At 60.5% G+C, this 90,770-nt stretch carries 79 protein-coding genes; 46 read left to right on the plus strand and 33 right to left on the minus strand.

What is annotated here, in order from left to right; all coding sequences use genetic code 11:
• Window positions 1-239: 239 nt before the first annotated feature.
• A complete protein-coding gene (locus tag ACQZ40_RS20185) occupies window positions 240-926 on the minus strand; it encodes an HAD family hydrolase (RefSeq protein WP_065655524.1) in 687 nt (228 codons plus the stop codon).
• A 405-nt stretch (window positions 927-1,331) separates the two neighbouring features.
• Between ACQZ40_RS20185 and minC the strand changes: the two genes are divergently transcribed.
• Genes minC through minE form a run of 3 tightly spaced genes read left to right on the plus strand, consistent with a single transcriptional unit; the run spans window position 1,332 to window position 3,167 of the window.
• Window positions 1,332-2,060 (plus strand): septum site-determining protein MinC, encoded by a 729-nt coding sequence (gene minC, locus ACQZ40_RS20190; RefSeq protein WP_161987806.1) that lies wholly within the window; start codon window positions 1,332-1,334, stop codon window positions 2,058-2,060.
• Window positions 2,061-2,094: 34 nt separating this feature from the next.
• Entirely contained in the window at window positions 2,095-2,910 is an 816-nt protein-coding gene (minD, locus tag ACQZ40_RS20195; RefSeq protein ID WP_003506498.1) for a septum site-determining protein MinD, read from the plus strand.
• Window positions 2,907-3,167, plus strand: coding sequence for a cell division topological specificity factor MinE (gene minE, locus ACQZ40_RS20200; protein WP_020809474.1), 261 nt, complete (start codon window positions 2,907-2,909; stop codon window positions 3,165-3,167). Before minD ends, minE begins: the two co-directional genes overlap by 4 nt.
• A 42-nt stretch (window positions 3,168-3,209) precedes the next feature.
• Here minE and ACQZ40_RS20205 read toward each other — a convergent pair whose 3' ends face one another.
• The 3 genes from ACQZ40_RS20205 to ACQZ40_RS20215 all read right to left on the minus strand — a co-directional run bounded on the left by ACQZ40_RS20205 (window position 3,210) and on the right by ACQZ40_RS20215 (window position 7,426).
• Window positions 3,210-4,112, minus strand: coding sequence for an amino acid ABC transporter substrate-binding protein (locus ACQZ40_RS20205; RefSeq protein ID WP_078052705.1), 903 nt, complete (start codon window positions 4,110-4,112; stop codon window positions 3,210-3,212).
• Between the two features lie 71 nt (window positions 4,113-4,183).
• Window positions 4,184-5,077: an amino acid ABC transporter substrate-binding protein gene (locus tag ACQZ40_RS20210; protein ID WP_065655521.1), complete on the minus strand. Its 894-nt coding sequence runs from the start codon at window positions 5,075-5,077 to the stop codon at window positions 4,184-4,186.
• Window positions 5,078-5,107: 30 nt separating this feature from the next.
• Entirely contained in the window at window positions 5,108-7,426 is a 2,319-nt protein-coding gene (locus ACQZ40_RS20215) for an EAL domain-containing protein (RefSeq protein ID WP_448748571.1), read from the minus strand.
• Between the two features lie 343 nt (window positions 7,427-7,769).
• Between ACQZ40_RS20215 and ACQZ40_RS20220 the strand changes: the two genes are divergently transcribed.
• On the plus strand, window positions 7,770-9,128 hold the full coding sequence (locus ACQZ40_RS20220) for an amidase (protein ID WP_448748572.1): 1,359 nt from the start codon (window positions 7,770-7,772) through the stop codon (window positions 9,126-9,128).
• A 174-nt stretch (window positions 9,129-9,302) separates the two neighbouring features.
• Here the strand turns inward: ACQZ40_RS20220 and ACQZ40_RS20225 are convergent, their stop codons facing one another.
• The 3 genes from ACQZ40_RS20225 to ACQZ40_RS20235 are packed head-to-tail and all read right to left on the minus strand — an operon-like array spanning window position 9,303 to window position 12,314.
• Window positions 9,303-9,944, minus strand: a complete 642-nt coding sequence (locus ACQZ40_RS20225; protein ID WP_125146304.1) for a ThuA domain-containing protein — start codon at window positions 9,942-9,944, stop codon at window positions 9,303-9,305.
• A 17-nt stretch (window positions 9,945-9,961) separates the two neighbouring features.
• Window positions 9,962-11,062, minus strand: a complete 1,101-nt coding sequence (locus ACQZ40_RS20230) for a Gfo/Idh/MocA family protein (protein WP_448748573.1) — start codon at window positions 11,060-11,062, stop codon at window positions 9,962-9,964.
• Between the two features lie 52 nt (window positions 11,063-11,114).
• Window positions 11,115-12,314, minus strand: coding sequence for an ROK family transcriptional regulator (locus ACQZ40_RS20235; protein ID WP_065655517.1), 1,200 nt, complete (start codon window positions 12,312-12,314; stop codon window positions 11,115-11,117).
• Window positions 12,315-12,509: 195 nt separating this feature from the next.
• Here ACQZ40_RS20235 and ACQZ40_RS20240 point away from each other — a divergent pair, with 195 nt between their 5' ends.
• The 6 genes from ACQZ40_RS20240 to ACQZ40_RS20265 all read left to right on the plus strand — a co-directional run bounded on the left by ACQZ40_RS20240 (window position 12,510) and on the right by ACQZ40_RS20265 (window position 19,154).
• Window positions 12,510-13,811 carry an ABC transporter substrate-binding protein gene (locus ACQZ40_RS20240; RefSeq protein WP_078052710.1) on the plus strand — a complete coding sequence of 434 codons (1,302 nt, stop codon included), beginning with the start codon at window positions 12,510-12,512 and terminating at the stop codon, window positions 13,809-13,811.
• Window positions 13,812-13,878: 67 nt separating this feature from the next.
• Window positions 13,879-14,817 carry a carbohydrate ABC transporter permease gene (locus tag ACQZ40_RS20245; protein WP_078052711.1) on the plus strand — a complete coding sequence of 313 codons (939 nt, stop codon included), beginning with the start codon at window positions 13,879-13,881 and terminating at the stop codon, window positions 14,815-14,817.
• Window positions 14,810-15,658: a carbohydrate ABC transporter permease gene (locus ACQZ40_RS20250; protein ID WP_078052712.1), complete on the plus strand. Its 849-nt coding sequence runs from the start codon at window positions 14,810-14,812 to the stop codon at window positions 15,656-15,658. The genes ACQZ40_RS20245 and ACQZ40_RS20250 overlap by 8 nt, the downstream gene beginning before the upstream one ends.
• A 17-nt stretch (window positions 15,659-15,675) precedes the next feature.
• The gene (locus ACQZ40_RS20255) at window positions 15,676-16,749 is read left to right on the plus strand and encodes an ABC transporter ATP-binding protein (RefSeq protein WP_065655513.1); all 1,074 of its coding nucleotides are present in this window, start codon (window positions 15,676-15,678) and stop codon (window positions 16,747-16,749) included.
• 143 nt (window positions 16,750-16,892) lie between these two features.
• On the plus strand, window positions 16,893-17,945 hold the full coding sequence (locus tag ACQZ40_RS20260) for a sugar phosphate isomerase/epimerase family protein (RefSeq protein ID WP_448748574.1): 1,053 nt from the start codon (window positions 16,893-16,895) through the stop codon (window positions 17,943-17,945).
• Window positions 17,946-17,966: 21 nt separating this feature from the next.
• Window positions 17,967-19,154, plus strand: a complete 1,188-nt coding sequence (locus tag ACQZ40_RS20265; protein ID WP_174036768.1) for a Gfo/Idh/MocA family protein — start codon at window positions 17,967-17,969, stop codon at window positions 19,152-19,154.
• Between the two features lie 194 nt (window positions 19,155-19,348).
• Here the strand turns inward: ACQZ40_RS20265 and ACQZ40_RS20270 are convergent, their stop codons facing one another.
• From ACQZ40_RS20270 to ACQZ40_RS20280, 3 genes are all read right to left on the minus strand, one after another.
• On the minus strand, window positions 19,349-19,609 hold the full coding sequence (locus ACQZ40_RS20270) for a hypothetical protein (RefSeq protein ID WP_174036765.1): 261 nt from the start codon (window positions 19,607-19,609) through the stop codon (window positions 19,349-19,351).
• Window positions 19,610-19,727: 118 nt separating this feature from the next.
• Window positions 19,728-20,999 carry a glycerate kinase type-2 family protein gene (locus ACQZ40_RS20275; RefSeq protein ID WP_174036764.1) on the minus strand — a complete coding sequence of 424 codons (1,272 nt, stop codon included), beginning with the start codon at window positions 20,997-20,999 and terminating at the stop codon, window positions 19,728-19,730.
• Between the two features lie 4 nt (window positions 21,000-21,003).
• Window positions 21,004-21,357, minus strand: coding sequence for a DUF1304 domain-containing protein (locus ACQZ40_RS20280; RefSeq protein WP_078052716.1), 354 nt, complete (start codon window positions 21,355-21,357; stop codon window positions 21,004-21,006).
• A gap of 228 nt (window positions 21,358-21,585) precedes the next feature.
• On the opposite strand from ACQZ40_RS20280, the gene ACQZ40_RS20285 reads away from it, so the two are divergent.
• From ACQZ40_RS20285 to ACQZ40_RS20295, 3 genes are read left to right on the plus strand one after another with little or no spacing between them, the layout of a single operon-like run.
• On the plus strand, window positions 21,586-22,350 hold the full coding sequence (locus tag ACQZ40_RS20285) for an ImuA family protein (protein ID WP_125146298.1): 765 nt from the start codon (window positions 21,586-21,588) through the stop codon (window positions 22,348-22,350).
• Complete coding sequence (locus tag ACQZ40_RS20290; RefSeq protein ID WP_448748575.1) at window positions 22,265-23,782, plus strand: Y-family DNA polymerase; 1,518 nt, start codon at window positions 22,265-22,267, stop codon at window positions 23,780-23,782. Before ACQZ40_RS20285 ends, ACQZ40_RS20290 begins: the two co-directional genes overlap by 86 nt.
• On the plus strand, window positions 23,779-27,054 hold the full coding sequence (locus ACQZ40_RS20295) for an error-prone DNA polymerase (RefSeq protein ID WP_448748576.1): 3,276 nt from the start codon (window positions 23,779-23,781) through the stop codon (window positions 27,052-27,054). The genes ACQZ40_RS20290 and ACQZ40_RS20295 overlap by 4 nt, the downstream gene beginning before the upstream one ends.
• Window positions 27,055-27,063: 9 nt before the next feature.
• Here the strand turns inward: ACQZ40_RS20295 and ACQZ40_RS20300 are convergent, their stop codons facing one another.
• On the minus strand, window positions 27,064-28,002 hold the full coding sequence (locus ACQZ40_RS20300; RefSeq protein ID WP_149741891.1) for an AraC family transcriptional regulator: 939 nt from the start codon (window positions 28,000-28,002) through the stop codon (window positions 27,064-27,066).
• Window positions 28,003-28,184: 182 nt separating this feature from the next.
• Here ACQZ40_RS20300 and ACQZ40_RS20305 point away from each other — a divergent pair, with 182 nt between their 5' ends.
• A complete protein-coding gene (locus ACQZ40_RS20305; RefSeq protein ID WP_448748577.1) occupies window positions 28,185-29,402 on the plus strand; it encodes an MFS transporter in 1,218 nt (405 codons plus the stop codon).
• A 46-nt stretch (window positions 29,403-29,448) separates the two neighbouring features.
• Here the strand turns inward: ACQZ40_RS20305 and ACQZ40_RS20310 are convergent, their stop codons facing one another.
• The 5 genes from ACQZ40_RS20310 to ytfQ form a co-directional block, all read right to left on the minus strand.
• Window positions 29,449-30,183, minus strand: a complete 735-nt coding sequence (locus ACQZ40_RS20310) for a FadR/GntR family transcriptional regulator (RefSeq protein ID WP_003523755.1) — start codon at window positions 30,181-30,183, stop codon at window positions 29,449-29,451.
• Between the two features lie 18 nt (window positions 30,184-30,201).
• A complete protein-coding gene (gene yjfF, locus ACQZ40_RS20315) occupies window positions 30,202-31,182 on the minus strand; it encodes a galactofuranose ABC transporter, permease protein YjfF (protein WP_081307841.1) in 981 nt (326 codons plus the stop codon).
• The gene (locus ACQZ40_RS20320; protein ID WP_448748578.1) at window positions 31,179-32,222 is read right to left on the minus strand and encodes an ABC transporter permease; all 1,044 of its coding nucleotides are present in this window, start codon (window positions 32,220-32,222) and stop codon (window positions 31,179-31,181) included. The genes yjfF and ACQZ40_RS20320 overlap by 4 nt, the downstream gene beginning before the upstream one ends.
• Entirely contained in the window at window positions 32,222-33,745 is a 1,524-nt protein-coding gene (locus ACQZ40_RS20325) for a sugar ABC transporter ATP-binding protein (protein ID WP_174036757.1), read from the minus strand. The genes ACQZ40_RS20320 and ACQZ40_RS20325 overlap by 1 nt, the downstream gene beginning before the upstream one ends.
• A 75-nt stretch (window positions 33,746-33,820) precedes the next feature.
• Window positions 33,821-34,780 (minus strand): galactofuranose ABC transporter, galactofuranose-binding protein YtfQ, encoded by a 960-nt coding sequence (ytfQ, locus tag ACQZ40_RS20330; protein WP_065655501.1) that lies wholly within the window; start codon window positions 34,778-34,780, stop codon window positions 33,821-33,823.
• A 522-nt stretch (window positions 34,781-35,302) separates the two neighbouring features.
• On the opposite strand from ytfQ, the gene ACQZ40_RS20335 reads away from it, so the two are divergent.
• Complete coding sequence (locus ACQZ40_RS20335) at window positions 35,303-37,123, plus strand: IlvD/Edd family dehydratase (protein WP_065655500.1); 1,821 nt, start codon at window positions 35,303-35,305, stop codon at window positions 37,121-37,123.
• Window positions 37,124-37,262: 139 nt separating this feature from the next.
• On the opposite strand, the gene ACQZ40_RS20340 is transcribed toward ACQZ40_RS20335, so the two are convergent.
• The 10 genes from ACQZ40_RS20340 to ACQZ40_RS20385 form a co-directional block, all read right to left on the minus strand.
• Entirely contained in the window at window positions 37,263-37,472 is a 210-nt protein-coding gene (locus ACQZ40_RS20340; protein WP_233282716.1) for a hypothetical protein, read from the minus strand.
• A 56-nt stretch (window positions 37,473-37,528) separates the two neighbouring features.
• Window positions 37,529-37,933, minus strand: a complete 405-nt coding sequence (locus ACQZ40_RS20345) for a VOC family protein (protein WP_003523747.1) — start codon at window positions 37,931-37,933, stop codon at window positions 37,529-37,531.
• A 14-nt stretch (window positions 37,934-37,947) separates the two neighbouring features.
• Window positions 37,948-38,430, minus strand: coding sequence for a helix-turn-helix domain-containing protein (locus ACQZ40_RS20350; protein ID WP_065655498.1), 483 nt, complete (start codon window positions 38,428-38,430; stop codon window positions 37,948-37,950).
• A gap of 66 nt (window positions 38,431-38,496) precedes the next feature.
• Complete coding sequence (locus ACQZ40_RS20355) at window positions 38,497-38,691, minus strand: hypothetical protein (protein WP_003523745.1); 195 nt, start codon at window positions 38,689-38,691, stop codon at window positions 38,497-38,499.
• A gap of 158 nt (window positions 38,692-38,849) precedes the next feature.
• A complete protein-coding gene (locus tag ACQZ40_RS20360) occupies window positions 38,850-39,968 on the minus strand; it encodes a pyridoxal-phosphate-dependent aminotransferase family protein (protein ID WP_448748579.1) in 1,119 nt (372 codons plus the stop codon).
• 9 nt (window positions 39,969-39,977) lie between these two features.
• Window positions 39,978-40,757 (minus strand): ABC transporter ATP-binding protein, encoded by a 780-nt coding sequence (locus ACQZ40_RS20365; RefSeq protein WP_448748580.1) that lies wholly within the window; start codon window positions 40,755-40,757, stop codon window positions 39,978-39,980.
• The gene (locus tag ACQZ40_RS20370; RefSeq protein WP_448748581.1) at window positions 40,754-41,557 is read right to left on the minus strand and encodes an ABC transporter ATP-binding protein; all 804 of its coding nucleotides are present in this window, start codon (window positions 41,555-41,557) and stop codon (window positions 40,754-40,756) included. Before ACQZ40_RS20370 ends, ACQZ40_RS20365 begins: the two co-directional genes overlap by 4 nt.
• A complete protein-coding gene (locus ACQZ40_RS20375) occupies window positions 41,554-42,384 on the minus strand; it encodes an ABC transporter permease (protein WP_448748582.1) in 831 nt (276 codons plus the stop codon). Before ACQZ40_RS20375 ends, ACQZ40_RS20370 begins: the two co-directional genes overlap by 4 nt.
• Window positions 42,381-43,370 (minus strand): ABC transporter permease, encoded by a 990-nt coding sequence (locus ACQZ40_RS20380; RefSeq protein ID WP_448748583.1) that lies wholly within the window; start codon window positions 43,368-43,370, stop codon window positions 42,381-42,383. Before ACQZ40_RS20380 ends, ACQZ40_RS20375 begins: the two co-directional genes overlap by 4 nt.
• Window positions 43,371-43,379: 9 nt before the next feature.
• Window positions 43,380-44,990, minus strand: coding sequence for an ABC transporter substrate-binding protein (locus tag ACQZ40_RS20385; protein ID WP_448748584.1), 1,611 nt, complete (start codon window positions 44,988-44,990; stop codon window positions 43,380-43,382).
• Between the two features lie 374 nt (window positions 44,991-45,364).
• On the opposite strand from ACQZ40_RS20385, the gene ACQZ40_RS20390 reads away from it, so the two are divergent.
• Both ACQZ40_RS20390 and ACQZ40_RS20395 read left to right on the plus strand, forming a co-directional pair.
• A complete protein-coding gene (locus ACQZ40_RS20390; protein WP_448748585.1) occupies window positions 45,365-48,055 on the plus strand; it encodes a DNA translocase FtsK in 2,691 nt (896 codons plus the stop codon).
• A 92-nt stretch (window positions 48,056-48,147) separates the two neighbouring features.
• Window positions 48,148-49,224: an Ldh family oxidoreductase gene (locus tag ACQZ40_RS20395; protein ID WP_448748586.1), complete on the plus strand. Its 1,077-nt coding sequence runs from the start codon at window positions 48,148-48,150 to the stop codon at window positions 49,222-49,224.
• A gap of 43 nt (window positions 49,225-49,267) precedes the next feature.
• Here ACQZ40_RS20395 and ACQZ40_RS20400 read toward each other — a convergent pair whose 3' ends face one another.
• Complete coding sequence (locus ACQZ40_RS20400; RefSeq protein ID WP_080857213.1) at window positions 49,268-51,262, minus strand: putative bifunctional diguanylate cyclase/phosphodiesterase; 1,995 nt, start codon at window positions 51,260-51,262, stop codon at window positions 49,268-49,270.
• Between the two features lie 316 nt (window positions 51,263-51,578).
• Here ACQZ40_RS20400 and ACQZ40_RS20405 point away from each other — a divergent pair, with 316 nt between their 5' ends.
• From ACQZ40_RS20405 to ACQZ40_RS20445, 9 genes are all read left to right on the plus strand, one after another.
• The gene (locus ACQZ40_RS20405) at window positions 51,579-52,625 is read left to right on the plus strand and encodes a class I SAM-dependent methyltransferase (RefSeq protein WP_448748587.1); all 1,047 of its coding nucleotides are present in this window, start codon (window positions 51,579-51,581) and stop codon (window positions 52,623-52,625) included.
• Between the two features lie 92 nt (window positions 52,626-52,717).
• Window positions 52,718-53,542: a bifunctional allantoicase/(S)-ureidoglycine aminohydrolase gene (locus ACQZ40_RS20410; RefSeq protein ID WP_078052735.1), complete on the plus strand. Its 825-nt coding sequence runs from the start codon at window positions 52,718-52,720 to the stop codon at window positions 53,540-53,542.
• A 166-nt stretch (window positions 53,543-53,708) separates the two neighbouring features.
• On the plus strand, window positions 53,709-55,214 hold the full coding sequence (locus tag ACQZ40_RS20415) for a sensor domain-containing diguanylate cyclase (RefSeq protein ID WP_065655486.1): 1,506 nt from the start codon (window positions 53,709-53,711) through the stop codon (window positions 55,212-55,214).
• Window positions 55,215-55,614: 400 nt separating this feature from the next.
• Window positions 55,615-56,805 (plus strand): efflux RND transporter periplasmic adaptor subunit, encoded by a 1,191-nt coding sequence (locus ACQZ40_RS20420; RefSeq protein WP_080858116.1) that lies wholly within the window; start codon window positions 55,615-55,617, stop codon window positions 56,803-56,805.
• Window positions 56,806-56,816: 11 nt separating this feature from the next.
• On the plus strand, window positions 56,817-59,951 hold the full coding sequence (locus ACQZ40_RS20425; RefSeq protein WP_125146280.1) for an efflux RND transporter permease subunit: 3,135 nt from the start codon (window positions 56,817-56,819) through the stop codon (window positions 59,949-59,951).
• Window positions 59,952-60,069: 118 nt separating this feature from the next.
• Window positions 60,070-60,693 (plus strand): TetR family transcriptional regulator, encoded by a 624-nt coding sequence (locus ACQZ40_RS20430; RefSeq protein WP_149741909.1) that lies wholly within the window; start codon window positions 60,070-60,072, stop codon window positions 60,691-60,693.
• A 201-nt stretch (window positions 60,694-60,894) separates the two neighbouring features.
• Window positions 60,895-62,418, plus strand: a complete 1,524-nt coding sequence (locus ACQZ40_RS20435) for a sugar ABC transporter ATP-binding protein (protein WP_448748588.1) — start codon at window positions 60,895-60,897, stop codon at window positions 62,416-62,418.
• Between the two features lie 50 nt (window positions 62,419-62,468).
• Window positions 62,469-63,470, plus strand: a complete 1,002-nt coding sequence (locus tag ACQZ40_RS20440; RefSeq protein ID WP_448748589.1) for an ABC transporter permease — start codon at window positions 62,469-62,471, stop codon at window positions 63,468-63,470.
• Between the two features lie 72 nt (window positions 63,471-63,542).
• The gene (locus tag ACQZ40_RS20445; protein WP_125146278.1) at window positions 63,543-64,496 is read left to right on the plus strand and encodes a substrate-binding domain-containing protein; all 954 of its coding nucleotides are present in this window, start codon (window positions 63,543-63,545) and stop codon (window positions 64,494-64,496) included.
• A 56-nt stretch (window positions 64,497-64,552) separates the two neighbouring features.
• Here the strand turns inward: ACQZ40_RS20445 and ACQZ40_RS20450 are convergent, their stop codons facing one another.
• Window positions 64,553-65,446, minus strand: coding sequence for a LysR family transcriptional regulator (locus ACQZ40_RS20450; protein ID WP_065655482.1), 894 nt, complete (start codon window positions 65,444-65,446; stop codon window positions 64,553-64,555).
• A gap of 537 nt (window positions 65,447-65,983) precedes the next feature.
• On the opposite strand from ACQZ40_RS20450, the gene odc2 reads away from it, so the two are divergent.
• From odc2 to ACQZ40_RS20485, 7 genes are all read left to right on the plus strand, one after another.
• A complete protein-coding gene (gene odc2 / locus ACQZ40_RS20455) occupies window positions 65,984-67,117 on the plus strand; it encodes an ornithine/lysine decarboxylase (protein WP_003523360.1) in 1,134 nt (377 codons plus the stop codon).
• Between the two features lie 193 nt (window positions 67,118-67,310).
• A complete protein-coding gene (locus tag ACQZ40_RS20460; protein ID WP_080854677.1) occupies window positions 67,311-67,880 on the plus strand; it encodes a GNAT family N-acetyltransferase in 570 nt (189 codons plus the stop codon).
• 147 nt (window positions 67,881-68,027) lie between these two features.
• Window positions 68,028-68,429 carry a MarR family winged helix-turn-helix transcriptional regulator gene (locus ACQZ40_RS20465; RefSeq protein WP_020813347.1) on the plus strand — a complete coding sequence of 134 codons (402 nt, stop codon included), beginning with the start codon at window positions 68,028-68,030 and terminating at the stop codon, window positions 68,427-68,429.
• 67 nt (window positions 68,430-68,496) lie between these two features.
• Window positions 68,497-69,792 (plus strand): MFS transporter, encoded by a 1,296-nt coding sequence (locus ACQZ40_RS20470; RefSeq protein ID WP_080820717.1) that lies wholly within the window; start codon window positions 68,497-68,499, stop codon window positions 69,790-69,792.
• 310 nt (window positions 69,793-70,102) lie between these two features.
• Window positions 70,103-70,801, plus strand: coding sequence for an OmpW/AlkL family protein (locus ACQZ40_RS20475; RefSeq protein ID WP_065655479.1), 699 nt, complete (start codon window positions 70,103-70,105; stop codon window positions 70,799-70,801).
• A gap of 209 nt (window positions 70,802-71,010) precedes the next feature.
• Window positions 71,011-71,454 (plus strand): glyoxalase superfamily protein, encoded by a 444-nt coding sequence (locus tag ACQZ40_RS20480; RefSeq protein ID WP_271046368.1) that lies wholly within the window; start codon window positions 71,011-71,013, stop codon window positions 71,452-71,454.
• Between the two features lie 229 nt (window positions 71,455-71,683).
• Complete coding sequence (locus tag ACQZ40_RS20485; protein WP_448748590.1) at window positions 71,684-72,790, plus strand: acyltransferase family protein; 1,107 nt, start codon at window positions 71,684-71,686, stop codon at window positions 72,788-72,790.
• A gap of 47 nt (window positions 72,791-72,837) precedes the next feature.
• Here ACQZ40_RS20485 and ACQZ40_RS20490 read toward each other — a convergent pair whose 3' ends face one another.
• The 4 genes from ACQZ40_RS20490 to ugpB all read right to left on the minus strand — a co-directional run bounded on the left by ACQZ40_RS20490 (window position 72,838) and on the right by ugpB (window position 77,019).
• Complete coding sequence (locus ACQZ40_RS20490; protein WP_448748591.1) at window positions 72,838-73,899, minus strand: sn-glycerol-3-phosphate import ATP-binding protein UgpC; 1,062 nt, start codon at window positions 73,897-73,899, stop codon at window positions 72,838-72,840.
• Complete coding sequence (gene ugpE / locus ACQZ40_RS20495) at window positions 73,899-74,747, minus strand: sn-glycerol-3-phosphate ABC transporter permease UgpE (RefSeq protein ID WP_080854682.1); 849 nt, start codon at window positions 74,745-74,747, stop codon at window positions 73,899-73,901. Before ugpE ends, ACQZ40_RS20490 begins: the two co-directional genes overlap by 1 nt.
• A gap of 10 nt (window positions 74,748-74,757) precedes the next feature.
• The gene (gene ugpA / locus ACQZ40_RS20500; protein ID WP_078052474.1) at window positions 74,758-75,639 is read right to left on the minus strand and encodes a sn-glycerol-3-phosphate ABC transporter permease UgpA; all 882 of its coding nucleotides are present in this window, start codon (window positions 75,637-75,639) and stop codon (window positions 74,758-74,760) included.
• A gap of 69 nt (window positions 75,640-75,708) precedes the next feature.
• Window positions 75,709-77,019 (minus strand): sn-glycerol-3-phosphate ABC transporter substrate-binding protein UgpB, encoded by a 1,311-nt coding sequence (ugpB, locus tag ACQZ40_RS20505; protein WP_003523344.1) that lies wholly within the window; start codon window positions 77,017-77,019, stop codon window positions 75,709-75,711.
• Window positions 77,020-77,357: 338 nt separating this feature from the next.
• Here ugpB and ACQZ40_RS20510 point away from each other — a divergent pair, with 338 nt between their 5' ends.
• The 3 genes from ACQZ40_RS20510 to ACQZ40_RS20520 all read left to right on the plus strand — a co-directional run bounded on the left by ACQZ40_RS20510 (window position 77,358) and on the right by ACQZ40_RS20520 (window position 79,265).
• Complete coding sequence (locus ACQZ40_RS20510; protein ID WP_223215671.1) at window positions 77,358-78,464, plus strand: CobW family GTP-binding protein; 1,107 nt, start codon at window positions 77,358-77,360, stop codon at window positions 78,462-78,464.
• Window positions 78,461-78,730: a hypothetical protein gene (locus tag ACQZ40_RS20515; protein WP_065655473.1), complete on the plus strand. Its 270-nt coding sequence runs from the start codon at window positions 78,461-78,463 to the stop codon at window positions 78,728-78,730. The genes ACQZ40_RS20510 and ACQZ40_RS20515 overlap by 4 nt, the downstream gene beginning before the upstream one ends.
• Before the next feature lie 97 nt (window positions 78,731-78,827).
• Window positions 78,828-79,265, plus strand: coding sequence for a YqaA family protein (locus ACQZ40_RS20520; protein ID WP_104679668.1), 438 nt, complete (start codon window positions 78,828-78,830; stop codon window positions 79,263-79,265).
• A 156-nt stretch (window positions 79,266-79,421) separates the two neighbouring features.
• Here ACQZ40_RS20520 and zigA read toward each other — a convergent pair whose 3' ends face one another.
• Window positions 79,422-80,627 (minus strand): zinc metallochaperone GTPase ZigA, encoded by a 1,206-nt coding sequence (zigA, locus tag ACQZ40_RS20525; RefSeq protein WP_448748592.1) that lies wholly within the window; start codon window positions 80,625-80,627, stop codon window positions 79,422-79,424.
• 297 nt (window positions 80,628-80,924) lie between these two features.
• Between zigA and aztA the strand changes: the two genes are divergently transcribed.
• The 10 genes from aztA (at window position 80,925) to ACQZ40_RS20575 (ending at window position 90,660) form a co-directional block, all read left to right on the plus strand.
• Window positions 80,925-81,752: a zinc ABC transporter ATP-binding protein AztA gene (gene aztA, locus ACQZ40_RS20530; RefSeq protein WP_448748593.1), complete on the plus strand. Its 828-nt coding sequence runs from the start codon at window positions 80,925-80,927 to the stop codon at window positions 81,750-81,752.
• A complete protein-coding gene (aztB, locus tag ACQZ40_RS20535) occupies window positions 81,745-82,611 on the plus strand; it encodes a zinc ABC transporter permease AztB (protein WP_003525097.1) in 867 nt (288 codons plus the stop codon). The genes aztA and aztB overlap by 8 nt, the downstream gene beginning before the upstream one ends.
• Window positions 82,612-82,639: 28 nt before the next feature.
• On the plus strand, window positions 82,640-83,665 hold the full coding sequence (aztC, locus tag ACQZ40_RS20540; protein WP_448748594.1) for a zinc ABC transporter substrate-binding protein AztC: 1,026 nt from the start codon (window positions 82,640-82,642) through the stop codon (window positions 83,663-83,665).
• 125 nt (window positions 83,666-83,790) lie between these two features.
• Complete coding sequence (locus ACQZ40_RS20545) at window positions 83,791-84,264, plus strand: ribonuclease H family protein (protein WP_448748595.1); 474 nt, start codon at window positions 83,791-83,793, stop codon at window positions 84,262-84,264.
• Between the two features lie 225 nt (window positions 84,265-84,489).
• Window positions 84,490-85,182 carry a FadR/GntR family transcriptional regulator gene (locus tag ACQZ40_RS20550; RefSeq protein ID WP_220318886.1) on the plus strand — a complete coding sequence of 231 codons (693 nt, stop codon included), beginning with the start codon at window positions 84,490-84,492 and terminating at the stop codon, window positions 85,180-85,182.
• Window positions 85,179-86,351 (plus strand): PLP-dependent transferase, encoded by a 1,173-nt coding sequence (locus tag ACQZ40_RS20555; protein WP_448748596.1) that lies wholly within the window; start codon window positions 85,179-85,181, stop codon window positions 86,349-86,351. Before ACQZ40_RS20550 ends, ACQZ40_RS20555 begins: the two co-directional genes overlap by 4 nt.
• Before the next feature lie 38 nt (window positions 86,352-86,389).
• Window positions 86,390-87,649, plus strand: coding sequence for an ABC transporter substrate-binding protein (locus ACQZ40_RS20560; protein WP_174039840.1), 1,260 nt, complete (start codon window positions 86,390-86,392; stop codon window positions 87,647-87,649).
• Window positions 87,650-87,800: 151 nt separating this feature from the next.
• Window positions 87,801-88,745: a carbohydrate ABC transporter permease gene (locus tag ACQZ40_RS20565; protein ID WP_003525091.1), complete on the plus strand. Its 945-nt coding sequence runs from the start codon at window positions 87,801-87,803 to the stop codon at window positions 88,743-88,745.
• A gap of 3 nt (window positions 88,746-88,748) precedes the next feature.
• On the plus strand, window positions 88,749-89,579 hold the full coding sequence (locus tag ACQZ40_RS20570; protein ID WP_035228147.1) for a carbohydrate ABC transporter permease: 831 nt from the start codon (window positions 88,749-88,751) through the stop codon (window positions 89,577-89,579).
• A gap of 4 nt (window positions 89,580-89,583) precedes the next feature.
• On the plus strand, window positions 89,584-90,660 hold the full coding sequence (locus ACQZ40_RS20575) for an ABC transporter ATP-binding protein (protein ID WP_448748597.1): 1,077 nt from the start codon (window positions 89,584-89,586) through the stop codon (window positions 90,658-90,660).
• Window positions 90,661-90,770: the final 110 nt, after the last annotated feature.

The following is a 90,770-nucleotide window of genomic DNA, read 5'->3' on the forward strand; positions in this document are numbered from 1 at the left end:
GGTACGCGCAAACCTCATGCACCGGCGACGCACCGATCGGCTTCTAAACCCGCCACCAGACAAACCCACAAACCAAAACCAGATGGCCTTCCAATGGCCGCAAATTTAAACCGGACAGTAGTGAGCTTGTCCCGAGCATCTGCTACCGGTCAGTTTTACGATAGGTGGTTAGATCCTCGGGACAGGCCGAGGATGACGCCGGGTGGGATGGCTTGTTAGCCGATAGAAAGATCGGCTTTTCAGCCCCTGCCACCCGCGAGCCTCAGGGCGCCGTTCTCGCCGATGACGACATCCAGCTCACCATATCCGCCAATGGAAAGATGCGGCGTTTCGATGAGATGGGAGTGGGTGGCGTTGATGACGACCACGGTGGCGCCCATGCTTTCCCCGGCCTGAATTCCGGCGGGGGCGTCCTCGAAGACGACACAGTTTTCAGGCGCGACGCCGAGCTTTTTCGCCGCCTTTTTATATCCTTCCGGATCAGGCTTGCCGTTCACCACGTCCTCGGCGCAGATCATCACCGCAGGCGGGGTGAGGCCTGCGGCCGCCAGTCGGCGCTCGGCGAGTGCGCGGGCGGCGGAGGTGACGATGGCCCATTTGCCGGCCGGCAATTTTTCGAGAAATGCGGCAGCCTCGGGAATCTGGAGGATGCCGTCGACATCGTCCATTTCCTTCTGCAGCAGCATCGCCGCCTGTTCCGCGACATCCAGACCGGGAACGGCTTCGCGGCGCACCACTTCCGACGCGCGCATGCCATGGATGCGCTGCAGGAAAGCGTTCGGCTCTATGCCGTTGTCCACGGCCCATTCACGCCAGACCCGCTCCACCACCGCAATCGAGTTGAGCAATGTTCCATCCATGTCGAACAGGAAGGCCGCATAGTCTTGCGAAAATATCTGGTTCTGCGGCGGGACTTTGCTGTGCATCTCATTCTTCCGTTGAAGCTGTCGGGACGCCTGTCTCTACAGCATCGCCGGAGATAACGGAATCGCTTTTCCACCTCGAAGGCATAATGCGGTCATCTGGCCGAAGGTGGATGTTGTCCCGGAATCGGACGTTGCGGGTTCCGCGACTCGCCGGGTTGGGGTAGGGGACATGGCGTGCCCATCTCGCGATGACGGGCGTCAGGTTGCAGCAAGGATGAGCTGCTATCGTGAGTTTTCACAAGTGCCGGAAACGCGTTAAATCAAGAGGTAATGATGGATTTTGAATGTTTCGCATGAGGTTTTTCGGAGCGGAATTTTCTTAACGAGTCCGCCGCTTCAGGGGCGGCGTTAACCATTTGTTAACCATATTCGAGGTACCTAATTGTCAACGATTTGTTTACCAAGATGACCAAAGTGCTAACAGACCAGCGTTCGATCCGTATCAAAGGCCGCTCCTTCCTCGCAGTCGTCCTGTCTCCCGAATCTCCGGTCGATCAATGGCTGGAAAGGCTCGATGATCTAGCCGCCCGTTCAGCGGGCTTCTTCCTGTCGCGTCCGGTGGTTCTGGATGTGTCGGAGCTGTCGCTCGACAAGGCGGGGCTGAAGGAGCTGCTGGCGGCGCTGACGGAGCGCAATGTCGGCATCATGGGTATCGAGGGCGTTCGCCCCTCGATGATCGAGCCGGGCATGCCGCCGTCGCTGAAGGGCGGAAAGCCCGCTTCCGATGTCGAGGTTGAGCCGGTCGCCATCGCTGCCGAGTTGCCGGAGGAAAAGCCGCGCACTGCCGGTGAGGTCAGGGCCGTCGTGCCGTCGCTGGTCATCAACGAGCCGGTTCGCTCCGGCCAGTCGATCATGTTTCCCGAGGGTGACGTGACCGTCATCGGTTCGGTCGCCTCGGGGGCGGAAATCATCGCCGGCGGTTCGGTGCATATTTACGGCGCCCTGCGCGGTCGCGCCATGGCCGGTTCGCTCGGCAATGTTTCGGCGCGCATCTTCTGCCGCAAGCTCGAAGCGGAGCTTCTGGCCATCGACGGCGTCTACAAGGTGGCCGAGGACATTGACGACAAGCTGCGCGGCCAGCCCGTTCAGCTCTGGCTGGAAAACGATACGATCAAGGCCGCAAAGCTAGGCTGATAACAGAGAAACAACACAGGAACAGGAGAGCCATATGGGGAAGGTAGTCGTTGTAACTTCCGGCAAGGGCGGGGTGGGAAAGACCACCTCGACCGCAGCGCTTGGCGCCGCACTGGCGCAGAACAAGGAGAAGGTCGTGGTCGTCGATTTCGATGTCGGCCTGCGCAACCTCGATCTCGTCATGGGTGCTGAACGCCGCGTGGTTTACGATCTCGTCAACGTCATCCAGGGCGATGCCAAGCTGACGCAGGCGCTGATCCGCGACAAGCGCCTCGAGACGCTGTTCCTGCTGCCTGCCTCGCAGACGCGCGACAAGGACAATCTGACGCCGGAAGGTGTCGAATGGGTCATCAACGAGCTGAAGAAGCACTTCGACTGGGTGATCTGCGACAGCCCCGCCGGCATCGAACGCGGCGCGACGCTGGCCATGCGCCATGCGGATGTGGCCGTCGTGGTCACCAATCCGGAAGTCTCCTCGGTGCGCGACAGCGACCGCATCATCGGTCTGCTGGATTCCAAGACGCTGAAGGCGGAACGCGGCGAGCGCATGGAGAAGCATCTGCTTCTGACGCGTTACGACGCTTCCCGCGCCGAGCGTGGCGATATGCTGAAGGTCGACGACGTTCTGGAAATTCTCTCCATTCCGCTGCTCGGCATCATTCCCGAAAGCACGGATGTGCTGCGGGCCTCGAACGTCGGTGCTCCTGTTACGCTGGCCGACGCCCGCTGCGCGCCGGCCATGGCTTATTTTGACGCCGCCCGCCGCCTGTCCGGTGAGGATATTCCGGTGGTCATTCCGGGCGAGAAGCGTGGCATCTTCTCCAAGATCTTCGCAAGGAGGGCTGCATGAGCATCTTCAGTCTTTTCCGCAAACAGAAGTCGGCACCGCTTGCGCGCGAACGCCTGCAGGTGCTGCTCGCCCACGAAAGGGCATCCTCCGGCTCCGATCTGGTCGCCATCCTCAGGGAAGAAATTCTCGGCGTCATCGCCAAACATGTGCAGATCGACAATGATCGCGTGCATGTGAAGATGGATCGCGACGAGCATGTCTCCATCTTGGAGATCGATGTCGAGATTCCTCTGGGTGCCGATCTGCGCGCCGCGTAAGATACGTCTTGAAAAAAACGCCGCCCGCCACCGGCGGCGTTTTTATTCCGCTGTCGTATCGACGGGTTTTCGAAATGCCTCCGCCAGATCGCCGGGCAGCGGGCGCTTCAGGTTGATGCCGTTTGGCGGAATCGGCGCGTTGAACCATTTGTCGTAGATTTTATCGATTTCGCCGCTCTCATAGATTTGGCCGAGCGCTTCGTTGACGGCGTCGCGGAAGCCGGTATCGCCGTGGCGGAGCATCAGGCCATAGGGCTGCGGCGGGGCAAGATATTCGTCGGAGATGACGTAGTCTTCCGGCTTGCCGGTCTCGGCAACGAAGGATCGCAGAAGTATGTCGTCCATGACGAAGGCCGAGGCACGGTTTTCCGTTACCATGTCAAAACTGCCCTCGGTGCTGTCATTTTGCAGAACAGCGACGTTCAGCCCCAGTTTGCGATTGAGCACGTTGAGTTGGGTTATGTTGATGGTTCCCGTCGTCACCACCACCGTTCGCCCGGCGAGATCGGCGACGGTGTTCAGGCCGCTCGATTTCAGCGCCACATAACGGGTGCCGGTGATGAAGTGGCTGTAGGAGAACCACACGGCCTTGCGCCGCTCTTCCGTATTCGTGCTCGCCACGCATTCCATGTCCATCGTACCGTCATTGAGAAGCATGATGCGGTTGCTGGGCGTGCGCTTGACGAACTCGACCTTCAGTTCCGGCAGGCCGAGCTTTTTCTTGATGGAATCCGCCACTCTCAGGCATAGCTCGATGCTGTAGCCGATAGGCTCCGGGCCGGCGCCGAGATAGGAAAAGGGAATATTGCGATCGGCGTAACCGAGCTTGATGGTGCCGGTTCTGGCGATGGTTTCAAGTGTCGGCGGTTGGGCATCCTCGCTCACCGCCTGGGCGGGAAGAAGACTTGAAAAAACGAGCATAAGCCATAGTGTCGATCTCTGCATCGCGCATCTCCAGCCAAATAATCTGTCAAAACATTCTCATGAAAATCTATACGGGTGGACGGCTTGCGCTCTCAGTCCTGGTATTCGCTCGGATGTTCGTATGCCTGTTTCAGAGAGGCGGCCATCGGCAGGTTCAGGTTCATGCCGTTTGGGGGAATGGGCTTGGTGAACCACTTTTCATAAAGGCCATGAATGACCGGCCCGGTGAAAATATGCCGAAGGCTTTCATTGACCGCCGCCTTGAAACCGGGGTCGTTGCGCCGGAAAACCAGGCCATAGGGTTCGGGGGCGCTCAGCGTTTCCTCAGAAAGCGCATAGAGGTCCGGATTCTCAGATGTCGCCGCCAGCGCCGCGAGCAATATGCCATCCATGACAAAGGCGGAGGCCTTGCCGGAAACCACGAGTTCGAAGGCCTCCTCATTGGTTTTCGTCGGCATCACAGAGATATTGAGGTTCTTTGCCCGGTTCACGGCATTGAGCTGCTCGATATTGACCGTGCCGGAGGCGGATGTAACGGACCGCCCGGCTAGATCGGCAAGGCTTTTCAGATTGTCCTGTTTGCGGGAGAGAAACTGCGTCGCGGTCATGAAGTTGGGATAGGAGAAATCCACGATCTTGCGGCGTTCGCTATTGTTGGTCGTGGCCGCGCATTCAATGTCGATCTGGCCGCCGCGGACAAGGATGAAACGGGTCGCGGGCGTCGCCTTGACGTATTCGAGTTCGATCCTGTCGAGCTTCAGCTTCCTGCGAATATCTTCGCTGATCGCCCGACAAAGATCGGTCGAGAAACCGGTGACCTCCCCATTCGGCAACTGATAGGAAAAGGGCGGTTCGGCTTCGCGATAGCCGATGCGGATCTTTGCGGTTTTGGCGATCTGCTGAAGCGTATTGCCTTCGCCGGCAGCCTGGAGAGGCGTGATGGGAGCAAGGCATGTGAGGAAAAGGCAAAATACTGAAAGACGCATTTTATGTCCTCTGGGCCGGCGGCCGGTTTCTCAAATGGCTTTTTGTGGCGGGCAATAGGTTTCCTGTGTCGGACGACCGAGATCGCCGAATTCATCCTTCGCAATCGGCGCGATGACGGCGCGGTTCTTGAGAATTCGGGCAAGCGGCGCGGGCTCGGCAAAATAATAACCCTGCGCTTCGTCGCAGCCGGAAAGCTTGAGCGCTTCGACCTGCTCCCTGTTTTCAACGCCCTCGGCGGTGACCTTCAGGCCGATCTGTTCAGCCATGTCGATGACGGTGTTGACGATGGCGGAACACATCGGATTGGACGGCAGGCCGGAGACGAATTCCCGGTCGATCTTGATCTTGTCGAAGGCGACATGGGTGAGCGTGCTGAGCCCCGCATAACCGGTGCCGAAATCGTCAAGCGCGAGGCGAACGCCCCTTTCCTTCAGCAGTTTCAGGGCTCGGGCGCTGTTGTCGCGCTCCAGCATGACCGTTTCCGTCACTTCCAGTTCAAGCCGTTCCGCCGGGAAGCCGGATGTTTCAAGCGCCCGGTCCACTATCGGTACGATGTCGTCATTGCTGAGCTGAACGGCGGATAGATTGACGGCGAGCCTGATATCCTTCGGCCATGTCATCGCATCCCTGCAGGCCTGCGCCAGAACCCACTCGCCCAACGGCTTGATGAAGTTGTTTTCTTCGGCAAGCGCGATGAAGCGGTCCGGTGCGATGAGGCCAAGCTTGCTGTGTCGCCAGCGGGCCAGCGCTTCATAAGCGACAATGCGACCGCTCTGCAGATTGACAACCGGCTGGTAGTGCAGCTCGAATTCCTGGTTTTCGAGCGCGGATTTCATGTCTATTTCCAGCGCATGCTTGTGTTGCGCCGCCATGTCCATGCCTGGCTCATAAAAGACGAAATAGCCGCAGCCCATGGATTTCGCCCGGTAAAGGCCGAGATCGGCATGTTGCAGAAGCTGCGTTGCGGATGTGCCGTGGCCCGGCGCGCAGGCGATGCCGATGCTGGTATCGATGCTGATATCGCTGCCTTCGAGACCGAAACTGCGCGAGACGGCATGGACCACCCGCGCGGCCAGCATCGCCGCATCGCTCTCGCAGTCGCCATTTGCCGATTGTATGATCGCGAATTCGTCGCCGCCGAGACGGCTTACCATGTCGTTTTCACCCAGCACGGCGGAAATCCGTGAGGCCACCGCCACCAGCAGGGAATCGCCGGCGGCGTGTCCGAGTGTGTCATTGACGGCCTTGAATCGGTCCAGATCGAGCAGCATGACATTGAACGGCTGGCCTGACGCGGCAAGCTGTTCGAGACGGTTTTCCAGTGTCTTCATCAGCAGCACGCGGTTTGGAAGTCCGGTCAGCGCATCGTGATGGGCCATATGTTCCAGCTGCTGCGCCATATCGCGAATCTGCCGCAGGCGTCCGCGTTCCAGAACCGCCTCACGCAACGTCTCGATGGCGGTGGCCATGTCGCCGATCTCGTCCCGCCGCTCCTGAAACGGCGTGGCGACATCCGTTTCCTCGCGGGCGATCCGAAGCGTCGCCTGCACCAGCGCCGGGACCGGTTTCAGGAAATGCCGGGCGATGACGGTCACAAGCACGCCGGTGACAGTCAATACCACGATCAGCGCGGCGAGCGAATTATAGATGAGCTTGCGCTGCGCGCCATAAAGCGCGTCCGAGCCGCCGATGCTGACGGCGACCGCGCCGATGGGTTTCTTCGTTTCCGTGCTGATGATAGGCAGCAGGCCGATATAATGGCTGGATTCGCCGATGGTCGCAAAACCGGTGGAAAAACGCGCGGCGACCGCATCCCGGGAAAAGATGGGATCGGTGGCGAGCGGCTTTTCATCGTCATCGGTGGCGTTGTCGAAAGCCGCCGCGATCTGCCGGAAGCCGGAATCTGCCTCGTCATAACGGAAAAGCCAGACGGCATTCTTGGTCTGTGCGCCGATAAGCGCGAGAACATCGCTGGGGTTGAAGCCGGTGACGAGAATGGATTCGTCGTCGCCGATGGGTTTGTCGGTCAATATGCCGTTGACCTGCCCGTCGGCATCGGCGGTGACGCTGACATAAGTGTAGATGCTGCGAAGCGTGGCGCTGGCGATCTGCGAATTAACGCGGGCCTGGTTGAGCCATTGCTCGCTGGCGGCGGCGACGAACATATACCAGCCGACAAGCGCACCGATGCTGTAGGAAAAGATCACGCCGCCGAGGAATATCAGGGTTATCTTGCTGGCGAGCGAACGCCGCCGCGAAAACCGGCCTGTTTCCGGCTGCGTTGGCGAGCGAAGCGTGTGGCCCGGTTCAACCTGTCTATCTGTCCCGCGATAGGCAGTCTCTTCCATTCGCGATAGTCCCCCGCGATGTCGCGTTATAATTGTTTTATGGAATTTTATAGGGCATGCATTTCAATGCTGTCTGCTAAATAATTCAACAAAGTTTAGATGCGATTAAGAATTAATCCGTCTTTTTATAGTCGTAGCTTATATAAGAGATGGCGTTCCTGCACCTCAGGTTGAAAAAATCGGAGGTTAGAAATGAATCGTCAAGGATAAACTCCAAAATTCTGCGATCTCCGCCATGTTTCCCGATCCGGTATGTCTGTCATCGATAGCGCGGCGATTGGCCTTGCCAACTGGCTGATAAACGGCATGTTGTGCGCAACATGCCGCTTTCAGGGAAGATATCATGGCTCATAAAGGCAAAAGCATCGCGCAGCTTTCCGTTCTCATCCAGAGCGGCCATCTCGATCCGCGTGCCCTGGTGGAAGAGACGCTGGATGCGATCGGCGGAGAGGACGATCAGGCGATTTTTGTCGAGTTGACGGCAGCGCGTGCGATGTCGGAGGCGGAAGCCGCGGCAAAACGCCTTGGTGATGGCCGTTCCTGTGGTGTGCTCGATGGTATTCCGGTGGCCTGGAAGGACCTGTTTGACCTTGAAGGCATGGCGACCACGGCCGGATCGACGGTGCTTGCCAACGATAAGCCTGCGTCGCGCGACGCGGATGTGGTGACGGCGCTGAAACAGGCGGGCATGATCTGCATCGGCCGGACCAATATGAGCGAGTTCGCGTTTTCCGGTCTCGGCATCAATCCGCACTACGGTACGCCCCGCAATCCTGCTTCTACGGATGGTCACCGTCTGCCGGGCGGCTCTTCGTCGGGTGCGGGCGTCGCCGTGGCTGCCGGTCTGGTGCCGGTGGCGATCGGCACCGATACCGGTGGATCGGTGCGTATTCCCGCCGCCTTCAACGGCGTGGTGGGCTATAAGGCAAGTCGTGGCCGTTATTCGATGCGCGGCGTTTATCCCTTGGCGAAAAGCCTTGATTCTCTCGGCCCGCTCACGCACACCGTACAGGACGCCGTCTGGGTGGATGCCGCCATGCGCGGCAAGGCGACTGCCGATCTCACGCGCGCACCCCTTTCCGGCCTGTCTCTGGTGGTGCCGGAAACTGTCTTTTTCGATGGCATCGAGGATGGCGTCGCAGCCGCTTTCGAGCAGGCGGTGGAACGTCTCGTCCGCGCCGGCGCTTCGGTGCGGCGGCAGGCATTCCCGATTTTTTCGGAACTGTTCGATCTTATCAGGGAAAAGGGTGCGCTGGTGACGGCTGAGGCCTTCGCCCTGCACAAGACCCGGCTGGAAGGTGCCGACGCCGCCCGCATGGACCCGCGCGTGGTGGCCAGAGCAGGGCTCGGCGCGAATATTTCCCTGCCGGACTATATCGCCATCATCGACGCGCGCGAACGCGTGACGGCGGCGTTTTCCGGCATGATTGGCAGGCAAGAGCTGCTGGTATCGCCGACATTGCCGCATGTCGCGGCCAAAGTCGCGCCGCTTCTCGAGAGTGACGATGCCTTTTTCGCCATGAATGCGAAGACCCTGCGTAACACCCAGATCGGCAATTTTTTCGATCTCTGCGGTGTTTCGATCCCCTGCGGAACGGGCGATGCGGGCATGCCGGTCGGCCTGCTGCTTTCCGGCCTGCACGGCACGGACGATCATGTGCTCAGCGCGGCGATGGCGGCGGAAGAGATTATTCGCGGCTGAGGAGAGGGCGGTTCACACAGCCATTCTCCGTCACCCCGGATTTGATCCGGGGTCCAGCGCGATCAAGTCCTTGATCGTGAAAGACTCCTGACGCCGCGCAGACGCGCGGCTGCTGGATGCCGGATCAGGTCCGGCATGACGGAGAGAGTACTTGGCCGCCTCCTACCGACAACCTCAACGCGCCGCCCAATTCGCGCCACGGCGGAACATGGTTTTCATCTGCGGCACGGAAAACTCCTTGGCCTGATGGCCGAGCGCCGAATAGAAGACCCGGCCCTTGCCGTATTTGCGTTTCCAGACAACCGGCATCACCACGCCGTCGATCCACCATGCGTGCTCACCTGTAAACTTCGTCGTCGCGAGAACCTCGTTGGAGGGGTCGACATGCATGTAATATTGCTCCGACGTATAGGGGAAATCGGAAATCCCCTCCATCAGCGGGTCGTCGGGGCGGGTGATGTTGACGTGGTAGTCGATGATATTGCCGGGATGGGCGACCCACTGGCCGCCGATCATGAACTGATATTCGACGCATTCGCGGAAACTGTCGCCCGCACCGCCATGAAAACCGGCAATGCCGACGCCGTTTTCCACGGCGGCCGTCAGGTTCTTGATCTCTTCCTTTTCGATCTTCGACATGGTGACGATGGGCACCACGAGGCTCAGATCATGCACCGAAGGATCGGCGAAGGCCTCGGTTGAGTGCTCCACATAGACCTTGAAACCGTCCTCCTCCAGCATGTCCTTGACGATGGTGGCGCATTCCTGCGGCTCGTGGCCGCTCCAGCCGCCCCAGACGATGAGTGCTTCGCGCATTTATTTCCTCCTCCGAATTATTTGCCGAGCTGGCCGTTGACCAGCGATGTTTCAAGCGGAGCAGGGCGCTCCGCCTTGGTGGTGATGGAAACGGCGGTGCCGGTGTCCGATGCGGTCTGGAAGGCTTCCATCACCTCCAGCACATGCAGGGCAAGATCGCCATTGGCACGATGCGGACGGTTCTCGCGGATCGCATGGGCCATATCCGCTACGCCTATCGAACGATAATTGCCGTCGGCATAGGGGGACGACAGCGCCTGCGGCTCGAACTGGCCGCCCTTTTTCAGCAATTGCACCTCGCCGCCGAAATAGTTTGGATCGGGGACGATCAACGTGCCTTCGGTGCCATAGAGTTCCAGCGGCACGTGTTTGTGGCCCGCCACATCGAAGCTCATGCCCACCTGCACCACGGCGCCGTTCTCAAAAGCCAGCACGCCGGACACATGTGTGGCGACGTGGACGGGGATTTTTTCACCGTTCTTCGGCTCGCTGGTAATGAGGCGTTCATTGCGCGGCGCGATGGCAAAGCCCGCAACCCTGGCGACCGGGCCGAACAGGTTGACGAGATCGGTGATGTAATAGGGCCCCATATCCAGCATCGGCCCGCCGCCGACCTCGTAATAAAAGGCCGGGTTGGGGTGCCAGCGCTCGTGGCCGGGGCACATGAAGGTGGCCGTTCCACCGACCGGCTGGCCGAGCACGCCCTCATCGATCAGCCGGCGTGCGGTCTGGTGCCCGCCGCCGAGGAAAGTATCCGGGGCCGAGCCGATGCGAAGGCCCTTTGCCTTTGCCGCATCCGCAAGCCGCTTGCCCTCGGCGAAATTGATACCGAGCGGTTTTTCGGAATATGCGTGTTTGCCCGCGTCCAGCGCGCGCAGACCAACTTCCACATGCGCCTTGGGAATGGTCAGGTTGACGATGATCTCCACGGAAGGATCGGAGAGAAGCGCGTCGATGCTGGTTGCCTGGAGGCCGAATTCATCGGCGCGGGCCTTTGCGGCCTCCTCGTTCATATCCGCAAGACCGCGAATGTCGAGAATGGGAAACGACGCCATGGCCTTGAGATAGGCACTGGAGATGTTGCCGCAGCCGATGATGCCGATACCGACCCTGTTCATGTGATTTCCTCCCGTAAATCAGAAATGCCGAAGCCCGTGCTCAACCCGTGGGTTAAAGCGCCGGTCCCGTGGTGTTCCATGGCGATTCGTAAAGCTCGTAAAGCGCGACGGCCGCAGCCCCCTGCGCCCATAATTCGTCGCTCGCAATGTCGAAAACCAGCTCGGCGACGCCGGCCAGCGAAGGCGGCACGGCGGCGTTGTAGCTGTCACGAATACTGGCGATGAAGGGTTCTCCGAGCTCGAGGCTGGAGCCGGTGATGATGACCCGTGGCGGCGCAAACAGCGTGACGATATTGGCAAGCGTCAGGCCGAGCGCTGCGCCGGCGCGCAAGGCTGCCGCGATGAGGTCGTGGTCTTCCGCCGCAATCAATGCATGGGCATGCTGCATGCCGCGGCCGAGCCGGATCGCCTCGGCAAAGCGCCCATCCGCCGGGCGGGAGCCCAGGATGGCGTTTTCGCCCGCCTGGCTCGCCAGCCGCACCGTGCCCTCATTGGCAAGGCCGATGACGAGGTCGCCGAGATTGTGGCTGAGCCCGCCAGCGCCGCGAAAAAGCTGGTTCTGGTGCAGCACGCCAAGCCCCAGCGTCTGTTCGAGCGAAATCAGCACCATGTCTTCCAGATCGCGCGCATGGCCGAACCAGTGATGGGCGAGCGTGATGGCGTGGGCGTCGCTTTCTATGATGGTCGGCGAATTCAGCCGCGCGGTCATTTCCTCGGCGAAATTGACGTTCACTTCGCGTAAAATCGGGCTGCTGCGAATTTTCCCGGTGCGATGCTCGATGACGCCGGGCAGGCCCAGGCAGACCATGTCCACATCTTCCAGCGAAAGACCGGCATCGACGACGCAGCGCCGCACCCCGTCCTCCACAAGATCGGCGATGACGCCGATGGGCTGACGGTCGACACGGATCGGTAGTGCAAGCGTTGAAAGGACGTTGCCGCAGAAATCAGTAACGACGAAGACCATGCGGCTTGCGGCGATCTTGGCGCCCACCACGCGGGCGGCATCCGGGTTCAGTTCCAGCATCACGCGCGGCCTGCCGCGTGCGCCTTCGGTGCGGATATCGCCGATATGACGGGTGAGGATAAGCCCGTCATCGAGCAGCGAGGCGGTGATCGCCGAGACGGTGGTGGTGGAAAGCTCAGTTCTTTCGCTGATTTCCACCCGCGAGATCGGCCCATGGCGGCGGATGCTGTCCAGCACGCTCAGCCTGTTGATCGCGCGCATTAATTCTGGGTCTGCGGTCTTCATGGGGTCCTGCTGCGATCGGCTTCGATCTAAAACGAATTTATATCGGATTGCGGATTAAATAACGTCTGCCGGGAGGGGTGTGTCAAGCCATCAGGGTAAAAAATCAGCAACCCGCCTTGACATTGGGCAGGGTGTGAGGTGAATTAATCCGCATTGGGGAATAAATGGTGAGGAACCCCAGGGAGGATCACGAACATGACCTATTGGCACGCAGGCGCAAGCCTGAGCGGCAGGCGGATCGCTTTTGCCGCAACGACAAGCATAGCCCTGATGCTCGGCGCGGCCAGCGCCTCGGCGGCGACCGTCGTTAAATGGATGCATGTGGAATTGGACCCGAAATCCGTGGCTGTCTGGGAGGAGATCGCCAAGGAATACGAGGCCAAGCACCCCGATGTCGATATTCAGCTGCAGTTCCTCGAAAACGAGGCTTTCAAGGCGAAATTGCCGACGCTGCTGCAATCCAACGACGTGCCGGATTTCTTCTATAGCTGGGGTGGCGGCGTCCTTGAGGAACAGTCCAAGACCGGTGCACTGAAGGATCTGACCGAGGTTTTCGACGCCAATGGGGGCAAGCTGCGGCAGGCCTATAATACATCCGCAATCGACGGCCTGTCTTTCGACGGTAAGGTCTGGGCCGTGCCTTACCGTGTCAGCCTCGTCAGCTTCTTTTACAACAAGGAGCTGTTTGCCAAGGCCGGCGTGAAGGCCGAGGACATCAAGACCTGGGACGATTTCAGCGCCACGGTCAAGAAGATCAAGGAAGCGGGCATCGTCCCGATTGCCGGTGGCGGCGGTGAAAAATGGCCGATCCATTTCTACTGGAGCTATCTCGTCATGCGCAATGGCGGGCAGGCCGTGTTCGATGCCGCCCGCAAGGGCGAAGGCGAAGGTTTCATGGATCCGGCGATCATCAAGGCGGGTGAACAGCTGGCCGAGTTCGGCAAGCTCGAACCCTTCCAGCCCGGTTATCTCGGCTCCACCTGGCCACAGGCGCTCGGTGTCTTCGGTGACGGCAAGGCAGCGATTATTCTCGGTTTCGACAATACGGAAGCCAACCAGCGCAAGAATGCCGGTGACGGCAAGGGGCTGGCCGCAGACAATATCGGCCGCTTCGCCTTCCCGGTTGTCGAGGGCGGTGCGGGCAAGGCCACAGATACGCTGGGCGGCCTGAACGGCTGGGCTGTCACGAAAAACGCGTCCAAGGAAGCGATCGATTTCGCCACCTTCCTTACCAGCAAGGAAAGCGAAGAGAAAATGGCGACCGCCGGTATGATCCTGCCGGTTGCCACAGGGGCTGCCGGTGCGGTGAAGAACCCGCTGCTGGCGGATTCCGCCAAGCAGCTGGCTGCTTCCACCTGGCACCAGAACTTCTTCGACCAGACGCTCGGCGCTGCCGTCGGTCGTGTCGTCAACGATATCTCGGTTGAGATCGTTTCCGGCCAGATGACTGCCGAAGAGGGTGCCCAGCAGATTCAGGACGCATTCGAACTGCGCTGATCTGGTTTCCATGGCGGCGCCGCGAATGTGCGGCGCTGCTTATCTGCCTCCATGAAAGCGGATAGAGATGACGGATATTTCCATGACTTCTGCGTCCATACCGGCGCGCGGCGCGGCGAAGACAAAGCGCAAGCAAAGCTCGGTCGCGCATGACCGGGCGCTGACCCTTCTGGTCTTCCTGCCGCCCGCACTGCTGCTCTTTACCCTGTTCGTCATCCTGCCCATGGGCGAGGCGGCGTGGTACAGCCTTTACCGCTGGAACGGCTACGGCACGCCGACCGATTTTGTCGGCCTGAAGAATTTCCAGGTGCTTTTCGGCAATGCCGCATTCTCCCAGGCCCTGATCAATAACGGCCTCATCATCCTCATTTCGATCCTGATTCAGATTCCGCTGGCCATCTGGCTCGCCATGATGCTGGCGCACCGCATTCCCGGCGTCGTCGCCTTCCGCCTGGTGTTCTTTCTGCCTTACGTTCTCGCTGACGTCGCGGCGGGTCTGATCTGGCGTTTCGTTTATGATGGCGATTATGGCCTGTTTGCCGCCATTTCCAATTTCTTCGGTTTCGCCAATCCCTATGTGCTGGCCGATAAGGATGTGGCGATCTATGCCGTGCTCGGCGTCATCGTCTGGAAATATTTCGGCTTTCACATGATGCTGTTCATCGCCGGCCTCCAATCCGTCGACAAGAATGTGCTGGAAGCCGCCGAAATCGATGGCGCTTCCGGCTGGCAGAAATTCCGATACGTCACCTTGCCGATGCTCGGCTCCACCGTTCGCCTGTCCGTCTTCTTTGCGGTCATCGGCTCGCTGCAGCTCTTCGACATGATCATGCCGCTCACCGGCGGCGGGCCGTCCAACTCCACGCAGACCATGGTCACCTTCCTATACACCTACGGCGTCATGCGCATGCAGGTGGGGCTTGGCAGCGCGGTCGGCGTCGTTCTCTTCGTCATCTGCGTGACGCTCGCCTTCGGTTACAAAAGGATTTTCATGCGCCATGACTGACACATCCACCTCCGTCCGCATGCCGCTGCAAACCAAGCTCTACCTTTATATATCGCTGAGCCTGATCGCGGCCATCGTGCTCATCCCGTTGCTCACCACCGCGCTTGGCGGCTTCAAGACGCTGGGAGACCTGCGTGTGAACCCGTTCGGCATCCCGGCCGAATGGCAATGGGCCAATTATGGCGATATTCTCTTCGGAAAACGCTACTGGCTGCAAATCTTCAATTCGCTGGTCATCGCGCTGTTGACGGTGTTCCTGACGCTGACCGTCTCGGCCATGGCCGCCTTCACCTTCGCGCATGTGAAGTTCTTCGGCTCATCTTTTCTGCTGAATTATTTCCTGCTGGGACTGATGTTCCCGGCGGCCACCGCCATCCTGCCGTTGTTTATCCGCATCCGCGATCTCGGCCTGCTCGACACCTATTGGGGGGTGGTGCTGCCGCAGGTGGCCTTCGGGCTTGGCATGAGCATTCTCCTGTTCCGCAATTATTTCCGCAATCTGCCGGAGGAGCTGTTTCAGGCCGCCTTCGTGGATGGGTGCGGTTATCTGCGCTTCTTCTGGCACATTTCCGTGCCGCTCTCGCGGCCGATCGTGGCGACCGTCGGCATCGTTTCCTTCGTTGGCAGCTGGAACAGCTATATCCTGCCGCTCATCATGCTGAACTCGGAATCGAAATATCCCTGGCCACTCGGCATCATGGTCTATCGCGGCGAATTCGGTACCGAATGGCAGCTCGTTCTCGCCTTCATCACGCTGACGATCCTGCCGACCGTCATCGTCTTCTTCCTCGCACAGAAACACATCATCGCGGGCCTGACGGCCGGTGCCGTCAAATCGTGACGTGAAAGGAGCAAAACATGGCTTCCGTCGAACTTAGGGATATCCGCAAGTCCTATGCCGCGCTTGATGTCATTCACGGGATCTCGCTCGATATTGCGGACGGTGAATTCATCGCCCTGGTCGGGCCTTCGGGCTGCGGCAAGTCCACGCTTTTGCGTATGATCGCCGGGCTGGAGGAAATCACCGATGGAGATATTCTCATCGGAGACAAGGTGGTCAATGGCATGACCCCGCGTGAGCGCAACATCGCCATGGTGTTCCAGTCCTATGCGCTTTATCCGCATATGACGGTGGCGGAAAACATGGGCTTCAACCTGAAGCTTGCCGGCCAGCCGAAAAATGTCATCGAGGAGCGCGTGGCGGAAGCCGCTCGCATGCTCGATCTCGGCAAGCTTCTGGATCGCAAGCCCTCGCAACTCTCCGGTGGCCAGCGCCAGCGTGTCGCCATGGGCCGCGCGGTGGTGCGCAATCCGGCCGTCTTCCTGTTCGATGAGCCGTTGTCCAACCTCGACGCCAAGCTTCGCGTGCAGATGCGCAGCGAAATCAAGGCGCTTCATCAGAAGGTCGGCACCACCTCCATCTATGTCACCCATGACCAGATCGAGGCGATGACACTGGCGGATCGGGTCGTGGTGCTCAATCACGGTCGCATCGAACAGCAGGGCACGCCGCTCGAGCTCTACAAGACGCCCGCCAATCTCTTCGTCGCCGCCTTCATCGGCTCGCCGGCCATGAACCTCATCGAATGCGTGGTCGATGGCGAGGGAGACCAGCCGGCGGCCCGGCTGAAGGACGGAACCGCGATCCGCATTGCCGCCTCCCGAAAGGTGAAACGCGGCCAGCCGGTGACGATTGGCTTGAGGCCGGAACATATCGGCTCGGCCATCGGCGGTGATGTGTCGCTCTCCGGCCGGACGCTGCTGGTGGAGCCGACCGGCGCACAGACCCATGTGATCTTCGAACTGGCGGGCGATCATGTGACGGCGGTGGTGGATGGCGAGCAGCCGGTCAAGGTCAACACTCCCTTTGCTGCCACCGTGCACCATGAGCGTGTGCACGTCTTCGACAGGGCGAGCGGACTGGCGCTTTAAGCGCCTTCAGCATTTTCAACGAAATGCGGAAATTCTCTCGTCCCTCCGCTTTTGGGGCTTGTTTGAAAATCACGAGCGGTTAGCTTGGCGCTTGGGAAAAAGCGGATTACCGCGAAACTGTATCGATGCAGGAGGAGATTTTTATGAGAACGATCAAGGGACCGGGTCTTTTTCTCGGCCAGTTTGCCGGCGATGCCGCACCTTTCAACAGCTGGGACGGCATTACCAAATGGGCGGCGGAAAAGGGCTATGCCGGTGTGCAGGTGCCGACATGGGCCGGACAGCTGATCGATCTCAAAAAAGCGGCGGAATCGAAGGATTATTGCGACGAATTTGCCGGGGTCGCGCGCCAGAACGGTGTCGAGGTGACCGAGCTTTCCACCCATCTGCAGGGCCAGCTGGTTGCCGTTCACCCGGCCTATGACGAGGCGTTCGACGGTTTTGCAGCGCCTGAAGTGCGCGGCAATCCGAAGGCCCGCCAGCAATGGGCGGTGGAGCAGGTGAAGCTGGCGCTGAAAGCGTCGAAGAATCTCGGCATCAAGGCGCATGCGACCTTCTCCGGAGCGCTTGCCTGGCCCTTCGTCTACCCGTGGCCGCAGCGCCCGGCTGGTCTGGTGGAAACAGCCTTCGACGAGCTGGCGAAACGCTGGACGCCGATCCTCAATTACGCCGATGAGCAGGGCGTGGATGTCTGCTACGAAATCCACCCCGGCGAAGACCTGCATGATGGCGTGACGTTCGAGATGTTCCTGGAGCGGGTGAAGAACCACAAGCGTGCCAACATGCTTTACGATCCGTCGCATTACATTCTGCAATGCCTCGATTATCTCGACAATATCGACATTTACAAAGACCGCATCAAGATGTTCCACGTCAAGGATGCGGAGTTCAATCCGACCGGGCGGCAGGGCGTTTATGGCGGTTATCAGGGCTGGGTGAACCGCGCGGGCCGGTTCCGTTCGCTGGGCGACGGGCAGGTGGATTTCGGTGCCGTATTCTCCAAAATGGCGGCCAATGATTTCGATGGCTGGGCCGTGGTCGAATGGGAATGCGCGCTGAAGCACCCTGAAGACGGTGCTCGGGAAGGAGCCGAATTCGTGAAGGCGCATATCATCCGTGTCACGGAAAAAGCCTTTGACGATTTCGCATCGAGCGGCACGGACGATGCGGCCAACCGCCGTATGCTTGGGCTTTGAGAGCATTTCAGGGGAGATATTATGGCTATTGAAGGAAAGACAACCGACAAGGCGAACAGGCGGATTCGCCTTGGCATGGTGGGTGGCGGTTCGGGCGCATTTATCGGCGGCGTTCACCGCATGGCCGCGCGACTCGACAATCGCTTCGATCTCGTGGCGGGGGCCCTGTCCTCGACGCCGGAAAAATCCCTAGCCTCCGGCCGTGAGCTGGGGCTCGATCCCGAACGTTGTTACGGTTCGTTCGAGGAAATGGCCGAAAAGGAAGCGCTGCGCGAGGATGGCATCGAGGCGGTGGCGATCGTTACGCCCAACCATGTGCATTATCCGGCCGCCAAGGCGTTTCTGGAGCGCGGCATCCATGTCATCTGCGACAAGCCGCTGACCTCCAATCTGGAGGACGCCAAAAAGCTGAAGCAGGTGGCCGACAAGGCCGATGCCCTGTTCATCCTGACGCATAATTATACCGGCTATCCCATGGTGCGGCACGCGCGGGAACTGGTGGAGGCCGGTGAACTCGGCAATATCCGTCTGGTGCAGATGGAATATCCGCAGGACTGGCTGACGGAAGCAGTGGAGCAGACCGGCGCGAAACAGGCCGTCTGGCGCACCGATCCGGCGCAATCGGGCGTCGGCGGCTCCACCGGCGATATCGGCACCCATGCCTATAATCTCGGTTGCTTCATTTCCGGTCTGGAAGCGGATGAGCTGGCGGCAGATGTGCACACCTTTGTCGAAGGCCGACGGCTGGACGACAATGCGCATGTGATGCTGCGCTTCAAGCAAAAGGGCGGCAAGCAGGCGGCCAAGGGGCTGCTCTGGTGCAGCCAGGTTGCGGTCGGTCACGAAAACGGGCTGAAGGTTCGTGTTTATGGCGACGAGGCCGGTATCGAGTGGACGCAGGCGGACCCGAACTATCTCTGGTTCACGAGGCTTGGCGAACCCAAGCAGTTGATCACCCGCGGCGGCGCCGGGGCAGGGGCTGCCGCAGCGCGCGTCACCCGAATTCCGTCCGGCCACCCGGAAGGTTATCTCGAAGCGTTCGCCACCATCTATACCGAGGCGGCGCATGCCATCGAAGCCCGCCGCAGCGGCTCGGCGCTCGACAAGGCGGTGATTTACCCGACCGTGGACGACGGGGTTAAAGGTGTCGCTTTCGTCACGGCCTGCATCGAGTCCGGCAAGAAGAATGGCGGCTGGGTGAAGCTGTAAGATTGTGCGCGGGGGCGCGCGGCACGGTTTCTTCTCCCCGCCGGGGAGAAGGTGGCCCGAAGGGTCGGATGAGGGGGCAACGTTGCCGAATATCTCGACCCTTGCCCCCTCATCCCGCTGCCGCGGACTTCTCCCCGGCGGGGAGAAGAAACAAGTGGCATGCGCTCGCTCCTTCGTGGACTAGGGTGCAAGACTTATTGATAATATTGATAAGCGCTAGACGATGTCGTCTGCACCCTATCCGTTATGGGGCAACCGTCCTGAAGCTTGGTCCAGGACGAAACGTTGAGCTTCATCTCGCAGCGCGCGAGATAAGAGCCGCCATCGACCTTCAGGCAGGATGTCTGGCCGAGCTGGAACATGACGCCGCGATTTCGGCATTTGCAATTGTGGGCATCCGCCAAAGTCGGAATAAGGGCCATGACCAGGCCAAGTATGAGCACTCCAGGACGCATGGCTGAGGCTCCAAAGGATATCCCGCCAGATTACTCCTGTCGGAGGGCATAGTCAAAACGTCTTCCCTCCGCGATCCACGCGCGGGAAAGCCCGTAATCGTTGCGAACTTCTCCGCTATCACCCGATCAAAATCGCGCGGATATCATTCACATTCGTCAGCGTCGGCCCCGTCACGACAAGGTCTCCTGCTGCCCTGAAAGCGGTGTAGCTGTCGTGGCTCACGAGCGATTGGCGCGGATCGACACCGGCTTCGCGCATGCGGGCAAGCGTGTCCGGTGTCACCGCCGCACCTGCCGCATCCTCCACGCCGTCTATGCCGTCGCTATCGCCGGCAATGGCCCAGATGCCGTCCGCACCCTTCAGCGTCAGCGCAAGGCTCAGCAGGAATTCCGTATTGCGGCCGCCCTTGCCGGCCGGTCCCTTGCCGATTGTCACTGTGGTTTCGCCGCCGGAAAGCAGCACGGCCGGGCCTTTCACCGGCAGGCCCTTACGGCTGGCGGAAAGCGCGATGCCGGCCATGACAGCGCCGACATCTTTTGATTCACCCTCCAGCGAATCTCCGAGGATGAGCGGCGTAAGCCCGAGTTTCACCGCCTCATCCGCCGCCGCCTGCAGGGCGAGCGAAGGGGCGGCGATGAGCCGGATATCCTCCTCGATATCGCCCGCCTTGGGGGTTTCCTCGCCTTTTTCCAGCACCTTGCGCACGTTTTCGGGAAGATCGAGCGCATAACGGGAGACGATTTCCCGCACGCTTTCAATATCGCTCGGATCGGCAACCGTCGGGCCGGAAGCGATTTCGGAGGGATCGTCTCCCGGTACATCGGAAATCAGCAGCGAAACGACCCTGGCCGGTTTGGCAGCCAGCGCCAGCCGCCCGCCCTTGATGCGGGAGAGATGTTTGCGCACGGCGTTCATTTCGGAAATCGTCGCGCCGCTGGCCAAAAGGGCACGATTGACGGCCATCTTGTCGGCAAGGGTCATGCCTTCTGCCGGTGCCACCATCAGCGCCGAACCGCCGCCGGAAATCAGCGCGATGACCATGTCGTCCGCCGTCAAGCCTTCAACGGCTGCGAGAATGCGTTTTGCCGCTTCCGCGCTTTTATCGTCCGGCACGGGATGGGAAGCCTCGATGATCTCGATGCGCGCAGTCGGGACGGCATGGCCGTAACGCGTCACCACCACACCGGAAAGATCGACATGCGGCCATGCCGCTTCGAGCGCGGCAGCCATGGCGGCCGAAGCCTTGCCGGCGCCCACCACCACGCAGCGGCCTTTGGGCGGGGAGGGAAGGTGGTGTTGCAGCACCTTTGCCGGATCGGCGCTTGCCACTGCCGCCATGAAAATCCGGTTGAGGGCGTCTTTTGCGCTGTGATCGTTCCATGCGCTCATCGGTTCATGCTCCGATCCAAAGGAAGCCGAGCGCGAACAATGCCGGCAATGCCTGAATGAACAGGATCTTCATATTGGCGGTGATGGCGCCGAAAATACCGGCCACCAGAACGCAGGTCAGGAAGAAAACCTTGAAGCTCAGCCCTTCATCGCCCTGCATCAGCCCATAGATCAGCCCCGCTGCGAGAAAACCGTTATACAGTCCCTGATTGGCGGCCAGTACTTTCGTCTGCCGGGCAAAATCCGCCGAAAGACCGAAGGCCTTTCGGCCAGCTGGTTTTTCCCACAGCAGCATTTCCAGAATGACGATGTAAATATGGATGGCCGCAACCACGGCAATCAGAATGCTGGCGATCATCGGCGGTTTCCTCCAAACCATGATGTCCGTTGCCGGCGGCTGTCAGGGTAAAACAGGCGGCGAGCGGACAATTCCGTTTTAACGGCAGGGCAGAGGGCCGCAAGGCCAGAATCCTCTCTTCCCGTGCAAACTGTTGAAGACCGGCAGCCTATTGCTTGACTCTTTGCTGAAATAGGAACAAAACAGGAACAATAAAGATGAATAACCGGAATTGAAACCTGTCATGCCATGCAAAAGCGCGCGGATCAGTTGCTCGTTGTCGAAGAGCTGCGTGAAAGGCTGGAAAGGATCGGTAACGGCGCTCCGCGCCTGCACGAGACCTTGCCTTTCGGCGTGGATGCCATCGACCATCGCCTGCCGGGAGGCGGGCTGAAGCTCGGTTGCCTGCATGAGGTGAGCGGCGGCGGCAATGGCGCTGCCGATGGCGCGGCGGCCGCCCTTTTTGCGGCCGGTGTGGCGGCACGGCTTTCCGGCAAGGTTTTATGGTGTGTCACCCGCCGGGATCTGTTCATGCCGGGGCTGACGCAGGCCGGCCTGTCGCAGAACCGGGTCATCATCGTTGAATGCCGCGATGAGAAAGGTGTGCTCGACTGTTTCGAGGAGGGCTTACGCTGCAACGGTTTCGGCGCGGTGATGGGCGAGCTGGCGAAGTTGCCGATGAATGCCTCGCGGCGGCTGCAACTGGCGGCGGAAACCTCCGGTGTTACCGGTATCGCCATTCGTCGCTTCCGGCGTGCGGCCGATGCGGCGCTGTTCGGCGAGCCGACGGCAGCGATGACCCGCTGGCGCATCTCCGTCCGACCCTCATCCCCCTTGCCGGTACCGGGGGTGGGCAGGCCGCGCTGGTTTCTGGAACTTTTGCGATGTCGCGGCGGCGAAAGTGCCGAATTTGAAGTGGAAGCCTGTGATGCAAAGGGTCGTCTCGCTCTACCTGCCGACATGGCCGACGGATCGTTTCCGGCGTCTTTCGGGCAAGGACGCGCCGCCGGTTGAAAAGCCGCTGGTCATGATTGGCCGCCAGGGCAGCCGCCGGCTGGTGCTGGCGCTCGACAAGGCGGCAAAGGCGGCGGGCATCCGGCCGGGCACGCCGGTCAGCAAGGCGCAGGCGCTGGTGCCGGGCCTTATCGTGGAAGATCTGGATGCGGATGGAGATTCCCGCGCCCTGCAACAGCTGGCTTTTCATTTCCTGCGCATCTATGCCCCCATCGTCGCCGCCGACCCGCCGGACGGGCTGGTGCTGGACACGGCGGGGGCGGACCATCTGCACGGCAATGAGGCGCTGATGCTGAGCGGCATGGTCAACCGCCTGCATGCCGCCGGCTTTAGCGCCCGCGCCGCCATTGCCGATAGCTGGGGAGCGGCCCATGCGCTGGCGCGTTTTGGCCGTGAGGCGATCAGCATCGTGCCGCCGGGCGGGCAGCGTGTGGCGGTCAGCGGCTTGCCACTTGCCGCGTTGAGGCTGGAAGAGCGGATCGTTTCCGAGTTGAAGGTGCTCGGTTTCCGCAGCATCGGCGAGCTGGCCGAAGCACCGCGTGCGCCGCTCACCCTGCGTTTCGGCCCCGAACTCGTGCGCCGTCTTTCCCAGGCTTTGGGGGAGATCGGTGAACCCATCGAACCGGTGCGCGTGGCCGAGCTGGTGGAGGTGCGGTGCGCCTTTCCCGAACCCATTGCAGCGGCGGAGACGATTGCCCGTTATACGCAAAAACTGGTTCCGGAGCTTTGTGTCGCGCTGGAAAAGCGCGGCCTCGGCGCCCGCCGTGTCGATCTGGTGCTGCACCGGGTCGATAGCGGCCTGCAGGCGGTGCGGGCCGGCACCTCCAGACCGGTGCGCGATGTCAAACAGCTTGTCCGGCTTTTGACCGACCGGATCGACACCATCGATCCCGGTTTCGGCATCGAGATGATGGTGCTGACCGCCACCCATGCCGAGCCGCTTGTCGCCGCGCAGGCCCGATCCTCGCTTCTGGAGGAAGGCCGTGCGGACATCGCCGATACGGTTGATGTCATTCTCAATCGCGGCCACCGGGTCTATCGTTATGCGGCGGTGGCGAGCGATGTGCCGGAGCGCTCCGTTGCCCGGGTTGCGGCGCTGGCACCTGAGGATAGGCTCGGCTGGCCCGGCCACTGGCCGCGCCCGGTCAGGCTTTTTGCAAGGCCGGAACCCATCGAAACGCTGGCGCTGCTGCCGGACCATCCCCCCCGTTATTTCCTCTGGAAAGGCGTGCGCCACAATGTGCGGCGCGCCGACGGGCCGGAGCGGGTGTTCGGCGAATGGTGGAAACGCGACCGGGAAAAGGCCGCCGTGCGCGATTATTTCACGGTGGAAAATGAAAGCGGCGAGCGCTTCTGGATTTTTCGCTCCGGTGACGGCGAACATGCCGAGACCGGCTCGCAGGGCTGGTTCATTCACGGGGTCTTCGCATGAGCGCGCCGCGTTATGCCGAACTTCAGGTGACCACGCATTTTTCCTTCCTGCGCGGTGCAAGCTCCTGCGACGAACTGTTTGAACAGGCCAAAAATCTGGGCATCGAGGCGCTCGGCATTGTCGATCGCAACAGTCTTGCGGGCATTCCCCGCGCTTACGAGGCGGCGAACAAGCTTGGCATCCGCCTCGTCATCGGCTGTCGTCTCGATCTGGATGACGATATCTCCGTGCTTGCCTATCCCATGGATCGCGCGGCCTACGGCCGGCTTTGCCGGCTGCTTTCCGTCGGCAAGAAAAGAGGCGGCAAGGGCAAGTGCCGGCTGGCATGGGACGATCTCGTCACCTATGGCGAAGGCCTGATCGTCGTGTTGCTCGCTGATCTCGCTGATGATCTCTGCGCGCTTCGCCTGCGGCGGCTCAAAACCGCCTTTGCCGACCGGGCCTATATGGCGCTTAGCCTTAGAAGACGCCCCAACGACCAGATGCGGCTTTTCGAACTGTCAGCTATGGCCGAAGCGGCTGGTGTGCCGACTGTTGTCACCAATGACGTGCTCTTTCATGTGCCAGAGCGGCGCATGCTGCAGGATGTCGTCACCTGCATAAGGCACAATTGCACCATCGACGAGGCTGGTTTCCGCCGCGAGCGCCACGCCGACCGTTACATGAAACCGCCGGAAGAAATGCACCGGCTGTTTGCCCGTTACCCCGAGGCGCTGGCCCGCAGTCTCGAAATTACGAAACGCTGCAAATTTTCGCTGAAGGAACTGGTCTACCAATATCCCGAGGAGCGCAGCCTGCCGGGGCTGACAGCGCAGCAGGCGCTGGAGAAGATGGTTTGGGAGAGGGTGCCGGTGCGGTATCCCGAGGGCTTGCCGGAGAAGGTGGAAAAGGCGCTGCATCATGAGCTGAGGCTAATAGGCCGGCTGGAATATGCCCCCTATTTTCTGACGGTGAACGCCATTGTCCAATTTGCGCGCGGGAAGGATATTCTCTGCCAGGGACGCGGCTCGGCGGCCAATTCGGTGGTGTGCTACGTGCTCGGCATAACCGCCATCGATCCTGTAAAGGTTGATCTCCTGTTCGAACGCTTCGTCTCCGAAGAACGGCGCGAACCGCCTGATATCGACGTGGATTTCGAACATCAGCGGCGTGAGGAGGTCATCCAGTGGGTTTATGACACCTATGGTCGGGACAAGGCTGCGCTTTGTTCGGTTGTTACCCGTTATCGCGGGCGTGGGGCGCTGCGGGATGTCGGTAAGGTTCTGGGGTTACCGGAAGATTTGACCAAACTTCTCTCCTCGCAAGTGTGGCGGTGGAGCGAGGGGGTCGGCGAAAAGCAGGTGAAAGAGTTGAACCTCAATATGGAGGACCGCCGCCTGCAACTTGCCTTTGAACTTGCCAATCAGCTTGTCGGCACGCCACGTCACCACAGCCAGCATCCGGGCGGCTTTGTTCTGACCCATGACCGGCTGGACGAGCTGGTGCCAATCGAACCCGCCGCCATGGATGATCGCCAGATCATCGAATGGGATAAGGATGATATTGATATTGTGAAGTTCATGAAGATGGACTGTCTGGCGCTCGGCATGCTTTCCTGCATGAAGCGAGGCTTCAATATGCTGGAGGAGCGTTATGGGAAGAAATATGATCTCACTTCCATGCCGGATGATGATCCCTCAACCTTCAAAATGATCCAGAGGGCCGATACGCTGGGCACCTTCCAGATCGAAAGTCGGGCGCAGATGTCGATGCTGCCACGTCTGAAACCGGCAAAATTCTACGACCTCGTCATACAGGTGGCCATTGTTCGTCCCGGCCCCATTCAGGGAGATATGGTGCATCCGTATCTGCGTCGCCGAGATGGAAAGGAAAAAGAGGATTATCCGAAGCCGGAGCTTAAAAATGTGCTGGGCAAGACGCTCGGCGTGCCCCTTTTCCAGGAACAGGCCATGCGCGTCGCCATCGAATGCGCCGGTTTCTCCCCCGGCAAGGCGGATCAGCTCCGCCGAGCCATGGCCACCTTCAAGAATGTCGGCACCATCTCGAAATTCAGGCAGGACCTGATCGACGGCATGGTAGAGCGCGAGTATGACAAAGAATTCGCCGAACGCATCTTCAAGCAGCTGGAAGGCTTCGGCAGTTATGGTTTCCCTGAAAGCCATGCGGCTTCCTTCGCGCTGATTGCTTATGCCTCCTCATGGCTGAAATGCCATCATCCCGATATTTTCTGTACGGCGCTTCTCAACTCGCAGCCCATGGGTTTTTACGCCCCGGCGCAGATTGTGCGTGATGCGCGTGATCATGGTGTCGAGGTGCGTCCGGTCTGCGTTAATAACAGCCGCTTCGATTGTACGCTGGAGCCTACTGGCAAGAAGAATGATGAGGGTGAGGAACGCTATGCCGTACGGCTTGGCCTGCGCATGGTGAAAGGGCTTTCCAATGACCATGCTGCAAAAATCGTCGCCGCCCGGCAGGATCGGCCTTTCGCCTCGGTGGATGATCTCTGGCGAAGGGCGGGCGTTCCTGCCGCCGCCCTTGTCTGTCTCGCCGAAGCCGATGCCTTTTTGCCGTCGCTTTCGCTTGCCAGACGCGAAGCGCTCTGGGCCATCAAGGCTTTGCGGGATGAGCCGTTGCCGCTTTTCGCCGCTGCCGCAAGCCGGGAAAATGCCGTTATCGAAGAGCTTCAGGAACCTTCAGTCGCTCTGCGCCCCATGACTGACGGCGGCGAGGTTGTGCAGGATTACGGCCATGTGGGGCTGACCCTGCGCGAACATCCCATGACCTTCCTGCGGCGCGATCTTTCCCGCCGTCGCATCGTTACCTGCGCGGAGGCGGTGCGCGTTCGGGATGGCGCATGGCTGGAAACGGCGGGTCTGGTGCTGGTGCGCCAGCGTCCCGGCTCGGCAAAGGGCGTGATCTTCATGACGCTGGAGGACGAGACCGGCATTGCCAATGCTGTCCTTTGGGTCAAGACCTTCGAAAAATACCGGCGTGTGGTGCTGTCTGCCGGCATGGTAGGCATTTACGGCAAGATCCAGCGGGAAGGCGAGGTGGTGCATCTGGTCGCCCACCGGCTGACCGATTTGTCGGAAGCGCTGGCAAGTGTGGGTGAGCGCAACCGCGCCTTTCCCCTGCCGCATGGGCGCGGCGATGAGTTCCACCACGGCATGCCGCCGGAAGATCATCGCACCATTAGGAAACGACCGCCGGCTACAGTCGATGATGAAGATGAGGTGGAGCGGATAAAGGTCATTTCCCGCAATTTCCACTGAGACAAATTCCTATGCCGCATCCTCCAGCCCGGCCGTGTCCTTCCTGCGGAACTGGCTGGGCGGCGCGCCGAGCACGCGTTTGAAAGCGCGGCTGAAGGAGGCTTCGGAATCGTAACCGAGCTTTTCCGCCGCCACCGTCACGCGCATGCCTTCGCGCAGCCACAGCCGCGCCTGATGCATGCGCACGCGCACCACGTAACGGGCCGGGCTTTCGCCCACCACGCGGGTGAAGCGTTCCGCGAAACTGGAGCGGGATGCGCCCATCAGCGAGGCAAGCTCCTCCACGCTCCAGTCCTTTTCGGGATTGAGGTGGATGGCGGCCAGCACCCGCCCGAGTTCGGGATTGCGCACGGCGGCCAGCCAGCCGCTGGAATCGCCGCAGCCATATTCCACCCATGTGCGGATCAACGTCGCAGTCAGCACATCGGCAAGCCGTGCCAGAATGCCGCCCGCGCCCACGCGGTTCAGTTCCACCTCGCGTGTCATTGCTTCAAGCAGATGGGGGATAGCCGGGTCGCTTTTGGCCAGATCGCTGGTCAGCATCACATCCGGCATCAGCTGCAGCAGCGGGTGCAGATTGTCCATGTTGAAACGCATCGAGGCGGTAAAGGCCACGGTATCGCCGCCGGCACTCGCGCATTCCATGTCGAAGATGCCCTGACAGACTTCCTTCTTGCCGAAGCGGTCGAAAAGGGCGGGCTTCACATCCTCGCCGCTGCCCAGCACATGGGCGTGCCCTCGCGGCAGAAGCACGGCGTCGCCGCAGGTCAGCGTCAGCCATTCCCCGGAAGGTTTCAGCAATTTCGCCTGACCGACGCCGATGAAATGAAACCGCGCGGCTTCCTGTTCGGGAAAAGCCGTCGCCCAGGGTGTGGCCATGCGGCACCGGCCGTATTCGACACCATCGAGCCTCAGGCCACGCAACATTTCGGTCAGGGCATCATTCATGGCTTGCTCGCAAATTCGGATGTTTGGTTAAGGAATATGGATTTTCTAGCATGGAAACGCCGGGATGTCACGCATAGCTTATGTGCATCGATTTACGGTTGTTGAACCGGGCTCCCACCGGTTTCACCACTTTGCCTTTCCGTTTCAGGACGCATTCCGGGAATGCGCATCAGGAGATTTTCATGAACAACCGGACCATAAACGAGCTTGAATATGTGCCGCGCAAGACAGAGCCGGATGCGAAATGGGCGGCCGTGGTTTCGCTTTCGCTCGGCGTTTTCGGGCTGGTGACGGCGGAGTTCCTGCCGGTCAGCCTTCTCACGCCGCTTTCGGTCGATCTCGCCGTCAGCTCCGGCATTGCCGGTCAATCCATCACCGTTACGGCGCTGGTCGCGGCGGTCGCCGGCCCCGGCGTCGTCATCGGCACACGCAGCATCGACCGTCGCTGGACATTGCTTGGGCTGACCACGCTGCTGATCATTTCCAGCACGCTGGCCGCCTTCGCCAACGGTCTTTTCATGCTGTTCGCCTCGCGCGTCCTGCTCGGCATCGGCCTTGGCGGCTTCTGGGCCATGTCGGCGGCGCTGGCGCTGAGGCTGGTGCCGCTTGAGAAGATGCCGCGCGCCATGGCCATCATCCTGACAGGGGTTTCGGTCGCCACCGTCTGTGCAGCGCCGGTGGGCGCATGGATCGGCGCGACGCTTGGCTGGCGCTCGGCCTTTGTCGTTGCGGGTGCGCTCGGCGTCATCGCACTTCTCGTGCAATTGCTCACCGTTCCTTCGCTGCCGCCGGCTGGCGCACCCGGTCTTTCCACAATGTTCCGGCTGTTGCAGCGGCCGCAGGTCCGGATCGGCCTTCTGACGACGCTGTTCATCGTTGCGGGTCACTTTGCCGGTTTCACCTATGTCCGTCCGTTCCTGGAAGATGTGACGCTTCTTGGCGTCGAGGCGATTTCCCTCGTCCTTCTGGTTTATGGTGTCAGTGGCTTTTTCGGTAATCTCTTCGGCGGTTTCCTCTCCGAGAAAAACACGGCATGGGCAGTGACGTTCGCCGCGACTCTCATCGCGGCATCGGCTTCCGTTCTGGTCGTTGCGGGTGCGTCGCCCCTGATTGCCGGCCTTGCCATCGCCTCCTGGGGTTTTGCCTTCGGTGCGCTTCCGGTCAGTGTGCAGAGCTTCATCACGCGGGCCGCTTCCGATGAGGCGGAGAGTGCCGGCGCGCTGCTGCTCACCACGTTCCAGATCGCCATTTCCAGCGGTGCGGTTCTGGGCGGCCTGTTGATCGATCTTCAGGGCGCGACGATGGTCTTCGTCTTCGTGGCGATTGCCGCCCTTCTCGGCGCATCGCTGATGGCGTCCCGCCGTGGCGTGGTGCCGCAGGTCGAGGCATCGCAGGGATAATTGGTCGAAGAAACCGGACCCGCATTCATGCGGGTCTTACAACTCCTCAAACCGTCTTGATCGCCTTCTGCGTCCGGTCTTTACCGACCTCGATCACGTGGCGCATGGCTTTCACCGCCGCATCCGCGTCACGCGCTGCAATCGCATGCACGATACGCAGATGATTGGACGCGATTTCGGCGATGGTGCCGGGCGAAGCGGCCGGCGACGAGAGCTGGAAGGAAATGGCAAGTGCTGCTTCGATCAGCCCGCTTGCCGAGCGCATGAAGGGATTGCCGGACATATGCGCCACGGCAAGGTGGAATTCGAGATCGACCTTGGCAATGCTTTCGGGCGTATGTTTAGGATTGTCGAATTTGGCGGCGATAACGTAAAGCGAAACGATATCGTCATTGGAGGCCTGCAGGGCCGCCGCCGCTGCCGCCGCCGGTTCCAGCGCCAGGCGAATCTCCGCCAGATGCGTGACGAATTCCTGGTCTATGCCGGCCTCGCAGCGCCAGCCCAGCACATCCGGATCGAAGAAGTTCCAGCTTGAGCGGTCGAGAACGCGGGTGCCGACCTTCGCCTTGGGTTCGACCAGCCGCTTGGCCGCCAGCGTCTTCATGGTTTCGCGCAGTACGGTGCGCGAGACGCCGAAGCGCATGGAGAGTTCCGCGTCATTGGGCAGCAGGGAGCCTTCCGCAATTCTGCCCGAGACGATGGCGCTGCCGAGTTCGGAGACCACATGGGCGTGGCTGTTCCGGCGTTTTCGCCCGCTTATCGTCGTTTCGAGCAGCCCCAAGCAAGCCTCCCTTGGCAATTATGCCGGATGCGGTCCGGCCAGTCTCCTGTTTGAATACCAGATGATTGCGCGCTGCAACACGATGAAGATGAAAAGCAGCACACCGATGACGATTTTCGTCCACCAGGAGGAAAGCGTCCCGTCAAAAACGATGTAGGTCTGGATCAAGCCCTGTATCAGAAGGCCGATGAAGGTTCCCGCCACCAGCCCCGTGCCGCCGGTCAAAAGCGTGCCACCAATGACGACGGCGGCGATGGCGTCGAGCTCCACGCCCACCGTCGCCAGCGAATAACCCGACGAGGTGTAGAGCGTATAGACGATGCCGGCGAGGCCGGAGAGGAAACCGGAAAGCGCATAGATGCCGATGGTCGTCGCCCCGATCGGCACGCCCATCAGCTCGGCCGATTGCGGGTTGCCGCCAAGCGCATAGACATTGGCGCCGAAGCGGGTGCGGCTGGCGATCAGCATGCCGGCGGCGAAGACGAGAAGCATCAGCATGGCTAGCGCCGTCAGCCTGCCGCCGCCGGGAAAGCGGTAATAAAAGCCCTGTATCGCATCGATGAAGGGATGCGAGATCGGCACGGACTGGGTGGAGATGAGGTAAGCCGCGCCGCGTGCCAGAAACATGCCTGCCAGCGTCACCACGAAGGGCGGGATGGCGAGGAAGCGGATCATCGCCCCCATCAGGCAGCCGAACAATGTCGAGACAAGCAGCACGATGGCGAAGGCAAGCAGCGGATGGATGTTATAGGTGCCGACCATGACCGCCACGAAGACACTGGTGAAGGCGATGACCGAACCGATGGACAGATCGATGCCGCCAGACAGGATGACGAAGGTCATGCCGACCGCCGCGATGCCGAGAAAGGCGTTGTCGGTCAGAAGATTGCCGATCACCCGCGTCGACAGGATCGCCGAATATTGCAGCACGCACAGCAGATAGGCGATGACGAAGATCGTCAGGGTGGTGAGGAAGGGCAGGTTGCGGCTGTGGATCATCGCGCGGTTCCTTCCTTGGTCATGCCATTGGCGGCGGCCGGTTTGGCGTGTGGCTTGGGCGCTTTCACGAAGCCCAGCACCGTCATGATTGCCGGCGATTGCAGTGTTAGCACCACCATGATGATGCCGGCCTTGATGATGAGGTTGAATTCCGGCGGAAAGCCCGAGACGAGAATGCCGGTATTGATGGTCTGGATGATGAGCGCGCCGATCAGCGAGGCGGTGATGGAGAAGCGCCCGCCATTCAGCGACGTGCCGCCTATCACCACCGCAAGGATCGCGTCCAGCTCCAGCCACAGCCCGGCATTGTTGGCATCCGCGCCGCGAATATCGGCAGTCACGATCATGCCGGCGATGGCTGCGCAGAGGCCGGAAACCGCATAGACGAAGAACAGCAGGAAGCGCGCCCGTACCCCGGCAAGCGCTGCCGCGCGACGATTGATGCCGGTCGCCTCAATCAGGAAACCGAGCGCGCTCTTGCGCACCAGAAGGCCGATCGTGAGCGCCGCCGCCACCCAGATGATGACGGGCAGCGGAATGCCCGCGAACGAGCCGGAACCGATAGCGGAAAAGCTGTCATTGTTGAAGGTGAGAATGACGCCTTCGGTGATGAGCTGGGCGATGCCCCGCCCCGCCACCATCAGGATCAGCGTGGCGATGATCGGCTGTATGTCGAGAAGGGCGACGAGCACACCGTTCCACAGGCCACAGGCAATGCCCACCGCAAGCGAGATGACGATGACCGAGGGAATGGAATGGCCGTTGCTGATGAGCGTGGCCGCAACCGCGCCGCAGATGGCGATGACGGCGCCAATGGAAAGGTCGATGCCCTTGGTGGCGATGACCAGCGTCATGCCGATGGTTAAAAGCGCCACGGGTGCGGCGCGCACGAGAATATCCACCAGACTGCCATAGAGCCGGCCGTTCTGAAACGAGACATGCAGGAAACCCGGCGAAAGGATTGTAATCGCTGCCAGAATGATGAAGAGCGCGGCAAGCTGGGGAGCAAGCCTTTTTAGGCGTCGTGTCACAGCCACCATCACGCCGCCTCCGTTTTCGCCGCATCGGCAATCGCCCGCATGATATTGTCGGCGGTCACTTCGCCGCCCTTCAATTCGCTGACATGGCGGCGGTCGGAGAGCACGACCACACGATGGGCGACGGCGGTAAGCTCTTCCAGTTCGGAGGAGATGACGACGAGCGACATGCCCTCGCTGCAGAGTCTTTCTATCATTTTCAGGATTTCCGCATGCGCGCCAATATCGATGCCGCGTGTCGGCTCGTCGAGGATCAGCAGCCGGGGGTGGGTGGCGAGCCAGCGCGCCAGAATGGCCTTTTGCTGATTGCCGCCGGACAGGAATTTGATCGGCCGCTCGGGGTCGGCCGGGCGGATATCGAGCGACTTGATGAAGCTTTCGGCCAGTTCCGCCTTCTGCCGGCGCGAGAGTGGCCGTGCCCAGCCCTGCCGTGCCTGAAGCGCCAATGCAATATTATCTGTGACGGAAAAGTCGCCGATGATGCCGTCCGTCTTGCGCTCTTCCGGACAGAAGCCGAACCCGGCGGTAATGGCGGCTTCCGGCGAAGAAATCGCCACTGTCTGGCCGTCGATGACAGCCTTTCCGGTATCCGGCCGGTCGATGCCGAACAACAGGAAGGCTGTTTCCGTCCGGCCCGAACCCAGCAGCCCGGCGACGCCGACAATCTCTCCCGGCCGGATGCCGAGATCGAAAGGCGCGATGCTGCCGCGTTTGCCGTAACCTTCGAAACGGATCGGCGGTTCGCCCTCGGCAACCGTATCTTCGGTCGCCTGATGTTCATGGGTGATGTGCTGAAGCTCGCGGCCGAGCATCATCGAAATGAGTTCGGATCTCGGCAGGCTGCCAATGTCGCGGGTGCCGACGAGACGGCCGTTGCGCAGCACCGTCACCCGGTCGGCGATATCATAGACCTGATTGAGGAAGTGGGTGATGATGACGATGCCGATGCCGCGTGCGCGCAGGTTTCTCAAGACGCCAAACAGCATCTCGACCTCATGGGCATCAAGGCTGGCGGTCGGTTCGTCCAGCACCAGCACCTTGCCGGAAAGATCGACGGCGCGGGCAATGGCGATGATCTGCCGGATGGCGACGGAATAGCTGGAGAGAAGCGCGTTGACGTCGATGGACAACCCGTATTGGGCAAGCAGCGCCTGCGATTTCTTCTGCATCGTGCCGCGGTCGATCAGCCCGAAGCGGCGCGGCTGGCGGCCGAGAAACAGGTTTTCGGCAACCGTCAGGTTTTCGAGAAGGTTCACTTCCTGATAGACCGTGCCGATGCCCAGCGCCTGCGCCTCACCCACATTGGCGGGCGAAATCTCTGCGCCCTCCAGAAAGATCGAGCCGCTGTCGCGGTGATAAACGCCGGTCAGGATTTTGATGAGCGTCGATTTACCCGCGCCGTTTTCGCCGAGCAGGGCATGGATTTCACCATGTCCAAGCGAAAAATCGACGCCATCAAGCGCCGTGATCCCCAAAAAGGATTTGCCGATGGCGCGTGCTTCCAGAAGTGGTGCCGTTTCGGACATTGAGCAGGTTCCGCATGAAGAATGCCATGATGGAGCGGCACGAACGACGCGCCGCTCCTTCCGAAGAATGGGGTATCAGTAACCCAGACCCTTCTTCGCCTCGTAGACCTTCATCGGGTCGTCAGACGCCGTGTAGAGCTTGGATTCGGTCTGAATCCACTTCGGCGGGGCCTTCTTGTCCTTCAGATAGGCTTCGAGCGCGTCGAAGGCAGGGCCGGCCATGTCAGGCGTCAGTTCGACGGTGGCGTTGGCTTCGCCGGCCGCCATGGCCTTGAAGATATCAGGCACGGCATCGATGGAAACGACCTTGATGTCGGTTCCGGGCTTCAGGCCGGCTTCCTTGATCGCCTGGATCGCGCCAACGGCCATGTCGTCATTGTGAGCGTAGACCGCACAGATATCCTTGCCGCCGCCTTCGGCCTTGATGAAGCTTTCCATCACTTCCTTGCCCTTGGTGCGGGTGAAGTCACCCGTCTGCGAGCGTGCGATCTTGATGTTCTTGTGCGAGGCAATCGCCTCTTCGAAGCCCTTTTTGCGGTTAATGGCGGGCGAAGAACCGGTCGTGCCCTGCAATTCAACGACCTTGCAGTCCTTGGAACCGACATCCTTGACCAGCCAGTCGCCGGCAACCTTGCCTTCATGAACCTGATCGGAGGTCACGGCGGTGAGGTAAAGATCATCCGAAGCCTCGATCTGGCGGTCGAGCAGAATGACAGGGATATTTTCTTCCTTGGCTTCCTTCAGCACGGCGTCCCAGCCGGTTGCGACGACCGGAGCGATCAGGATCGCATCGACGCCCTGCGCGATGAAGCCGCGAACGGCCTTGATCTGATTTTCCTGCTTTTGCTGTGCGTCGGCGAATTTCAGCGTGACGCCGCGCTTCTCCGCCTGCTGCTTGGTGACGGTTGTTTCAGCCGCGCGCCAGCCGGATTCCGAACCGATCTGCGAGAAGCCGACGGTAAGCGATTGTGCGGAAACACTGGATGCAAGGCATGCGGAAACGGCGACAGTGAATGCCGCAAGAGCTTTTCTCATCTTATCCTCCCAGAGATGATGTCAGCGTGACGGCGACACTATGAGCATATAGTAATACTCTTGAAAAGTGGTTTTTTAGCCTTTTCACAATTTGGCCTTCACGAACTGAGCCTAAATTTTGTCATAAAATACAATAAATCAATGGTTTGGGCGGAAATAAATTATACTCTTGCCCTGTCTGAGCACGCCAAAAATGGCCCACGATGTGGCTTGACAGTCAATGACGGCATCTAATAGTAATATAAATAAAGATATCAGACTGAGGCGGAGTGCCGGGCCATCGGGCCAGACGCATTCCGGCAAGGCAGGGAGGAAGAGGCCGTTGCGCGACGCCGGTATCATCGTAAATGCCGAAAAATATTCGGCTAAAGCCGAAGAACAGCTCCAAATCACTCGTCTGGGGCTGCTCTGTCGGTTATGCGTGATCTCCGAAAGCTGATTCCATTTTCCTTGCGCACAACATAAGCTTGTCGCATTTCGTAATATTTTACCGTTGGCCACTTCCGGCTGGAGACCCGCATCATGACTACATCCGACAATCTTCCCGCAACCCAGGGCAAGGGAGGCAAGCTTCGCTCGCGCGCGTGGTTCGACAATCCCGCCAACGCGGATATGACCGCGCTTTATCTCGAGCGTTACATGAACTTCGGTCTCAGCCAGGCCGAGCTTCAGTCCGACCGCCCGATCATCGGCATTGCGCAGACCGGTTCGGACCTTTCGCCCTGCAACCGCCACCATCTGGAACTGGCGAACCGCCTGCGCGAAGGCATCCGTGAAGCGGGCGGCATCGCCATCGAATTCCCGGTGCATCCGATCCAGGAAACCGGCAAGCGCCCGACCGCCGGTCTCGACCGCAACCTTGCCTATCTCGGCCTCGTGGAAGTGCTTTACGGCTACCCGCTCGATGGCGTTGTTCTGACCATCGGCTGCGACAAGACCACGCCTGCCTGTCTTATGGCGGCGGCCACCGTCAACATTCCGGCCATCGCCCTTTCCGTCGGTCCCATGCTGAACGGCTGGTTCCGTGGCGAGCGCACCGGTTCCGGCACCATCGTCTGGAAGGCGCGCGAACTGCTGGCGAAGGGCGAGATCGATTATCAGGGCTTCGTCAAGCTCGTCGCCTCGTCGGCTCCCTCCACCGGCTATTGCAACACCATGGGCACGGCGACGACCATGAACTCGCTTGCCGAAGCGCTCGGCATGCAGCTTCCGGGCTCCGCCGCCATCCCGGCGCCTTACCGCGACCGTCAGGAAGTCTCCTACCTTACCGGCCTGCGCATCGTCGAAATGGTGAAGGAAGACCTGAAGCCTTCCGATATTATGACCAAGGATGCCTTCATCAACGCCATCCGCGTCAACTCGGCCATCGGCGGCTCCACCAATGCGCCGATCCATCTGAATGGCCTCGCACGTCACGTCGGCGTCGAGCTGACGGTGGATGACTGGCAGACCTATGGCGAAGATGTGCCGCTGCTCGTCAACCTGCAGCCGGCCGGCGAATATCTCGGCGAGGATTATTACCATGCCGGCGGCGTTCCCGCTGTCGTCAATCAGCTGATGAACCAGGGACTGATCATGGAAGACGCCATGACCGTCAACGGCAAGACCATCGGCGAAAACTGCCGTGGCGCGATCATCGAAGACGAGAAGGTCATCCGTCCCTATGAGCAGCCGCTCAAGGAACGTGCCGGCTTCCGCGTCCTGCGCGGCAACCTGTTCTCCTCCGCCATCATGAAGACGAGCGTGATTTCGGAAGAGTTCCGCAACCGTTACCTCTCCAACCCGAACGATCCGGAAGCCTTCGAAGGCCGCGCCGTGGTGTTCGACGGTCCGGAGGACTACCATCACCGCATCGACGATCCGTCGCTGAAGATCGATGCCAACACCATCCTCTTCATGCGCGGCGCCGGTCCCATCGGTTATCCGGGTGCGGCGGAAGTGGTTAACATGCGCGCGCCCGATTATCTTCTGAAGGAAGGCGTCAATTCGCTGCCCTGCATCGGCGATGGTCGTCAGTCCGGCACGTCGGGCAGCCCGTCCATCCTCAACGCTTCCCCGGAAGCGGCGGCCGGTGGTGGCCTCGCCATCCTGCAGACGGGTGACCGCGTCCGCATCGATGTGGGCCGTGGCAAGGCGGATATCCTGATTTCCGGCGAGGAACTGGCCAAGCGTTACGAGGCGCTGTCGGCTGAGGGCGGTTACAAGTTCCCCGATCACCAGACGCCATGGCAGGAAATCCAGCGCGGTATCGTCAGCCAGATGGAAACCGGCGCGGTTCTGGAACCGGCCGTGAAGTATCAGCGCATCGCCCAGACCAAGGGTCTGCCGCGCGACAACCACTAAGGTCAGGCGGTTCTTGCCGACCGCTTTTTAATCGGCCCCGGGGTAAAACCCGGGGCCGAAACATTTTGGATACCGTGCTTCGCAACCGCGTGAACCGTGCGGGCGGCCGAAGGGCGCGATAGCCTCATTGCTTACCTGCTTACTTCCCCGATGGGCCTGGCGGCTTTCCCAGATATGGCAGGAAGAACATGTAAAGCCCGCTGAGAACAAGCAAAGTCAACGGCACCAGCGGAGCAAAGACGATCACCGGTGGCGTCGGGCCGAAGGCCATCGAAGCGAAGTTCGCCAGAATGGTGACGGTCAGCAGAATGCCCAGCCACCGATGCCCCTGCCTTATCCAGTTTCGCAAGATCAAAGTCGCCCCCAAGAAAAAACATCCATGATGGAATGTGACACATCGGCGCTTCAACGGGCCTGAACGAGCTTCCAGCCATTGCCGGAAGGATCGCGGAAGCTCGCATCCACCGAGCCGTAGCGGGCGATCGGTTCCTGGGTGAATTCGACGCCGCGTTTGTGCATGGCGTCAAAGGCTTTCTGGCAATCCTCGACCACCAGAACCAGCGGCGGCATGGCGCCTTTGGCAACGGCTTCATTCAGATCCTGCGCCGTCGCTTCATCAACGGTCGGGGCCTGCGGCCGAAACAGGCCCAGCTGGAAATCCGGCTGGTCCGGGTGCTGCACGGTCAACCAGCGATAATCGCCGTTACGTGCGTCCGTATGCAGACGAAATCCGACTTTTTCGACATAAAATTGCAGCGCTTCGTCCTGGTCATGAACATAAAGCCCGACAAGTTGAACACCATTTTTCATGAGCTATCTCCCTTTCACTCACCGTGCCTACCGCTTTCCGTTCGCCGGCGCTTCTCCGAAACTGCGATTGTGAGATGGGGACGATGCGCGGCGCTGACGAAGCAATGGGGAACCTGCTCAAGCTCGGCAGGCAAAAGCCGCATCCTGCGCCGCAATTCACTCGGGTTTTCCCCCGTCACGTCGCGGAAAACACGGCCGAACGTGCCGATGCTGTTCCAGCCGGTTTGCAGCGCGATTTCGATGATCGGAAGGTCCGTGTCACGCAACAGCGCCAGGGCGCGCTCCACGCGGCGGGTCAGCAGATAGCGGTGAGGGGGTATGCCGAAAGCATCGCGAAACGATCTCGCGAAGTGCGCCTGTGAGGCCCCGCTGACGCTTGCAAGGCGTGAAACAGGCCACGCCTCATGGGGCGCCGCGTCCATATGATCCTTGGCCCGCAGAAGGCGGCGCAACAGTTGCAAGTCTCTGTTCGCAGAGTTCTTTTCGGGCCGGCGCATGCGGCAATCATTGAATGAACCCGCGGTCCTTGGCAAGGTTCATACCTGCAAGCCGCTGTGAATGCCTCAGATCACCGGATAAAGCGACCAGAAGAACAGTTCATATTCCTGATCGCGGTCGTCATCGTGCGACTCGTCATCGGGTCTGCGCGGTGTTTTGTCCTGAAACTCGGTCTCCACCCGCTCATTGACGACGGGCATCCTTCGGCCGATGCCAAAGAGGTCAAAGGAGAGCATGTTGAACCCTGCTACCATGGCCATTTCCCTTCTTCACGCGAGTTAACGTAGCGTTAAGTTTCGCGCGTTGCCATGATTTCGTCAAGATTGGCCGAGGAATTTGTCTACCATTTTTAACAACAATGTCGTGACTGACATTCCACCGCTGCCGGATTTGGCGCAATGAACGTTTATTAGCGGCATTAAACGCCGTTCGCAGGGGCGTCAGAATAGGCTTTGTCAGTCGCTTCCAGTGCGGAATCGGTATCTGCGGCATGGCCGAGGCTCTTCAGGGCGCTGGAGAAGGCCGCGATATTGGCTTTCACCGCCTCCGGATGCGCCCTCCGACCGGTGTGATTGAGCCTTATCAGCCGTTCCGCGCCGGGGCCGACACCGGCGGAAATATCTGCGCCCTGCTTTTGGGATGCCGCAGCGAGGAACGCCTTTGCTTCCACGGTATCCGGCAGGATCGCCGTGGAAACGAGGGCGGATGCGTGTGCCTCTTCCACCCAGGTCGGGATACCGAGCGCCCTGATGCCGTTCCTGGTGGCCGCCGCCGCTCTTTCATGACGTTCATTGGCGGATGCCAGACCTTCTGCCTCTATCCGGTCAAGGGCGGCCTCCAGCGCGTAGAATTCCAGCGGAGCAGGCGTTCCGGGCAGCGCGCCCCGGCCGGCATCGAGCCAGAGTTTCTTCTGGTCCAGAAGCGAAAGCATGGAGTTTTCCGGCGCCTTACCATGCGAAAGAAGCTCCCACGCTTTTTCGTTGACGGAAATGGCGGAAACCCCGGCCGGGCCGGCCAACGCCTTTTGCGGGCCGATGACGGCGATATCGATGCCCAACCGGTCGACCTCGAAGGCATGGCCGCCGATGGAGGCGACGGCATCAACGAGCGTGACGATACCCCTTTGCCGAGCGAGCGCGGCAATGGCGGGCAGGGGGTTGAGAATGCCGCTTGCCGATTCCGCATGGACGATGGCGAGAAGATCGAAGCCCGGACCCTCGTTCAGCGCCCGCTCCACCTCCTCCAGCGTGACCGGTTTCGCCGGGCTGGCGGTCAGGTTGCGCACCGCCGCGCCGCCTCTCGCAAGCCAGCCGCCGAACCATGCGCCATAGGGGCTGGTGACGATGTTGAGCGCTCTAAGACCCGGTCGGGCAAGGCTCGTCGCCGCCGCCTCAAGCGCCAGCACGGCTTCCGCCTGTATGAGAAGGACGTCGTTCCCCGTGCCCATCAAGGCTGCCAGCCGGTCGGCCAGAATGGCGTAACGCTCCGCGGGAAAAGCGGGTGGGTCGAGCAGCAATGCATAATCCGGAACGGGCATGTCTTTTCCTTACGTGGCAATGGTCAGGCGCGGTGCGGCGTCGATCAGGGTTCTGGCGGTCGAGGATTGCGGCGCCGAGACGATATTTCCCGTCCTGCCGATTTCAACGATCCGCCCCGCTTCCATGATGGCGACGCGGTGGCAGACGGCCCGGATGACCGCGAGATCATGGGAAACGAAAATACAGGAAACGGCCGTCTCCCGCTGTATTTCCACCAGCAGTTCGAGAATTTGTCGGCGAACCGAAACATCGAGCGCGGAGACGGCTTCGTCCAGAATGAGAAGCGACGGTTTGAGCGCAATCGCCCGTGCAATCGCGACACGCTGCCTTTGACCGCCGGAGAGATCGAAGACCGAACGGCCGGCATAGCTGGCGGGCAGGCCCACGCGCTCGAGAAGGCGGTGTATTTCCGCCGCGCGTTCGCGTCTTTTGACCATGCGATGAATGCGCAACGGCTCGCCGATGGCATCCTCGACGCTGGCGCGCGGATTGAAGGCGCCATGCGTGTCCTGAAACACCATCTGCATGTGCCGGCGGGCGGCGCGAAGCTGCCCGCTGCCCAGCGCCAGCCAGTCGTGGCCTTTGAAATGGATCGTGCCTTCATCGGCCGGGATCAGCCGCATCAGAATGCGCGCCAGTGTCGATTTCCCGCAGCCGGAGGGACCGGCAAGCCCCAGGGTCTCGCCGGGCTGAAGCGAAACGGAGATGTCGGAAAGCGCCGCTACCGTTCTTGCGCCGGTGCGATAGGTTTTCGACAGTCCGTCGACACTCAGAAGGGCTTCGTTCATGACGCGGCCTCGCTGATGAGCGGCGGGGTAGAGAGATCGAGATAATCGGCAAGCAGCGCACGCGTATAGTCATGACTGGGTGCGGAAAGCACCCGCCGTGTCGGGCCGTGTTCCACCAGCAGCCCCGCGCGCAGAACCGCGATCTCGTCGGCCAGGCTGGAGGCAAGACCGATATCATGGGTGATGAAGACCAGCGTCTTGTTCTCCTGCCGCACCAGATCGTCCAGCAGCGTGGCGATGGCGGCCTGACTGACCGTATCGAGAGCGCTCGTGGCCTCGTCGGCAATCAGGATCGAAGGACTGGCGGCAATGGCAGCGGCAATCGCCACGCGCTGCCTTTGGCCGCCGGAAAGCTGGTGCGGATAGGCGGTGAGCAGATGGGAGGGATGCGGCAGCCGCACCCGGTCCAGAAGGTCGCGGGCAAGATCGCGCGCTTGCCTCCATGACAGGCCGAGATGCCGCACGGCGCCTTCCGCCACCTGTTCGCCGATGGTGAGAACCGGGTTCAGCGTCGCGCCGGTATCCTGAAAGATCGTGCCGATATCGCGCCCCGGCAGTGGTCTGCCGTGAAACAGGCCGCTATCGCGGCTCCAGGAAATATCGCCGGAAACCCGCGCATTGCCGGGAAGAAGCCCGGCAATGGCTCTGCCGAGCGTGGATTTTCCCGAACCGCTTTCGCCGATGATCGCCAGCCTCTGCCCATGCCGGATCGTCAGCGAAACATTCTGCAAGGCCGGTGCATCGCCTGCCGCATAAAAAACGCTGAGATCGTCGATCCGGCACAGCACATTTCCGCTCATGGCGCTTGCCTCCTCGTCGCCATCGCCCTGTTGATGCCTTCGCCGAGAAGATAAACGCCGAGAACCGTGACCAGAAGGCCGATGCCGGGGATGAGGGACAAAAACGCAGCCGAGCGCAGGACGTTGCGTCCTTCGGCGATCATAGAACCCCACGTGACGATATTGGGGTCGCCAAGCCCGAGGAAGGACAGCGCGGCCTCGGTGAGGATGGCTGCCGCGACGATGATGGCGGCCAGCGCCAGAACCGGCGGCAGAGCGTTGGGCAGGATCTGCCGGAAGGCGATCTCCAGCGGATGCATGCCGATGGCGCGGGCGGATTGAACATAATCGCGCTCGCGGATGCTCAACACCTGCGCCCGCATCAGCCGCGCGGGATCCGCCCATGCGCCGAGCGCAATGGCGAGAATGACGATGGGCATGGAAGGTCCGATGGTGCTGACGAAGGCAAGCGCGAGCAGGAAATTCGGCACGATCTGGAAAGCGTCGGTGACGCGCATCAATGCTTCGTCCACGAGGCCGCCCGCAAAACCGGCGATGGTGCCGATGACGGTGCCGATCACCAGCGCGGCGGCGGCGGCACCCATGCCGACGAGCAGGGAGGCCTGCGCGCCATGGGCAAGCTCGGCCAGCACATTGCGGCCCAGCCGGTCGGTGCCCAGCGGCAGGGTGGCATCCGTAAACGGCGCGATCAGCGGCTCGCCGACAATGGCCAGCGGGTCGCCCGGAAAGAGGAGGGGGGCGGCAAGCGCCGCCACGGCAAGCAGCACCAGAATGATGGTGCCCGTGGCGCCTTCGAAACTGCGCAGCAGCCGGAGAGCGAAACTCATGCCTGTCGCTCCCCGCTGCCGATGCGCGGATCGAGAACGGCATAGACAATATCGACGGCGAGATTGACGAGAATGACGAAGACGGCGCTTGTCAGAATAATGCCCATCAAAAGCGGCGTGTCGCGGCCGCTGACCGCCTCCTGCGCCAGCCGGCCGAAACCGGGAATGGCGAAGACGCTTTCGATCACCACGCTGCCGCCCAACATGGTTGCGGCCTGCAGGCCAAGCACAGTGACAAGCGGAAGAGCGGCGTTGCGCGCGACATGGCGCAGCACGATCCGTCTCCTGGAAAGCCCCTTGGATTGAGCAAAAAGCACGAAATCCAGCGGCCAGACCGCCGCCATGGCAGTGCGCATGACGCGCAGGAACAGCGCGAGATAAATGAGGCCGAGACTGGCGACCGGCAGCACGAGATGGCGGGCAATATCTAGCGCCCTTGCAAATCCCTGCTTGCCCGAGGCGATGGTTTCGATGCCTGAGGTGGGCAGCCATTTGAGTTGAACGGCAAAGACGATGGCCAGCACGAGGCCGAGCCAGAAACCGGGCGTGGCGTAAAGCGCCAGCGAAAGCGTTGAAAGCACGCGATCCGTCAGCCCCCTGGGACGCGCACCGGCCACGATGCCAAGACCGGTGCCGAGGATGAAGGCGAATGCGGTGGCGCTGCCCATCAGGAGAAGTGTGTTCGGCAGCCGCTCGAGGATCAGCCCCAGCACCGGCCGGTCGAAGGCAAGTGACCAGCCGAGATCGAGCCGCAGCACTGAGCTGGCATAGAGCCAGAAACGGGCAAATACCGAACCGTTCAGGCCGTATTGTTCGCGCAACACATCCCTGAGCCCGGCATCGCCGCCGCCAATGGAGACGAGATAGGCGTCTACCGCGTCTCCGGATGCATTTTCAAGCAGGAGGAAAGTGAAGATGAGAACGATCAGCAGCACCGGAATGGCGCTGACTGCCCTTCGCTTCAGCAATGTTACTGCACGCTTCACGATGCGTCCTTACGTATCGACCGCCGTATCCGCCCAGTTGGAAACGGCCCAGCGGGGATTGCTGGCGACATGTTTGACGGTATCGCGCGCCACCGTGATGAAGCCCCATTCGGCAACGTTGATCAGCGGCAGATCGGCGGCGACCTGCTTCTGGAAATCCTTGTAAAGCGCCGTGCGCGCGGCGGTGTCGACCGTTATCGACGCCTTGTCGATCAATTCGTCCAGCGTCTTGTTCTCGTAACCGCCCTGATTGGAGAAGCCGACTCCCGCCGGAATGCCGGAACGCACGAGAATGGTGGTGGAAATTGCCGGGTCGCCGCGGAAGACCGGCGGCGCGATGGCGAGGTCGAAGGCATGATCGGTGTAGACCGCCTTCTGGTGAGCAGCTGAATCATTGTTGACCAACTCGGCATCGATGCCGATTTCCTGCAACGCCTGACGAAGATAGGCGCCGAACTGTCTGGTTTCGTTGAAATAGGGCGCCGGCAGAAGTTTCAGCGAGAAACGTGTTCCGTTCGGGCCGCGCGCATAACCCGCCTCGTCCAGCAGTGCATTGGCCTTGGCCACATCGAAATCATAGGTCTCGACATCGTCGGTGTAGAATTCAGGGGCGTTCTTCGGCACCGGGCCTGTGGATGCCGTGGCGTAACCGAGGAAGACCTTGTCGATGACGAATTTTTTGTCGATGGCGTGGGCGATGGCCTTTCTGACCTTGAGATCGGCCAGTTCCTTGCGGCGATGGTTGATTTCGACCACTAGCTGATAGGTCAGCGCCTCGTAACCATCGGCAATGACCTTGATGCCAGGCACCTTCGAGATGCGCTCGAGATCGGCCAGAGGCACGGCCGAAAAGGCGGCGAGCTGAATTTCCTCTGCTTCGAGCGCGGAGGCCGCACCCGCCCGGTCCGGCAGGACGCGGTAGATGATCTCTTCGAGCTGCGGTTCGCCCTTGCCCCAGTAATTGGGATTGCGGGTCAGGCGGTAATATTCACCGGGCTTGTATTCGGCAAAGAAAAAAGGCCCGGTGCCGACCGGCTTGGTATTGGCCGGGTTGGTGGCGATATCGGTGCCTTCATAAAGATGTTTCGGCACGACGCTGGTGACGACCGGCAGGGCGTTGCGGATGAGCTGGAAAGGCGTGGGCTTGGAAAAGCGGAAGATCGCCGTGTGTTCATCCGGCGTGTCCACCTTCTCGAGATTGGCGAAGACCAGCCGTCCGAGATTCTGCAGAGGTTTCCAGATGGAGAGCGCCGAAAAGGCGACATCCGCCGCGGTGAACGGCTTGCCGTCATGCCAGGACACGCCTTCGCGCAGCTTGAAAGTGGCGCTGAGACCGTCATCCGATCCCTGCCATTCGGTCGCAAGCCGCGGTGTGAGCCCATCCTTGCCATCGAAGGAGGCCTCGGCCAGCGGCTCGACGATCTTGCTGGCAATATAAAACACGCCGTTTGAGGCGACGATCGCCGGGTTGAGGTTCTTCGGCTCCGAATCGGCCGCGACGATCAGCCTTCCGCCTGATGCCGCCTCCTGCGCGGCGGCTATGCCCGCCAAACCCGTGGTTGCGGCAAGAAGGAGTGACGTCTTTAGAAGCGAGCGGCGGGACAGGTGGACAGGCGACATGATTCACTCCGGAAACGAGGGCTGGGCGGGCCTTTCCACTTGGTCCGCGGCGGCCGATCTTAAGACTGCAACCTCGGCAGTGTCCACGTTAATTCGCGGGCTTTACAGCAATGATTTTACGTTGCGCGGGCCATTGCGGAAACAATATGCTTTCTCGCGGCAATGCGCTTTTCTCGTGCTGCGGTCCTGCCGGCGGCGATGTTCCGGAAAATTGATTTAACGCAATGAAATTAGGTGGTTGGGATGCCGGCGTTTCGGCCGTGTGTGTCTCGTTGCCCCTGTGGGCGGAGCGAAAATCTGCCGCAGTGACCCCGTTTGGAAAGGGGTAATTAACCTTTATTTTCTATTTCAGGGAGACCGAAATATGTACGTTTATGATGAGTGTGCACGCTGCCATGAGTTTCTCCCGATCCAGATTCCAGAATTCATCCAATAGCGTAGGGGAGGGGAGCGAGAAGGCTCGTCATGCCGGCGGCCAGTCGGTTGCCGGTCAGCAGACGGCGGGAATGAAGGCGGGCGCGGCACCCCGGCCTAATGCCGATGTCAGCGCAGCCGATGCCATTGAAGGCCGCGCCGAGATGCCCGGCTGGCAGAATGCTTTCGTGCTCGGCCCGAATGTGCGTTTCACCCGCACGCCGGAAAGCGCCTTTGCCCGGCGCATGCCGGTCGAGACACCCAATATTCCGGAAGAGGAAATTCTGGATGCCGCCCCGCCTGAAACGGTGGAGCAGGAAGCGGTGGCGCAGCAACACGCCGTGCAGCAGGAGGTTTCTGTCCCTCAACCCGTCGTGAAGCCGGCTGAACAGCGCGTGCCGCCGCCGCGCATGCCGTTTCTGCCGCAGCCGCCGGAGGCCCGGGGCGCCAGGGCGCTGACTTACAAATTGCGGCTGGAGCTTGCCCGCAAGCAGGCGGAGGAGGCGGCTGCAGCTGCGCAGATGCCGGTTCAGGAGGGTATCTCCGTAGCCGTGGAAGCGCCTGTGCCGCAGGCATCCCCGTCGGTTCAGCCGCAATCCGTCGCGCCTGCTGTCGAGGCCGCTCAGGCCGCCATTCCTGCTTTCGCCGCCCATCTGCCGGATGAGCTTTTCTGGGAAGTGATGACGCTCGATCTGCCGGGCGGCGCCGGCGAGGGTGTTTCTGCGTCCACGCGCGCCGTTCTTGCAAATTCGGTCGTCACGGCGCCAGCGATAGTCGCGCCGGTTGCCGTCGTGTCGCCTGCAGCGGCTGCGATCGTGCTTTCGTCCGAACCTCCTGTCGTCACCGTGCCGGGCGGTTCCGCAATCCGGCTTTACCGCGAGATCGGCGTGCGTCAGTCCGTCGTTCCTGCCGCCCTTCCGGTCGTGGAACAGGAAGTCGCACCGCCGCCCGTCGCGGAAGCACCGATGGTTGTCGAGACGCCGAGACCTGTGGAGCAGGTTCAGCCGGTTGAGAGAATTGCGGCCGAGCCGCGCTTCACGCCACGCGCGCCCATCCAGGCCTCGCAGCCGATGTTCCGCGAAGCGCCTGTCTTCGCCGAGGGGGAATATGAATACCCCTCCATCGATCTTCTGCAGGAGGCCCGCGTCCAGCAGACCACGACCATGACGCCGGAAGCGCTGGAGCAGAGCGCCGGGCTTCTCGAAAGCGTGCTGGAGGATTTCGGCATCAAGGGCGAGATCATCGATGTCCGCCCCGGCCCGGTCGTCACGCTGTATGAGTTCGAACCCGCCCCCGGCGTCAAGTCCTCGCGCGTCATCGGTCTCTCGGACGATATCGCCCGCTCCATGTCGGCGCTCTCGGCCCGTGTCGCCGTCGTGCCCGGCCGCAATGTCATCGGCATCGAACTGCCGAACCCGGTGCGCGAGACGGTTTATCTGCGCGAACTGATCGAAGCGACAGACTATGCCGAGACCCGCCAGAAGCTCGCACTTTGCCTCGGCAAGACCATCGGCGGCGAACCTGTCATCGCCGAACTGGCGAAGATGCCGCATCTGCTGGTCGCCGGCACCACCGGCTCCGGCAAGTCGGTCGCCATCAACACCATGATCCTGTCGCTGCTCTATCGTCTGAAGCCGGAAGAGTGCCGTCTGATCATGGTCGATCCCAAGATGCTTGAGCTGTCCGTTTATGACGGTATTCCGCATCTGTTGACGCCTGTCGTTACCGATCCGAAGAAGGCGGTCATGGCGTTGAAGTGGGCCGTGCGCGAAATGGAAGACCGCTATCGCAAGATGTCGCGTCTCGGCGTACGCAATATCGACGGGTACAATGCAAGGGCCGCTGCCGCCCGCGCCAAGGGCGAGACGGTGTTCTGCAACGTGCAGAGCGGTTTTGACCGCGCCACCGGCGAGGCGGTCTACGAGCAGGAGGAAATGGACCTCACGGCCATGCCTTATATCGTCGTCATCGTCGACGAAATGGCAGACCTGATGATGGTGGCCGGCAAGGAAATCGAAGGCGCGATCCAGCGTCTGGCGCAGATGGCGCGTGCGGCCGGCATCCATCTCATCATGGCAACCCAGCGCCCGTCGGTCGATGTCATCACCGGTACGATCAAGGCGAACTTCCCGACCCGTATCTCCTTTCAAGTGACCTCGAAGATCGACAGCCGCACCATCCTCGGTGAACAGGGCGCGGAGCATCTGCTCGGCCAGGGCGATATGCTGCACATGATGGGCGGCGGCCGCATCGCCCGTGTCCACGGTCCCTTCGTTTCGGATGAGGAAGTGGAAAAGGTGGTCGCGCATCTGAAGACGCAGGGACGTCCGGAATATCTCGGCACCGTTACCGAAGACGCTGACGAAACCGACGAAGAGGCGGAAGAGGAAGCCGCTGTTTTCGACAAGACCGCCATGGGTGAGGACGATAGCGACGATCTTTATGAAAAGGCCGTCAAGGTGGTGATGCGCGACAAGAAGTGCTCCACATCCTATATCCAGCGCCGCCTGTCCGTCGGTTACAACCGTGCCGCTTCGCTGGTCGAGCGTATGGAACAGGAAGGCATCGTCGGGCCTGCCAACCATGTCGGCAAACGCGCGATTATCGCCGGCGAACGCTCTTCTTACGATGCCACGGGAGCGGAAGACTGATTGAGCCCTCGGGGCGCGCGATATTCGATTGCAAAAACGCGCCCCGTGAATAGCTTGTGCGGCATGGATTCTGGAATTGGGAGGATTCCCTCATGGCGCACAGCAATGAAAAAGCCACCGTTCTGGCGAGCCTGGGTGAGCTGGAGCGGTTTTGCCGCACCGTTTTTCTGGCCGCCGGCACCGATGACGAAACGGCCGATGCGGCGACCCGCGCCATGATGCACGGCACAAGGCGCGGTGTGGACAGCCACGGTGTGCGCCTCCTCGCCCATTATATTACCGCGCTCGAAGGCGGGCGTCTCAATCGGCGGCCGCAGATCCGCCGCGTTTCGGGCTTCGGCGCGGTGGAGACGATCGACGCCGACCACGCCCATGGCGCCCGCGCCACCTATGCGGCGATGGACAGCGCCATGGTGCTCGCGGAAAAATTCGGCATTGGCGCGGTGGCGATCCGCAACTCATCGCATTTCGGCCCGGCCGGCGCATATGCGCTGGAAGCGGCGCGGCAGGACTATATTGGCCTCACCTTCTGCAACTCCGACAGTTTCGTGCGCCTGCACGATGGCGCCATGCGTTTCCACGGCACCAATCCAATCGCCATCGGTGTGCCGGCAGCGGACGATATGCCCTGGCTGCTGGATATGGCCACCAGCGCGGTGCCCTATAACCGTGTTCTTCTTTACCGGAGCCTCGGCCAGCAATTGCCGCAAGGTGTGGCCTCTGACGGCGACGGCGTCGATACCCGCGATCCCCATGCCGTTGAAATGCTTGCCCCGGTCGGCGGCGAGTTCGGTTTCAAGGGGGCCGCACTTGCGGGAATGGTCGAGATTTTCAGCGCTGTTCTCACGGGCATGAAACTCAGCTTCGATATCGCTCCCATGGGCGGGCCGGATTTTTCCACGCCGCGCGGGCTTGGGGCCTTCGTTCTGGCGCTGAAGCCGGAAGCCTTCCTGGAGCGCGAGGTGTTCGACGAGGGCATGAAACGTTATCTCGAGGTCCTGCGCGGATCCCCCGTGCGGGAGGATTGCAAGGTCATGGCGCCGGGTGACCGGGAGTGGGCGGTGGCGGCAAGGCGGGAGAGGGAAGGGGCTCCTGTCGATCCCGTCACGCGGGCGGCCTTCTCGGAACTTGCTGCAAAATTCTCGGTTAACCCGCCCGCTTATCATTAAAGCGGCCTGCGGCTGACGGCGTCGTTCCGCCGTCATCCCGTGTTCAGGCGGGTCGCAGCAGCATATTCGGGCGCGGATAGGGCGCTGCCGCCGCGCCCAGCCTTTCGGCCCCGATGGGGCGACCGATATAATAGCCCTGCGCGTAGTCGATTTCCATCTGACGCACGAGCCTCAGCTGTTCCTCGGTCTCGACGCCTTCGATCAGGATCTTGTGGCCGCGATTGCGGATGAGGCGGATCATGTCCTGCAGCATCGCCCGGCCACGCGGGGTCTTGCTGTCGTGCAGGAAGGAGCGGTCGATCTTGACGGTATCGAAATCCGTCATGCGCAGCCACGAAAGGCCGGCAAAACCCGTTCCGAAATCATCCAGCCAGATATTGATGCCGAGCGTTTTCAGGTCGTTCAGACAACGCAGCACGTCCGAATGCATTTCCATGTCGACGCCTTCGGTGATTTCGAAGGCAAGCCTGTTGCCGGCAATTCCCGCCTCCACGAGAATGGCGGCCACCGAGGTGGCGAAACCCGGATTTTTCAATTGCATCGGCGACACGTTGACACTGACGACGGCCACCTTGTCATCGGCCAGTATCTGCTTGCAGACGGTCTTGATGGTCCACAGGCCCAATTCCATGATCGTGCCGGTGCGTTCGGCAATCGGAATGAAAATACCGGGTGCGACTGGATTGCCATCCAGCAGGCGAAGCCGCATCAGCGCTTCGACCCCCGCGGTCTCATTGGTCGAAACGTTGAGAATAGGCTGATAGACGAGGGAAACGAGATCTTCCGCGACGGCGATTTTCAGCAGGGCGGCAATGTTTTCCGTCTCGTCGCTGGTCTGCGGATCGTCCGGATCGAACAGCTTCATGCAGTTGCGGCCATTGCCCTTGGCGATATAGAGCGCGCGGTCGGCCTCGTTGATGATCTTTTCCAGCTTGCCGTCCGCATTGGGACGGGTGAAGGACGCACCGATGCTGACGGTGACGATGAAGGTGCCATCCCGGCGCTGGTCATGCGCAAGCGACAGGTCTTCAACGGTGTGGCGGATCGTCTCGGCAAGCTCACCCACCTGCTGCTTGGATTTGAACGGCGCCAGCACGATGAATTCCTCACCGCCATAGCGGCCGATGGAAGCGCCGTGTTCGGTGATCGCATCCTGCAGGGCTTTGCCCACCGTCACCAGGCATTTGTCGCCTTCCTGGTGGCCGTAACGGTCGTTGTATTTCTTGAAGAAGTCGACATCGATCAGGAAAACGGCAAAGCCTTCTTCCTTCCTGATCCAGTTGTCCCACAGCAGGCGCAGATGGTGGTCGATGGCGCGACGGTTCTGCAGGCCGGTCAGGGAGTCGGTATTGGAAAGCCGCAGCAGCGCCTGGCCACGTTCGTCAGCCGCCTTCTGCTGGGCCTTCGCCTCCAGCCCGTTGACGAAGACGTGGTAGCGCTCCCGGTTCAGATTCCAGTTTACGTAAGAAGTGAAGACGAAACACGATATGTAGAAGGTGCCAAAGGCGAACTTGTAGAAGCTGTCTTCGGGAAACTGCGTTGCCGCCAGAAAATAGGTGACGAGAATAATGCCTGAAGACACCAGCGACAGATGGAAGCGGAAGGTGAAAAACAGATTGGCGCCCATCATGAAGATCGCCCCGAAAACCATGTAATAGGACATGTTTTCGGTATTGTCGGTCAACAGCGACGGCAGCAGCCAGCCGATATAGCCCATGACGAGAGCGGTGGCGCAGGTGAGATCGAGCGCCGTGGTGCTGGCGCCCTTGCTTAGCTGAATCTCCAGCGTCAGCAGGGATGACAGCACAACAATCAGACGTGCGATAATGGTGTAAAAAGCGACGTCGGGTATCAGAATGATGTCGGTTGCGGCAAACAGCAGATAGATGAAGACAGCGGTCCACAGGCCCCGCCGGATAGAGCCGCGGCGGCTGCGCTCACCTTCCTGCTGGTAAAGGGCAAGGAGTTCATCAGAAAACCGGGAGTCCGGCCGCCGATAGTCTTGCTGTCCACTCACCTCTCCCAATGTGTGCTTCATGCACTTTCCCATAGTGTTGCGTATACTTTATTAAGTAACTGCTTATTCCACTTTTCCGTGTGCTGTCGCACCCAGTGCGGGTTCCCGTCGATCTCTGCCGATGCGTGCGGAGAACATGGAAAGGAAGAACGCATCATACGTTCGCAACATTAAGTTTCACTAAATCGCGTATCTGCTTTCTCCCGTCCTCACGAGTGTGACCAAAAAAATACGCTAATTTACTAATGTATCCCTACACCGCTCAAAAATCGAAAGCGAGTGGCCTTCCGCCTCCCAGAAACGTATAGTTAACAATGTGTTAATACTGGAGGCTGAAGTGGTGCGGGTAAAGAAGAAAAATCTTGACGGGGCAAGTCTGATTACCCCGGATACTGTCGCAAAAGAGATTTTTGCACGCAGAACGGAAACATTCGATGAGCAGTTCGCCGTTGCGAAAGCAGAGATTGCGCTCATTCTCGAATTGGCACAGAAGCAGTTCGACAATCGTATTTCAGCACGTGAGATAATACATAGAACGGCGGGCGCACTGCATGGTCTGCGTGAGAAGCTCCACTCCAGCGTGTGGGCTGAACTGATTCCGTTGGTGCAGAATCACCCTGTTTCGGTTCATTTTCTGGAGGACCCGTTCACGCGCTGGTCTTTCGAAAAGCCGCGGGGTTATTCGGGCGATGCGCAGCTGCTCGATTTCATTTATGGCCACGACAGTGTTGCCGAACTGGTAAATAAAGCCACGCCGCTCGGTGCGGCCCTTTACGACTACACGAAGGATGCCAGTTCCTCGGTCGCCGTGCGCGAGCGGCGCGATTTGCTGACACGGTTCGTCGATGAAGCTGCGGCCCGGCATGGTAGTGAGACGGAAATCCTCACCATCGCTTCCGGCCATCTGCGTGAGGCGGATGCCTCCGTGGCGCTGAAAGAGGGCAAGATCAAGCGCTGGGTGGCGCTCGATCAGGACCCCTTGAGCGTCGGTTCCGTCGCCCGCGATTTCAACGGCAGCTGCATCGAGGCGATCGACGGTTCCGTGCGCGATATCGTCCTGCGCACGCAGGAACTCGGCACTTTCGATCTGATCTACGCGGCCGGTCTCTACGACTATCTGAACGACCGCGTGGCGATCAAACTCACGCGGCGCTGCATGGAAATGCTGAAGCCCGGCGGCATGTTCCTCTTCGCCAATTTCTCGGAAGACATCGTCGTCGACGGTTACATGGAAACCTTCATGAACTGGGCGCTGCTGTTGCGCTCCAAGGCGGATATGTGGCGAATCGTCAACGCCAGCGCCGATCCTGCAGGCATCGAGGCGGATGTGTTCTTCGGGGAGAACCACAATATCGTCTACGCTACGATGCGTAAGAAGGCGTGACATCCTTCGGGCCAGTCTCTGCTTGCCAATAACCATTTGATTAAACGCCGGCGCGGGCCTAAGAATCCGCGCCGAATGCGTTGCAGAATGGAATGGCTGAAATGAAGAGATATTATTCGGATATGGGTGGTCTGCCGGGACAGACGGAACTTCTGTCGAGCAAGGCGGTGTTCAAGACCGCCTATGCGGTCATCCCCAAAACCGTAATGTCCGATATCGTGACGAGCGTGCTGCCGCACTGGACCGGCACCCGGGCCTGGATCATCGCCCGGCCAATGACGGGTTTTTCCGAAACCTTCGCGCAATATATCGTCGAGGTGCAGCCGGGCGGCGGCAGCGACCGGCCGGAACCGGACGCAAGGGCGCAAGCGGCGATCTTCGTTGTCGACGGCGAAATGACCGTGGAATTCGAGGGCGTGCCGCATGCCTTGCGGGAGGGCTCCTTCGCCTTCCTGCCGGCCGGTTCCCGCTGGCAGCTTCGCAATTCGGGCAAGGCGCCCGTCAAGTTCCACTGGGTCCGCAAGGCGTTTCAGGCGGTCGACGGGCTGGAGCCGCCGCCGGCTATCTTCACGCATGAGGATGAGCACGCTTTGTCGGCCATGCCGGATACGGACGGCAAATGGGCGACGACCCGCTTCATCGATCCTGAAGACGTGCGTTACGACATGCATCTCAACATCGTTACCTTCGAGCCGGGCGCGACCATTCCCTTCATGGAAACCCATGTGATGGAACACGGCCTTTATGTGCTGGAAGGCAAGGCCGTCTACCGGCTGAACGAGGACTGGGTGGAAGTGCAGGCGGGCGACTTCATGTGGCTGCGCGCCTATTGCCCGCAGGCCTGCTATGCGGGTGGGCCGGGCCGCTTCCGTTACCTGCTCTATAAGGATGTGAACCGGCACGTGAAGCTCTGGTAACGGGCGTCATATCGCCGAAACCCATGAATTATCGCGCAAACCGCCGGATTGCGCGATAAATGCTTGCGTTAGATCGAATATCACTAATAAATCCGGTTATGCGGACGGCTATCGCCGTTGCGCACCGTTTCGGCATTCGCCTCCTATCCTTGAGAAGACCTCCCGTATGAATGAGATAATCGATACCAATGTCTTCAATCTTGCCCCCGTGGCGATGTGGATCGAGGATTTCAGCGAGGTGAAAAGCCAGTTCGATATCTGGCGATCGCAGGGCGTCGAGGATATCCGGGCGTTTCTTCTGGAAGATTTATCGAGGGTGGCGGCCTGCTCGCAGAAAATCCGCGTGATCAAGGTCAACGCCAGGACGCTGGAACTGTTCGAGGCTCGCGATCAGGCGCATCTCGTCGACAATCTCCACCGGATTTTTCGTGACGACATGCTGGAGAGCCATGTGAACGAGCTTTCCGAGCTCTGGGCGGGCAAGACGGAATTCACCAGCAACGCGGTCAATTATTCAATCGGCGGCAAGCGGCTGGATATCCAGTTGCGCGGCGCGGTCATACCCGGCCATGAAGAAACCCTCGGGCGGCTGCTTTTGACCACCGAGGATGTGACGGAGCGGGAGGAGGCGCGCCGCAAGGAGCTTCTCAACCGCCGTTACGCCGAAGGCATGTTCAAACATTCGCCCGTTTCCCTGTGGGTGGAGGATTTCAGCCGGGTGCGGCGGCTGATCGAGGAGGTCAGGGAGCGCGGTATCATCGATTTCCGTGTGTTCATGGATGTCCATCCCGAATTCGTGCGGCAATGCATGAGCGAAATCCGCGTCATCGACGTCAATCGCGCGACGCTCGACCTGTTCTGCGCGCCGGACCGGCAGGTTCTGTTGCAGCGGCTTGGCGATATTTTCCGCGGCGAGATGGAAAAGCCGTTCCGGGAACAGCTGATGGAGCTTTGGAACGGCAATCTCACCCACCATCGCGAGGTGGTGAATTACGCGCTTGACGGGTCGGAGCGGCATGTGCTCCTGCATTTTTCCGTCTTCCCGGGCCATGAGCGCGACTGGTCGCTGGTGCAGGTGGCGTTGACGGACATTACCGCGCGCAAGAAGGCGGAAGCCTATCTCGAATATCTCGGCAAGCACGATGTACTGACCAAGCTGCACAACCGTGCCTTCTATTCGGACGAGCTGAACCGGCTGGAGCGCAGTGCGCTCAGGCCGGTTTCGGCCATCGTCATCGATCTCAACGGCCTGAAGGACGCCAATGACAGGCTGGGACACGATGCCGGCGACGCATTGTTGCGGCGTGTGGGCGAGGTGCTGAATGGCGTGGTGACCGCGCCGAACCATGCGGCGCGCATTGGCGGCGACGAATTCGCCATCCTTCTTCCCGGCGCCGACAGGCAGGTGGCCGCCGCCATGGTCGAAACCGTTTATGAGCTGTTGAAGATCAACAACCAGTTCTATTCCAGCGCGCCGCTCAGCCTGTCACTGGGCGTGGCCACCAGCGAGGTCGGAGAGACGATGGAATCGCTGGTACGCCGCGCCGATATGAACATGTACGAGCAGAAGAACGCCTATTATGCGGCGCTGCGCAACAGATCCGCCGACAATAACGACACGACGAAACCCGGCTCGCAGCCGGAAGCCTCCTCGTTGAAGCGTCTGTCCTGAGGGGTAGTGAGGGCGTCGTGGGGCATTCCCTCAGCCCCATGCCGAAGATCTAGTCACGTCGAATAAAATCAATCGGTTGCAGATCCTCTGGACAGGCCCGAGGATGACGTCGAGAGAATGTTGTCGCGGAATCTAAACCACGCAGTGGTGGTTTGGTCGCGACGGAAACAGCGGAAAGCTTCATCCGTCCGGCTGTCGCCTCCGGCTCGTCGCGATATGTCCTGCCTCGAACGCCAGTTAGTCCTCCATTCCCGAATTACAGCGCTTTCCGCAAGCCGTCTCACGCACCTTCACAAGCGCGTGAGACGGCTTTTGCACTGCAACAATTTCATTGCCGAAATTTTACATACGTCTTAGTATGTATGTAAATGTGACATTTTTTATGGATTCGGAGCGCAGTATGGCGAAGAGATTGGGGCAGATCGCGGCGGTGTTGTTGACGGGCATCGTTCTTGTCGGATGTAGCGATGAGCAGGCGTCTGCGCCCGGCGCGCCGCCGCCCGGTGCGGTGAAGGTCGTGACGGTGAGCCAGGAAGAACTGCCCATCACCAACGAATTGCCGGGACGCATTGCGCCGACGCGGCTTGCCGAAGTGCGCCCGCGTGTCTCCGGCATTATCGTGGAACGGGTGTTCGAACAGGGCTCGCTGGTCAAGGAGGGCGATGTTCTCTACCGGATCGATCCCGCGCCGTTCCAGGTGCGTGTCGACAGCGCCGAGGGCACGTTGCGCCGGGCGCAGGCCGCGCAGCTTCAGGCGCGGCAGACGGCCGACAGGCAGCAGCAGCTGCGCCGTTCAAACGTCGGTTCGCAGCAGGAATTCGACAACGCCATCGCCCAGCTGGCACAGGCCGATGCCGAGGTGGCCGTGGCCGAAGCCGGTGTCGCGGAGGCGAAGCTCAATCTGCAATATGCCGAAGTCAAAGCCCCGATCAGCGGCCGCATCGGTCGCGCGCGTATTACGGAAGGCGCCCTCGTCAGCGCCACCGGCTCGGAAAATCTGGCGACGATCCAGCAGCTCGATCCGATCTATGCCGACTTCACCCAGCCGGCAGCCGATCTCATTCGCCTGCGCAAGGCCCTGCAGGATGGTAAGCTGATGACCGGCCCGAACGAAGCCGAAGTCAACCTGCTGTTCGATGACGGCAGCCGTTACCCGCTGCCCGGCCGCCTGCTGTTTTCCGAAGCGGCGGTGGATGAAACCACCGGTCAGGTGACGCTGCGCGGTGAGTTCCCCAACCCGAACGGCGATCTGCTGCCGGGCATGTATGTCCGTGTGCAGATCCAGCAGGGTATCCAGAAAGCGGCCTTCGCCGTGCCGCAGCAGGCGGTTCAGCGCGATGCCGGTGGTCAGGCGAGCGTGCTTGTCGTCAATGCCGAAGACACGGTCGAGCAGCGTCGTGTCAGCGTCGGCCGTTCCATCGGCGATCGCTGGGTAATTTCCGAAGGCCTGAAGGATGGCGACCGCGTCGTGGCCGAAGGTTTCCAGAAGACCGCTCCGGGCGCGAAAGTGAAGCCGGAACCGTGGTCCGATGAGGCCGATGTCGCCACCGCCGCTGACAGCGAGAGCGCGGCTCCGGCTGCGAAGCAATAAGGACCGATTTCATGGCACGTTTTTTCATCGATCGGCCCATTTTTGCCTGGGTCGTCGCCATCTTCATCATGTTGGCGGGCCTGCTCGCCATTCCCATGCTGCCGATTGCGCAATATCCGAATGTCGCCCCGCCGCAGATCTCCGTCTCGACGACCTATCCGGGCGCGTCGCCGGAGGATATTTACCAGAGCGTCACGCGTCCCATCGAAGAAGAGCTGAACGGCGTTCCAGGCCTGATCTATTTCGAATCGACGTCGGAATCCTCGGGTCGCATTTCCATCAACGTCACCTTTGCGCCGGGCTCCAACATCGGTGAAGCCCAGGTGGAGGTCCAGAACCGCATTGCGCGCGTCGAACCCCGCCTGCCGCAGGCGGTGACGCAGCAGGGCCTGCGCGTGGAGCAGGCGGGCACGTCGTTCCTGATGATGGTGGCGCTCACCTCCGTCGACGGCAACACGGACGCCATCGGTCTCGGCGACTATCTCAGCCGTAACGTGCTCGGCGAATTGCGCCGCGTTCCCGGTGTCGGCAGCGCGCAGCTCTTCGCCACCCAGCGCTCCATGCGTATCTGGATGGACCCGGACAAGATGCTGGGCCTCAGTCTCACCTCGAACGACGTCATCGGCGCCATTCAGGCGCAGAATTCGCAGGTGGCTGCCGGCCGCATCGGCGCATCGCCAAATCCCATCGGCCAGCAGATTTCCGCAACCGTCAACGTGCAGGGCCAGCTCACCTCGCCGGAAGAATTCGGCTCCATCGTGCTGCGCGCCAATCCGGACGGCTCGTCCGTACGGCTGCGCGATGTCGCGCGGGTGGAAGTGGGCGGCGAAAGCTATAACTTCTCGAGCCGCCTGAACGGCAAGCCGAGCGCCGCCATCGGCGTGCAGCTTTCGCCCACCGGCAATGCGCTGCAGACCTCCGAGGGCGTTCGCGCCACCATGGAAGAGCTTTCCCGATATTTCCCGCCGGGTCTGGAATATGAAATTCCCTATGACACCAGCCCCTTCGTCAAGATTTCGATCGAAAAGGTCATTCACACGCTGATCGAGGCGATCATCCTCGTCTTCGTGGTGATGTTCGTCTTCCTGCAGAATATCCGCTACACCATCATCCCGACACTGGTGGTGCCCGTGGCGCTGCTCGGCACCTGCGCCATCATGTATGTCTCGGGTTTCTCGATCAACGTTCTGACCATGTTCGCCATGGTTCTCGCCATCGGCATTCTGGTGGATGACGCGATTGTCGTCGTTGAGAATGTCGAGCGCATCATGGCGGAAGAGCATCTGTCGCCCAAGGAGGCCACCCGCAAGGCGATGGGCCAGATTTCCGGCGCGATCATCGGCATCACGCTGGTGCTGACCGCCGTGTTCGTGCCCATGGCCTTCTTCCCGGGCGCCGTCGGCATCATCTATCAGCAGTTCAGCCTGACAATGGTGGTGTCGATCCTGTTTTCGGGCTTCCTTGCTTTGTCGCTCACGCCGGCGCTCTGCGCGTCGTTCCTGAAGCCCATCAAGGCCGGGCACCATGAGAAGAAGGGCTTCTTCGGCTGGTTCAACCGCGGCTTCGACAAGGCCTCTCACAAATATTCCTCGTCCGTCGGCAGCATCATCAAGCGTTCCGGCCGCTTCATGGTCATTTACGCGGCTTTGCTGGTCGGTCTTGGCTGGGCGTATATGCAACTGCCGAGCTCTTTCCTTCCGAACGAAGATCAGGGCTACCTGATCGTCGATATTCAGGCGCCGGCGGAAGCCAGCAGCGACCGCACCCTGCAATCCATCCAGCAGATCGAAAAGATCTTCATGGAAGAGCCGGCCGTGGATCGTGTGATTGCGGTTTCGGGGTTCTCCTTCTCCGGCTCCGGCCAGAATGCGGGTCTCGCCTTCGCCACCCTGAAGGACTGGAGCGAACGCGGACCGAACGATTCCGCCGCCGCCATATCGGCGCGCGTCAACGCCAAGCTGTGGGGTCTTCCGGACGCCATGTCGTTTGCGCTGTCGCCGCCGCCGATCCAGGGCCTCGGCAATTCCAGCGGCTTCACCTTCCGCCTGCAGGATCGCTCGGGCGCGGGACAGGCGGCTCTCAGCGCGGCCGGTGCTCAACTGATGGCCGCCGCCCGTCAGAGCCCCATCCTTGCCGGTCTTCGTATCGAAGGCATGCCGGATGCGGCGCAGGTCAATCTCATCATCGACCGTGAGAAGGCCAATACGTTCGGCGTCACCTTCAGCGACATCAACGCCACCATCTCGGCCAATATGGGTTCGTCATACGTCAACGACTTCCCTAACGCAGGCCGCATGCAGCGCGTGACGGTGCAGGCGGAACAAGGCCAGCGCATGAAGACGGAGGATCTTTTGAACCTCAACGTCCGCAATGCCAATGGCGGCATGGTGCCGGTGAGCTCATTCGCAACGGTGGAATGGGTACGCGGTCCTTCGCAGGTGGTCGGTTACAACGGCTATCCGGCGGTCCGTATCGGCGGCCAGTCCGCGCCCGGTTATTCCTCCGGCGACGCCATTGCCGAAATGGAGCGCTTAGCGGGTGAGTTGCCGAGCGGCTTCGGTTTCGAATGGACCGGCCAGTCGCTGCAGGAAATCCAGTCCGGTTCGCAGGCGCCGGCATTGATCGGGCTCAGCGTTCTGTTCGTCTTCCTGCTGCTGGCAGCGCTTTACGAAAGCTGGTCCATTCCGCTCTCCGTCATGCTGGTGGTGCCGCTCGGCGTCATCGGCTCGGTGGCGGCGGTGATGCTGCGCGGCATGCCGAACGACGTCTACTTCCTCGTAGGCCTCGTCGCGATTATTGGCCTGTCCGCCAAGAATGCGATCCTGATCATCGAATTCGCCAAGGATCTGCGGGCGGAAGGAAAATCCACCTATGATGCGACGGTGGAGGCGGCGCATCTGCGCTTCCGGCCGATCCTGATGACGTCGCTCGCCTTCTCGCTCGGCGTGCTGCCGATGGCGATTGCTTCGGGCGCCAGCGCGGCGAGCCAGAACGCCATCGGCACCGGCGTGCTCGGCGGCATGATCTCGGCGACGATCCTTGCGATCTTCTTCGTTCCCGTCTTCTTCGTCTTCGTCATGAAGATTTTCGGGGATCGGAAGAAGGAGAATGAGATTGCTGCTGACGCCGTATCGCCGGCGGAATAAAACGGGTGTGACGGCTGGGCGAAAAGTCACGTGAATGCGTTCATCTGACTGACAGCCCGGCACCGCAAACAGGGCACGGTGCGAAAGCGCCGTGCCGCGACTGGAAGGAGACATCAGCATGCGCCGAACCAAGGCCGAGGCAGAAGAGACCCGTCAGGCGATCCTTGCCGCTGCCGAGCGGGTGTTCTTCAAGAAGGGCGTGGCCAACAGCTCTCTGGATGAGGTGGCGGCTGCGGCCGGCGTTACGCGCGGGGCGATCTACTGGCATTTTTCCAGCAAGAGCGATCTCTTTATCGGCCTCTATCAATCGGTTTCCCTGCCGGAATCGGATCTGCTCGATTTCGGCGACCCCGACGTCAGGGGCCTGGCTCTGCTGGCCAAGATCGAGGAAGCGGCCTGCAAATGGCTGACGCTTCTTTCAAAAGATGAGCAACGCCAGCGCATCATGACCATCAGCCTGCGCACCAATTACTCCGATGAGTTCGCCCCGGTGCTGCACGCGCAGGAGGAACTGGACCGGTATCACAAGGATCGGCTCGAGGGCGCTTTCGCGCGGGCGCAGGCGGAAGGCGCATTCAACGACAACTGGACAGCGGACTCTGCGCTCGACGCGCTCTACTGGCTGCTGAAAGGCATGTGCTCCGACTGGCTGCTGTTCGGCAAGCGTTTCGATCTGGCCAAGGAGGGTGCTGAAGCCGTGCACCGTCTGATGAAGGGGTTCCAGCGCTCCTCCGCGTCATGACGGGACTTTCGCGACCCTCTGGCTTGCGGTTCCTGTGGTCAAATTTGAGTGTATTCTAAAACACCAGCGAAATTTGCTTTACGTACCTCAAAACGGACGCTAGCTTCTTCCTCGAGCTTTGGGAGGAGTTCGCAGATGGTCGTTTCAGATAAAATCAAGGGGCAAACGCCGTCCGTTCACACCGGATACCGGTGACGGCACATGGCTTTTGCTGACGAATCTCCAGACCACGCCCTTATCCGGACGGTTGGGCTGTCCAAGTCTTTCGGGCCGGTACAGGTTCTCAAGGATATAGAGATCGCGGTGCGCGCCGGTGAGGTCCACGCGATCATTGGCGAGAACGGCGCCGGTAAGTCGACGCTGATGAAGCTGCTGGCCGGCAATGAAAAGCCGTCGGGCGGCGAAATCCGCATCGATGGCGAAGCCGTTACGCTGAGCGGTCCGGTGGATGCCGAACATCGCGGCATCGTTCTCGTGCATCAGGAAATATTGCTGGCCCCGGATTTGACGGTGGCGCAGAACATTTATCTCGGTCGCGAAATGCGCCGGGGCGCCATGGTGGACGATCGCGCCATGCGCGCCGGCGCCCGCAAGGCAATCGCCGATCTCGGCGGTACGATCGATCCGGACGCCATTGTCGGCAGCCTGTCGATTGCCCAGCGGCAGCTGGTGCAGATCGCCCGCGTTCTGCTGGTGCCGCATCGCGTGGTGATTTTCGATGAGCCGACCGCGAGCCTGACGCCCATCGAAACGGATGCGCTGCTGAATGTCATCAGGGACATCCGGGCGAAAGGCGTGGCCGTGCTTTATATTTCGCATCGTCTGCCGGAGGTGAAGGAGATTGCCGACCGGGTGACGGTTCTGCGAGACGGCAGGCTGGTCGCCTCCCATCCGGCATCGGCGCTGGAGCCTGCCGCTATGGCGCGGCTGATGGTGGGGCGCGATGTCGCCAAGCTTTATCCGGACCGCGCCGCCGGCGGCGAGCACGAGCCGGTTCTGCAGGTGGAGCATTTTACTGTTCCGGGTTATGCTCAGGATGCCGGTTTCAGCCTGCGCAGGGGCGAAATTCTCGGTTTCGCCGGTCTGGTCGGCGCGGGCAGAACGGAGCTCATGGAAGGAATACTCGGCCTGCGCGCCGGCCGGGGAACGGTGCGTCATCACGGCAGGCCGGTGCATTTCGCAAAGGCGGAAGACAGCCTGAAAGCCGGCATCGTTTATCTGAGCGAGGACCGCAAGGGCAAGGGCCTGCTGCTTACCAAGGATTTGCGTGTCAATCTCACGCTTGCTTCGCTCAAGAAATTCAGCCGGCTGTTTCAGATCGATACCCGCCGGGAAACGGCGGCGCTCGATGATGCGGTCCGGGATTTTGACATCCGTACCGGACGCAAGGATCTGCTGGCGGGCCAGCTTTCCGGCGGCAACCAGCAGAAACTGCTTCTGGCCAAGATGATGCTCATCGATCCGTCCATCGTCATCATCGACGAACCGACGCGCGGCATCGATATCGGCACCAAGGAACAGATTTACCGCTTCATCGCCAGGCTCGCGGATGAGGGGCGCTCTATCATCGTCGTTTCCTCGGAAATGCCGGAGCTGATCGGCATCTGCGACCGCATTCTGGTTATGCGGTCGGGCGGGATCGTCGGCGAGGTGACAGGTGAGCGCATGACCGAAAACGACATCGTGGCGCTGGCGACTGGCGTTCATACGCAGGAACCCGCCTGAGCGCCCGTGTGCCGGGAAACATGGCCTGACAAAAGAGACTGAGGGGAAACATGACTGAGGCCGCATTTGACAACGGCAAAACGCCGAAGACCTCGAAGGACTGGGATCTGCGCGCCGTCGCGCCTTTCGTGGCGCTGGCCCTGCTGCTGGTTCTCGGAACCATCGCCAATCCCAATTTCATCGGCATCGACAATCTCCTGAACGTCATCACCCGGAGCGCCTTCATCGCCATCATCGCGCTCGGCGCAACTTACGTCATCACATCGGGCGGGCTCGATCTTTCGGTGGGCGCAATGGTGGCTTTCGTCGCCAGCCTGATGATCCTGTTCATGAATAGCGGCGCCATCGCCAGTCCGCTTTCAATGCTGCTTACCGCCATGGCGCTGGCGCTCGCCATCGGGGCTGCCTGCGGGCTGACGAACGGCCTCATCACCACCATTGGCCGTATCGAACCCTTCATCGCCACGCTCGGCACCATGGGCATTTATCGCGGCTTGACCACATGGCTGTCGCAGGGCGGGGCGATCACGCTGCGCAACCCGGAAATCCAGACGCTTTATCGTCCGGTCTATTTCGGCAACGTCCTGGGCGTGCCGGTGCCGGTCATCGTTATCTTCGTCACCGCTGCGATAGCCGCCTTCGTGCTTTACCGCACCCGTTACGGGCGGCATCTGACCGCAGTAGGGTCGAGCGAGGATGTGGCGCGTTATTCCGGCATCTCGGTCGCGCGGGTCCGCACCATCGCTTATGTGGTTCAGGGGCTGTGTGTCGCCGTTGCGGTGCTGCTTTACGTGCCGCGCCTCGCTTCCACTTCGGCCACGACAGGCATGTTGTGGGAGTTGCAGGCCATCACTGCCGTCGTTGTCGGCGGCACGGCGCTGAGGGGCGGGGTAGGGCGCATCTGGGGGACGATCTGCGGCGCTTTCATTCTGGAGATCGTCGGCAACATCATGATCCTGTCGAACTTCGTCAGCGAATATCTGATCGGCGCCATTCAGGGGGCCATCATCATCATTGCCATGCTGGTGCAGCGTTCGCTCAGCCGCAGGTGACGTATCACGCCGCGCCATGTGGGGCAGGCGCGGTTGAAGGAGGAACGCCCCGGTCTTGGGAGGAAAGAGACTATGCGTAGTAAATTCATCGGCGTGGCCTTTGCCGCGCTGGCCACGATGCTGGCGGGCTCAGCGCATGCGCAGGACAAGAAGGTCACCATCGGCGTATCCATTCCAGCGGCCGACCATGGCTGGACGGCCGGCGTCGTCTACCATGCCGAGCGTGTGGCGAAGCTGCTGATGCAGGAACATCCGGGGCTCAACGTCATCGTCAAGACGTCGCCGGACGCCGCCAATCAGGCCAATGCGCTGCAGGACCTTGCCGTGCAGGGGCTCGATGCGCTGGTCGTCTTGCCGTCCGATCCAGATCCGCTGGTCAACGCCATCAAGGAGATCAAGGACAAGGGCACCTTCGTCGCGCTGGTCGACCGCGCGCCGAGCGTCAACGACAATTCGATCCGCGATCTCTATGTTGCCGGCAACAACCCCGCACTTGGCCAGGTGGCCGGCGAATACATCAAGAAGACGACGCCTGACGCCGAGGTCGTGGTCATTCGCGGTCTGCCGATCCCGATCGACCAGCAGCGTCAGGATGGTTTCGACAAGGGTATCGCCGGTTCCAGCGTCAAGGTTCTCGACCGCCAGTACGGCAACTGGAACCGCGACGACGCCTTCCGCGTGATGCAGGACTATCTGACCAAGTACAAGAAGATCGACGTGGTCTGGTGTCAGGATGACGACATGGCTATCGGCGTGCTGGAAGCCATCCAGCAGGCGAAACGCACCGATATCCAGTACATCGTTGCGGGCGCCGGTTCCAAGGACATGATCAAGAAGGTCATGGACGGCGACAAGCTCGTGCCGGTCGACGTGCTCTACCCGCCGGCGATGGTGGCGACCGCCATGCAGCTGACGGCCGGGCATTTCTATGATCAGGTGCCGGTTGCGGGTGAATATATCCTCGATGCGACGCTCATCACCAAGGACAATGCCGAGCAGTTCTACTTCCCGGATTCGCCGTTCTGATCTGATTTTCCGCTAACGCCGACGCCCGCCGCAAGGCGGGCGTTTCATTTTGTGGCTCACCCGTTCTTCCTGAACCAGGCCGAGAGATAATCCACGAAGCTGCGAACCTTGGCGGGCAGGTAACGGCGATGCGGATAGACCGCATAGATACCCCTGTCCTTGGAAATATAATCGTCGAACAGCGTCACCAGCTCGCCGGACTGGATATAGGGTCTGGCGATGAAATCGGGCACGAGCGCAATGCCGAGCCCGGCGCGGGCGGCGCGCAGCGTCGCCTGCGGGCTGTTGACCTCGATCGGTCCGCTGATGGTGACGGAGTTCGAACCGCCATCCGGCTCCAGATACCGTACCGTATTGTGAAACCGCGTATTGGTGTCGATGATGAAGGGAACGCGGGAGAAATCCTGCGGCCCGTCGAGCGGCCCGTGCTGCGCCACGAAATCCGCCGTCGCCACCGCATAGACCCGGAAATCGGAAAGCTTGCGGGCGATGAGACCGGAATCCTCCAGCCGGGTTATGCGAACCGCAAGATCGAAACCCTCCTCGATCAGGTCGACGAATCGGTCTTCCGCGACGATCTCCAGCGACAGTTCCGGATTTTCCTTGGCGAAATCGATCAGACTCTGGCCGACATCGGCATCGATGAAGGTGCGGGGAACGGAAATCCTGAGCTTGCCCTTGAGGTCGGCATTCTTTTCGCGCACCAGATCGGCAAGGTTATCGATCTCCTTCAAAATATCGGAAGCGGTGCGGTAATAGGTGTGCCCGGCTTCCGTCAGAGAGAACTGCCGGGTGGTGCGGTTGAGGAGCAGCGCGCCGAGATCGTCCTCCAGTTCCCGCACATATTTGGACAGAAGCGCCTTGGAACGCCCCGTCTTGCGCGCCGCGGCGGAAAAACCCTCCGCTTCGACGACATCGATAAAGGCGCGGATGCGGGTGAGCGTGTCCATGAAAATCCTCCTGTTCGTTCCATATAATTGAACGGCGAGGGTGGACTGTTCAACCCTTAATTCATTGCCGAAAAAATCCGCTCTTTGGTGAAAAAATCCTCTTGATTATGACTGCGAATATTCTTATCTCCCGTGCTGCCCAAAGTCGCACGTGCCCATGTGTGTCCGCCGATTCCTCGATGTGGTGAGGATTTAGGTAAGGTACCTGGAACTAACCCCTCCAGTCGCTATTCCGGCCAACCGGAAAATGCGAGGACATACGAAGCAACGACGGTGCGGGCCTTTCTGGTTCTCTGCCGGCTTTCCATCAGCCGGGGTACTAAAGAGGCACACCATCATTGCCTGAAGTGCGGTCGGGTCATTCCCTCCAATCCATGGCAGACAAAGCCGAATGATGCTCTGGCAGGGCATCGTTCACATTCGCGCCTTGAGCGTATGCTATCGATTCTGCGCCTCCACCGGCTGATTCGAATGCATATCTCGAGCGTCCTTTGTCCTCCGGATTTTTCCGGAGCCGGTTTAACAGGGAATACATCGATGACGACTGCACGCATTCTCGACTTCATCAAGACCCGACGTCCCGAAGGCCCTTGCCTCGTGGTTGATCTCGACGTCGTGCGCGACAATTTCAACGCTTTCCGGCATTCCCTGCCGAACAGCGCCATTTATTACGCCGTCAAGGCAAACCCGGCTCCCGAAATCCTGAAGCTGCTCGCTTCGCTCGGCTCCAACTTCGATTGCGCCTCCGTGGCTGAAATTCAGATGGCGCTCGATGCCGGTGCGACGGCTGACCGTATCTCCTTCGGCAACACCATCAAGAAGGAACGCGATGTTGCACGCGCCCATGCGCTCGGCATCGATCTCTTCGCCGTGGACAGCCATGAGGAAGTCGAGAAGGTCGCCCGTGCCGCTCCCGGCGCGCGCGTCTTCTGCCGCGTGCTGACGGATGGCGAAGGCGCCGAATGGCCGCTGTCGCGCAAGTTCGGCTGCGTGCCGCAGATGGCGGTCGACGTTCTGGTTTACGCACACCAGCTCGGTCTCGAGTCCTATGGCGTATCCTTCCATGTCGGTTCGCAGATGATGAACCTCGACGCATGGGATGCGGCGCTGGCCGACGCCAAGCGCGTCTTCGCTTCGCTTGCCAAGCAGGGCATCCACCTGCAGATGGTCAACATGGGCGGTGGTTTCCCGACCAAGTACCTGCGCGACGTTCCGGCTGCCGAAGAATACGGCCAGGCGATCGACACGGCGCTGCGCAAGCACTTCGGCAACCAGATCCCGAAGACGATCATCGAGCCGGGCCGCGGCATGGTCGGCAATGCCGGCGTCATCAAGGCGGAAGTCGTTCTCGTGTCGCGCAAGTCCGACAATGACAACCACCGCTGGGTGTTCCTCGACATCGGCAAGTTCGGCGGTCTCGCCGAGACGATGGACGAGGCTATCCGTTACCCGATCCGCACGGAGCGCGATCAGGACGAGATGGAGCCCTGCGTTCTGGCCGGCCCGACCTGCGACAGCGCCGACGTGCTGTATGAAAAGAACATGTACCCGCTGCCGGTCTCGTTGACCATCGGCGACGAAGTTCTGATCGAAGGCACGGGCGCTTACACGACCACCTATTCGGCGGTCGCGTTCAACGGTTTCGAGCCGCTGAAGGCCTACGTCATCTGATCCGAACGCCGCCCGCTGAAAAGGGCGGCTTCTCGACCAAGCTTCCGTTCCGGCTTTGCCGATTGTGCTGATGCGCAAATCCCTGCTTGCTGCACCTCTTCCAGCCGAGGAAAGCGTGTCGGCGGGCCGGAACGGCTCCACCAATTTTTCATCAAGGGCCGCGTGTGGGCGGTAGTGTGACGGGAGGCCAAGGATGGCCGCTCTTTTGAATTCGGTACGGGCATTTTTCACGCCTCAGACATTTCATGTCGATCAGGAAAATCCGGGCGATGTCGTCGCCCGTGAGAACCTGCTGGACCGCGCCATGGGCGCCGGCCGCCGCCGCAAGTCTTCCGAAAAGCTGCGCGCGGGTCGCATTCCGGCCGAAGGCCTGGCGCTCGTCGCCCGCGATGAGGACGGCCATGTCATCGGCACGGTGCGCCTATGGAACGTCGAGGCCGGCATCTCGCGCGAAGGCCGCGCCGTCGAAGCGCTGCTGCTCGGCCCGCTGGCCGTCGATGCCGCCCATGAAGGCAAGGGCATCGGCTCGGCGCTGATGCGCGCCGCCATTGCCGAAGCCACCAAGCGCGGCCACGGCGCCGTTCTTCTGGTGGGCGATGCACCCTATTACGAGCGCTTCGGCTTTTTCGCCGACAAGGCCCAGCACCTCATCATGCCCGGCCCGTTCGAGCGCAGCCGTTTCCTGGCGCTGGAACTGAAAGCCGGCTGGCTTGAAGGCGCTGCCGGCCTGTTGGTGGCAAGCGGTCGCAGGCTCTCTGCCTGAGACCGGCCTCGCTGCTGATATCAAACCCCGGCCCAAAGCCGGGGTTTATTGTTTCTGCTCTATGGCTTTGGGGTCGGCCGTTGCCCGCCGATAATTTCTCGGAGCGCCTCTTGCGCACAGAAATTTACGGGTATATACCCGAGACAAATGCCAAACGATAGTTGCCATTGCATCCTGTTGCGCAAAGCATCCCGCAAGGTTTCGTCCTATTATGACGAGGCCCTGGCGCCGCTCGGCGTGAATATCGGTCAGTTCAGCCTGTTGCGGAACATCAATCGCACGGCGCCGGTTTCGTTGACCGATCTGGCCGCGCGGGTGGAGCTGGATCGTTCCACCGTCGGCCGCAACGCCAAGGTGCTGGCTCGCATGGGTCTGGTGGCCATCGGCCACGGCGAGGATCAGCGGGAAGCGATGCTGACGGTGACGAAGGAAGGCCACGCGATCCTGAAAGCGGGCGCCCCGCTCTGGGATGGGGTGCAGGATGAAATCGAGGCTCGGCTTGGGCCTGAGAAGACAGCACAATTGCAGGAACTGCTCGCAGCCCTGTGACTTTTGGGGATATGCGGGTATATACCCGCAAAATATCGGCCGCGGCCGCTGGAAAGGGAATTTGAACATGCTCTCCACACGCCTCGCCAGCTGGATGGCCGGCAGAAATCTGCATTATGGCTGGCTCGTTGCCGCAACTACCTTCTTGACCATGCTGGCCACCGCCGGTGCGATGGGATCCGCCGGGGTGATGATCCAGCCGCTGCATCAGGAATTCGGCTGGGATATCGCCGATATTTCCTCCGCAATGGCCGTCAGGCTGGTGCTTTTTGGCCTGCTCGGACCTTTTGCCGCCGCCTTCATGAATCATTTCGGCGTCCGGCAGGTGGTTTCGACCGCGCTTGCCCTGATCATGGGCGGCATTGTCGCCTCCTTCTTCATGACCGAGGTGTGGCAATTGCTGCTGCTCTGGGGCGTGGTGATCGGCGTCGGCACGGGCATGACCGCGCTGGTGTTGGGCGCTACCGTGGCGACACGCTGGTTTTCCAAGCGTCGCGGACTGGTGATCGGCCTCATGACGGCGAGCAACGCCACCGGCCAGCTGGTTTTCCTGCCGCTGCTCGCGGCGCTGACGGAAGCATACGGCTGGCGAACCGCCTTGACCCTGTCCGTTGCGGTAATCGCCACCGCCATGGTTCTCGTCCTGCTTTTGATGCGTGACCATCCTGCCGATGTCGGCCTGCCGGCCTATGGCGAGACGGCGGTGGCGAAGCCGGTCAAGCAGGATCACAATCTTCTCGCCACACTGGTATCGCCGCTGGTGACCCTGAAGAGCGTATCGGGCAACCCGGTGTTCTGGGTGCTTTTCGGCACCTTCTTTGTCTGCGGGCTTTCGACCAATGGTCTCATCCAGACACATTGGATTTCGATCTGCGGCGATTTTGGCATGGCTGCGGTGACGGCGGCAGGCACGTTGGCGGTGATCGGCATTTTCGATTTCTTCGGCACGATTTTCGCCGGCTGGCTTTCCGACCGGTTCGACAATCGCTTCCTGCTGTTCTGGTTTTACGGTCTGCGCGGTCTGTCCCTGCTTTATCTCTCATTCTCAGGGTTCAGCTTCGTGGAGCTATCGGTCTTCGCCGTCTTTTACGGTCTGGACTGGGTGGCGACCGTGCCGCCGACGGTGAAGCTCGCTGCCGAGAATTTCGGGCGCGAAAAGGCCGGTCTCGTTTTCGGCTGGGTGTTTGCGGGCCACCAGCTGGGAGCCGCCACCGCCGCCTTTGGCGCGGGTTTCTTCAAAAGCGACTTCGATACCTATATGCCCGCGCTGCAGATTGCCGGTCTGATGTGCATGATCGCGGCCGTCTCGGTTCTGCTTCTGCGCAAGCCGGGCTCCGCAACCCTGACGCCCCAGGCCGCGTGATAGACGTGATACACTGGAAGGAGGCCTGCATTTGCAGGCCTTTTTCGTATTTTTCCGGCATCTGCCGGGCGCGTTGTGCACGAGCTCCACCATTGCTGGACGGCACTTGTTGCGTAATTGTCACAATGCTTGCCGGTTGATCGTTCCGATCCATGATCGGCGTCCCGGTTTGATCCATCTCAATCGGCCCGCCTGTCCCTTCGTCATAGTGGCCCCAAGCGGTTGCGGCAGGCGAAGATTCGCGAAAGCCCGCCGTCATCAGCCGGTTCCGGGGACTTGCCCGGCTGCGGTGCGCTATAGGAGAGATGGAATGACGAACGGAAACAAAAAAACCGCCTTGCTTGCCAGTGTCGCAGTGGGTGTTGCGGCCATGCTGGTATCCGCCAATGCGATGGCTGCCGATCTGGCCCAGGCAGCGCCGGCCCCCACCGCCGAAGAGGCGATTGCGGCAGCAAGCCCGTGGATGCTGCGCGTGCGCGGCCTCGGCGTCATCACCCATGACAGCGGCAGCGTCGACGGTGTGCCGGGAGCGGGCCTGTCCTATTCGGACACCGTGATCCCGGAACTCGACATCAGCTATTTCTTCACCGAAAACTTCGCCGCGGAGCTTATCCTCGGCACCACCTATGCCAAGATCAATGGCGAGGGTGTGCTGGCCGGCACGCCGGTCGGCAAGACGTGGCTGCTGCCGCCGACATTGACGCTGCAATATCACTTCACCGATTTCGGTGCTTTCAAGCCGTATATCGGCGCGGGCGTGAACTATTCGCTGTTCTATAACCAGACGGAAAAGCCCGGTTTCAGCAATCTCGATGTCAAGAACAAGGTCGGTGCAGCCGTGCAGGTCGGCTTCGACTATATGCTGGACGAGCATTGGGGCGTGAACTTCGACGTGAAGAAGATCTTCCTCAAGACCGACTGGACGGCGGAACTCGGCGGCACGCCGATCAGCGGCAAGGCGAAGCTCGATCCCTGGCTGATCGGCGCGGGTATCACCTATCGCTTCTGATTAGGGGATCGGTTAAGCGCCGCCTTTGACGGGCGGCGCTTTCTAAGCTATAGGGACGGCCACGGGCATAAGAGCCCCGGCCGTCCGCAGGCGTTTGCGCCCCTGGTGAAGCTCTTTCTTTAATAACGGTCATCCCATGTTTTGCATGTCGTCGATGGCAACGCGGACCCCCTTCGGAATAGTCGGCATGCGCATGTTGGAGAACCGTTATGAACGTGTCCAAACCGCTTCCCGCACTTGAGGGGCTGAAAGAACAGGCAAAACGCCTGCGCGCCGCCCTTGAAGGTGAGGGGCAGGCAATCACCCATTCGAAGGCGCTGGAACTCATCGCCGCGCAATATGGCTTCCGCGACTGGAACACCCTCCACGCATCGGCCGGCAACCGCCCCGCCTTCAACCCCTATCTTCTGGGCTCAAGGGTGGAAGGTTTTTACCTCGGCCAACCCTTCGTGGCTTCGGTGCTGGGCGTGCAGGCGCTCGGCGGCGATCCCGAACGTTACCGGCTGACCCTGCATCTCGACGATCCGGTGGATGTGGTGACTTTCGAAAGCTTTTCCGCCTTTCGCCAGCGCGTCCACTGCAATGTCGACACATCCGGCCGCACCGTGGAGAAAACCTCCAATGGCCGGCCGCAGGTGGAACTCGTCTGGTAGGGAAGCGGGCAGAGTTCGCTTGCCGTTACCTCCAAAACAGCGCCCCAGATCGCTGGCGTCGTCGCACCGCGTTCCGATTCAGGGTCGGAATGCGGTGTGCCGCAGCTGTTTGGGAGCACGCGCCGACAAAGAGAGCATGACCTGTTGCAATTCCCGTTTGGGTGGCAGTATAATTAAGTCCACATTGTTGAATATTGCATTTTTATAACAAATTTTGAATGAGGTATTGATGAGCGCGGAGCGCAATCCCGGGCGTTGGATTTACGTCGATTCCATTCGAGGCATAGCGGCTCTGGCGGTGATATACATTCATATTGCCGAAGTCGCCTATAAGAACAGATTTTCGACCTATGCGGTCGAGCATTATCTGTTTTACTTTTTTTCGGAATACTTCGATCTCGGGAAGATCGCCGTCGTTATGTTCTTTGCCGTTTCCGGGTTTGTTATTCCCTTCTCCTTGCTGAAGGCAAACAAAGTGCCCTTGCGCAGCTTTGCGATTTCGCGATTTTGCAGGCTTTACCCCGCTTACTGGGGGTCGATGGGCCTTGCTCTGTTGATTATCCCGCTGGTGCGGGGAGATGTCTTCACGCTTAGCCAGATCATTGCCAATGGGACGATGCTGCAACAGTTTCTGGGACAGCAAAATATTCTCGGGGTCTATTGGACACTGCAGATAGAAATCCTGTTTTATGTCGTCAGCGCCATGCTGTTCTATGTCAGGCTTCTTCACAAGCCTGAGGGTGCAGCGGGTGCTGTAGTGTTCTTCCTGTTCTGCGCCGTCGCCATGGGGGCGGCGCGATATGGTACGGGCATCAAATTGCCGGTCGCCATTCCGCTTGGACTAACCGTCATGTTCTGGGGATTGTTGAGGCGTCACGGCGCGAGTGAAGAGGCTGGCGTGCATATGCGGCGGCTCATCCTTGCCACATCCCTCCTCATCATCTTCACCGTGCCTGTCGTCAGCCTTCTGAGCTATAATGTGGATATGGGCTTCGGTGAAACCTGGTACCGTTATACGATTGCCTATTATGCGGGAATGGCGCTGTTTGCGCTCTTCACGACAAAGCTCCGCATAACGCACCCGGTTTTCGTCTGGCTCGGTGCGATAAGCTATTCCGTGTATCTGCTTGGCCCAGTCGCCCAGCCGATCGTGGAATATGTTCTCCCCTATCGGCAACTGGCTCCCTATCCCATCCACGTCACCATCATCCTAACCTTCGCCTTGACGGTGATTATGGCCTATTTGAGCTACAGGTTCATCGAGCTGCCGTCGCAAAAGCTCGGGAAGAAACTCGCATCACGCCAGCCCGCTCATGTAGCGGGATCATCGGTTTGAATGCACCGGCATTACAGCAGGGGACGGCCATGCCGGTGCGCTCGGTTTCAAATCCGTTTGCCGGCCGCATCGAACAGGTGAAAATCCTTCGCCTGGGCGGCGATCTTCAGCGTTTCGCCGATGCGTAGTTGCGAGCGGCCGGGAACGCGGAAGACGATGGTGGTGCCGTCAGCGAAGGAGCCGTGTACATAGCTTTCCGCGCCCACAAGTTCCACGGCGTCCACCTGCACGTTGGCGGTGAAGGCGGCATCGGCGGGTTCTGCTTCCGCCAGCGTGATGTCTTCCGGGCGGATGCCGAGCGTGGCGGCGTTTTGCGGTAGTGCTGCGGCGCCATTTACCGACCAGCCGGTCGAGGCATTGGACGAGGCCGCGGCATGGGCCAGAAGGTTCATGGAGGGCGAGCCGATGAAGGTGGCTACGAAGGTGGTCGCCGGCTTTTCGTAAAGCTCGATCGGCGTACCCATCTGCTCAATGCGGCCGGCGTTCAGCACCACCAGCCGGTCGGCCAGCGTCATGGCCTCCATCTGGTCATGGGTGACATAAACGCTTGTCGTGGCGAGCGAGCGCTGCAGGCGGCGGATTTCGACACGCATCTGCACGCGCAGCTTGGCATCGAGATTGGAGAGCGGCTCGTCGAACAGGAAGGCTGCCGGTTTGCGCACGATGGCGCGGCCCATGGCCACACGCTGGCGCTGGCCGCCGGAAAGCTGGCGCGGCTTGCGCTCCAGGAACTGTTCGATCTCCAGTGCCTTGGCCGCCTCGGTGATGCGCCGCTCGATTTCTTCCTTCGGCGTGTTGCGGTTCTTCAGGCCATAAGCAAGGTTCTGGCGCACCGTCATATGCGGATAAAGCGCATAGTTCTGGAACACCATGGCGATATCGCGGTCAGAGGGTTCGAGATCGTTGACGACGCGGTCGCCGATGACGATCTGGCCGCCGGAAATGCCCTCCAGCCCGGCGATCATGCGCAGCAGGGTGGATTTTCCGCAGCCGGAGGGGCCGACGAGCACGATCATTTCGCCGTCAGCGATATCCATCGATACGCCCTTGATGGCCTCGACATTGCCGCCATAAACCTTGCGGACGTCTTTCAGCGCAATTTTTGCCATTACTTTTCGGTCTCCACCAAACCTTTGACGAACCAGCGCTGCATCAGCACCACAACGATAATCGGGGGGATGATGGCGAGGATCGCCGTCACCATCACATAATTCCAGGGCGTCGAAGCGTCGGTGAAATCCACCATGCGCTTCAAGCCGATGATGATCGTGTTCATCTTGGCGTCGTTGGTCACGAGCAGCGGCCAGAGATACTGGGTCCAGCCATAGATGAACAGGATCACGAAAAGGGCGGCGATATTGGTTCTCGACAGCGGCAGCAGGATATCCCGCATGAAGCGGAACGGCCCTGCATTGTCGATGCGCGCCGCCTCGACCAGCTCGCCGGGAATGGTCAGGAAGAACTGCCGGAACAGGAAGGTTGCCGTCGCAGATGCCATCAGCGGCAGCGTCAGTCCCGCATAGGTGTCGATCAGCCCAAGATCGACGATGACCTTGTAGGTGGGCAGGATACGCACTTCCACCGGCAGCATGAGCGTGATGAAGATCATCCAGAAAAAGCCCATGCGGAAGGGAAAGCGGAAGAAGACGATGGCGAAGGCCGACAGGAACGAAATGACGATCTTGCCGATGGCGATGGCGAGCGCCACGACGAAGCTGTTGAACAGCAGCCGTTCGAGGCTGACGCCGACCACTCTTTCGACACCGCCGACCATGGCCTCGGTGTAATTGGCGCCAAGATGGTCGCCGGGCAAAAGCGACATGGGCGGGCGGATGATATCCGTCGACGTCATGGAGGAGGCGACGAAGGTGTAATAGATCGGGAAGGCCACGATGATGATGCCGAGTACCAGCATCAGATGGGCGATCACGCGGGCGACCGGGCGATTTTCAATCATTGTGAAATCCTCAGCCGTAATGCACGCGCTTCTCGACGAAGCGGAACTGGAAGGCGGTGAGCGCGATGACGATCACCATCAGGATCACGGACTGCGCGGCGGAAGAGCCGAGATTGAGGTTCACGAAGCCATCATTATAGACCTTGTAGACCAGCGTTTCCGTCGCCTTGGCCGGGCCGCCGCCGGTGACGGCATGGATGATGCCGAAGGTATCGAAGAAGGCGTAAACCGTGTTGACGACCAGAAGGAAGAAGGTTGTCGGCGCAAGCAGCGGGAAAACGATGGTCCAGAAGCGCCGCGAACCGCGCGCGCCATCAATGGAGGCCGCCTCCAGCAATGATTTAGGAATTGCCTGCAAGCCTGCGACAAAAAACAGGAAATTATAACTGATCTGCTTCCACGCAGCAGCGGCGACGACGAGCAGCATGGCCTGATCGCCGTTGAGCAGCGGGTCCCACATGATGCCGTTGCGGCGCAGGATGTAGGAGAACGTGCCCATGGCAGGGTTGAACATGAAGAGCCACAACATGCCGGCCACCGCAGGGGCGACGGCATAGGGCATGATCATCATGGTGCGGTAAAAGCCCTTGCCGCGCACCACGCGGTCCGCCGCCGTCGCCAGAAGCAGCGCCAGCCCCATGGAGACGAGCGCGGTCAGGATGCTGAAGATGACGGTGACCTGCAGCGAGTTCAGATAGCTTTCATCCGACAGCACGGCGGAAAAATTCGCCAGCCCGACGAAATTGCTGCTCAGCCCGAAGGCATCCTCGCGCATGGTCGACTGGTAAAGCGCCTGGCTTGCCGGCCAGAAGAAAAAGATCACCGTGAGGATGATCTGCGGCGCGACCAGCAGATAGGGCAGGATCTTGTTGGGGAATACGACGCTTTGCACGGCGATCTCCTGATGAGATGGGAATGCCGCCCGCACCCTGTTGAGGATGCGGGCGGGGCAGGGGATCGTTTAGTTGCCGGCAGCCTGTTTGATGGCCGCATCGCCGCGCTCGACGATCTTGTCGAGTGCCGCTTTCGCGTCCTGCTTGCCGGCCAGCATCGCCTCGAATTCCTCATTCATGATGTCGCGCACCTGCGGCAGGTTCACGAGACGCACGCCCTTGGAGTTTTCTGTCGGCGGCTTGCCCATCATCTGCAGCAGCGGCGTTTCGCGGGCAGGGTTCTTGTCATAGAAGCCGGATTTCTTGGTTTCCTCATAGGCCGCGATGGTCACGGGCATGTAGCCGGAGACCTGATGCAGGCGCGCCTGAATCTTGGTCTGGGAGAGGAAGTGGAAGAACTCGGCCACACCCTTATATTCGGCATCGCTCTTGCCGCCGAAGACCCAGAGGCTGGCGCCGCCGGGAATGGTGTTCTGCGGGCCATGGCCCTCATAATAGGGAAGCTGACCGATGCCGTAATTCATGCCGGTCTTGACGATATCGCCAAGGCCGCCGGAGGATTCGGTCAGGATGCCGCATTCACCGGACATGAACAGCTGCTTGGCTTCCGAGGTGCGGCCGCCATAACGGAAGGTGCCATCCTTGGCGAGATCGGCAATCGCCTGGAAATGCTCGACGAAGAGCGGCGCATTGACCGCAAGTTTCACATCCGTGCCGCCAAGGCCGTTTTCATTGCTGCCATAGGAGACGTTGTTCCAGGCGGCGAAGTTTTCGGTCTGAATCCAGGTGAGCCATGTGGAGGTGAAACCGCACTGTGCCGCACCGCTGGTCTTGATCTTCTTGGCAGCTTCGAAAACTTCCGGCCAGGTCTTCGGCGGATTGGCGGCGTCGAGGCCGGCCTTCTGGAAGACATCCTTGTTATAATAGAGGATCGGCGAGGATGAATTGTAAGGAAAGGACAGCATGGTGCCGTCAGGCTTGGAATAATAGGCCACGATGCCGGCCAGATAATCGGCCTTGTTGAAGGTGTAGCCGCCTTCCTTCAACACGTCCGCCACCGGCTTGATGGCGCCGGCAGCACCCATCATCACGCCCGAACCGGCGTCGAAGACCTGAATGATCGCTGGCGGCTGCTTGGCGCGGAACGCCGCGATACCGGCATTCAGCGTTTCCGGATAGGTGCCCTTGAAGACGGGCGTGATCTTGTATTCTTTCTGGCTATCGTTGAATTCTTTGGCAAGCGTATCCACGACCTCGTTATTGGCGCCGGTCATGGCGTGCCACCATTGAATGTCCGTTACTGCATATGCATTCGATGTGACAAAAAACGAAAGCGCGGATGCCGCGGCGAGGCGGTAGCTGAGTTTTTTCAAGGTCATTCCTCCCATTATGAAAACAGTAAAAGATACAGCCCCTTATTGCAGTGGTTCCTCCTCGATCCGGCTGCGGGCAATCTTCTCTGTATTAGCATTCCTGATTAAAAGCGAACTCTAACGAAAATGCAAGAGAACGTGGAACGATTAAAACGAAAGTGAAGGAAACGGATTTATTATTCCATTTCCTTCGTTCCATGGTTTTTTCATGCGCCCGACCCCAGGGGCATGCAGGCGCAGGATCAGCTCCCGCCGGAAATCCAATAATCGCCATTGATATGTTATTACATTACGTATTATGGTGCGGTGAATTTATGAATGTCGAAGGTGCGGATGTGTTCGGAATGAAGCGGAAGAAAGCGGTCGATTCCAGGGACGATTCGGCCGTCGCGCCACCTGTCCGCACGGTGCCGGTTACCCTGCTGACCGGTTTTCTGGGCGCGGGCAAGACGACGTTGCTGAACGCGCTTCTGACTGAGCCGGCCATGCACGATGCCGCGGTCATTGTCAATGAATTCGGCTCGGTGCCCATCGATCACGGTCTGGTGCGAACGGGTTCTGAACGATATTTCAGAACGACGACGGGCTGCATCTGCTGTACGGCCACCAGCGATATCCGCACCTCGCTTTACGAGCTGCATCAAGCCTTTCTGGAGGGGATGATGCCGGAAGTATCGCGGGTCGTCATCGAAACCACCGGCCTTGCCGATCCCGCGCCGATCATCAACAGCCTGATCGCCGGCGGCACGCCGGCGCTTGGCCTGCGCGATCACATCGTGGCCCGGCATTTCCACCTTTCAGGCGTGGTCACGGCTTTCGACGTTGTCGCCGGCCCGGCGATGCTCGACAGCTTTATCGAAGGCTGGAAACAGCTTGCCTTTGCCGACCATATCGTTCTGACGAAAACCGATCTTGCCGATGCTGCGGCCGTGGACCGGGAGAGCCTCGCCGATCTCAATCCTGCGGCCTCGTTTCATGACCGTAATGCCGTCGATTTCGATCTGATGTCATTGTTTGCAGCGTCGGATTATTCGCTGCGCGGCAAGTCGGAGGATGCGCCGGGGTGGCTTGCGGCCGACAGGCTGAGCCTTCATGCCGCCCATCAGCACGATATCAACCGCCATGGCGTCGGGGTAGAGGCTTTCGATCTCACCTTTGACGGCGCTTTCGATCCGCAGGCGATCGTCACCTTTCTGGAGCTCGTCACCAGCAATGTGCATTCCGGCCTGCTGCGGCTCAAGGGAATTTTCGGCGCGACGGATGATCCGGAGCGGCCGGTTGTCGCCCATGCGGTGCAGCACCGGCTTTATCCATTGACCCGCCTGGAGCGCTGGCCGGATGGCAATCGTTCCACGCGCATCGTGCTGATCGGCATGGACATGCCGCAGCAGCCGATCCGCGCTCTCTTCGAGACATTGGCCTCGCAGGCGGGGCGAAAGGGCAGGGCATGAACAATCCGCTTGCGCGCAGCGGCTCGGCAATCGTCTCGCAGGCCCGTCTTCTGAAGCAATGGTCCCGCGATCTGCTGCATCTCCACCCCGAAGACATTATCACCGTCAGCGAGCTTTCCTGCGCCCTGCCGGATTGCCCGCCACGGGAAACGGTGATCGTTGTCCTGTCTGCCTCCGGTGATATCAGGCAAATATCCATCCACAAGGCACTGCTGGAGGTGGATCATGACGATATCGTGTGCGCCATTGCCGCGAATTTCGCTTGAGAACCCGCCCCCAGGTGGCAGGCCCGCTTGACCGCTGCGGCCTTCATCCGCCACTTCAGGGACAGCGATGGGATTCGCTGATGATGAAGGGCGGGCGATGGCCGATCTAGCGGTATATACGGGTTTGTTCCTGACGGCGTTTATCGCGGCGACCATTCTGCCCATGCAGTCGGAGGCCGCACTAGCCGGCCTCATTGTTCTGAAATCACAGCCCGTCTGGCTGCTGGTCGCCGTGGCCAGCGCCGGCAATGTCGCCGGTTCCTTTGCGAACTGGCTGCTTGGCCGCGGTATCGAGCGTTTTCGGCATGAACGCTGGTTTCCGGTCGGGGAGGCGGCGCTGGAGCGCGCCCAGAACTGGTATCGTCGTTACGGCAAATGGTCCCTGCTCATCAGCTGGGCGCCGCTGATTGGCGATCCGCTGACTGTCGCCGCCGGCATCATGAAGGAACCGCTGCCGGTCTTCCTGCTGCTGGTCACCATCGCCAAGGTCGGGCGTTATCTCGTTCTGGCGCTGGTGACGCTGAATTTTCTATGAAGCCTCTCCTCCGTCATGCCGGACTAGATCCGGCATCCAGCCACGGCGCGTCTGCGCCGTGAAAAGAGTCTCTCGCGATCAGGTACTTGATCGCGCTGGACCCCGGACCTAGCCCGGGGTGACGGTTTACGGATGCTCCGCATCGGTAGCAATCGATCAAGCCGCCTGCCTGTCCCAGCTTGCGAAAGGATCGGGCAGGTGCCGCCATGCATCCGGTGTGAATGCCTCGGTATCGATCAGGCAGGCGTCGAGCTGCGCGCGGATGCGCGCCTCGTTCATCGGGTCGGAGCCGATGAAGACGATTTCCTGTCGCCGGTCGCCGAAGACCGGATCGAGATAGGGCTTCATCATATCGAGGAACTGCTTTTCGCGCGGCCATTGCTCCTTCGGCACGGCGGACCACCATAGGCCCATCTTGCCGGTACGCACCAATGCGCCGGCCTGGCTGATCTCGCCGACATAACGCGGACGTGTCGCCAGCCAGAAAAAGCCCTTGGCGCGCACCACGCCTGGCCAGGCGCGGTCGATGAAGCGCTGGAACAGCACGGGGTCGAAGGGTTTCTGGGCGCGGTAAACGAAGGAGCGGATGCCATATTCTTCGGTTTCGGGAATGTGGTCCTTGAAGCCGTGCAATTCCTTGAACCACAGGGGGTGTTCTTCGGCCTTGGCGAAATCGAAACGGCCGGTGCCGAGAACCTCCTTCAGCGCCACCTTGCCGAAGTCGGCCTCAATGAGTTTCGCATCCGGGTTCAGCCCGACAATGATCTTGCGGGCGGCGTCCCGCTGTTCCGGTGTGGCAGTCCCGATCTTGTTGAGGACGACGACATCGGCAAATTCGATCTGCTCCACCAGAAGGTCGACGATTGTGCGGTTGTCGCCATCGCCCGCCGTTTCGCCCCGGTCGGCCAGAAAATCGGACGAACCGTAATCGTTGAGAAGATTGGCGGCATCCACCACCGTCACCATGGTGTCGAGACGCGCGATATCGGAAAGGCTGCGGCCGTTTTCATCGCGAAAATCGAAGGTCGCGGCGACCGGAAGCGGCTCGGCGATGCCGGTGGATTCGATCAGCAGGTAATCGAAACGGCCCTGTTCGGCCAGCGCCCGCACCTCCGTCAGGAGGTCGTCGCGTAGCGTGCAACAGATGCAGCCATTGGTCATTTCCACCAATTGCTCTTCCGTACGGGAGAGATTGGCGCCGCCATCGCGCACCAGTGCGGCGTCGATATTGATCTCGCTCATGTCATTGACGATCAACGCCACGCGCAGACCATCGCGATTGGCGAGAATATGGTTGAGAAGCGTCGTCTTGCCGGCGCCGAGAAAGCCGGAAAGCACGGTGACGGGAAGTTTTTGTGACATATGGACCTCGTTCTTTGGCAACGCTCGCGCGGACCTCATGGCGGCCACGCGCACGATCTGGAAACGACGGGTTCGGTGCTGCCCCCGTCTTAGTGTTGTAACGTAATAACATTACATATTGGCCGCCTGTCAACGGGCGACAGAAAAAAAGCGTCCCGCAACGCGAGGGCTGCGGCTAAGCGAAGCACAACGTATCTTTCCGATAGTTAATGTTATTTCATTACATATTCGTTTGACGAATGTAATAACATTACATATCAAGGGCCATCGAATGACATCCTGCCCCCGGAGGGATCGATGAGCGATCCGTGCCTCGCCTTCAAAAACCTGACGCTTGGATATGCCGGCCGCGCGGCCGTGCATCATCTGAATGGCGATATCGCCAAAGGCTCGCTCACTGCGGTGGTCGGCGCCAATGGCTCGGGAAAATCGACGCTGATGAAAGGCATTGCCGGCATTTTGAAGCCGCTCGGCGGCGAATGCCGGGTAAGCCCAAATACGTCCGTCGCTTATCTGCCGCAGCAATCGGAACTCGACCGCTCTTTCCCGGCGCAGGTACGGGATCTGGTGGCGCTTGGTCTCTGGCCGAAACGCGGCCTGCTTGGCCGCCACCGTCCCGAAGACCGGGCGGCGATGGGCCGCGTGATGGAGGCGGTCGGGCTTTCCGGTTTTGAAAAGCGCAATATCGACTCGTTTTCTGGCGGGCAGATGCAGCGCGCCCTGTTTGCCCGCGCCATGTTGCAGGATGCACAGCTGATCCTGCTTGACGAGCCCTTCAATGCCGTCGACGAGCGCACCGTTTCCGACCTTATGGTCCTCATCAAATCATGGGTGGCGGAGGGGCGCACGGTTCTGGCCGTCCTTCATGATTTCCAGCTCGTGCGGCAGCATTTTCCGGAGACCCTGTTCCTTGCCCGAAAGCTTGTCGGGCTGGGTCCGACGGCCGAGGTCCTGCAGGCGGAAAACATCCGGCAGGCGCGACATTTCCACGAGGCGTGGGAGGAAAATGCGCCCTGGTGCGAGCCGGCCGAGGCGCCCTCGCTGCAGATCGTCGGGGCAAGCCCGCAGACGGCATCCGCCCATTCCCATGCCCACTCCCACGCGAATTCGAATGTCCATGGCTGATATCTTCATCCAACCCTTCGTCCAATATGTCTTCATGCAGCGTGCGCTTGCCGGTGCGCTGATCCTTGCCGTCAGCTGCGGCCCGGTCGGTGTGTTTCTGATGCTGCGACGCATGAGCCTGACGGGCGACGCCATGTCCCACGCCATCCTGCCGGGAGCGGCGGTCGGGTTTCTGTTCTACGGGCTGGAAATCCTGCCCATGACCATCGGCGGGCTGGCCGTCGGCCTTCTGGTCGCGCTGGGTGCCGGTGCTGTGTCACGCTTCACGATCCAGAAGGAAGATGCGTCGCTTGCGGCCTTTTATCTCATCTCGCTGGCGCTTGGCGTGCTGCTCGTCTCATGGCGCGGTTCCAGCGTCGATCTCATGCATGTGCTGTTCGGCACGGTGCTGGCGCTGAACAATGAGGCGCTCGGCCTGATCGGCGGCATCTGCATCGTGACGTTGGTGGTGATGATCACTTTCTGGCGGGCGCTGCTGGCGGAATGCCTCGATCCCCTGTTCCTGCGTTCGGTCAGCAACTGGGGCAGCCCGGTGCATTTCCTCTTCCTTGCCATCGTCGTGCTCAATCTGGTCGGCGGCTTTCAGGCGCTGGGAACGCTGCTTTCCGTCGGGCTGATGATGCTGCCCGCAGCCGCCAGCCGTTTCTGGTCCAACCGTGTCGCACCCATGTGCTTCATTTCCATCGGCATCGGCATGGTGTCCTGCTTTGCCGGTCTGCTTTTGTCCTATCACGCGTCGCTGCCATCCGGCCCGGCGATCATCCTTTCCGCGGGCGTCATCTATGCGCTCTCCATCCTCATCGGCACGCGCGGCGTGCTCAGCGATCTTCTCGGTTCCGGTCGTCACAGGACGGCCTGAAAACAGCGTTCGAAAAAGGAGAACCTTCATGTTCAAAAGCCTCCGTCTGGCCACCTGCGCCAGCCTTCTTTCCCTCTCCCCGGTTCTGATGGCGCAGGCCTCCGCCGCCGAACTCAAGGTCGTTGCCAGTTTCTCGATCATCGCCGATTTTGCGAAGAACGTCGGCGGCGACCGCGCCGAAATCACCACGCTCGTCGGGCCGGATGGCGACGCCCATGTCTATGAACCCCGCCCGGCCGATGCCGTCGCCGTCAGCAAGGCGGATGTGGTGCTGGTTAACGGTCTGGAATTCGAAGGCTTCCTGAAACGGCTGATCGACACCAGCGGCACCAAGGCGCCGGTGATGGAGCTGACCAAGGGCGTGGAGCCGCTCAAGCTTTCCGAAGAGCCGGCCGGTCACGCCCATCCGGAAGCCGAGGAAGAGGAAGGTCACGACCACAAGGCAGAGGAAGCTGGCCACAGCCATCAGACCGCCGAGGCCCATGATCACGACCACGGCCATGAGGGACATCACCATCACGGCGAGTTCGACCCGCATGCCTGGCAGTCGATCAAGAACGCCGAAATCTACGTGAAGAACATTGCCGGCGCCTTTTGCGAGGTCGACAAGGCCGGTTGCGCGACCTACACCGCCAATTCGGATGCCTATATCGCCAAGCTTGCTGCTCTGAACGAGAAGGTGAAGACCGAGATCGCCGCCATCCCGCCGGAAAAGCGCGTCATCATCACCTCGCATGACGCCTTCGGTTATTTCGAGCATGCCTATGGCCTGAATTTCCTTGCACCTGAAGGCGTATCGACGGAATCCGAAGCCTCGGCCGCCGATGTCGCCAAGCTGGTGGATCAGGTAAAGCACGACAAGGCCTCGGCGATCTTCGTTGAAAACATCACCGACAAGCGGCTGATTGACCAGATCGCCAGCGAAACCGGCCTGAAGGTTGGCGGCACGCTCTATTCCGACGCGCTTTCGACTGCCGAGGGCCCGGCTGCAACCTATATCGACATGATCAACCACAATATCGAGACGATCACGGCGGCTGTGCTCGGCCAGTAAGTTCGACCATATCGCTGTGAGTTCGGGGAGGGTGGCTTGTGCCGCCCTCTCTGCTTTTGTGTTTATGCAATGGCCCTGGAACTCTTCCTTTAGCGATTTCCATATCGGTGCTAAAAAGCCTCCTCATGTCCGATGCGCTTCACATCTTCACCGACGGTTCCTTCGACGATGCTTCCAGCTCCGGAGGATGGGCGTTCGTGGTTCATGAAGCGGGCCGCCAAGTTCATTCCGCTTCAGGCAGGACTGTCGGCACATCGAACAATACGTTCGAGGTCCTCGCCGTTCTCAACGCACTATCCTGGATTGCCGCCGAGGCGCCAACACGGGCTGTCACGCTCTGGACGGATGCCGTTCATGTCATCGAAGGCTGCCACCGATATAGGGCGATCTGGCGCAACAATGGCTGGAAGCGGATTACGCCCAATCAGCGTACCCGCCGAAGACCGATCCCCGACAGGGACATCTGGCAGCAGCTCGACAGCCTGCTGGAGCGGCATCCCCACGTGGTTGTAGAATGGTGCAAAGGGCATTCCGGCACCGTCGGCAACGAGTATGCCGATGCTTTGGCGCGTGGCGTTTCCCATGCGACGGTGATTTAGCCGGCAGCCATCAGTCGTCGTGATTCGGCGCTTTAACCTCTTCACTTCAGCCATCCCGTCTTGACCTTTTCCTGTATCTAGCTTGCGACGGTACTCTTTCGCCACTCCAACCGAATGGTGTGCACGCACGGCCGCCTGCCGGTTGACAATCGACATCCCGTTTGAAATGGTAAGATGTCAGACCAATTTAGAGGGTGCGTCTTGGACAGGTCCAGCCGGGAACTCATGCAGCCGATTCCGCCGAGCGACCGCGTGCGCCAGGTCGAGGCCGCGCTTTCCGACTATGTGGAGCGGGCAGGGCTGAAGGCTGGAGACCGGCTGCCGGCGGAGCGGGAGCTGATGGCGGCGCTGGGCGTCGGCCGGTCCACCATCCGTGAAGTCATTCGCAAGTTTCAGGCGCTTGGCGTTATCGACAGCCGCAAGGGTAGCGGCAATTATCTGCTGAAGCCGATTTCCGCCGCCACCGTGCATATGCCGATTTCCATCGATGCCGAAAGCCTGCGCGATGCGCTGCTGATGACGCTGGAAGTACGGCGCGGCATCGAGGTGGAAGCCTCCATGGCCGCCGCGCGCCGTCGCACGCCCGAGGATATCGCCACCATGGAAGCGCGGCTCGATGAGATGGAGCGGGTGCATCTGGCGGAGGGAACCTCTGGCAAGGCGGACCTCGCCTTTCACCTCTCCATCTATGACGCCACGCATAATTCGCTGTTCAAGCAGCTATTGGAGCAGATGCGCGGGGGTTTCGAACGCTTCTGGTCGAAACCCTTTGACCGGCCGGATTTCGCCAGCCGCTCCTTTCCCTTTCACCGCACCCTGTTCAACGCGATCGCCGCCGGTGACGCGGAAACGGCGCGGGAAGAAACACTGAAAATCCTCGCTGTCGTCGAGGAAGATATAAAGGACATGTCGAAATGAACCATGGCAACGATCTCTTCGATCCCGCCTCATTTATCGTTGCGCATGACGAGGCCCACGCCTTTGAGGCCGTGGTGCCGCCCATCGTGCAGACCTCGCTTTTCACCTTTTCCAGCTATGACGAAATGGTCTCCACCTATCGCGGCGAAAAGGTGCGGCCGGTCTATACGCGCGGGCTGAACCCCACGGTGCGGCTGTTCGAAGAGATGCTGGCGAAGCTGGAAGGGGCGGAAGATGCGCTCGGTTTTGCAAGCGGCATGTCGGCCATTTCCTCCACCGTGCTCTCCTTCGTTTCGCCGGGCGACCGGATCGTCGCCGTGCGCCATGTCTATCCCGATGCGTTCCGCCTGTTCGGCACCTTCATGCAGCGCATGAATATCGAGGTGACCTATGTTGACGGCCGCGATGAGGCGGCGGTTGAAAAGGCGATGCCGGGCGCAAAGCTGTTCTACATGGAAAGCCCGACGAGCTGGGTGATGGAGGCGCATGATGTCGGCGCGCTCGCCGCCATTGGCAAGCGGCATGGCGCCGTCACCGTCATCGACAATTCCTGGGCAAGCCCGGTCTTCCAGCAGCCGATTTCGCTGGGTGTCGATCTCGTCGTGCATTCGGCATCAAAATATCTTGGCGGCCATAGCGATGTGGTCTCCGGCGTGGTGGCCGGTTCGAAGGCGATGATTGATCGCATCCGGGCGGAAACCTATCCCTATCTCGGCGGCAAGATGTCGCCTTTTGATGCCTGGCTGCTCATTCGCGGGCTTCGCACCCTGCCACTGCGCATGAAGGCGCATCAGGCCTCGGCTTTGGATATCGCAACGCGTCTTCACGCGCTCGACGTCGTGGAAACCGTCTGCCATCCCGGGCTGGCGAACCGCCTGCCGCGGGGTCTCAACGGCACGTCGGGCCTGTTTTCCTTCATTTTCAAGGAAGGCGTGGATGTGCGCGCTTTTGCCGACCGGCTGAAGCTTTTCAAACTGGGTGTTTCCTGGGGCGGGCATGAAAGCCTGATCGTCCCCGGCGAAGTGGTGCTTGAACAGAAGGCGCAGCCAAACTCCGCCCACACCTTCGGCATCAGCGCGCGTTCGGTGCGCCTGCATGTCGGGCTGGAGGGCACGGAAGCCCTCTGGAACGATCTCGAACCCGCGATCAAGGCGGCTACCGCCGCCTGACGCATTTTTAAACTGACGACAAAAAAGGGGAGAACGACATGAAAAAACTGGTAACAGCAGCAATCTTCACCGCCCTGATGACCGGAACGGCGCTGGCGGACACGACCTTGAAGCTGGTGGAAGTTATCACCAGCCCGGAACGCACCGAAACGCTGAAAGGCATCGTTTCGAAATTCGAAGCGGCCAATCCCGGCACCAAGGTTGAAATCATCTCGCTTCCATGGAGCGAGGCTTTCCAGAAATTCGCCACCATGGTCTCTGCGGGCGATATTCCCGATGTGATGGAAATGCCTGATACCTGGCTGTCGCTCTACGCCAATAACGGCATGCTCGAAAGCCTTGAGCCCTACCTCGCCAAATGGGAACACACGGCAGGGCTCAGCGAGCGCACGCTCGAACTCGGTCGCGACGTAAAGAACACGGCCTATATGCTGCCCTACGGCTTCTATCTCCGCGCCATGTTCTACAATAAGAAACTGCTGGAACAGGCTGGCGTGAAGGAGCCGCCGAAGACGCTTGATGAATTCGCCGACGCCTCGAAGAAGGTCGCGGCCCTTCCCGGCAAATATGGCTATTGCCTTCGCGGCGGCCCGGGCGGCCTCAATGGTTGGGTCATGTTCGGAGCATCCATGGCCGGTTCGAACGAGTTCTTCACCAAGGACGGCACCTCCACCTTCGACAGCCCCGGCTGGGTGAAGGGCCTGACCTATGTGATCGATCTCTACAAGAACGGTTACGCGCCGAAGGACAGCGTCAACTGGGGCTTCAACGAGATCGTTGCCGGCTTTTATTCCGGCACCTGCGCCTTCCTCGATCAGGACCCGGATGCGCTGATTGCCATTGCCCAGCGCATGAAGCCGGAAGATTTCGGCGTCATGACCATGCCCAAGGGCCCCGACGGCAAGACCTTCCCGACGATCGGTTTCGCCGGCTGGTCGATGATGTCGAAATCCGAAAACAAGGACCTTTCCTGGAAGCTGATCGAGACGCTTGAAGGGCCGGAAGGTAATATCGAGTGGAACAAGAAGACCGGTGCGCTGCCGGTGCACAAGTCGGCGGAGAAGGACCCCTTCTATGCCAGCGAGCAGTTCAAGGGCTGGTTCGACGAGCTGGCCGACAAGAACGCCGTGCCGACGACGATGCCGACCTATCTCGAGGAATTCGCCTTCTTCAAGGATTCGCTTGTGATCAAGACGTCGCAGGAAGCGCTGCTCGGCGATATCACGCCGGAAGACCTTGCCAAGCAATGGGCTGATTACATGACCAAGGCGCAGCAGAAGTTCCTGGCCTCGAAGTAACGACATTGACCGGCTGCGCGGGCGCAAATGCCCGTGCGGCGGGTCTTGCCGGCCTTCGCTGCGACAGGCCTTTTCCTCGCAATTTTTCGGACCGGTAAGCCGAGAGGCTGGAAAACCCGTCCGTTCCGTCGTCCGATCAGGGAGCGATACAATGTCCTATGCCCATGGCGCCGGGCCGGTGGCTGCGCGCAAACCGGCTGGCAAGCCCGCGATGCGGCGGTTTGCCGATTGGGCCGAACCGTGGCTTTACAGCGCGCCCGTGCTGGTGCTCATCGTCGCCGTTATGCTGGTGCCGCTGGTGCTTGGCCTCTCCTATGCCTTTCGCGATGTGCAGCTGCTCAATCCATTTTCCGGGGGTTTCGTTGGCCTCAAACATCTGGAGGCGCTGTCGCAGGATGCGGCCTTTTACCGGGCGCTGAAAAACACGCTGTGGTGGACAGGCGCTTCGGTTTTCCTGCAATTCTTCTTCGGCCTCATTCTGGCGCTGCTGCTCGATAAACCCTTTGCGGGCAGGGGGCTGGCGCAGGCGCTGGTATTCCTGCCATGGGCCGTGCCCACCTTCCTTGCCGGTCTCAACTGGGCGTGGCTGTTCAATCCGGTCATCGGGCCGCTACCGCACTGGATGGTCTCGCTCGGGCTGTTATCCGCGCCTAACAATATCCTCGCCGATCCGCAGCTTGCCATGTGGGGGCCGATCATCGCCAATGTCTGGTGGGGCATTCCCTTCTTCGCCATCACTTTGCTTGCGGCACTTCAGGCCATCCCGCGCGATCTTTATGAGGCGGCGGAAATTGACGGGGCAAACCCGCTGCAGCGCTTCACCTCCATCACCCTGCCGTTTCTGGCGCCCACCATCGCCATCACCATCCTGTTGCGCACCGTCTGGATCGCCAATTTCGCCGATCTCATCATCGTCATGACCAATGGCGGACCGGCCGACCGCACGCAGATTGTCGCCAGCTACATCTTCACCCAGGCCTTCCGGCGTCTGGATTTCGGTTATGCCTCGGCCATTGCGCTGGTGCTGCTGGTGCTGCTGCTTGCCTATTCCATGCTGATCGTGCTGCTGCGCCAGCGCCTGATCGAGAAGGACTGACCGATGACATCAAGGATATTTCTCACCCTTGCCCATCGTCTGGCGATCCTTGCCTATATCGCCTTTGCGCTGTTCCCACTGTTCTGGCTGCTGAAGGTGTCCGTCACGCCGAACGATCTGCTCTATAGCGAAGGTGTCAGGATGTGGCCATCGCGGGCGACATGGGATCATTATCGTTTCGTCATAGAAAACAGTGCCTTCCCGACGTTTTTTAAGAACAGCGTCATCGTCGCGGGCTCCACGGCAATTGCCGTAACGATACTCTCCTCGCTGTCGGGTTACGCGCTGTCGCGCTTCCGTTTCAAGGGCAAATACTGGATCGTGGCGCTCATGCTGATCACCCAGATGTTTCCGCTGGTCATGCTGGTCGCGCCGATCTTCAAGATGCTGTCGCCGCTGGGACTCACCAACAGCCTGACGGGCCTCGTCATCGTCTACACCGCCTTCAACGTGCCTTTTGCCACCTTCCTGATGCAGTCGTTCTTCGATGGCATTCCGAAGGATCTGGAAGAGGCGGCGATGATCGATGGGGCAAGCCGGTTTACGGCCTTCCGCCAGATCATCCTGCCGCTGACGCTGCCGGGCATTGCCGCGACGCTTGGTTTCGTCTTCACCGCCGCGTGGAGCGAGCTTCTGTTTGCGCTGATGCTGATCTCCGGCAACCAGAGCGCCACTTTCCCGGTTGGCCTTCTGACCTTCGTTTCGAAATTCTCCGTCGATTTCGGGCAGATGATGGCGGCGGGCGTTCTGGCGCTCATTCCGGCCTGCCTCTTCTTCCTGCTCATTCAACGTTATCTCGTGCAGGGCCTGACAGCCGGCGCGGTGAAAGGATAATCCCATGGCTTCCATCGAGTTGAAGAATGTCGGCAAGACCTATGGCGACCTCGCCGTGCTGCATGGCGTCGATCTTGATATCAGGGATGGCGAGTTCATCGTGCTCGTCGGTCCCTCCGGCTGCGGAAAATCGACGCTGCTGCGCATGATCGCCGGCCTTGAAGAGATAACGTCCGGCGACCTGTCCATCGACGGTGAACGTGTCAATGATCGCCGGCCTAAGGATCGGGATATTGCCATGGTGTTCCAGTCCTATGCGCTCTATCCGCATATGAGCGTTGCCGACAATATGAGCTATAGCCTGCGCCTGCGCCGCAGCCCGAAGGAAAGCATCGCGGCGGCGGTCGCCGGTGCTTCGGCAAAACTCGGCCTCGATCCCTATCTCGCCCGCCGCCCGAAGGCGCTCTCCGGTGGCCAGCGCCAGCGCGTCGCCATGGGCCGCGCCATCGTGCGCCAGCCAAAGGCCTTCCTGTTCGATGAGCCGCTGTCCAACCTCGATGCGCGGTTGCGCGAGCAGATGCGTGCCGAAATCAAACGCATGCATGCCGATCTTGGTGCTACCTCGGTTTACGTCACCCACGACCAGATCGAGGCGATGACGCTTGCCTCACGTATCGTCGCCATGAATGCCGGCCATGTGCAGCAGATCGGCGCGCCACTCGATCTTTATGATCGTCCCGCCAATCTTTTCGTCGCTGGCTTCATCGGTTCGCCCGGCATGAATTTCCTCGAAGGACGGCTCGTGCAGGAGAATGGCGGCAGTTTCGTCGTGCTGGGTGACGGCACGCGTCTGGCGCTTGGCCGCGATGTGAAGCGGGCCGATGGCGAACCGGTCACGCTCGGTATCCGCCCGGAACATGTGACCGTCGCGCCGGTTGAAGGCGGTGTGGAAGCGACGGTCGATCTGGTCGAGCCGACCGGCCTCGGCGTTATCCTGCACCTCACCGTGCATGGATTGCCGTTCAAGCTGTTTTCTTCAGACCGGGAATTGTTGCAGCCGGGCAAGTCCCTGCGGGTCGATTTCCCGCAGGAAAAGCTGCATGTCTTTGATCGGAATGGCGTCAGGATCGGGGAGGCGTGAGGCTCAGGCCGATATCGCCACACCCTTTTCATCGAACCTGTGGATCTTGGTGTCATCGGGCGTGATGAAGACGGTATCGCCGTGTTTGCACTCAAACTCGCCGTCCGTGC

This window comes from Agrobacterium sp. 16-172Ci, from assembly GCF_053522725.1.

Bases quoted from the DNA above. Each gene is read 5' to 3' on its own strand.
- ACQZ40_RS20250 (WP_078052712.1), top strand. From the start codon at position 14,810: ATGACTGACACATCCACCTCCGTCCGCATGCCGCTGCAAACCAAGCTC.
- ACQZ40_RS20305 (WP_448748577.1), top strand. From the start codon at position 28,185: ATGAACAACCGGACCATAAACGAGCTTGAATATGTGCCGCGCAAGACA.
- ACQZ40_RS20515 (WP_065655473.1), top strand. From the start codon at position 78,461: ATGAACAATCCGCTTGCGCGCAGCGGCTCGGCAATCGTCTCGCAGGCC.
- ACQZ40_RS20555 (WP_448748596.1), top strand. From the start codon at position 85,179: ATGAACCATGGCAACGATCTCTTCGATCCCGCCTCATTTATCGTTGCG.
- ACQZ40_RS20435 (WP_448748588.1), top strand. From the start codon at position 60,895: ATGGCTTTTGCTGACGAATCTCCAGACCACGCCCTTATCCGGACGGTT.
- ACQZ40_RS20545 (WP_448748595.1), top strand. From the start codon at position 83,791: ATGTCCGATGCGCTTCACATCTTCACCGACGGTTCCTTCGACGATGCT.
- ACQZ40_RS20375 (WP_448748582.1), bottom strand. From the start codon at position 42,384: ATGAGTTTCGCTCTCCGGCTGCTGCGCAGTTTCGAAGGCGCCACGGGC.
- ACQZ40_RS20370 (WP_448748581.1), bottom strand. From the start codon at position 41,557: ATGAGCGGAAATGTGCTGTGCCGGATCGACGATCTCAGCGTTTTTTAT.
- aztB (WP_003525097.1), top strand. From the start codon at position 81,745: ATGGCTGATATCTTCATCCAACCCTTCGTCCAATATGTCTTCATGCAG.
- ACQZ40_RS20350 (WP_065655498.1), bottom strand. From the start codon at position 38,430: ATGCGCCGGCCCGAAAAGAACTCTGCGAACAGAGACTTGCAACTGTTG.
- minC (WP_161987806.1), top strand. From the start codon at position 1,332: ATGACCAAAGTGCTAACAGACCAGCGTTCGATCCGTATCAAAGGCCGC.
- ACQZ40_RS20550 (WP_220318886.1), top strand. From the start codon at position 84,490: ATGCAGCCGATTCCGCCGAGCGACCGCGTGCGCCAGGTCGAGGCCGCG.
- zigA (WP_448748592.1), bottom strand. From the start codon at position 80,627: ATGTCACAAAAACTTCCCGTCACCGTGCTTTCCGGCTTTCTCGGCGCC.
- ACQZ40_RS20520 (WP_104679668.1), top strand. From the start codon at position 78,828: ATGGCCGATCTAGCGGTATATACGGGTTTGTTCCTGACGGCGTTTATC.
- ACQZ40_RS20285 (WP_125146298.1), top strand. From the start codon at position 21,586: ATGCAAAAGCGCGCGGATCAGTTGCTCGTTGTCGAAGAGCTGCGTGAA.
- ACQZ40_RS20510 (WP_223215671.1), top strand. From the start codon at position 77,358: ATGAAGCGGAAGAAAGCGGTCGATTCCAGGGACGATTCGGCCGTCGCG.
- ACQZ40_RS20430 (WP_149741909.1), top strand. From the start codon at position 60,070: ATGCGCCGAACCAAGGCCGAGGCAGAAGAGACCCGTCAGGCGATCCTT.
- ACQZ40_RS20275 (WP_174036764.1), bottom strand. From the start codon at position 20,999: ATGAGCGCATGGAACGATCACAGCGCAAAAGACGCCCTCAACCGGATT.
- ACQZ40_RS20475 (WP_065655479.1), top strand. From the start codon at position 70,103: ATGACGAACGGAAACAAAAAAACCGCCTTGCTTGCCAGTGTCGCAGTG.
- ACQZ40_RS20355 (WP_003523745.1), bottom strand. From the start codon at position 38,691: ATGGCCATGGTAGCAGGGTTCAACATGCTCTCCTTTGACCTCTTTGGC.
- ACQZ40_RS20260 (WP_448748574.1), top strand. From the start codon at position 16,893: ATGAGAACGATCAAGGGACCGGGTCTTTTTCTCGGCCAGTTTGCCGGC.
- ACQZ40_RS20440 (WP_448748589.1), top strand. From the start codon at position 62,469: ATGACTGAGGCCGCATTTGACAACGGCAAAACGCCGAAGACCTCGAAG.
- ACQZ40_RS20255 (WP_065655513.1), top strand. From the start codon at position 15,676: ATGGCTTCCGTCGAACTTAGGGATATCCGCAAGTCCTATGCCGCGCTT.
- ACQZ40_RS20565 (WP_003525091.1), top strand. From the start codon at position 87,801: ATGTCCTATGCCCATGGCGCCGGGCCGGTGGCTGCGCGCAAACCGGCT.
- ACQZ40_RS20450 (WP_065655482.1), bottom strand. From the start codon at position 65,446: ATGGACACGCTCACCCGCATCCGCGCCTTTATCGATGTCGTCGAAGCG.
- ACQZ40_RS20575 (WP_448748597.1), top strand. From the start codon at position 89,584: ATGGCTTCCATCGAGTTGAAGAATGTCGGCAAGACCTATGGCGACCTC.
- ACQZ40_RS20445 (WP_125146278.1), top strand. From the start codon at position 63,543: ATGCGTAGTAAATTCATCGGCGTGGCCTTTGCCGCGCTGGCCACGATG.
- ACQZ40_RS20345 (WP_003523747.1), bottom strand. From the start codon at position 37,933: ATGAAAAATGGTGTTCAACTTGTCGGGCTTTATGTTCATGACCAGGAC.
- ACQZ40_RS20385 (WP_448748584.1), bottom strand. From the start codon at position 44,990: ATGTCGCCTGTCCACCTGTCCCGCCGCTCGCTTCTAAAGACGTCACTC.
- ACQZ40_RS20290 (WP_448748575.1), top strand. From the start codon at position 22,265: ATGCAAAGGGTCGTCTCGCTCTACCTGCCGACATGGCCGACGGATCGT.
- ACQZ40_RS20205 (WP_078052705.1), bottom strand. From the start codon at position 4,112: ATGCAGAGATCGACACTATGGCTTATGCTCGTTTTTTCAAGTCTTCTT.
- ACQZ40_RS20460 (WP_080854677.1), top strand. From the start codon at position 67,311: ATGGCCGCTCTTTTGAATTCGGTACGGGCATTTTTCACGCCTCAGACA.
- aztC (WP_448748594.1), top strand. From the start codon at position 82,640: ATGTTCAAAAGCCTCCGTCTGGCCACCTGCGCCAGCCTTCTTTCCCTC.
- ACQZ40_RS20420 (WP_080858116.1), top strand. From the start codon at position 55,615: ATGGCGAAGAGATTGGGGCAGATCGCGGCGGTGTTGTTGACGGGCATC.
- ACQZ40_RS20400 (WP_080857213.1), bottom strand. From the start codon at position 51,262: ATGAAGCACACATTGGGAGAGGTGAGTGGACAGCAAGACTATCGGCGG.
- ACQZ40_RS20410 (WP_078052735.1), top strand. From the start codon at position 52,718: ATGGCTGAAATGAAGAGATATTATTCGGATATGGGTGGTCTGCCGGGA.
- ACQZ40_RS20295 (WP_448748576.1), top strand. From the start codon at position 23,779: ATGAGCGCGCCGCGTTATGCCGAACTTCAGGTGACCACGCATTTTTCC.
- ACQZ40_RS20470 (WP_080820717.1), top strand. From the start codon at position 68,497: ATGCTCTCCACACGCCTCGCCAGCTGGATGGCCGGCAGAAATCTGCAT.
- ACQZ40_RS20240 (WP_078052710.1), top strand. From the start codon at position 12,510: ATGACCTATTGGCACGCAGGCGCAAGCCTGAGCGGCAGGCGGATCGCT.
- ACQZ40_RS20300 (WP_149741891.1), bottom strand. From the start codon at position 28,002: ATGAATGATGCCCTGACCGAAATGTTGCGTGGCCTGAGGCTCGATGGT.
- ACQZ40_RS20560 (WP_174039840.1), top strand. From the start codon at position 86,390: ATGAAAAAACTGGTAACAGCAGCAATCTTCACCGCCCTGATGACCGGA.
- ACQZ40_RS20185 (WP_065655524.1), bottom strand. From the start codon at position 926: ATGCACAGCAAAGTCCCGCCGCAGAACCAGATATTTTCGCAAGACTAT.
- ACQZ40_RS20265 (WP_174036768.1), top strand. From the start codon at position 17,967: ATGGCTATTGAAGGAAAGACAACCGACAAGGCGAACAGGCGGATTCGC.
- ACQZ40_RS20390 (WP_448748585.1), top strand. From the start codon at position 45,365: ATGATGAGTGTGCACGCTGCCATGAGTTTCTCCCGATCCAGATTCCAG.
- ACQZ40_RS20270 (WP_174036765.1), bottom strand. From the start codon at position 19,609: ATGCGTCCTGGAGTGCTCATACTTGGCCTGGTCATGGCCCTTATTCCG.
- ACQZ40_RS20230 (WP_448748573.1), bottom strand. From the start codon at position 11,062: ATGAACAGGGTCGGTATCGGCATCATCGGCTGCGGCAACATCTCCAGT.
- ACQZ40_RS20245 (WP_078052711.1), top strand. From the start codon at position 13,879: ATGACGGATATTTCCATGACTTCTGCGTCCATACCGGCGCGCGGCGCG.
- ACQZ40_RS20485 (WP_448748590.1), top strand. From the start codon at position 71,684: ATGAGCGCGGAGCGCAATCCCGGGCGTTGGATTTACGTCGATTCCATT.
- ACQZ40_RS20395 (WP_448748586.1), top strand. From the start codon at position 48,148: ATGGCGCACAGCAATGAAAAAGCCACCGTTCTGGCGAGCCTGGGTGAG.
- minE (WP_020809474.1), top strand. From the start codon at position 2,907: ATGAGCATCTTCAGTCTTTTCCGCAAACAGAAGTCGGCACCGCTTGCG.
- ACQZ40_RS20220 (WP_448748572.1), top strand. From the start codon at position 7,770: ATGGCTCATAAAGGCAAAAGCATCGCGCAGCTTTCCGTTCTCATCCAG.
- ACQZ40_RS20325 (WP_174036757.1), bottom strand. From the start codon at position 33,745: ATGTCCGAAACGGCACCACTTCTGGAAGCACGCGCCATCGGCAAATCC.
- ACQZ40_RS20490 (WP_448748591.1), bottom strand. From the start codon at position 73,899: ATGGCAAAAATTGCGCTGAAAGACGTCCGCAAGGTTTATGGCGGCAAT.
- ACQZ40_RS20280 (WP_078052716.1), bottom strand. From the start codon at position 21,357: ATGATCGCCAGCATTCTGATTGCCGTGGTTGCGGCCATCCATATTTAC.
- ACQZ40_RS20415 (WP_065655486.1), top strand. From the start codon at position 53,709: ATGAATGAGATAATCGATACCAATGTCTTCAATCTTGCCCCCGTGGCG.
- ACQZ40_RS20365 (WP_448748580.1), bottom strand. From the start codon at position 40,757: ATGAACGAAGCCCTTCTGAGTGTCGACGGACTGTCGAAAACCTATCGC.
- ACQZ40_RS20320 (WP_448748578.1), bottom strand. From the start codon at position 32,222: ATGGTGGCTGTGACACGACGCCTAAAAAGGCTTGCTCCCCAGCTTGCC.
- ytfQ (WP_065655501.1), bottom strand. From the start codon at position 34,780: ATGAGAAAAGCTCTTGCGGCATTCACTGTCGCCGTTTCCGCATGCCTT.
- ugpB (WP_003523344.1), bottom strand. From the start codon at position 77,019: ATGACCTTGAAAAAACTCAGCTACCGCCTCGCCGCGGCATCCGCGCTT.
- ACQZ40_RS20225 (WP_125146304.1), bottom strand. From the start codon at position 9,944: ATGCGCGAAGCACTCATCGTCTGGGGCGGCTGGAGCGGCCACGAGCCG.
- ACQZ40_RS20480 (WP_271046368.1), top strand. From the start codon at position 71,011: ATGAACGTGTCCAAACCGCTTCCCGCACTTGAGGGGCTGAAAGAACAG.
- ACQZ40_RS20235 (WP_065655517.1), bottom strand. From the start codon at position 12,314: ATGAAGACCGCAGACCCAGAATTAATGCGCGCGATCAACAGGCTGAGC.
- ACQZ40_RS20215 (WP_448748571.1), bottom strand. From the start codon at position 7,426: ATGGAAGAGACTGCCTATCGCGGGACAGATAGACAGGTTGAACCGGGC.
- aztA (WP_448748593.1), top strand. From the start codon at position 80,925: ATGAGCGATCCGTGCCTCGCCTTCAAAAACCTGACGCTTGGATATGCC.
- ACQZ40_RS20570 (WP_035228147.1), top strand. From the start codon at position 88,749: ATGACATCAAGGATATTTCTCACCCTTGCCCATCGTCTGGCGATCCTT.
- ACQZ40_RS20425 (WP_125146280.1), top strand. From the start codon at position 56,817: ATGGCACGTTTTTTCATCGATCGGCCCATTTTTGCCTGGGTCGTCGCC.
- ACQZ40_RS20465 (WP_020813347.1), top strand. From the start codon at position 68,028: ATGCCAAACGATAGTTGCCATTGCATCCTGTTGCGCAAAGCATCCCGC.
- ugpE (WP_080854682.1), bottom strand. From the start codon at position 74,747: ATGATTGAAAATCGCCCGGTCGCCCGCGTGATCGCCCATCTGATGCTG.
- ACQZ40_RS20335 (WP_065655500.1), top strand. From the start codon at position 35,303: ATGACTACATCCGACAATCTTCCCGCAACCCAGGGCAAGGGAGGCAAG.
- odc2 (WP_003523360.1), top strand. From the start codon at position 65,984: ATGACGACTGCACGCATTCTCGACTTCATCAAGACCCGACGTCCCGAA.
- ACQZ40_RS20360 (WP_448748579.1), bottom strand. From the start codon at position 39,968: ATGCCCGTTCCGGATTATGCATTGCTGCTCGACCCACCCGCTTTTCCC.
- minD (WP_003506498.1), top strand. From the start codon at position 2,095: ATGGGGAAGGTAGTCGTTGTAACTTCCGGCAAGGGCGGGGTGGGAAAG.
- yjfF (WP_081307841.1), bottom strand. From the start codon at position 31,182: ATGATCCACAGCCGCAACCTGCCCTTCCTCACCACCCTGACGATCTTC.
- ACQZ40_RS20210 (WP_065655521.1), bottom strand. From the start codon at position 5,077: ATGCGTCTTTCAGTATTTTGCCTTTTCCTCACATGCCTTGCTCCCATC.